Source organism: Microbacterium sp. ER1 (genome assembly GCF_023383675.1).
Lineage (GTDB): Bacteria > Actinomycetota > Actinomycetes > Actinomycetales > Microbacteriaceae > Microbacterium.
Window position 1 is genome coordinate 55,062 of the sequence record NZ_QCXO01000135.1, and the last position, 114,927, is coordinate 169,988.

The following is a 114,927-nucleotide window of genomic DNA, read 5'->3' on the forward strand; positions in this document are numbered from 1 at the left end:
CACCACATCATCGCGGGCTTCGAGAAGGGCTACGACACGGTCGTGGGGGAGCGCGGGTACCGGCTCTCCGGTGGCGAGAAGCAGCGCATCGCGATCGCCCGTGTGCTGCTGAAGGACCCGCCGGTGCTCCTGCTCGACGAGGCGACCTCCGCCCTGGACACCGTGTCCGAGCGCGTGGTGCAGGAGGCCCTCGACGAGGCGGCCAAGGGGCGCACGACCCTGTCGATCGCGCACCGCCTGTCGACGGTCATGGGGGCGGACGTCATCCATGTGCTGGAGGCCGGGCGCATCGTGGAATCCGGCACCCACGCCGAGCTGCTCGCGCAGGGCGGCCTCTACGCCGAGCTGGCGGCGCAGCAGGTGGCCGCGTCGCGCGTGCTCGACGCGGAGATCGAAGCGGAGGCCGAGGAGGAGGCGGCGATCCGGGGCGGTGTCGAGGAGGGCGTCGAGGCCGGCCTCGCCGCGCGCCGTGCGGATCGCGAGCCGGAGGATTCCGCCGCCGCCGATGCCGTCGTGGCGCTGACGACGGGCGTCCCGCTGCCGACAGCATCGAGCACCGAGGCCCGGCCGCGCCCGACCGACGGGTGACGACCGCGAGGGTCAGTGCACGGAGAGCCCGCCGTCGATGAACAGCGACTGGCCGGTGACGTAGGCCGAACCCGGACCGGCGAGGAAGACCGCTGCCGCGGCGAAGTCCTCGGGAAGACCGTTGCGTCCGATCATCGTCCGGGCCGCGAGGGCCGCGATCGTCGCGGGATCCTCCTGCAGGCGGGCGTTCAGGGGTGTGAGGACGAATCCCGGGACGAGGGAGTTGCTCGTCACACCGGTGCCGCCCCAGGCCTCGGCCTCCGAGCGCATGAGCGACTCGACCGCGCCCTTGGAGGCGCCGTACACCCCGCTGCCCACGAACGCGCGGTGCGCCTGCTGGGAGCTGATGTGGATGAGTCGCCCGAACCCGCGCGCTGCCATGCCCTGCGCCCAGCGCTGACCGAGGAGGAACGGGGCGAGCGCATTGACGGTCATCGTCGCGTCCCAATCCGCCTCGGTGATCTCGGCGTAGGGCGGACGGATGTTGATGCCGGCGGAGTTGACGAGGATGTCCGGCTCGCCGAAGGGGATGGCCGCGGCCTCCGCGACCGCATGGATGCCGTCGCGCGTGCTCAGATCGCCGACCACGCCCGCGGCCCGGCACCCCTGCGCGTTCAGCTCCTCGACGGTCTCGGCGATGCGCTCCGCACCGCGGGCGACGATCACCGTGGCCGCGCCGGCCCGGGCGAGCGCCGTCGCGATGCCGCGGCCGATGCCCGAGCTGCCGCCGGTCACGACCGCGGTGCGGCCGTCGAGCGCGAAGAGCGAGGAGAGGTAGTCGGTCATGCGGGGGTCCTTCCGGCGGGGCTCACCACGCGAGGGCGTCGGCGAGGGTGGGGTCGGGGCGGGCGTCGGCGAACTCGGGAAGGGCACGCAGCTCGGCCAGGAACGCGGAGACCTCCGCCGCGTAGGCGGGATCGGGATGGGTGTCCGCGATCTCCCGGAGCGGAGCGACGTCCATCGCGAGGATGAGGTCGAGCCGGGCGGTCACGGCGGCGTGCGCGCCCGCCTCCTGCAGGACGCGGATGCCGCCGCGGAGCGCGGCGAGGTAGTCGCGGAGCACGGGGAGCTGCGCCTTGCTCTGGGTGATCGAGGTGCCGTCCGCTCGGACGCGCCAGCGCACCACGACGTCCGGCAGCACGTCGAAGGCGCGCGCCCGGGTGTACATCGTCTGCGCGACGACCTGGTCCTCGTAGGCCACCCCTTCGGGGAACCGCAGGTCGGACCACATCTCCGTGCGGCTCACCTTGGACCACGCGACGATGTTCGACACGGCCTGCGGGTGCTCCGCCAGAGTGGTGCCGAGGCGGGCCGGAGAGGTCGCCGCGGCCACCCACGGCTGCACGCGGCCGGGCACGTATCCTCGCCCCCGGGGACGCAGCCGCACGTAGGCGCCGGCGGCGAAGTCGCTCCCCGTGCGCTCGAGCGTGCCCACGAGCGTCGCCAGCGCGTCCGGCATCAGCTCGTCATCCGCGTCGAGGAAGCCCGTGAAGGGCGTGTCGACCCGTGTGAGGCCGACATTGCGCGCGGCGCCGAGCCCGACGGAAGTCTCATGCCGCACCACGGTGAAGCGGGCATCCCTCGTGGCGGCGTCGGTGAAGATCGCTCCCGTGTCGTCGGTGGAGCCGTCGTCGATGAGGATGGCCCGCCACCGCTCGTCCGTCTGCGCGCGGAGGGAGTCGAGGGCGGCGGGGGCGAACGCGGCGATGTCGCGTCCTGGCACGATCAGCGTCACGATCGGGGTGGGGGCGGTCACTCCGCCGAGTCTAGAGCCGTCCGTCAGCCGCGGACCGCGGCGACCGCCTCCGCGACCAGTGCGGCGAGGCGCTCGGGAGCGTCCGCCGGGAGCGCCGTGCGCCCGAAGGTGAACCGCATGGCCGTCTGGGCGACCTCCGGGCTGATGCCGCAGGCGAGCAGCACGGGGGAGGGCTCGTCGCTGCCGGCCGCGCAGGCGGAGCCGCTGGACGAGATCACCCCGCGGCGCTCCAGCTCCAACAGCACCGCCTCGCCGCTCACACCCGCGATCGTGAAGCTCGCCGTCGCGGGGAGCCGATGCACGGGATGCCCGGTCAGCGTCGCGTCGGGCACCCGCCGGGTCACCTCGGCGATGAAGCGCGCCGTGGCCTCTGCCGCTCGGGCCGCAGCGGCCGCGCGCTCCTGCTCCGCGAGCTCGAGCGCCGTCGCCAGGCCGACCGCTCCGGCGACGTCCACCGTGCCGGACCGCCGTCCGCGCTCCTGGCCGCCACCGTGCAGGAGCGGCTCCAGAGGGAGGCGTCCGCGGACGACGAGCGCCCCGGTCCCTTTGGGAGCGCCGAGCTTGTGCCCGGCGACCGACACGGCGTCGGCATCCAGATCGTGCAGGGGCAGCCAGCCGGCCGACTGCACGGCGTCGACGTGGAGGGGCACGCGGCGGGCGCGGACGACCTCGCGGAGCGCGGCAATGTCCTGGACGGTGCCGATCTCGTTGTTCGCGTGTCCGACGGACACGACGGCCGTGTCGTCGGTGAGCACCGTGTCGAGGGCGTCCGGCCCGATCCGCCCGGTCCCGTCCACCGCGGGCATCGCGACCGTCACCCCGTGGAACCGCGCGAGGTACGCCGCCGACTCCCGGATCGACTCGTGCTCGATGGGCGACACCACGACGCGCCGCCGCCCGGAGGCGAGCGCTGCCAGCGTGATCCCCTTCACGGCGAGGTTGTTCGCCTCCGTGCCGCCGCCGGTGAAGACGACGTCGCCCACCCGCGCCCCGAAGACGCGGGCGACCCTGGTGCGGGCGTCCTCCAGCGCCCGCGCCGCCGTCTCGCCCGCGGTGTGGTGGCTGGCGGGGTTGCCGAATACCGCGGTGAGGTAGGGCTCCATGGCCGCTCGCACCTCGGGGCGTACCGGCGAGGTCGCGGCGTGATCGAGGTACAGCACGGACTCAATCGATCCGGAGGTCGAGTCCGAGATCCAGCGCCCGCGCGGAGTGCGTGAGGGCTCCGACCGAGATCACATCCACCCCGGTCTCGGCGATGGCGCGGACGGTGGTCAGGTCGACGCCGCCCGAGGCCTCCACGGTGGCGCGCTCGCCGATGAGGGCCACCCCGGCGCGCAGGTCCTCGAGGGAGAAGTTGTCCAGCAGCACCGTGTGGGCACCGCCGTCGAGCACCACCGGGATCTGGTCGAGACGGTCGACCTCGACGACGACGTGGGCCGTGTGCGGCAGCCGTGAGAGCGCCTCGCGAAGAGCCGTCGCGAGGTCGAGCCCGGACCGCTGGAGCACCGCGAGGTGGTTGTCCTTCGCCATGACCGCGTCGGAGAGGGAGTATCGGTGGTTGCGGCCGCCGCCGGACACCACGGCGTGCCGCTCGAACGCCCGCAGTCCTGGCGTCGTCTTGCGGGTGTCGGCGATGCGCGCCCGCGTTCCCTCGACTTCGCTGACGTAGGCGGCGGTGAGGGTCGAGATGCCCGACATCCGCTGCACGAGGTTCAGGGCGACGCGCTCGGCCGTGAGGACCGCGCGGGCCGGTCCGGTCACGGTGGCCAGCACGTCGGAGGCGGTGAAGGCATCGCCGTCGCCCACGTGCAGGTCGACCGTGACGTCGGGATCGGTGAGGAGGAACGCGGTGGCGAAGGCCTCGCCGCCGCTGAAGACCCCGTCCTCGCGGGCGACGAGGTCGGCCGTGGCCATCGTCTCCGCGGGGAGCAGGGTGGTGCTGGTGAGGTCGCCCCAGGGGGCGTCCTCCTCCAGCGCGGCTCCGACGACGCGGTGCAGGGTGGCGCGGGTGAGCATCAGGCGGTCTCCAGGATCGGTGCGTGTGCCGCGGTCGGCGCGGCGGGGGCGTGGTCGTCGCGGTGGTGGGCGCCGACCGAGACGGGGCGGGCCAGGGCGGCGCGGATGGCGGCCTCGGCGACCCGCAGCAGGTTCCTGTCCTCGTGCGAGCGGACGTCGGACGCGGGCGGCATCCCGACGGCCCACGCGCACACGGTCCGGAGGGCGCGCTGCAGTCCGGAGCCCGTCCGGTGCAGACCGACCTCGTCCCACAGCAGCCGCTGCAGCGCCGCGCGGTCGAACGGGGGAAGGGGCTCCGGTGGCGCAAGGGCGTCTTCCCTGGTCGTCGCCGGCGGGGAGGGGAGGCGGTCGACCACGGGAGGCCACGATCCGTCCAGCGCGGCGGCGGCCCTGGCCCCGAACACGGCCCCTTCGAGGAGCGAGTTGGAGGCGAGCCGGTTCGCCCCGTGCACCCCGGTGCGGGCGGTCTCACCGACGGCGTACAGCCCCGGGATCGTGCTCCGTCCGTGCCGGTCGGTGACGACGCCGCCCATGAGGTAGTGCGCGGCGGGGGTCACCGGCAGGGTCTCCGTGGACCAGTCGAAACCGCGAGCGCGCGTCACCCTGTCGATGGTCGGGAAGCGGCGGGCGAGCGCGTCCGCCCCCAGGGCCGTCGCATCGAGGTGCACGGGCGCCCCCTGCCGGGCGGCCTGCCGGGCGATGGCCCGCGCGACGACATCCCTCGGCGCGAGCTCGCCGTCGGGGTGGCTGTCGAACACGAACCGTCGCCCGTCCTGGTCGCGGAGCACGGCGCCCTCGCCGCGGACGGCTTCGGAGAGCAGGAAGACCGGGCTGCCCGGAAGCGCGGTCGGGTGGAACTGCACGAACTCCAGGTCGGCGACGGCGGCGCCGGCGCGCAGGGCCGCCGCGATGCCGTCGCCGGTCGTCTCCGCCGGGTTCGTCGTGTGCGCGTAGAGCTGCCCCGCCCCGCCCGTCGCGAGGATCACGGCGTCGGCGCGGATCTCGGCCGTGTCCCCGTCGCGGAGGACCGTGATCCCGCGGACCCGTCCCTCCTCGACGACGAGGTCGAGGAGCATCGTCCCCTCGCAGACGGCGATGGGCCCGCGACGCACCGCTGCGCACAGCGCCGCGGAGATCGCGGCTCCGGTGGCGTCGCCTCCGGCGTGCAGGATGCGGGCATGGGTGTGCGCCGCCTCGCGCCCGCGGGCGAGTGCGCCGCCCGGAGTCCGCTCGAAGGCGACGCCGCGGGCGAGGAGCTCGGCGATCCGGGCCGCGCCGTCCGCCACGAGCGCGTCGACCGCGACCGGATCGCACAGACCCCCTCCGGCGCGGATCGTGTCGGCGGCATGGGCGTCAGCACTGTCGCCGGGCCCGTAGCTGCCGGCTACGCCGCCTTGCGCGAGAGGCGTGCATCCGCCCCCGAGGCCGCCCTTCGTCACGACGGTCACCGTGTGCCCGGCCTCGTGAGCGTGCAGCGCGGCGGTGAGCCCGGCGATACCGGAGCCGACGACGACGACGTTCATCGTGCCCCGGCGGCCACCGGCGGCTTGGCGGCCAGCATCCGCTCGAGCGCGAGGCGAGCCGGATCGGCGACATCGGGGGAGACCGTGATGCGGTTCGGTGTGCGTCCGGCGACCAGCTCCTCCAGGACCCACGCGAGGTAGCCCGGATGGATGCGGTACATGGTGGAGCACGGGCACACGACCGGGTCGAGGCAGAAGATCCGGTGCTGCGGGTACTGTGCGGCCAGGCGGCGCACGAGGTTGATCTCGGTCCCCACCGCGAACGTCGTCGGCTCCGTAGCCTCGGCGATGGCGCGGCGGATGTACTCCGTGGAACCGGCCTCGTCGGCCGCGTCGACGACCTCCATCGGGCACTCCGGGTGCACGATCACGCGGACCCCCGGGTGCTCCGCGCGGGCCTGGTCGATCTGCGCCACGGTGAAGCGCCGGTGCACGGAGCAGAAGCCGTGCCAGAGGATCACCTGCGCGTCGACGAGCTCCTCCGCGGTGGAGCCGCCGAGCGCTCGCCGCGGGTTCCACATCGGCATCCGGTCGAGGGGCACCCCCATGGCCTTCGCGGTGTTCCGGCCGAGGTGCTGGTCGGGGAAGAAGAGCACGCGGCGGCCGCGGGCGAACGCCCACTCCAGCACCGTGGCGGCGTTGGACGAGGTGCACACGATGCCGCCGTGTCGCCCGACGAAGCCCTTGATCGCCGCCGAGGAGTTCATGTAGGTGACGGGGATCACCGGCACGCGGCCGTCGGCGTCCGGGGTGTCGAGGTCTCCCAGCACATCGGCGAGCTGCTCCCAGCACTCCTCCACCTGGTCGATGTCGGCCATATCCGCCATCGAGCACCCTGCGGCGAGGTTCGGCAGGATCACCGCCTGGTCGGGACGCGAGAGGAGGTCGGCGGTCTCGGCCATGAAGTGCACGCCGCAGAAGACGATCGCCTCCGCGTCCGGCCGCATCGTGGCGGCGGTGGCGAGCTGGAACGAATCGCCCACCTCGTCGGCGTGCGTCACGACCTCCTCGCGCTGATAGAAGTGCCCGAGGATCACCACGCGATCTCCGAGCGCGGCTTTCGCCGCCTCGATGCGTCGGTGGAGCTCCGCCTCGCCGGCCTCGCGGTAGGCCGCGGGGAGCTCTCCCTGCCGGGGAGCCCCGGTGGGGATGACATCGCCCATGGAGGAGCCGGGGCCGTAGCCGGGACGTGTGTCGAAGTCCCAGGGGCCGACGGCGAGGTCGGTCGTGCAGGTGGTGTCGGTGGAGACCCCGCCGACGATGGCCTGGATGGCGTGGTCGACGGACGGATCCGACGACGGGACGGCGGGCATCGGGACGAAGGTGGTGCTCATCGGGTTCTCGTTTCCTCCGGGCGGAGCGGACCGCGGTCGGCCAGCTCGAGATCGGTGTCGTCGCGGTACAGGCGGGCCGGGCGGTGACTGCCCGTCCGGAAGCGGTCGGTGCGGGTCAGGTTGCCGGCGGATTCGACCTGCCGTCGGAAGTTCGCGGGATCGAGTGCGCGCCCCAGGATCGACTCGTAGGCCTCCCGGAGCTCGGCGAGCGTGAACTCGGCGGGCAGGAAGCCCTGGGCCACGCGGCTGTACCCGACCTTGTTCCGCAGGCGCCAGAGCGCGTACTCGATGATCTCGTGATGATCGAAGGCGAGCGCCGGCAGATCGTCGACATCGAACCACTCCACGTTCTCCGGCGCGCGGCCCGATGCCCGGTGCGCGGTGATCTGGGCTTCGACGTCGTCCTGACGCAGCAGCGCCCAGTACACGATCGAGACGACCCGCGTGGGGGAGCGGTCGACGGCGCCGAAGGCGTAGAGCTGTTCGAGGTAGGTGGGCGCGAGGCCGGTCGTCTCGGCGAGCGTGCGGGCGGCGGCGTCGACCGGCGACTCCTCGGGGGTGAGCCACCCGCCGGGGAGCGCCCACCGCTCGGCGAACGGCTCGCGGGTGCGGCGGACGAGGGGGAGCGCGAGCACGGGCGGACCGTCGTCACCGCGGCGCAGCGTGAGGATGACCGTCGAGACGGCGACGCCGATGTCCGCACTTCGAGTCATAGGTACCTTAACCTCCGGATTCGATCTTAGTGTCATCGAGACCTTTAGTGCGCGCCTATGACGAGGGAAGACGTCGAGTCCGAAACGTTATCTCCTGCCCGCGGGAAGGCTTGTCCCCCCGGGATGGGTTTGTTAGGTTACTGTCCTAACAAACCCCTTCGAGGGCGGCCGCAGGCCACCTCCCGGGGTTCCCGTGAACCCCGCCCGGGGTTCGGCTCCAACCGGAGAATCCCTCCTGCAGTGCAGCACCGAGAGGAAATGAAGAATGATCCGTAACGGAAAGCGCAAGATCGCGCTCACGGCGGTCGCGGGGGCCTCGGTCCTCGCCCTGGGCCTGACGGCCTGCGGCAGCGGTGGAGGCGGCGACGACGGCGGCAACGCCGACGGCGACCGCGCGCTCCGCGTCTGGGCAGGAAGCCAGACGCCGATCACCGCGAACTACAACCCGTTCGCACCCACCGTGCTCCACGGTGCGCTCGGCCCCATCTACGAGCCGCTGTTCTTCTACAACAAGACGCAGGACGCCGAGCCCGTCGGCCTGATCGGCGACTCGTTCGAGTACAACGAGGACGGCACCCAGATCACGGTGAAGATCAAGCCCGACCTGAAGTGGAGCGACGGCGAGCCGCTCACCGCCGACGACGTCGTCTTCTCCTTCACGTACGAGGCCAACAACCCCGAGGGCAACGGACTCGTCTCGGCCGAGGCGACCGACGACACGACCGTCGTCCTCACCTACGCCACCGCCCAGTACACGACCGAGTTCCAGCGGATGGGGTCGAGCTACATCCTCCCGGAGCACATCTGGAAGGACGTCACCGACTTCGCGAACTTCGCGAACGAAGATCCCGTCGGCTCCGGTCCGTACGTCGTGGACAAGACCACGAGCGAGTCCTACACGCTGGTCGCGAATGAGAACTACCGCGGCGCCGACGAGCTCGCGGTCAAGAAGGTTCAGTACATCGCGGTCGACAACAACCAGACCGCGCAGGACCTGCTCGCCGCCGGCAAGCTCGACTGGACCGGCATGTTCATCCCGAACCCGGACGACGTCACGGGCAACGGCAAGATCGAGTGGATCAACACCCCGCAGGACCCGACCGTCCTCTACACCTGCTCGAACGCCGAGCTCGGCTGCACGGGCCCGCAGACCGACGTCGCGGTGCGCCAGGCGCTGAACGTCGCCATCGACCGCGCCACCATCAAGGACAAGGCGTTCGTCGGCCTGACCGGCGACATCTCGCCCGCGTACACGCTGCTGCCGCGCGACGAGAAGTGGCTCGCCGACCCGGCCAACGAGGTCAGCCCGCAGGAGGCGGACGCCGCAGAGGCCGGGGAGATCCTCGAGGCCGCCGGCTACACCAAGGGCTCCTCCGGGATCTACGAGAAGGACGGCGCTCCGGTCGAGCTCAGCCTGATCTCGGTCGACGGCTGGACCGACTACAACGACGCCGCGAAGCTCATCGCCGAGCAGGCCGAGGCCGCGGGCATCAAGGTGACCGCGTCGACCGTGCAGTGGCAGGAGTTCTCCGACGCTCGACAGGGTGGCGACTTCCAGCTCATCGTCGGCGGAGTCGTCGGCACGTCGGTCGCCGACCCGTTCCAGATCTACCGTGACTGGTTCGGCGGCACCGAGGTCGAGTCCACCAGCCCCGTCGGCACGGAGATCCCGGCCGGTCGCTGGAACTTCAGCCGCTACAGCAACCCGACGGTGGATGCCGCCATCCAGTCCGCGATCAGCACGAACGACGAAGCGGAGAAGAAGGAGCTGTACGGCACGATCCAGTCCGAGATCGTGCGCGACCTGCCGTACATCCCGCTCGTGATCAACGCGACGCAGACCTTCTACAACACGAAGGACTACACGGGCTGGCCGACGGAGGAAGACCTCTACGCCTTCCCGCCGTCCTGGGGTGCGATCGCGGCCGGCTACGTGCTGACGCAGATCAAGCCCGCCGGCTGAGTCGATGAGTCGGGGAAGTAGGAAGTCAGGACAGGTGACATGAAGTTCTATGCACGAAGGATCGGGTTCTACGCGTTCACGCTGTGGGCCGCGATCTCCATCAACTTCCTGCTTCCCCGGCTCATGCCGGGGGACCCCGCCGACATCATGATCGCCAAGATGCAGCGGGCCGGCGGAGAGGTCTCCGAGACCACCATCCGCAACATCAAGCTCCTGCTCGGCGGAGACGACTCGTCTCTCTGGGAGCAGTACCTCGCCTACTGGGGGCGCATGTTCCAGGGCGATCTGGGCGTGTCGGTGACGAAGTTCCCCACTCCGGTCACGGAGCTCATCGCGGGTGCTCTCCCGTGGACGCTGGTGCTCGTCGGAACCGCGACGGTGATCTCGTTCGTGCTCGGCGTCGTGCTCGGTGCGTGGGCCGGCTGGAAGCGCGGCACCTGGGTCGACCATCTCATCCCCGCGACCACCGTGCTGCAGTCCATCCCGTACTTCTGGCTGGCGCTCATCCTCGTGGCGGTCTTCGCCGTGGGCCTGGGCTGGTTCCCCATCTTCGGCGGCTACGACGTCTTCGACTTCCCGGACGGCCCGGAGCCGACCTGGGCGTTCTTCTCGGATGCCGTCGCGCACTCGATCCTCCCGGCGATCACGATCGTGATCAGCTCGGTGGGCGGCTGGATGTTCGGCATGCGCAACATGATGGTCTCCACGCTCGCCGAGGACTACGTCCTCACCGCCGAGGCGAAGGGACTGCGGCCGCGACGCATCATGACGACGTACGCCGCGCGCAACGCGGCCATCCCGTCGATCGCGGGCTTCTCGATCACGCTCGGGTTCGTCGTCGCCGGCTCCATCGTCATGGAGCAGGTGTTCACCTATCCGGGCGTCGGCAAGCTCATGTTCCAGGCCGTCACCAACAACGACTACGCGCTGATGCAGGGGCTGTTCCTCGTGATCACCCTCACGGTGCTCGTCGCCAACTTCTTCATGGACCTCGTCTATGGCTTCATCGACCCGAGGGCTCGCCAGAATGTCTGACACGAAGAACCCGCTCCTCGTGGAGGAGCCTCCCACCGTCGCCCCCGAGGGCACCGTCGCCCTGGCTACGCAGCGTCAGGAGCGCCGGCGCCGCCGGATCCTGCCCAGCACGTCGCCGAAGTTCATCGTCGGCTCCGTGCTCGTGCTCGCCATCGTGCTCTTCGCGATCATCGCGCCGTTCTTCACGCAGAACCCGCGCAGCACGGACAACCCCGCTCTCGCCGCGCCGTCGGCGGAGCACTGGCTCGGCACGACCAAGCTCGGCAACGACGTGTTCGCGCAGCTCGCCGTCGGCGCGCAGGGGTCGCTGCTCATCGGCGTGACGGCCGGCGGCATCGCCATCGTGCTGTCCCTCCTCTTCGGCGTCCTGGCCGGGTACCTCGGCGGCTGGCGGGAGGACGTCCTCGCTCTCCTGACCAACGTCATGATCGTCATCCCCGGACTGCCGCTGGTCATGGTGATCGCGTCGTTCGTGCCGCAGCGCAGCTGGCAGCTCGTGGCCTTCGTCCTCGGCATCACCTCGTGGGCCGGCGCGGCGTACGTGCTGCGGCTGCAGACCCGCTCGCTCCGCACCCGTGACTACGTGTACGCCTCGAAGGTGGCGGGGGAGAAGTCCCTCCGGGTGATCCTCGTCGAGATCATGCCGAATCTGCTCCCGCTGCTGACCGCGCAGTTCCTGTTCGCGATCATCTTCGCCATCCTCGGCGAGGCGGGGCTGTCGTACCTCGGCCTCGGTCCGAACTCCTCGATCACCTGGGGCTCGATCCTTAACGACGCCCAGTCCGGTCAGGCCCTCGGCCGCGGTGCCTGGTGGTGGTTCGTGCCGCCGGGCATCATGATCGCGATCCTCGGCGCGGGACTCGCGCTGATCAACTTCGCCATCGACGAGGTCATCAACCCGAAGCTGCGCAACGCGCCCGATGCGGCCCGTCGTCTGCGCAAGGCCGCGAAGGAGAAGGGGGTCACCGCATGAGCGACGCCGTGCTCACCGCCAGGAACGTCTCGATCGAGTACGAGGTCGATCCGCCCGTCAAGGCGGTCCGGGATGTCTCGCTGACCCTCCACCGCGGCGAGATCCTCGGTCTCGCGGGAGAGTCGGGCTGCGGCAAGACCACCCTCGCGTACGGGATGAACCGGCTGCTCAAGGCGCCGGCCCTGATGACCGACGGCGAGATCGTGTTCCACGACCGCGACGGCCATGACATCGACGTCGTCGGACTCGACGGAGACGGGCTGCGCGCATTCCGCTGGGACAAGATCTCGATGGTCTTCCAGGGGGCGATGAACTCCCTCAACCCCGTCATCTCGGTCCGCGCGCAGATCTTCGACATCTTCGACACCCACCGCCCCGGAATGTCGAAGAAGGCCAAGCAGGAGCGCGCCGAGGAGCTGCTCACGCTCGTCGGCGTGGACCCCGGGCGGCTGACGAGCTTCCCGCACGAGCTCTCCGGCGGTATGCGCCAGCGCATGATGATCGCCATGGCGCTGGCGCTCGACCCGCAGGTCATGATCATGGACGAGCCCACCACGGCGCTCGACGTGGTCGTGCAGCGCGGCATCATCCGGGAGATCATGCGCCTGCGCGAGAAGCTCGGCTTCGCGGTCATCTTCATCACACACGACCTGCCCATGCTCATCGAGATCAGCGACCGCATCGCTGTCATGCTGCAGGGCCGGATCGTCGAGCAGGGCACCGCGGCGGAGATCTACCGCAACCCGCAGCACGAGTACACCCAGCGCCTGCTGTCGAGCTTCCCGTCCCTCACGGGCGAGCGGGGCGACTTCGTCCGCAGCGGCGGCGTCAACCAGGAGGTCATCCGATGAGCGTGGACGGGACGAGGCGCGGCGGCACCCTCGAGGCGAGGAACCTCGTGAAGGACTTCCACCTGCGATCGGGGTTCCGCACGAGCGTGCTGCACGCGGTGAAAGACGTGTCGTTCACCTTGGAGGCCGGGCGGACCACGGCTCTCGTCGGCGAGTCCGGGTCGGGCAAGTCCACCATCGCCCGGATGCTGATGAAGCTGGAGACGCCGACCTCGGGCAGCATCCTCCTCGACGGCGAGGAGTCCGGCACGCGGGGGTCGGCCCTCGAGCGCTACCGGTCGGACGTGCAGATGGTCTTCCAGGACCCGTTCGCCTCGCTGAACCCGTTCCACACGGTCGTGCACCACCTGGAGCGTCCGATCCGGCTGCACCACCCCAAGCTCGACAGTCGCGAGGTGCGGGCGCGGGCGATCGAGCTGCTGGAGCGCGTGCGGCTCACTCCGGGCGAGAGCTTCGCCGAACGGCGCCCGCACGAGCTCTCCGGCGGACAGCGGCAGCGTGTGGCGATCGCGCGGGCCCTGGCCCCCGGCGCCCGGTTCATCGTGGCGGACGAGCCGGTGTCGATGCTCGACGTGTCGATCCGGCTCGGCGTGCTCAACCTGCTCGCCGAGCTGCAGCGGGAGGAGAACCTCGGCGTCCTCTACATCACGCACGACCTGGCGACCGCGCGGCACTTCTCCGACGACATCATGGTCCTCTTCCGGGGCGACGTCGTGGAGCGGGGATCGGCCGACGAGGTGATCCTGAACCCGCAGCACGAGTACACCAGGACGCTTCTGGCGGCGGCCCCCGAACCGGAGAACCTCGGCAGGCTCCGCGACGAGGTCAGGGCGGAGCTCGCGCTGGGCTCCTGAGCGGGCGGGGGAGACCGCTAGACTGAACCCACAATCGAAGACAGGCCGAACGACCGACGCGGGAGAGCCCCGGCGCATGCAGCCGGGCACCGAAGGAGCAAGCCTCCCCGCCAATCTCTCAGGTACGCGTACCGCGGAGGTCCGGCCGCTCTGAAAAGCGATCCCGAGCACCGGGGGATCCGCCGACGGTGAAAGCCCTGCGCTCGCGCGGGCGAAGCTCTCAGGCCCATGACAGAGGGGGAGTTCCCAGGGACGACGTCGTCGTCCCGCCCGAACCAGCCCGGGAGAACTCCATGTCCGACCCCCGCTACACCCCGTTGCGCGAGCGCCATGAGGCGCTCGGCGCCTCCTTCACCGATTTCGGCGGCTGGCAGATGCCGGTGCGCTACACGTCCGACCTCGCCGAGCACCACGCGGTGCGGCAGGCAGCGGGCGTCTTCGACATCTCGCACATGGCCGAGTTCACGGTCCGCGGCACCGGCGCGGCGGCCTTCCTCGACTACGCCCTCGCCGGGCGGCTGTCGGCGCTCGCGGTCGGCAAGGCGAAGTACTCCCTGCTGCTGACGGCGGAGGGCGGCATCGTCGACGACGTGATCGTGTACCGGCTGGCCGACGACGACTTCCTCATCATCTCGAACGCGGGCAACCGCGACGCCGTGCGTCGGGCTCTCACCGAGCGGATCGCGGACGCGGACGCGGGCGCCGTGGAGGTCGACGACGTCTCGGACGACTACGCGCTGATCGCCGTGCAGGGCCCGCGGGCCGAGGAGATCCTCGCGGCGACGGCGGGCATCGCCGACGTCAGCATCCCCTGGGCGGAGCAGAAGTACTACGCGTGGGCGACCGCGTCGTTCGCCGGCGAGCCGCTGCTCCTCGCCCGTACCGGCTACACCGGGGAGGACGGCTTCGAGCTCCTCGTCCCGGCCGCCCACGCGACCGCGCTGTGGGACGCCGTCCTCGACGCCGGCGCGCCGCACGGACTCGTCCCCGCCGGCCTCGCCGCGCGCGACACGCTCCGCCTGGAGGCGGGCATGCCGCTGTACGGCCACGAGCTCAGCCTCGACACCGCACCCGCCCAGGCCGGCCTCGGCCGCGTCGTGGTCGTCGCGAAGGACCGTTTCGTCGGCAAGGATGCTCCGGCGCCCGCCGACGATGCCCGCATCCTCGTCGGCCTGACGGCCGAAGGACGACGCGCCGGCCGCGCCGGCTACGCGGTCGTCGACGCCGACGGCACCCCGATCGGAGAGATCACCAGCGGTGCCCTGAGCCCGACGCTCGGCCATCCCATCGCGATGGCGTACGTCGACCCTTCTTCCGCGGAAGAGGGAACCGCAGTATTCCTTGATGTGCGGGGGACCCGCATCCCCGCGACCGTGACCGCCCTGCCTTTCTACCGGAGGACAAAATGACCGACCTCAGCGCACTCCGCTACACCGACGAGCACGAATGGATCGCCGGTGACGGCGACACCGTGACGATCGGCATCACCGACTACGCCGCCGAGAAGCTGGGGGATGTCGTCTTCGTCGAGCTCCCTGCCGTCGGCACCGAGCTGACCGCCGGCTCCGTGGTCGGCGAGATCGAGTCCACGAAGTCGGTCGGGGAGCTCTACGCTCCGGTCGCCGGCACGGTCGTCGAGGTCAACGATGCCGTCGTCGACGACCCTTCGCTCGTCAACGCCGAGCCGTTCGAGGGCGGCTGGCTGCTCAAGGTGTCCGTCGCCGCCGGTGCGCTGGACGGACTGCTGGACCGCGACGCGTACGTCGCACTCACGGAGGGCTGATCCAGACGTGGTTGCATTCGCCGATCGTCACATCGGACCGACCGAGGCCGCCCAGCGCACGATGCTCGACGCGCTGGGTCTCGGCTCCGCCGGCAACGGGACGCTGAGCCCGGTCGAGGAGCTCATGCGTCAGGCCGTCCCCGCCTCGATCTACACGGGACCGGAGGACGCGGTCGCCGACTCCCGCATCCCGGTCGCCGCGTCGGAGACCGAGGCACTGGCCGAACTGCGTGCCCTCGCCGCGCGGAACACGGTGAACCGCTCGATGATCGGCCTCGGCTACTACGGCACCGTCACGCCGCAGGTCATCCAGCGCAACGTGCTCGAGAACCCGTCCTGGTACACGGCCTACACGCCGTACCAGCCCGAGATCTCGCAGGGGCGCCTGGAAGCGCTCATCAACTTCCAGACCATGGTGGCCGAGCTCACCGGCCTCACCACCGCGAACGCGTCGATGCTCGACGAGTCGACCGCGGTCGTGGAGGCGATGCTGCTCGCGCGCCGGGCCTCGAAGACCTCCTCCAACGTCTTCGCAGTGGACGCGGATGCGCTGCCGCAGACGAAGGCCATGCTCGCGTCCCGGGCCGAGGCGCTCGGCATCGAGCTCGTCACGGTCGACTTCGCGGCGGGGGAGGAGCTTCCCGCTGAGCTCTTCGGCGTCTTCGTGCAGTACCCCGGGGCCTCGGGCCGTGTGTGGGATCCGTCCGCGGTGTTCGACGCCGCGCACGTCGCCGGCGCGCTCGCCGTCGCGGCTGCCGACCTCCTCGCGCTGACGCTCCTCACCGCGCCCGGCACCCTCGGGGCCGACGTGGCCGTGGGAACGACGCAGCGCTTCGGCGTGCCGATGGGCTTCGGCGGCCCGCACGCCGGCTACATGGCCGTGCGCGCAGGCCTGGAGCGGCAGCTGCCCGGACGCCTCGTCGGCGTGTCCGTCGACGCCGAGGGCAAGCCGGCCTACCGCCTCTCGCTGCAGACCCGCGAGCAGCACATCCGCCGCGAGAAGGCGACGTCGAACATCTGCACCGCCCAGGTGCTCCTCGCCGTGATGGCCTCGATGTACGCGGTCTACCACGGCCCGGACGGGCTCCGCGAGATCGCCCGCGACGTCGCCGCCAAGGCGGCCCTGCTGCGCGACTGGCTCGTCGAGGCCGGCGCCGAGGTCGTCCACGAGCACTTCTTCGACACGCTGACCGTGCGCGTCCCGGGCCGGGCGGCGGAGTACGCCGACCAGGCGCGGGGTGGCTTCGGAATCCTCCTGCGGGTCGCCGACGCCGACACGATCGGCATCGCGGTGGACGAGACGACCACGGTGGCCGAGCTGCACCAGGTCGCGCAGGTCTTCGGCGGGAAGCAGGAGCGCGCCTTCGGCTTCGGCCTCGGCGACGCGGACGCGCTGCCGGACGCCCTCCGCCGCGAGGACGAGTACCTCACGCACCCGGTGTTCCACAGCCACCGCAGCGAGACCGCCATGATGCGGTACCTGAAGAGCCTGTCCGACCGGGACTACGCCCTCGACCGCGGCATGATCCCGCTCGGCTCGTGCACGATGAAGCTCAACGCCGCCACGGAGATGGCCGCCATCACGTGGCCGGAGTTCGCGGGCATCCACCCGTTCGCCCCGGAGGCCGACGTGCGCGGCTACCTGGAGCTCATCGACCAGCTCGAGGGCTGGCTCGCCGAGATCACCGGGTACGACGCGGTGTCGCTGCAGCCGAACGCCGGCTCGCAGGGTGAGCTGGCGGGCCTCCTCGCGATCCGCGGCTACCACCGCGCGAACGGCGACGACCACCGCATCGTGTGCCTCATCCCATCCTCCGCCCACGGCACGAACGCGGCCTCCGCCGTGCTCGCCGGCATGAAGGTCGTCGTGGTGGCGAGCGACGCGCTCGGCAACGTCGACCTGGACGACCTCCGCGCGAAGATCGCCCAGCACGCCGACGACCTGGCGGCGCTGATGATCACGTACCCGTCCACGCACGGCGTCTACGAGGAGCAGGTCGTCGAGATCACCGGGGCGGTGCACGCGGCCGGCGGTCAGGTGTACGTCGACGGAGCGAACCTCAACGCGCTCCTCGGGTACGCGCGATTCGGCGACCTCGGCGGCGACGTCTCGCACCTCAACCTGCACAAGACCTTCGCCATCCCGCACGGCGGCGGCGGCCCGGGCATCGGTCCGGTCGCGGCGAAGGCCCACCTCGCGCCGTACCTGCCGTCGCACCCGCTCGCGCAGCGCGCCGAGCACTTCGGTGGCCACACGTTCGAGGGCGCGGTGATCTCCGCGGCCCCGTGCGGCTCTGCGGGCATCCTCCCGATCTCGTGGGCGTACGTGCGCATGATGGGCGCCGAGGGGCTCCGGCGCGCGACCGCCGCGGCGGTCCTCTCGGCGAACTACATCGCCGAGCGCCTCGGCGGGCACTTCCCGGTGCTCTACACGGGGGAGAACGGACGGGTCGCGCATGAGTGCATCCTCGACCTGCGTCCGCTCAAGGAGGCCACCGGCATCTCCGTCGACGACGTCGCCAAGCGCCTGATCGACTACGGCTTCCACGCGCCGACCATGTCGTTCCCGGTCGCCGGCACCCTCATGGTGGAGCCCACCGAGTCGGAGGACCTCGACGAGATCGAGCGCTTCATCGAGGCCATGATCATGATCAAGGCCGAGGCGGACGCCGTCGCCGCGGGGCGCTGGCCTGCGGACGACAACCCGCTCGTGCACGCCCCGCACACCGCGGTCTCGCTCATCGCGGGGGAGTGGGCGCACGCCTACACCCGCGAGGAGGCCGCCTACCCGGTGCGCTCGCTGGTGGCGGCGAAGTACTGGCCGCCGGTCCGCCGGATCGACCAGGCGTACGGCGACCGCAACCTCGTCTGCGCCTGCCCGCCGATCGAGGCCTTCGCCTGACACGGACCCGCACGACGAACGGCGTCGCGCCCGCCTCCCGGCGGCGCGGCGCCGTTCGCGTTGCGCCATGTTTCGGTCATGTGACAGATGGTCACCACTCAGTAACAGTTCGTTAGCCGAACGTCCTGGACGCGCGACCCCCGGGTTACGCTCAGGTATCCCTGCGCGCTCGATGATGAGCCGCGCAGAATTCCCACGTCCACAGGAGGACAAAAGTGAAGCGCAACAAGATCGCCCTCGCGGGCAGCGCACTGTTCGTGATCGGCGCCCTGACCCTGGCAGGCTGCGCCAGCGGCGGCGGCAACTCGGGAGACGACGGCAGCGGGGCGAAGGCTGACCCGGACGCCATCATCACCACGAACGGCTCCGAGCCGGAGAACCCGCTCATCCCGACCAACACCAACGAGGTCGGCGGCGGCAAGATCCTCGACGAGATCTTCGCCGGACTCGTCTACTACGACGCCGAGGGCAAGCCGGTCAACGACATGGCCGAGGAGATCGTGACCGAAGACCCGCAGCACCTCACGGTGAAGCTGAAGGAGGGGCAGACCTTCTCCGACGGTGAAGAGGTCACGGCCGACAACTTCATCAAGGCGTGGAACTACGGCGCCCAGGCGGAGAACGCCCACCTCTCGAACTACTTCTTCGAGGACATCGAGGGCTTCCAGAACACCGACGAGGTGTACGGCGCGCAGGGCGACATGACCGGCCTCGAGCAGGTGGACGACTACACCTTCAAGATCACCCTGAACAAGCCGGCCGCCGACTTCGCGCTGCGCCTCGGCTACTCGGCGTACTACCCGCTGCCCGACGCGGCGTTCGAGGACATCGACGCCTTCGGCGAGAACCCGATCGGCAACGGTCCGTACAAGCTTGACGGCGACGGCGCCTGGCAGCACGACGTGCAGATCGACCTGGTCCGCAACGACGACTACGAAGGCGGGCGCCAGGCGAAGAACGGCGGTCTGACGATCAAGTTCTACGCGACCCAGGATGCGGCCTACGCCGACCTGCAGGGCAACAAGGTCGACGTCATCGACGTCATCCCCGCCGTCTCGCTGCCGACGTTCCAGGACGACCTCGGGGATCGCGCCGTGAACCAGCCGTCCGCCGTGTTCCAGTCGTTCACGATCGGGCAGTTCCTGCCGCACTTCTCGGGCGAAGAGGGCATCCTCCGTCGCCAGGCCATCTCGATGGCGTTCGACCGCGACCAGATCACCGACAAGATCTTCTTCGGCACCCGCACCACGGCCTCCGACTTCACGTCGCCGGTCATCGACGGCTGGTCCGACTCGATCGCGGGCAACGAGGTCCTGAAGTACGACCCGGAGAAGGCCAAGGAGCTGTGGGCCGAGGCCGACGCGATCTCCCCGTGGGAGGGCGAGTTCAAGATCGCCTACAACACCGACGGCGGCCACCAGGAGTGGGTCGAGGCCGTGACCAACGCGATCTCGAACACGCTGGGCATCGAGGCCTCGGGCGACCCGTACCCGACCTTCTCGGTCATCCGCGAGGAGATCAACAACAACAGCATCAAGACCGCTGCCCGCTCGGGGTGGCAGGCCGACTACCCCGGTCTGTACAACTTCCTCGGCCCGCTCTACGCGACCAACGCCGGCTCGAACGACGGTGACTACTCGAACCCCGAGTTCGACAAGCTGATCGCCGACGGCATCAGCAACACCGACACCGCGGCCCAGGTCGAGGAGTTCACCAAGGCGCAGGAGATCCTCTTCAACGACCTCCCCGCGATCCCGCTGTGGTACTCCAACGTGACCGGTGGCTACGCCGACACGGTGGACAACGTCACCTTCGGCTGGAACTCTGTCCCGCTGTACTACGAGATCACGAAGGCTGCCGAATAGGCCTGACGGAGCTCGCAACCGCGAGGCGGTGACGGTCTTCCGTCACCGCCTCGTCGGGTGCTTCCGTCCTGCCTGTTCGCGACCGCCCGAAAGCGACAGCGGATGCTCAGCTATATCCTCAGACGTCTTCTCCAGGTGATCCCCGTCTTCTTCGGGGCCACCCTGCTCATCTACTTCCTCGTCTTCGCGATGCCGGGAGACCCGATCCTCGCGCTGTTCGGCGACCGCACGCCCAGTGAGGCCCTCGTCAACGCGCTCCGCGAGGAGTACCACCTCAACGATCCGTTCCTAGTGCAGTACTGGTACTACATCACCGGTGTCTTCCAGGGCGATCTCGGCGTGACCTTCTCCGGCCGACCGGTCTCCGACGTCCTCGTCGACACCCTGCCCGTCACGGGGCGTCTCGCGATCATGGCGATCGGCGTCGAGTTCACCCTCGCGATCTCCGTCGGCACCATCTCGGCGCTGCGCAAGGGGAAGCTCTTCGACACGACGGCCCTGCTCATCGCGCTCGTGGCTCTCGCCATCCCGATCTTCGTGATGTGCTTCCTGGCGCAGTACTTCCTGGCGATCCAATGGGGCTGGTTCAGTCCGACAGTCGGGTCCGACAACGACTGGGGCGGCCTGTGGCTCCCCGCGCTCGTCCTCGGGTTCAGCCTGTTCGCCGTCAGCATGCGCCTGATGCGCAGCTCGGTGATCGACACCCTCAACCAGGATTGGGTGCGCACGGCCTACAGCAAGGGGCTCTCGCGGCGACGCGTCCTCCCCGTGCACGTGCTGCGCAACTCCCTCATCCCGGTCATCACCAACTCCGCCACGAACTTCGGTGTCCTGCTCGTCGGGGCCACCGTAACCGAGGGGATCTTCAACATCCCCGGTGTCGGCAACACGCTCTATCAGGCGGCGATCCGCGGGGAGGGGCCGACGGTGGTCTCCTTCGTGACGGTGTTCGTCATCCTGTACGTGCTGGTGAACCTTGTCATCGACCTGCTCTACGGTCTGCTCGACCCGAGGATCCGCTATGTCTGACCCCACCACACAGAAGCACTACGTCGCCCCGGTCGAGACCGAGACGATCTCCGTCGATGCCGTCCGCGTCGGCGACAAGCCCAGCAACCTGTGGCGAGACGCCTGGCGCGACCTGCGCCGTCGACCGTTGTTCTGGTTCTCGGTGTTCCTCGCCGCCGTGTTCGTGCTGATGTCGTTCTGGCCGACCCTGTTCACGCAGGTCAATCCGCGCGCCTGCGACCTGATGTACAGCAACGAGGGCCCCACGCCGGGCCATCCGCTCGGCTACAACTTCCAGGGGTGTGACATCTACGCGCGTGTCGTGTGGGGTGCGCAGACCTCGCTGGCCGTCGGTCTGATCGCGACCGTGATCTCCGCGGTCCTCGGCCTCATCATGGGAGCCATCGCCGGTTTCTACGGCGGCTGGCTCGATGCCCTGCTCTCGCGCGTGGGGGACATCTTCTTCGCGATCCCGTACATCCTCGCTGCGCTCGTGGTGATGACCGTGCTGTCGGACTACCGGTCGGTGTGGACGCTCGCGCTCGCGATCGGTGGGTTCTCGTGGGCCTCGACGGCTCGCGTCGTGCGCGCCGAGATCCTGCGGGTGCGTCAGGCCGACTTCGTCATGGCATCGCGCGCTCTGGGGCTGTCGCAGTTCAAGACGCTGGTGACCCACGTGGTTCCCAACGGGATCGCACCGCTCCTGGTGGTCTCGACGCTCGGGCTCGCCGCCGCCATCGTGGCCGAGGCCACGCTGTCGTTCCTGGGCGTCGGGCTCGACGGCACCGTCGTCTCCTGGGGCAAGGACATCAGCCAGGCGCAGGCGGCTCTGCGCGTCGCTCCGATGTCCCTCATCTATCCGTCGATCGCGCTCACCCTCGCGGTGCTCGCTTTCGTGAGCCTCGGCGAGCTCATCCGAGACGCCATCGACCCGAAGGCGAGGGCTCGCCGATGAGCGACCGCACCACCCCACAGATGCCGCTGCTGAGCGTGCGCGACCTCACCGTCGCGTTCCGCACCCAGGGCGGGATGCGCGAGGTCCTGCACGGCGTCACGTTCGACGTGATGCCCGGTGAGACGGTGGCCATCGTCGGCGAGTCCGGCTCGGGCAAGTCGACCACGGCGACCGCCATCGTCGACCTCCTCCCGGGCACGGGAACGATCACGGGCGGGTCCATCACGCTGGAGGGCCGCCCGCTGACCGGGCTGAGCCGGCGCGACATGGAGGCGGTGCGCGGTCGAGACATCGGTTTCGTCCCGCAGGACCCGATGTCGAGCCTGAACCCCGTGTGGAGCATCGGCTTCCAGGTGAAGGAGGCCGTCCGCGCGAACGGCGTCGCCCAGGGGCGCGCCGCGGCGAAGGCGCGGACGATCGAGGTGCTTCAGCAGGCCGGATTGGCGGATGCCGAGCGTCGCCTGCACCAGTACCCGCACCAGTTCTCCGGCGGAATGCGCCAGCGCGCGTTGATCGGGATCGGCCTCGCCGCCGACCCGAAGCTCCTCATCGCCGACGAGCCGACCTCGGCTCTCGACGTGACGGTGCAGCGGGTCATCCTCGACCACATGGCGTCGCTCACGCGCGACAAGGGCACCTCGGTGCTGCTGATCACGCACGACCTCGGACTCGCGGCCGAACGCGCCGAGAAGATCATCGTCATGAACGGCGGCAACATCGTCGAGGCGGGCCCCAGCCGGCAGATCCTGGAGAACCCGCAGCACCCGTACACGAAGCGACTGGTCGCCGCGGCGCCCAGCGTCGCCTCGCAGCGGATCCAGGCGGTCGTGGAGGACCGGGGCATCGAGACGCTCGATGACCTGGCCGACATCCCGCCGACGGTCCGCGTGGCCGGCCTGACCAAGGACTACAAGATCCGGCAGGGCAACTTCCGCAGCGAGGCGTTCCGGGCGGTGGACGACGTGTCGTTCGAGATCCCGCGCGGAAAGACGCTGGCGCTCGTCGGTGAGTCCGGTTCGGGGAAGTCCACGGTCGCGAAGATGGTCCTCAAGCTGGAGGAGCCGACGAGCGGGACGATCGAGATCGACGGGCAGGACGTGTCCCATCTGTCGAACGCGCAGTCGTTCGGACTCCGCCGGCGCATGCAGCCGGTGTTCCAGGACCCCTACGGGTCGCTGGATCCGCTGCGGAACATCGGCAACACCATCGCGGAGCCGCTGCAGATCCACGGCGTCGGCGACCGGGCCTCGCATCGGGCTCGCGTGGAGGAGCTCCTGGAGCAGGTCGCCCTGCCGCAGGCGCTGGCCACGCGCTACCCGAACGAGCTCTCCGGCGGACAGCGGCAGCGCGTGGCGATCGCGCGTGCGCTGGCGCTCAAGCCCGACATCATCGTCCTCGACGAGGCGGTGTCGGCACTCGACGTGCTCGTGCAGGACCAGATCCTGCAGCTGCTCGCCGAACTCCAGTCGGAGCTGAACCTGACGTACCTCTTCATCACGCACGACCTCGCGGTCGTCCGGGTCTCCAGCGACCTGGTCTGCGTCATGGAGAAGGGCAAGGTCGTCGAGCAGGGGACGGTCGACGAGATCTTCGCGAACCCGCAGGAGGAGTACACGGATCGTCTGCTGCAGGCGATCCCCGGTGCCTCGATCCCGCTCGGCGGCCTCTGAGGTGGCATCTCCCGGACACCCCGAGGGCGCACGGACCTACCGTGCGCCCTCGGGCACCGTCGTCTTCGTCCTCAGCATCCTGCTGGTGCTGTTCCTGCTCGGGGACACCGTCGTCAACGGCAGCATCGTGCAGGCGCTCCTCGTGGCGCCCTGGCTGCTGCTCGGGCTGTGGATCGTCTACGAGACCGCTTTCGTCTCCTTCGTCCGCGTGGATCAGGAGGGGGCCGTGGTGCAGAACCTGCTGCGTCGCACGACCTTCGGCTGGGCGCGTGTGCAGGACATCGACATGCGCTGGCAGCTCGAGTTCACGCTGGACGACGGCCGCACCGTGAGCTGTTGGGGCGGACCGGCCAAGGCACGTCCGCCTCGTCCGTCCCGCGAGGAGGACGCTGAGGTGAAGGTGCCGTCGGCGCTCCGGGTGCTCACCGGCATCCGCGACCTGTGGAGCGCGGCACCCTCGACGGCGGACGCCCCGGTCCGACGCAGCTGGGACGGCCCGGCCCTCATCGCCCTCGCTGTCATCGTGCTGTGGGCCGTCGCGGCGCTCGTCGTCGTCAACCTCGGCTGAGCGCGCCTCAGCCGGGAAGACCGAACAGGGCGGGCCAGGTCGCCGCGGCCCAGGGATAGCCGACGAACGCCGCCGCGTCGATGAGGAAGTGCGCCACCAGGAACGGCAGCAGCCGACCGGTGCGGTGGTAGAGCCACCCGAACAGCAGCCCCATCGCGAGGTTGCCGATGAAGGCACCGGGCCCCTGATAGAGGTGGTACGTCGCACGGAGCACGGAGGTCGAGACGATGATCGTCCACGGCGACCATCCGAGCTGCCGCAGGCGGGCGAACAGGTACCCGAGCACGACGAACTCCTCCTGGAGCGATGCGCGGGCGGCGGCGAGCAGGAGGATCGGCACGGTCCACCAGTGCGCGTCCAGACCCGCGGGGTTCACGGCCACGAACAGTCCGAGCGCCCGCCCGCCGAGGTAGAGCGCCAGCCCCGGCACGCCGATCGCGAGGACGAGGAGCACGCCGCGGCCGACGTCGCCGGCCACCCGGGTGCCGTCCAGGCCGAGGCGCTCCAGGTGCGGGCGACGGCGCTGCCAGAGGAGGAAGCACACGAGGAGCACCGGCACCAGGGCGAATCCGATCGACAGCACCTGATAGATGAGGTCGAACACCTCCCGGTCGCTGCGGGAGGGGTTGAGGGTGGCGGTCTGATCCGCGAGGGGGGTGTCGTCCGTGAGTCGATAGGCGAGCTGCACGATCGCGTAGACCGCGGACTGGCCCAGACCCAGGGCGAGCACGATGGCGATCTCCCACCACAGGCGCCCTCGACCTTCATCGCGCGGCTCGTCCCTCCGGATGGGCGCGGTCGACGGCGTCTGCGGCACCGGGGGAGTCGGGTCGGGGAGGGTCACGGGACGATGGTACGACGTGCGTTCAGGAACCCGATCCGCGCGTACGTTATCCTGGAACGTCGGCTTCCCGGCGCAACCCCACACTCTTTGAGGACCCTTGTATGGCGCACGCCCTCCGCTCTGACCTCCGCAACGTCGCAATCGTCGCCCACGTCGACCACGGCAAGACCACGCTCGTCGACGCGATGCTCCGCCAGACGGGCTCCTTCGGCGAACACTCGCACGTGGAGGAGCGCGCGATGGACTCCAACGATCTGGAGCGCGAGAAGGGCATCACGATCCTCGCCAAGAACACGGCGATCACCTACAAGGGCAAGCACGCCGGCGGCAAGGAGATCACGATCAACGTGATCGACACCCCCGGCCACGCCGACTTCGGCGGCGAGGTCGAGCGCGGCCTGTCGATGGTCGACGGCGTCGTGCTGCTCGTGGACGCGAGCGAGGGCCCGCTGCCGCAGACCCGCTTCGTGCTGCGCAAGGCGCTCGAGGCCAAGCTCCCCGTCATCCTCCTGGTCAACAAGACCGACCGTCCGGACGCCCGGATCGCCGAGGTCGAGGAGGAGGCGCACGACCTCCTGCTGGGCCTGGCCTCCGATCTCGTCGACGACGTGCCCGACCTCGACGTCGACGCGCTGCTCGACGTGCCCGTGGTCTACGCCTCCGGTCGCGCCGGTGCCGCGTCGCAGAACCGTCCGGCCGACGGCTCGCTGCCCGACAACGACGACCTCGAGCCGCTGTTCGAGGCCATCCTCGAGCACGTCCCGGCCCCGGCCTACGACGACGAGGCCCCGCTGCAGGCCTGGGTCACGAACCTGGACTCCAGCCCCTTCCTCGGTCGCCTCGCCTTGCTGCGCGTCTTCAACGGCACGCTCAAGAAGGGCCAGACGGTCGCGTGGGTCCGCTCCGACGGCTCGACCAGCAACGCCCGCATCACCGAGCTGCTGAAGACCCGCGCTCTGGAGCGCTACCCGGCAGAATCCGCCGGCCCCGGCGACATCGTCGCCATCGCCGGCTTCGAGGACATCACGATCGGCGAGACCATCGCCGACCCCGAGGACATCCGTCCGCTGCCGGCCATCACGGTCGACGACCCCGCGATCTCCATGACGATCGGCACGAACACCTCGCCGCTCATGGGCAAGGTCAAGGGGCACAAGCTCACCGCCCGCATGGTGAAGGACCGCCTGGACCGCGAGCTCATCGGCAACGTGTCGCTCAAGGTCGTCGACATCGGCCGTCCCGACGCCTGGGAGGTGCAGGGCCGCGGTGAGCTGGCCCTCGCGATCCTCGTCGAGAACATGCGCCGCGAGGGCTTCGAGCTCACGGTCGGCAAGCCGCAGGTGGTCACCAAGAAGATCGACGGCAAGGTCTACGAGCCGTTCGAGCACCTGACCATCGACACGCCGGAGGAGCACCTCGGCGCGATCACCCAGCTCCTCGCGAACCGCAAGGGTCGCATGGAGAACATGACCAACCACGGCACCGGCTGGGTGCGCATGGAGTTCGTCGTGCCCTCGCGTGGTCTCATCGGCTTCCGCAGCGAGTTCCTCACGACCACGCGCGGCACGGGAATCGCCAACGCGATCTCGCACGGCTACGAGCCGTGGGCGGGGCAGATCACCACCCGCCAGAACGGCTCGATCGTGGCCGACCGCTCGGGTGTCGTCACCCCCTTCGCGATGATCGCGCTCCAGGAGCGCATGTCGTTCTTCGTGCAGCCGACCGAAGAGGTCTACGAGGGCATGGTCATCGGCGAGAACTCGCGCGCCGACGACATGGACGTCAACATCACCAAGGAGAAGAAGCTCACCAACATGCGCTCCTCCACGGCCGACAACTTCGAGTCGATGACGCCGCCGCGCATCCTCACGCTGGAGGAGAGCCTGGAGTTCGCGCGCGACGACGAATGCGTCGAGGTGACTCCGGAGAAGGTCCGCATCCGCAAGGTGATCCTCGACCAGACCGTCCGCGGTCGCGAGGCCTCGCGTCTCAAGCGTCAGGACGCGAACGCCTGATCGCACCGCACTCCTTTCGAGAGGGCCCCACGCCGCCGCCTGGCCGTGTGGGGCCCTCTCTCATGAAAATCCCAGGTGAGGGCTAGTTTTCGTTCAGGTTGATGACGCAGACTCGTTGACTTGCGCCCGGGGCGAGCTCCCGATGAGTCCCCGATATGGGCGTACGACGACCCGAAAGTCAAAGCCTTGCTTCAGAAGACCCGTGCGCTTCGGCGCGCCTCCGACGCGGCAGCCGCTCGCGCCACCGTCACCCGTACACCCCTCATCGCCCTCGGCGCCGCCACGGCCGCGCTCGTCGGCATCACCCTCAGCGTGGGCCTCGCCTCCGCCCCGGCGGCCGGAGCGGAGCGCTCCGACGCCACCTCCGCCGTCACGAGCCACGACCTCGGCACCGAGCCCCTCACCCGTATCGCCGATCAGGCCGTCATGACGGTCTCGAACGCGACCGATGCGGTCGCCGCGGCGAAGAGCCTGTCCACGGAGGTCGCCGAGTCGGGCCTCGACGTGGGCGCGGCGGCGTCCGTGGACACCACCGCTCTCGAGGACGACCTGGAGACCCTCGCCGATCGATCCACCCTCCCGCTGGTCCTCATCACCGTGACGGCCGAGCAGGCCGAAGCCGAGACCGAGAAGGTCGTGACGGCCACCGCAGACCTCCAGGAGGCCTTCACGGCCGCGCAGGAGAAGAAGGCGGCAGAGGACGCCGCCCGCGCCGCCGAGGAGAAGGCGGCGGCCGCAGCGGCGGCGCTCGCCTCCGCGAACACGCCGGACGGGGCTCGGGCCACCGCACAGCAGATGATGGCCGACCGCTACGGCTGGGGCGGCGACCAGTTCTCCTGCCTGAACTCGCTGTGGAACAAGGAGTCCGGCTGGAACTACCAGGCGTACAACAACGACGGGGGAGCGACCGGCATCCCGCAGGCGCTGCCCGGCAGCAAGATGGCCTCGGCGGGTGCCGACTGGCAGACGAACGCCGCCACCCAGATCGCCTGGGGCCTGCAGTACATCGCCGACGCCTACGGCACCCCGTGCAGCGCCTGGGGACACTCCCAGGCCATGAACTGGTACTGAGCCGCAGAGCGGGCCCCCTCGCGGACGATTGCCCCTAGCCGTCACCCGACACGGACGCTACCGTGACAGGGAGGCGGCTGGGGGCGTCGCGATTTCCGAGGAGGAATGGTGCTCGACCCCACCGTCTGGCTCGACGTCCCGCAGGAGGTCTCCACGGGCACGCTTCCCGGATGGGAGCGGGTGGACGAGCTCGTGCGGGAGGCGCACGCCCGGTACGCGGACGAGGTGTCCGGGGAGGTGGCGGACTACATCCCCGTCCTCGCCGCGGTCGATCCGGAGCTGTTCGGGCTCGCGGTGATCGAGGTGGGCGGCGGCATCCACGACGCCGGAGACGCGCTGCACGCGTTCTCCATCCAGTCGATCTCGAAGATGTTCGTCTACGCGCTGGCGATCCAGGAGCACGGCCACGAGCGGGTCCGCGAGATCGTGGGCGTCAACAACACCGGCCTCGCCTTCAACTCGGTGGTGGCGCTGGAGCTCAACGACGGGCATCCGCGCAACCCGATGGTCAACGCCGGGGCGATCGCGACCACGGCGCTGATGCCCGGCGCCACGGCGGTGGAGCAGTGGGAGCGCGTCCGCGAGGGGCTGTCCGCGTTCGCCGGACGACCGCTGAGCCTGGACGGCGAGGTCTACGCCTCCGAGGCCGGGTCGAACGAGCGCAACCGCGCGCTCGGATGGCTGCTGCGCAGCTACGGACGACTGGCCGGCGATCCGGACGAGATCGTCGACGTCTACACCCGTCAGTGCGCGCTCAGCGTGACCGCGCACGACCTCGCCGTCATGGGGGCCACGCTCGCCGACGGCGGGGTCAACCCCGTGACGGGAGAGCGGGTGGTCTCCGCGGACGTCTGCCGTGACACGCTCGCCGTCGTCGCGGCGAGTGGGCTGTACGAGCGGTCAGGGGACTGGCTGTTCGAGATCGGCCTTCCGGCCAAGTCGGGCGTCTCGGGCGGCCTCGTCGCCGTCTCTCCCGGCAAGGGCGCCGTCGCCGGCTTCTCGCCCCGGCTGGACGAGGCGGGCAACTCGATCCGGTCGCAGATGGCGATCGGCCACCTGTCGCGGTCGCTGGGGCTGAACCTCTTCGCCTCCGCGCCCTCGCCCGCGCATGCCGGCGAGGCGCGTGTCTCGTCAGCCTCGGAAGGAGAGCGCTCATGACCCGCACGGCCCCCGCCCCCGCGAAGACGTCCTGGCTGCCGATGGTCAGCCTGTTCCTCGCACAGGTGCTCATGTCCTTCAACGTCGCAGCGCTGCCGATCTCGCTCGGCGGCATGGTGAGCGACTTCGGCGTCCCGCCGACCGTCGCGAGCACGACGATCGTGATGTACGGCCTCGCCGTCGCGGCGCTCGTGATGACCGGGGCCAAGCTCGGGCAGCGCGTCGGCTGGGTGCTGATCTTCCGCGTCGTCGTCGCGCTCTTCGCGGGGTCGGCCGTGATGATGCTCCTCGCCCCGACCGTCTGGTGGGCCATCGCCGGGCAGGCCGTGGCGGGAGCGGCCGCGGCGATCATCGTCCCCTCGATCGTGGCTCTGATCGCCGAGAACTACCGGGGCCCGCAGCAGGCCACGGCCATCGGCGCGATCGGCTCGGCACGCGCGATCTCCGGCGTCAGCGCCTTCCTCATCGGAGGGACGCTCGGGACGCTCGTCGGGTGGCGTCCGCTCTTCGTCATCGTGCTGGCGATCGCCGTCGCGGTCTTCGCGCTGAGCTTCACGCTGCGCGGCGATCGCGGCGATGCGGCGATCCGCATCGATCTCGTCGCGGCCCTCCTCATCGGCGCGGCGATCGTGCTGCTGACCCTCGGATTCAACAACCTGAACAGCTGGGGAGCGCTCGCGGCGGCGCCGTCCGCCCCGTTCTCGGTCTTCGGGCTCTCACCGGCACCGATCTTCATCGTGCTGGGGATCATGCTGGGCCAGGGGTTCTTCCTGTGGACGCGGCGGCGGATGGCGGAGGGCAAGGTGCCGCTGATCGATCTGAGCGTGCTCGGCTCGTCCCGGGAGCGCGCCGCGGTGTACGCCATGTTCATCGTCGTGGCGCTGGAAGCCTGCGTGAACTTCACGGTGCCGCTGTACATCCAGATCGTCCAGGGGCGGACGCCCTTCGACACCGCCCTCGCGATGATGCCGTTCAACCTCACGGTGTTCGTCACGGCGACGCTCGTCGTGCGGTTCTACACGCGCTACCCGCCGCGCACGATCGGCGTCTTCGGGTTCATCCTCACGACGGCGGCGCTCGTCTGGCTCTCGATCGTCGTGACGAACAACTGGGAGACGGTGCCGACCATCGCCGGCCTCATCGTGTTCGGCATCGGCCAGGGCGCTCTCGTCACCCTGGTCTTCAACGTGCTCGTGACCGCGGCGCCGCCCGAGCTCGCCGGCGACGTGGGATCGTTGCGCGGCACCACGCAGAACCTCGCCTCCGCGGTCGGGACGGCGCTCGCCGGGGCGCTGCTGGTCTCGCTGCTCGCGCTCAACGTGGGCCGTGCGGTCGTGGAGCATCCGGACCTGCCGCCGTCGCTGGTGTCGCAGGTCGACCTGAACGAGGTGAACTTCGTCAGCAACGACGAACTGCGTGCGGTCCTGGAGACCACGGACGCGACGCCGGAACAGGTCGACGCCGCGGTCGCCGTGAACGAGGAGTCGCGCCTGCGCACGCTCAAGCTCGGCCTGCTGATCCTCGCCGCGGTGAGCGCGCTCGCGATCCTGCCGGCGTCGCGCCTGCCGAACTACCGTCCGCACGAGATCCCGGACCCCTCCCCGGCCGGGCCGGGGGAGTGATCTTCAGCGGAGCTCGGAGATGAGCACGGCGCTCGTCCCGGGCGCGATGGCCTCGAACACGTGCGCCGCGTCGCCGGCGTACGTCAGGTAGTCGCCCGGGTTCAGCACCACGGCATCCTCGGGCGGGCCGACCCGCGCCTGCCCGGCGATGAGGATCACGTGCTCGATCGTGCCCGCATGGTGGGGGTCCGAGCGTCGGGGGTCGCCGGGCTCCGCCTGGATGAGGTACACGTCGCGCCGGGCGCCCGGAGGGCTCGCTGAGAGGAGTGTGGCGCTGTAGGCGGCGGCAGAGGAGGGCACCCCCGCGAGGTCGTCGGCGCGGATGAGGGTGGGGGCGTTGGCCTGCTGGTCGACGAGCACCGCGAAGGGCACGCCGAGCGCGACGCCCAGCGCCCACAGCGTCTCGACGCTCGGGTTGCCGGCACCGCTCTCGAGCTGGGAGACCGTCGCCTTGGAGATGCCGGCCCGCCGGGCGAGCTCGGACACGGACAGGTTCGCCGCCTCGCGCTCGCGGCGGAGCGTGCGGGCGAGGCGGGTGCGGAGATCGTCCATGCGTTCATCATGGCAAACGATCGTTCGCTTGACTATGCATCCGGGCATGTTCAGAATGATGATCGTGTGTTCAGTGAAGCGAACGTCGTGGCGGAGCGGACCCCGATGACCGCCGAGCGCGAGGTGTGGCGCGAGGCGCTCGGCGTGGTGCTCGCGACGAGCGCCTACGGGATCTCCTTCGGCGCGCTCGCCGTGGCCGCGGGCCTCGACGTGTGGCAGACATGCGTGCTCAGTCTCCTGATGTTCACCGGGGGATCGCAGTTCGCCTTCGTGGGCGTCTTCACCGCCGGCGGACTGGCCGCCCTGCCCTCGGCGATCGCGTCCGCCGCCCTGCTCGGGGTGCGCAACGTCGCCTACGGGATGCGCATGTCGCCGGTCGTCGGCGGGGGACCGGCACGACGAGCGCTCGCCGCGCACTTCACGATCGACGAGTCCACCGCCGTGGCGATCGCGCAGGACGATCCGCGCCTGCGCCGGGTGGGCTTCTGGGTCACGGGTGTCGGCATCTTCCTCGGCTGGAACCTCACCACGCTCGTCGGTGCGCTGGTCGGCGACGTGCTCGGCGACCCGAAGGCCTGGGGTCTGGATGCGGCGGCCGCCGCGGCGTTCCTCGCCCTGCTGTGGCCGCGTCTGCGTCAACGGCAGGCGGTCGCCGTCGGGATCGCGGCCGCCGTGATCGCGGCCGCCCTCACCCCGTTCCTCCTGCCCGGACTCCCGGTGCTCGTCGCCGCTCTCGTCGCGATCGTCGTCGGATGGTTCAACTGGCTCGGAACGCCGCGACCCGCAGGCGCCGGCGAAGGGGAGGGGTCCGCATGACCCTCTGGAGCGCCATCCTCCTCGCGGCCCTGATCTGCCTCGCCCTGAAGGCCGTGGGCTATCTCGTGCCGCCGAAAGTGCTCGAAGCGCCGCGTCCGGCCCGTATCTCCGATCTCCTCACCGTCGCGCTGCTCGCCGCCCTCGTCGCGGTGCAGTCGCTCGGCGACGGGCAGGCCATCACCGTCGACGCGCGTGTCCCCGCCCTGCTCGTCGCAGCGGGACTCCTCTGGCTGCGGCAGTCGTTCCTCGTGGTGGTGGCCGCCGCCGCCCTCGTCGCCGCGCTGCTGCGGCTGTTCGGTCTCGCCGCCTGACACGTCGTTCCGCCGGACAGCGCCCGGGTAGGATCGGGGGGTGCGCGGGAAGTGGTTGTCGAGGGTGCTGTCCTGGGTGGCTGCTGCCCTGGTGGGTGGGGTCTACGGCGTGGCCGGGACCATCGCACACAGCGTCATGTGGGGACCGACCCCGATCGGCCTCATCGTCGCCGCCATCGCCTGCGCCGCGATCCTCATCGCCGTCCGTGCGCTCACCCACGACCGGGGAGCGGCCGTTGCCGCCGGTCTGGGGATGCTGGGCATGATCGTGCTCATCTCGGGCGTCGGCCCCGGCGGCTCCGTCGTCGTGCAGGACACCCTCGCCGGGCGCATCTGGACGTATGTCGCCGCCGGCATCGTGCTGCTCGTCATCGCGTGGCCGTCGTTCTCCCGGCAGCCGGTCCGCCCCGCCACGCCGTCCTCGGAGGAACCCGAGGTCCGCGGGTCGTAGACTGAGGGGGTGACGTATGTGATCGCCCTCCCGTGCGTCGATGTCAAGGATCGCGCCTGCATCGACGAGTGCCCCGTTGACTGCATCTACGAGGGCGAACGGTCGCTCTACATCCACCCCGACGAGTGCGTGGACTGCGGAGCGTGCGAGCCGGTGTGCCCGGTCGAGGCGATCTACTACGAGGACGACCTGCCCGACGAGTGGCAGGACTACTACAAGGCCAACGTCGAGTTCTTCGACGAGATCGGCTCGCCCGGCGGCGCCGCCAAGGTCGGCGTCTACCCGTTCGACCACCCGATCATCGCCGCGCTCCCGCCGCAGGGCGAGTAGGCGCGCTCCGTGAGCGTCCGCGACCTCGCCGACTACCCGTGGGACGCCGTGGTCCCGTATCGTGAGCGCGCCGCCCGGCACCCGGGCGGTCTCATCGACCTCTCCGTCGGCTCGCCGGTCGACCCCACGCCGGAGATCATCCGTCGGGCCCTCGCCGCGGCGACCGATGCCCACGCCTACCCGCAGACCGTCGGCACCCCCGCGCTCCGGGAGGCCATCGTCGACTGGTACGCCCGCCGCCGCGGCGTCCCGGACCTCCGGGTCGACAACGTGCTGCCGACGATCGGCTCCAAGGAGCTCGTCGCGCTCCTGCCCACGCTGCTGGGGCTCGGCGCCGGAGACATCGTGGTGCATCCTCGCGTCGCCTACCCGACGTATGAGGTCGGCGCGCGGGTGGCAGGGGCGACACCTCTCGCGGTCGACGACCCGGCGGAGTGGCCGGAGGGCGCCAAGCTCATCTGGATCAACACCCCGGGCAACCCCGACGGCCGCACCTGGACGGTCGACGAGCTCGCCGCGGCGGTGCAGCGGGCGCGGGAACTGGGCGCCGTGCTGGCCAGCGACGAGTGCTACGCCGAGCTCGGCTGGGACGGCCCCTGGGCGGACGAGGCCATCCCGTCGGTGCTCGACCCCCGGGTGACCGGCGGCACACGGGCGAATCTCCTCAGCGTGTACTCGCTGAGCAAGCAGTCCAACCTCGCGGGTTATCGGGCGGCCTTCGTCGCCGGCTGCGCCCGCGTGGTCGGCGAGCTCCTCGCCGCGCGCAAGCACCTCGGCCTCATGCCGCCCGCGCCGGTGCAGCAGGCGATGATCGTCGCCCTCGGTGACGACGCACACGTCACGGCGCAGAAGGAGCTCTACCGTGAGCGGCGGGCGCTGCTGCTGCCCGCCGTCGAGGCTGCCGGCTTCCGCATCGACGGCTCGCAGGCCGGGCTGTACCTCTGGGCGACCGAGGGGCGCGACGCCTGGGAGTCGATGGCGCGTCTCGCCGACCTCGGGATCCTCGCGGGCCCCGGGCACTTCTACGGCGCCTCGTCGCCTGCGCACGTGCGGCTGTCGCTGACGGCGCCGACCGACCGCGTCGCGGAAGCGGCGCGACGCCTGCGCGGCGCGGATCTGTAGGATCCCTCCCTGTTGCAGCCATCCCTTTGGCGGTTGTCACAGTAGGCCTGCGTGACGACTAGGCTGTAAAGGCGATTCGGTCGGCACCCGGCCCGGCGCTCGGCGCCAGAGATATCGCCAGTTCCGGCTTGATCAAGAACTTGCTGACGCCCGCGATGCCGGGGCGATCAGACAGAAGGAGGAGGTCCGCGTGAGCGCTGCGGCAGACCAGACGGCGAAGCTGACGATCGGCGACACCACCGCCGAATTCCCCCTGGTGCGCGGTACCGCGGGCCACGACAGCATCGACTTCTCGACGCTGACCCGTCAGACCGGCTACACCGGGCTCGACTACGGCTTCGTCAACACCGCCTCCACGAAGTCGGACATCACCTTCATCGACGGCGATAAGGGCATCCTGCGCTACCGCGGCTACCCGATCGAGCAGCTCGCCGGCAGCACCAGCTACCTCGAGGTCGCGTGGCTGCTCATCTACGGGGAGCTCCCGTCCGCCGGAGAGCTGGCCGAGTTCGACGAGAAGATCCGTCGGCACACGCTGCTGCACGAAGACCTCAAGCGCTTCTTCTCCGCGCTGCCGCACACCGCGCACCCCATGTCGGTGCTCTCCTCCGCCGTCGCCGCCCTGTCGACGTACTACGAGGGGCAGACCGACCCGCACAACCCCGAGCACGTCGAGCTGAACACCATCCGCATGCTCGCCAAGCTGCCGGTCATCGCCGCCTACGCGCACAAGAAGAGCGTCGGCCAGGCGTTCCTCTACCCGGACAACTCGCTCGGCTTCGTGGAGAACTTCCTCAAGCTGAACTTCGGCGTGAACTCCGAGCCGTACGAGATCAACCCGACCATGGTGAAGGCCCTCGAACTGCTGCTCATCCTGCACGAGGACCACGAGCAGAACGCCTCGACCTCCACCGTCCGCCTCGTCGGCTCCACGGGAGCCAACCAGTTCGCGTCCGTGTCGGCCGGCATCCAGGCGCTCTCGGGTCCGCTGCACGGCGGCGCGAACGAGGCCGTGCTGACCATGCTCGGCCAGATCCGCGACTCGGGCCAGAGCGTCTCCCGGTTCGTCGAGCGGGTGAAGAACAAGGAAGAGGGCGTGAAGCTCATGGGCTTCGGGCACCGGGTCTACAAGAACTACGACCCGCGCGCCAAGCTCGTCAAGGAGGCCGCGGACGAGGTGCTGAGCTCGCTCGGCGTCACCGACCCGCTCCTGGACCTCGCGAAGGAGCTCGAGGAGATCGCCCTCGCGGACGACTACTTCCGTGAGCGTCGCCTGTATCCGAACGTCGACTTCTACACGGGCGTGATCTACAAGGCGATGGGCTTCCCCACGCGGATGTTCACGGTCCTCTTCGCGATCGGCCGCCTGCCCGGCTGGCTCGCCCAGTGGCGCGAGCTCCAGCTCGACCCGCAGACGAAGATCGGCCGTCCGCAGCAGCTCTACACCGGGTCGCCGGAGCGCGCCTTCCCGACGCGCTGAGCGCGGCGCCGCAGACGCCGAAGGCCCCCTCGCACCGGAGTGCGAGGGGGCCTTCGTCGTCGTCAGGCGCGAGCCGGGATCAGCGTCCCTGGCCGCCGCGCGCGCCCTGGCGGCCCTGGCCGCCCTGGCGCTGCGCACCCGGCGCGCCCTGGCCGGCCGAGCGCGGACGGCGACGACGGCGGGAGGGCGGGGTGGTCGCGGTGCTCTTCTCGCCGCCCGCGGGCCGCTGCTTCGCAGAGCGCTGCTGCTGCGGCTGCGGGGGAGCGGGGCGCACGTGCGGAGCCCGCTCGGGGACGAGCTCGGTGACGGCGTCGGCGGTGAGGTTCTCCAGCGGTGCGGTGATGGCGGCCTTGCGCAGGAGATCCTTCACGTCACGGCGCTGCTCGGGCAGGACCACGGTGACGACTGTGCCGGCGGCGCCGGCGCGAGCCGTGCGCCCCGAGCGGTGCAGGTAGGCCTTGTGCTCGACGGGCGGATCGACGTGGACGACGAGGTCGACGTTGTCGACGTGCACACCGCGGGCCGCGACATCGGTCGCGACGAGGACGCGCACGCCCCCGTCGGCCGGGTCGGTGGAGAAGGCGCCGAGGTTGCGCTCCCTGGCGTTCTGAGACAGGTTGCCGTGCAGGTCGACGGCGGGGATCCCGGCGGCGGAGAGCTGCTTGGCGAGCTTCTTCGCCTGGTGCTTGGTGCGCGTGAAGAGGATGCGACGGCCGGTGCCCGAGGCGAGATCGCGCACCAGCACGGTCTTGTTCTCGGGGGAGTCGACGACGAGCACCCGGTGGGTCATCTCGCCGACCGGCACGCTCGCCTCGTCGACCTCGTGGCTGACGGCGTTCGTGAGGAACCGGCGGGCGAGGGTGTCGATGCCGCGGTCCAGCGTGGCGCTGAAGAGCAGGCGCTGACCGTCGGCGGGCGTCGCCGACAGGATGCGGGTGACGCCGGGGAGGAAGCCGAGATCGGCCATGTGGTCCGCCTCGTCGAGCACGGTGACCTCGATCGCGCTGAGACGCACGACCTGCTGCTTCATGAGGTCTTCCAGACGGCCGGGGCAGGCGACGACGATGTCGACGCCGCCCTGCAGCGCCTGCTCCTGCGGACGCTGGCTGACGCCGCCGAACACGGTGGTGACCCGAAGGCCGACGGCCTCCGCGAGCGGGGCGACGGTCGCGGCGATCTGGGTGGCGAGCTCGCGGGTGGGGGCGAGCACGAGGCCGCGGGGCAGACCGGAACGACGCTTGTGGCCGGAGGCCGCCAGGCGGGCGACGAGCGGGAGCGCGAAGGCGATGGTCTTGCCGCTGCCCGTGCGTCCGCGACCGAGGAGGTCACGGCCGGCGAGCGAGTCGGGCAGGGTGTCGCGCTGGATCGCGAACGCCTCGGTCTTTCCGGAGGCGGCGAGAACGGTGGCGAGCTCGGCGGGAACGCCGAGATCGAGGAAGGAAGGCATGCAGAGAACTCCGTCAGCGCACGAGAACGGCGCGGGATAGTGGGGTGAGGTGGGCGAAGACGCAGCGAGTGCGCGTCCGTTCGCCGTGCGAATGGCCAGTTCGGGCTGGAGAGGGGAGCGCGGGCGCTCGCTTCGGTCCTCGGAGACCCCTAGACGACGACGATGCTGACCGGCCGGCGGCGCGGGCAACGGAGCCAGTCTACCAGCGGAGACCGGTCGAAGGCTGCAGGCGGGCTGTCAGGCGTGGAGCGCCTCGTTGAGCGTGACGCCGACGCCGGCCCGACGGACCGCCTCGACGGCACCCGTGAGGGAGTTGCGACGGAAGAGGAGGCCGTCCTGGCCCGAGAGGTCGGCGCCCTTGACGGTCTTCCGTCCTCCGTCGGCCGTCGCGGGACCGTCGGCGAGCACGATCTTCGTCCCGGCGGTGACATAGAGCCCGGCCTCCACGACGCAGTCGTCGCCGAGGGAGATGCCGATGCCGGCGTTCGCGCCGAGAAGCGTGCGGGCGCCGATCGACACGCGGTGCGACCCGCCGCCGGAGAGGGTGCCCATGATCGAGGCGCCGCCGCCGATGTCGCTGCCGTCGCCGACCACCACGCCCTGCGAGATGCGCCCCTCGACCATCGAGGCGCCGAGGGTGCCGGCGTTGAAGTTGACGAAGCCCTCGTGCATGACCGTGGTGCCGGGGGCGAGGTGGGCGCCGAGCCGCACGCGCGAGGCGTCGGCGATGCGCACCCCGGCGGGCTGCACGTAGTCGGTGAGACGAGGGAACTTGTCCAGGCCCTGGATCTGGATCCCGGCGTGCTGGAGCTGCGGACGCAGGCGCGCGGCATCGGCGGGGAGTAGCGGGCCGGCATTCGTCCAGGCGACGTTCGGCAGGTGACCGAAGATGCCGTCGAGGTTGAGGGCGTTCGGCCGCACGAGCAGGTGCGACAGCGCGTGCAGACGCAGATAGGCGTCCGCGGTGGAGACCGGGGCGGCGTCCAGGTCGATCGTGAGCTCGACCACCGCGAGGGTGACGTCGCGGCGCTCGTCCTGACCGGTCTGTGCGTCGAGCGCGGTGCGCGCGGCGGCGACCTCGGTCTCGGACGGCGCGGACGAGCGGACCTCCGGGTACCACGCGTCGAGGACCGTGCCGTCGCTCGCGGTGGTCGTCAGGCCGAGTCCCCAGACAGATCGTGCGTCGCTCATGCCTCCACGGTATCGCGCCGGCGACGGTGTCCCGTCCCGCATGACGGGCATCAGTAGGCTGGGGGCATGGTGCTCGATCTGACCGCGTCCTCCGCCGACATCACCCGCGCGATCTGCGACGTCCCGAGTGTCTCCGGCGACGAGAAGACACTGGCCGACCTGATCGAGGAGGCCGCGTCCGGTCTGCCGCACCTGGAGGTCATCCGGCACGGCAACACGGTCGTCGCCCGCACGGATCTCGGTCGGGCGCAGCGCGTCGCGATCGCCGGGCACATCGATACCGTGCCCCTCAACGACAATCTGCCCACGCGCGACATCGAGATCGACGGCGTGCCGTATCTGTGGGGTCGCGGCACCGTCGACATGAAAGCCGGGGTCGCGGTGCAGCTCAAGCTCGCCGCCGAGCTCACCGACCCCGCGATCGACGTGACCTGGATGTGGTACGACAACGAGGAGGTCGCGGCCTCCCTGAACGGCCTCGGGCTTCTCGCCGCAGCGCGTCCTGACCTGTTCCAGGCCGATTTCGCCATCCTCGGGGAGCCGTCGAACGGCCAGGTCGAAGGCGGGTGCAACGGCACGCTGCGGGCGATCGTGCGGACCACGGGCGTCCGCGCGCACAGCGCCAGGGCCTGGATCGGCGAGAACGCGATCCATCGCGCGGCGCCCATCCTCACCCGGCTGTCCGAGTACCGGGCCCGGGAGGTGCTGGTGGAGGGCCTGCTCTATCGGGAGGGGCTCAGCGCGGTCCGCATCGCGGGTGGGGTCGCCGGGAACGTCATCCCGGACGCCTGCGAGGTCGAGGTCAACTACCGCTTCGCGCCGAACAAGTCCGCGGCCGACGCCGAGGCCCACGTCCGGGCGGTCCTCGCCGGCTTCGACGTCGAGATCACGGATGCCGCCGAGGGCGCCCGCCCCGGGCTGGACGCCGACATCGCGCGCCGGTTCGTCGCGGCGGTCGGCGCGGAGCCGCAGCCGAAGTACGGATGGACCGACGTGGCGCGCTTCTCGGCCCTCGGCATCCCGGCCGTGAACTACGGGCCCGGTGACCCGCATCTCGCCCATCACGACGAGGAGCGTGTGCCGCTCGCCCAGATCGACGCCGTCGAGCGGGGTCTGCGCGCATGGCTCACGTCGCACTGACGCTCGCACGGCGCTGGGCGCGGATGCCGCTGGCTCTGCGCATCGGCATCATCTACGTCCTCGCACGGGTCGTGACGACCGGATTCCTCATCGCCGCAGCCTCCCTGTCCACGGTGTTCTCGCGCTTCGGCGGCGACGCCGGGCTCGTGGACTTCATCCTCGGATGGGATGCCCAGTGGTACTGGCAAGTGGCGGTGCACGGCTATCCCGCCGACCTCCCGCTGACCGACGACGGGGAGGTGGCCGAGAACGCGTGGGCCTTCATGCCCGTGTTCGCGTACGCCGCGAAGGCGTTGGGCTTCCTGTTCGGCTCCTGGGGCGCCGGAGCGCTCGTGCTCGCGCTCGTCGCCGGCTACCTGGCCTGTCTCGCCCTGCATCGTCTGCTCCGCGACCGCATCGGGAACGCGGCGGCGCTGTGGGCCGTCGTCTTCTTCGCCGCCGGCCCCCTGGGCGCCCTGTTCCAGGTGGGATATGCGGAGACGCTCTTCCTGCTGCTGCTCTTCCTCGCGTTGGACGCGACGATCCGCCGGAACTACGCCTGGCTGTACGTGCTGATCCCGGTGCTGGGATTCACCCGCCCCGGAGTGCTCGCCTTCGCCCTGTACCTCGGCCTGCACGGGATCCTCCGCTGGACGCACCGTCGCACGGATCCGCTCGGGGGCAGGGAGGTCGTGCACATCGTCGCCCTCGGCGCACTGGCGACGGCGACCGGGTTCGCGTGGCAGGTGATCGCCGGTGTCGTGACCGGGGACCCCGGCGCCTACCTCGCCACCGAGCTCGCCTGGCGCCGGCACTGGATCACCGGGGGCGTCGAGGGGTTCGTGCCCTTCGAGGGCTGGGTGCAGGCATCGCAGTTCTGGTTCGAGCTGTGGGGCCTGCCGGCCGGCTGGGGGCCGGTCGCGCTCATCGTGCTCGTGGTCGCGGCGGCCGCCGCGCTGCTGCTGTCCCCGCAGGTGCGCGCGCTCGGCCCCGACCTCCGTCTCTGGAGCGCGAGCTACCTGCTCTACCTGCTCGCGGTGTTCTTCCCGCAGTCGAGCACGTTCCGCCTGCTGCTGCCGCTCAGCCCGGCGTGGGGAGCGGTGGCGGTACCGCGCTCACGAGCGTGGCGGCTGGGCGTGCTGGCGCTGTGCCTGGTCGGCCAGTGGGTGTGGATCTATCACGTGTATGCCCTCGGCAGCACGTTCTGGCAGGTGCCCTGACGACGCCGGGGAGCGGATTGTGTCCCGTGACGTCCACGGCGCGGTCGCACCCGATAAACTCGTCCCATACCACCGGAGGAAAGGGAGCCACGATGGCAGCGATGAAGCCGAGGACCGGAGACGGACCCATGGAGGCCGTGAAAGAGGGACGACTCATCATCGTGCGTGTTCCGCTCGAAGGAGGAGGCCGCCTGGTCGTCTCCGTGAACGACGCCGAGGCCAAGGAGCTTCACGACGTGCTCGGTGCCGTCGTGGCCCCGGCCTGATCGTACCTGGTCCGCTGCAGCGCGACGCGAAGAGGGCGAGGGATCCGCGGATCCCTCGCCCTCTTCGCGTCGGCGGACCCGGTCAGGCGCGGTCGTCGAGGCGGATCAGCTGCAGCAGGCCCTCGCCCGCGGGCGAGACCGTGGCCAGCACCGCCGAGGATTCCTGCGTCTCCTGGACGAGCGATCGATAGGCGGAGGTGACGTCGTCGCGCTGAACGGGGTCGGCGACCCGGCCCCCGGCGAGGATGCGCGGCACGAGCACCAGGCCGCCGGTGCGGGCGAGGCGGAGACCGTGCGAGACGTACTCGATGACGTTCTCGGGGTCGGCGTCGACGAGGACGATGTCGTACGACGCCTCGTTCATGCGGGGGAGCACGTCGATCGCGCGGCCGGCGATGAACCGCGCGCGGGTGGCGGGCACCTTCGCGTCCGCGAACGCCTGACGGGCGGCGGCGAGGTGCTCGGGCTCGTTGTCGATCGAGGTCAGCACCGCGTTCGGGGCCCCGCGCAGCAGCCAGAGTCCGGAGACGCCGGCGCCGGTGCCGATCTCGACGATGGAGCGCGCCGTTCCGGCGGCGGCGAGCACGGCGATCTGCGAGCCGACGACCGCGCTGATCGGGGCCGCTCCCAGCTCCACGGCGTGGGCGCGAGCGCGGGCGATGGTCTCCGGCTCGACGATGGACTCGCGAAGGAAGCGCGCGTTGGCGTCGTGCTCGCTCATGACCTGCCTCTCCCTGCGTGCATGGCTGATGTGTCCAGGGTATTCGCTCACCGCGCGCAGAGCCCGCAGGCGCGGCGGTAGCCTGGTCACATGACGTTCGGCCTCACCTTCGAGAAGCTGCTGCTCATCGGCCTGATCGCGGTGCTGATCATCGGCCCCGAGCGTCTGCCGCGTGCCGCGGAGGCCTTCGCGAGCATCGTGCGCAGGGCCGGCGAGTACATCCGCGACACGAAGTCCCGTGTGCGCGAGGAGATGGGACCGGAACTCGACGACGTGGACTGGCGCAAGCTCGACCCGCGCCAGTACGACCCCCGGCGGATCATCCGCGACGCCCTCCTCGAGGAGCCGGAGCCCGCGACCCCCGCGCAGGCGACGGCGACGATCGCCGAGCCGGTGACCCCGCGCACCGCGCCGCCGACCTTCAGCGCGGAGGACCGCCCGCCGTTCGACAGCGAGGCGACCTGAGCCGTCCGGTCAGGAGATCCGCGTCCGCAGGGTCGCCAGCTCCTCGTCGCTGAAGAGCGAGCGCGGGATGGCGGTGGCGACGGAGGCGTCGCGCACCTTGAAGATCACGGCGTCCCGTCCGACGCGGAGACTCTGGAACGTGGCGTAGGGGATCTCGGAACGACGACGATCGCTTCCCAGCTGCAGCCGATCCTCTTCGAGTGCGACCCACACGACGCTCTCCACCGGCATCGCGGCCCGCACGGCGCGCCGGGCGCTCGAGGTGGTCAGGAGCACCGCGTAGGCGCCCAGTCCCACCGTGACCACGGGCATCCAGGCGACGATCGCGCTGACCTCGGCTCCCGTGGAGAGGAGGTCGTTGAGGGTGAAGACGGAGAGGACGAGTCCCGCCGCCAGCGCGACCCACATCACGATCGCGACGGGACGGGTGAGCGCGTAGACGGCCGCGTCGCGCGCCATCCTCCGCAGCAGTCCCTCATCCACGGTCACGGAGCGGTGCGGCATCCGTCCATCCTCCCACGCGTGCTCATCCGATCGACATGGGCAGCGAGCGGCCGGACAGGCCCCGGCCCCGTCGGGCGAGGGCGGCGGCCATCGTGCGGATCGCCTGCGCGGCGGCGTCGTCCGGCGCCGCGGTGACGACCGGGACGCCCTCGTCCCCGCCCTGGCGGAGCGCCGGGCTGAGCGGGATCGAGGCGAGCAGGGGGACCGGCGCGTCGGGCGCGGACAGGGCCTCCGCGACCGCCGCTCCGCCGCCCGCACCGAACAGGTCGACGACGGTACCGTCGGGGAGGGTATACGCGGACATGTTCTCGATCACGCCGATCACGCGCTGACCGGTCTGACGGGCGACGAGTCCGCTGCGGATGGCCACGTCGGAGGCCGCCGCCTGCGGCGTGGTGACCACGAGCACCTCGGCGTGGGGGAGGAGCTGCCCGATCGAGATGGCGATGTCCCCGGTGCCGGGCGGCATGTCGATGAGCAGGACGTCGAGATCGCCGAAGAAGACGTCGGTGAGGAACTGCGAGACCGTGCGGTGCAGCATCGGTCCGCGCCAGGCCACGACGGACTCCCCGTCGCGCAGGAACATCCCGATCGAGATGGTCTTCACCCCGTGGGCCACCGGCGGCAGCATGAGGTCGTCGATGCGCGTCGGCTGCGTGCCGGCCGGGATGCCGAGCAGACCGGGGATCGAGAAGCCGTGCACGTCCGCATCCACCAGGCCGACAGTGAGGCCCTGGTCGGCGAGGGCGACGGCGAGGTTCGCGGTGACCGTCGACTTCCCGACGCCGCCCTTGCCGCTGGAGACGAGGATGACGCGGGTGAGGGAGTCCGGCCCGAACGGCATGCTCCGCGCCGGACGACCCGCGCGGAGCCGTTCGGTGAGCGCCGTGCGCTCGGCCGGGGTCATCACGCCCACCTCGACCTCGACGCCCGTCACCCCGGGGACCGTGGCGGCGGCGTCGCGCACGTCGCGCTCGATGCGGTCGGCGGCGGGGCACCCCACGATCGTCAGCACGATGCCCACGTGCGCCACGCCGTCTTCGACCGTGATGTCGCGCACCATGTCGAGGTCGCCGATCGGCCGCCGCAGCTCGGGGTCGGTCACCGCCGCCACCGCGGCTCTGACGCTCTCGGCCGCGGTCATGAGACGGTGCCGCCTGCGGGCTTCTCCTCGGCGTCGCCCAGCTCGGCCAGCAGGGCGCGGAGCTCCTGCCGCAGCACGTCGCGGGTGACCACCTGCGCGTTGCGCTCCTCCAGCGACATCCGCAGCGCGACGATCTCGCGGGCGAGGTACTCGGTGTCGGCGAGGTTGCGCTCGGCGCGCTGCCGGTCCTGCTCGATCTGCACGCGGTCGCGGTCGTCCTGGCGGTTCTGCGCGAGGAGGATCAGCGGTGCGGCGTACGAGGCCTGCAGCGACAGCATGAGGGTGAGCGCGGTGAAGCCCAGCGCGGCGTCGTCGAAGCGCACCTCGCGGGGCATCAGCGTGTTCCAGCCGATCCAGAGGATGCAGAAGAGGCTGAGGATGACGAGGAACGCCGGCGTGCCCATGGCACGGGCGACCCATTCCGTGAAGCGTCCGAAGCGGTCGCGCGAGGTCGACCGGGGGCGGGTGCTCGTCCGTCCTGGCGCGTCGAGGCGGGCGGCCCGCTCCTTGCGTGCCATCAGCGCGCCTCCGTCACGGGCGGGGCGACGTCGTCGCTGTCGTGCGTGCGCCAGTCGTCCGGCAACAGGTAGTCGAGGACGTCGTCGATGCTGATCGCGCCGACGAGGCGGTGGGCCGCGTCGATCACGGGCAGGGAGACGAGGTCGTAGCTGGCGAGCATGCGGGCGACCTCGGCGGCGGAGGCGGTGACGGGCACCGGCTCGAGGCTGTCGTCGAGGATGGCGCCGAGCCGCTCGTGCGGCGGATAGCGCAGCATCCGCTGGAAGTGCACGAGGCCGAGCAGCCGCCCGGTCGGCGTCTCGAACGGTGGGAGCGTCACGAACACCGCTGCCGCCAGGGCCGGGTGCAGCTCGTGGCGGCGGATGAGCGCCAGGGCCTCGGCGACCGTGGCGTCGGCGGACAGGATGATCGGCTCCGGGGTCATCAGACCGCCGGCCGTGTCGGGACCGTAGCGCAGCAGCATCCGCACGTCTTCCGCCTTCTCCGGCTCCATCCGCTGGAGCAGCTCCTCCAGCTGGGTGGGCGGAAGCTGGGCGAGGAGGTCGGCGGCGTCGTCCGGCTCCATCTGATCGAGGATGTCGGCCGCGCGCTCCTCGCCGAGGCGGTCGAGGATGTGCACCTGCTCGTCCTCCGGCATCTCCTCGAGGGCGTCGGCGAGGCGATCGTCGGAGAGCTCCTCCGCGACCTCGATCATCCGCTGCTGCGGGAGGTCGAGGAGCGTGTTGGCGAGATCCGCGGCGTGCAGCTCGGAGTACGAGGCGACGAGCTGCTCGGCGGACTGCGACTCGCCCGGTGCGTGCTCCTCGGTGACCTCGCTCCAGGCCGCGAACGTCGTCGGGCCCTTGGCGAACGGCGACGCGCCGGTCTTCGGGCGGCGCAGGAAGAGCTGACTGATCGCCCACTCGCCGAGACGGTTCGGCTCGATCGCCACGTCCTCGATCACCGCGGTGCCGCTGCCGTCGGTCAGACTCACCCGCCGGCCCAGCATTTCGGCGAGGACGCGCACCTCGCCGGCGCGGGGAGAGAAGCGCCGCACGTTGATGAGGCCGGTGGTGATGACCTGCCCGGACCGGATCGACGTGACCCGGCCGATCGAGAGGAACACATGGCGCCGGCCGGGGATCTCCACGACCAGTCCGATCACGCGCGGGGCCGCGGTACTTCGATACACGACGACGACGTCCCGGACCTTGCCGAGCCGGTCGCCGACGGGATCGAAGACGGCGCACCCTGCCAGGCGCGCGGCGAAAACCCGTTGTGTGCTCACCCGACCAGCGTAGCCCGCGGCGTGCCGGGGCGGCTGTCGGGGCGGTCGCTCGGCCGGCCGCGAGGCACGACGTGGAAGAATAGCCGGATGAGCATGCTGAATCGCCCCGCGAGCGGCACGGACACCGGTGAGATCGTCGCCTCCATGCGCGACTACGAGAGCGCGCAGAAGGCGGTGTCGAAGCTGATCGCCGGAGAGGTCCCTGCGCGCGACATCGCGATCGTCGGGCAGAGCGTGCGGACGGTCGAGCGGGTGACCGGACGGCTCGGCTACGCCGCGGCCGCGCGCTCGGGCGCGATCAACGGGGTGCTCATCGGCCTCTTCCTGTCGGCGATCCTCGTCCTGGGCAACCCCGAGGTGCCGATCCAGCTGTTCGTCGGCTTCGTCCTCATCGGCGTCGCGGTGGGCATGCTGCTGAGCCTCATCACCTACGCCATCGTGCGTCGCCGCCGTGACTTCGCGAGTGTGACGCAGTTCGCCGCGGATCACTACGAGGTGACCGTGCAGCCCGGGTCGCTGGCGAAGGCGCGGCAGGTCCTCGGCGCGCAGCGGGTCGCCCCCGTGCGTCCTCCGGTGAACCTGGACGAGCCGCCGAAGTACGGCGAGCGGATCCCGCAGGGCGCTCCTGCTCCGGCTCCTGAACCCGCTCCTGAGCCCGGCCCGGCCCCTGAGCCTGCTCCGGCCCCTGAACCGGCTCCTGAGCCCGGCCCGGCTCCTGAGCCCGCTCCCGCTCCTGAGCCCGGTCTTCCGCCGCGGCCCGCCGACCCGGAGACCGGCACCCCCGGATCCGTGCGGTGACCCCGGAGCCCTCCGCCGTCCGGATCGAGGTCGCCCTGCCCGCCGGCGCGACCCCGGTATCCGCCGACTGGATGCCGGGCACCCGCGATGACGTCGTGCTGATCGCCCACGGGGCCGGGGCGGGGAAGGATCACCCCTTCCTCGTCGGCTTCGACCTGGCCCTCGCCGCACTCGGCTACTCGACGCTGCGTTTCTCCTTCCCGTACGCCGAGCAGGGGCGCCGCATGCCCGGTCCCGCCGCCCACGCGGTCGCGACGTGGGAGGCCGCGGTCGCCGAAGCCCGTGCACGGGCGCCGCATGCGGCCGTGTGGGCGACCGGGAAGTCCTACGGCGGGCGCATGGCGTCCCTGGCCGTCGCAGAGGGGCTCGTCGTGGACGGCCTCGTCTACCTCGGCTACCCGCTCCACCCGCCGGGGCGTCCGGACAAGCCGCGGATCGCCCATCTCCCCTCGATCACCGTCCCGCAGCTCTTCGTGGAGGGCACCGCGGACCCGTTCATCCAGCCGATCGCCCAGCTCGAGGAGGCCGTCGCGTCCTGTCACGACGCGCGGGTGCACTGGGTCGAGGGTGGCGGCCACTCCTTCGAGGTGAAGGGCCGGCGGCGGCCGCCGGCGGACGTCGCCGCGGACCTGGCGCCCGTGGTCGACGCCTTCGTCAGCACGCTGCGGGGGTGAGGAGCGCGGCCGCGGCCCCACTCCCTCCCGTCGTCAGCCCTGCAGTCGCGCCATCCAGGCTTCGACCTCGTCGGCCGTGCGCGGGATGTCCGCGGAGAGGTTGACCGGGCCGTCCTCGGTCATCAGGATGTCGTCCTCGATCCGGACGCCGATGCCGCGCAGCTCGGCGGGTACCGTGAGGTCGTCGATCTGGAAGTACAGCCCCGGCTCGATCGTGAAGACCATGCCCGGCGTGAGGATGCCGTCGTAGTACATCTCGCGGCGCGCCTGCGCGCAGTCGTGCACGTCGATGCCGAGGTGGTGCGACGTGCCGTGCACCATGTAGCGCCGGTGCTGGCCGCCCTTGTCCGCGTCCAGGGCCTCCTCGGCGGTGACCGGGAGCAGGCCCCACTCCGCGGTGCGCTCGGCGATCACGGCCATCGCCGCGGCGTGCACGTCACGGAAGCGGACACCGACCTTCGCCGCCGCGAAAGCCGCGTCGGCGGCCTCGCGCACGGTCTCGTAGACGCGGCGCTGCACGTCCGTGAACGTCCCGGACACCGGCAGCGTGCGGGTGATGTCAGCGGTGTAGAGGCTGTCCGCCTCCACGCCCGCGTCGACGAGGATGAGGTCTCCCGGCACGACCGTGCCGTCGTTGCGCGTCCAGTGCAGGTAGCACGCGTGCGGCCCGGACGCGGCGATCGTGTCGTAGCCCTCGCCGTTGCCGTCCTCGCGGGCGCGGCGGTGGAAGACGCCCTCGACGACGCGCTCGCCACGGGCGTGCGCGACCGCGGCCGGGAGCTCACGGATGATGTCGTCGAAGCCCTGCGCCGTGATCGCCACGGCCCGGCGCATCTCGGCGATCTCGAAGTCGTCCTTGATGAGGCGCAGCTCGGAGACGAAACGCGTGAGGGCCTCGTCCTCGTCGAGGACGAGCTCGCCGTCGACCGGGGCGAACTCGTGCAGGTGCGCCGTGGCCACCTGCAGGTCGGCGGCGACGCCGGCCAGCGACGGGCGCGGGCCGATCCAGAACTCGCCGACGGTAGCGTCGGCGTAGAACTCGGTCGTGGTGCGGTCGGCGCGCTCGCGGAAGTACAGGGTGATGTCGTGTCCGTCGGACGTCGGCTCGAAGACGAGCACCGAGTCCGGCTCCGCGTCGGAGGCCCAGCCGGTGAGGTGCGCGAAGGCGGAGTGCGCGCGGAAGACGTAGTCGGTGTCGTTGCTGCGCTGCTTGAGCGAGCCGGCGGGGATCACGAGGCGCTTGCCCGGGAACGCGGCCGAGACGGCGGCGCGGCGGCGCTCGGCGTACGTAGCCTGGGCGCGCGGCGCGGGCAGCGTCTCCGGACGCTCGGCCCAGCCGGCGGAGATGGTGTCGAGGAAGCCCTGCGGGAAGGGCTGCTTGCGGTTGGTCGAGCTGTTCTCGACGGGGGCTTCGACGGTCTCGTCAGCGATCGTGTCGTTTTCTCCGGTGCTCATCCGTCCAGTCTCTCACCTGGAGGCCCCCGGCGTGATCAGCCGGCCGGCTCGAGCTGCACGATGAGGGCGCGATGGTCGCTGCCCCCGGCGTCGTCGAGCACGGCGGATCCCGTGGGGCGCCAGTTGGCCGACGCCATCACGTGGTCGATGGGGGCGCCGGCGAGGGCGGGGAACGAGCTCGGCCAGGTGCCGGACATCCCGTTGCCGGTCCGGGAGGCGACGTCGCGGCAGTACCCGATGTCGCCGCCGTCGATGCCGAGGGAGGCCATGTGATCCACGGTCGCGTTGAAGTCGCCGGCGAGAATGAAGTCACCTGCGGGGCACTGGTCGGCGATCCACTGCAGGTCGCTCTGCCACTGCTGCATCTCCTCCATGCGCGGCGCGACGGCATGCACGGCGACGATCGTGGGGCCATCGCCGTCGATGGGCATGAGCACGGCGCTGGGCACGGATCCGGTGTTGTTGCTCCCGTCCTTCGACGACTCGATGACGGAGTACTCGCCGAGCTCCGGAGCCACGAGCACGGTGGTCTGCCACGACTGCGGACCGTCCTCCACGTCCGGGCGGAACTGCACGTGGTGCACCCACATGGGATGCCCCTGCTCGCGCAGCATGAGCGCGATCCGCTCGCCGACCTCCTCGGTGGTCTCGGGCAGCGCCACCACGTCGGCCTCCTGCTCCAGGATCTCCCGGGCGATCTGCTCGGCGGAGACGGCCTCACCCGCCGTGTTCCAGGTGAGCACCCGCAGGCTCGTGTCGGTCCGCTCGGGGAGGGCGGCCACGCCGAACCCCCGCGTCGCCCCGATCACGCCGGTCGCGGCGGCACCGAGCAGCGCGACGATCAGGATGGACGCCGCGAAGCCCCGCAACGGCCGGGCGAGCAGGAGCAGCAGCGCCAGCACCGCGATGACCAGGAAGCCGCCGAGCACGAGGCCGCGGGCGGCGACGAGCTGAGCGAACGGGTAGGTCTGCTCGAGGCGGAAGAACTGCGGCCACACGACGACCGCCGTCGCGATCGCGAACAGGACGGTCAGCAGGATCCCCAGGAGTCGAAACATCCCGTCCAGCCTAGAAGCGCCGCCTGTGAAGTCCCTGCCTCAGGACCGGCTCGTCGCCGCGATCGGTGTCCGGGATTCCGCGCCACGCGCGTCGGCGCTCGGTACGCTCGGAGGATGCCCGTTCCGCCCGCCGGTCCCGCCGACCTGCACCTGCATTCCAACCACTCCGACGGCACCGAGGCGCCCGCCGAGGTCATGAGACAGGCGCATCGGCACGGGGTGCGGACCGCGGCGCTCACGGATCACGACCGCACCACCGGCTGGGCGGAGGCCGGCGACGCCGCCGTCGCCCTGGGTATGACCTTCCTTCCGGGCATGGAGCTCTCCGCCAAGCACGAATGGCGCAGCGTGCACGTGCTCGGCTACCTCTTCGATCCGGAGGATGCGGCGCTGCGGGCCGAGACCGACCGGATCCGGAACGACCGGATCGGGCGCGCGGAGCGCATCGTCCGCAACATCGGCCGCGACTACGACCTGCACTGGGACGACGTCCTCGCCCAGACCACGCTCGACGCGACGGTCGGCCGTCCCCACATCGCCGATGCCCTGGTGGCCCGCGGCATCGTGCGCGATCGGGGGGAGGCCTTCGACGGCATCCTGCACCCGCGGGAGGGCTACTACGAGCCCCACTACGCGCCGGACCCGCTGACCGCCGTGAGACTGCTCACCGAGGCGGGAGGCGTGGCGATCATCGCGCATCCCGTGACGGCGGGCCGTGATCGGATGATGCCGACGCCGTACATCGAGCGGCTGCTCGACGCGGGGCTGGCCGGGTTCGAGGTGGACCATCGAGAGAACACGGCCGCCGGCAAGCGGCTCCTTCGCGAGCTGGCGGAACGACACGACCTCATCGTCACCGGGTCCAGCGACTACCACGGCACGGGCAAGCCCAACGTGCCGGGGGAGAACACCACCACGGAGGCCATGGTGGCCCGCATCATCGACCGCGCCACGGGCACCCCGCCGCGGCGTCCCTGAGCCCGGCGGACTGTCGGCGGTCTCCCGGCGTTCTGTCGACCCCGACCGCTACGGTCCGAGGCATGCAACGTGCCACCTCCCTGGAGCGCCGCGTCGATGCGGCCGCCCGCCGTCTCCTCCGCGCGGTGCCGACGACGGGCTTCCGCGCCGGACTCGCCGAGTTCGTCGTGTTCGTGCTCAAGCAGGCGTGGGCGTGCGTGTTCGGCGCGGCGCTCCTAGTGGTGATCATCGCGGCCCGCCTCTGGTATCCCGACGACGCGGCGCTCGCCCGCAACGACGCCCTGACGATCGCGGCCGTCCTGATCCAGGTGGCGATGCTCGTGTTCCGGCTGGAGAGCGGACGGGAGCTCTGGGTGATCGTGCTCTTCCACATCACGGGGACCGCGATGGAGCTGTTCAAGACCGACGTCGGCTCCTGGGCGTACGCCGCGGACGGCATCCTGCGCATCGGCGGCGTCCCGCTGTTCAGCGGCTTCATGTATGCCGCGGTCGGCTCGTACATGGTGCGGGTGTACCGGCTGTTCGACCTCGGGTTCACCCGCTATCCGCGGCGGTGGATGACGGCCGTGCTGGCCGCGGCGATCTACATCAACTTCTTCACCCACCACTGGTGGTGGGACGCGCGGTGGGTGCTCCTCGTCGCCGTGGTCGTGCTCTGGCTGCCTACGATCCTGCACGCGCGCGTGTGGCGTCGCACCATCCGCCTGCCGCTCCTGGTCGTGTTCGCCGGCGTCGCGGTGTTCATCTACCTCGCCGAGAACATCGGCACGTGGGCGGGCGCCTGGGCCTACCCGGACCAGGCGGAGGGATGGCAGCCGGTGTCGCTGAGCAAGCTCAGCTCCTGGTTCCTGCTGATGATCATCTCGGTCGTGCTCGTCGCCTGGGTCTACCCGCCGCAGGTGCCGGCCGCGCTCCTGCAGAACGAGGGGCGCCGCACGGAAGACCGTGCGGCGCCCCTCGGACGACGATGATGCGGATCAGGCGCCCGTGACGGGTGCCGCTCCGGTGCCGGAGCCGCCGCGACGACGGCGGCGGCGACGCGCGGGAGCGGGCTTGCCGTCGTGGTGCTCCTTGCCGGCGCCGTCGTGCGTGCCGGCGCCCTCGGCGCCCCGGTCGGCGGCCTGCGCGGTCGAGCCCTCGGCGGACCCGCCCTCGGTCGCCCCTTCGGCGAAGGTCGAGCCGACGGGCGTGGAACCCGTGCGGCGGCGGCGACGGCGACGCGTGCCGCCCTCCGCGGTCCCTTCGGCGGCGGCGTCGGCGGCGCGCTCCGGGCGGCGGGAGCGCTCGGTCTTGACCGCCTCCTTCTTCGGCGCGCTCACGAGCCGGCCCTTCGTCCCCTCGGGGATGTCGAGGTCGGTGTAGAGGTGCGGGCTCGAGGAGTAGGTCTCGATGGGCTCGGGCTGGCCGAACTCGAGGGCGCGGTTGATGAGGGCCCACTTGTGCAGGTCCTCCCAGTCGACGAACGTGACGGCGATGCCGGTCTTCCCCGCGCGGCCGGTGCGTCCGGCGCGGTGCAGGTACGTCTTCTCCTCGTCGGGGATCGTGTGGTTGATGACGTGCGTGACGTCGTCCACGTCGATACCGCGCGCGGCCACATCCGTCGCCACGAGCACGTCCTTCTTGCCGGCCTTGAACGCGGCCATGGAGCGTTCACGCTGGTCCTGGCCCATGTCGCCGTGCACGCCGCCCACGTTGAAGCCGCGGTCGGTGAGCTCGTCGACGAGGCGCTGGGCCGCGCGCTTGGTCCGCGTGAAGATCACGGTCTTGCCGCGCCCCTCGGCCTGCAGGATGCGCGCGATGACCTCGTCCTTGTCGAGCGAGTGCGCGCGGTAGACGAGGTGCTTGATGTTCGCCTGCGTCAGACCCTCGTCCGGGTCGTTCGCGCGGATGTGGATGGGGTTGGTCATGAACCGCCGCGCGAGCGCGACGATCGGGCCGGGCATGGTCGCGGAGAACAGCTGGGTGTGCCGCACCGCCGGCACCTTCTGGAAGATCTTCTCGATGTCGGCGAGGAAGCCGAGATCGAGCATCTTGTCGGCCTCGTCGAGCACGACCTCGGTCGCGTTCGAGAGATCGAGCAGGCGCTGGCCGGCGAGGTCGATGAGACGACCCGGCGTGCCGACGACGATCTGCGCGCCGGCCTTGAGCTGGTCGATCTGCCCCTCGTAGGCCTTGCCGCCGTAGATGGCGACGACGCTCGTGGAGCGGTTGCTCGTGAGGAGGTCGATGTCCTCGTAGACCTGCACCGCGAGCTCGCGGGTCGGGACGACGATGAGGGCCTTGACGCCCGGCTCCGGGTCCTTCCCGAGTCGCTGCACGACCGGGATGCCGAAGCCGAAGGTCTTGCCGGTACCGGTCTTGGCCTGCCCGATGATGTCCTGGCCGGGGAGGCCGAGGGGGATGGTCTGCTCCTGGATGGGGAAGGCATCGACGATGCCCTTCGCTGCCAGTGCGTCGACGATGTCCTGGTCGATGCCGAGTTCGGCGAAACTTGTCACTGTGTTCAGATGCCTGTCCGGCGACCTCGCGATCGCCTCGTAAACGGAGCCACGCCGTCTCGTGTGCCACAGGCGCGGGGCCCCGCTCCGACGGCGGGGACACGCCCAGCCTACCGGAGGGGCGGCTCCGGACAGGGAGGACGCCGTCGCCCGAGTATTGTGAACGACGTGGCCGACTCGGGAGGAACACCTCGTGGTTAAGTGGTTCTGGCAGCGCGATGCCGCGCCGCGACGCACGCTGGCGCTGCGCAGCCGCGGCGAGCAGAGCGATGCGACGCGTGTCGACTTCGCGGAGCTGGCGCCCGAGCTCGACCGGTTCCTCGGCCAGGCGGCCTACCTCCAGCTCGGCTACTTCGAGACGCTGACGCGGCTCATCCGCGCGACTCCCGAGCTGTCCGAGAAGGAGTCGCTGTCCCGGGCCGCCGGTGCCGCGCTCACCAAGCACCGGGGCATCGTCGACATCATCGCGGCACGCGGCCAGGACCCGACGCAGCTCATGCTCCCGTTCCGCGAGCACCTGGACGCGTTCCGGCGCAAGACCATCGGGGCGCGCCCGCGCGAGACCCTGCTCGCGGTCTACATCACGGCGGGCATGCTCGACGACTTCTACCTCGCGCTCGCCTCGAGCTACGGCGAGACGGGGCGGCGGGTCGCCGAGATCCTGCGCGAGGATGATGCGCGCCACGAGATCGTCGCGATCATCCAGGAGACGATCGAGAGCGACGAGGAGTGGCGCTCGCTGCTGTCCATGTGGGCACGGCGCCTCGTGGGGGACACGATCCTCGTCTGCCGTGCGGCCCTGCGGCCGGAGCTCCTCGCCGTGGAGGAGGCCCGGATCGAGCCGGTGTACACCGAGCTCATGGGAGCGCACGCCCGCCGCATGGATGCGATGGGACTCGCGTCGTAGCTCAGATCCCGAGCGCGGCCTTCGTCTGCGCGTCACCGCGTCGACGTGCCGCGGTGAGTGCCCCGGTCGCCAGGGCCGCGACCACCACCGCGCCGAGGATGCTCGCGAGCCACAGCCAGACGCTGTCCTCGCCCACGCCGGCCCATTGCAGGCTTGTGTAGGCGATCGCCGAGACGGCCGTCGCGATCGCCGGGGCGAGGGCGACGCCCCGCAGCTCGCGACCGCCGATCAGGAAGTGCGCGGCGATCCCGAGCGCGCAGGCGCCGACGAGGGCGAGGAGGATGTACATGCGCGAGTCAGGCGACGAAGCCCACGCGACGCGACTCCTCGGTGCCCAGCTCGATGTAGGCGAGGTTCGCGGTCGGCACGATGTAGGAGTTGCCCTTCACATCGGCGAAGCTCAGGTGCGAGGCGCTCTGCTCGAGTGCCGCGGAGACCTGGGTGCGGACCTCGTCCGCCGTGGCAGCGGTGTCGAAGCTCAGCTCGCGGCCGGTGTTGATGATGCCGATGCGGATTTCCACGGGTGCTCCTTGCAGGTCGTCGGACTCGCCCAACTCTATCGCGCAGCCGGCGGCGGAGACCGGTGACGGGAGCCGTTTCGCCCTGAGCGCACAACCCGCGAGCAGCCCCGCCCTCGACGCCGATGTCCGCGCCTCCCGATAGCGTGGAGGGATGATGTCGGATGCCGCGCAGCGAGCTGTGATCACGGCGCCGCCGACCGCGTCCGGCGTCGTGATCGGCGCCCCCGGCACGGGTAAGACGCGCACGCTCGTCGACCGGGTCGTGCAGCTCCTCGAGGTCGAGGGGCTGCGTCCGGAGGAGGTGCTGGCGCTCACCCCGAGCCGGCAGGCGGCCACCGCGCTGCGCGACCGGATCGGCGTGCGCATCGGCCAGGCGACGCCAGGGCCACTGGCACGCTCGCTCGGGTCGTTCGCGTTCCAGCTGGTCCGCGGGGCGATGGTCCGCGAAGGCGCCGAGCCGCCGGCGCTGCTCACCGGCGCCGACCAGGATCGCATCATCGCCGAACTGCTGGCCGGAGATGCCGAGGACGCCCGCATCTCCTGGCCTCCGGCGCTCAGCGAGCCGGTCCGCGCCTCGAAGGGCTTCCGCTCCGAGCTGCGCGCCTTCCTCGCGGAATGCACGGAGCTGGGGGCGAGCCCGGCGGAGCTGCGCGCCACGGGCGACGCGGTGTGGACAGCGGCCGCCGACTTCGTGGAGGAGTACCGCGCGGTGCTCGACGCCCTGCGGGCCGCGCACCGTGACACCGCCGACCTCCTCAGCGAGGCGGCGGGGATCCTCCGCACAGCCGACGGCGCCACCCTCGGGCCGCTCGCACCCCTGCGGGTGGTGCTCATCGACGACGCCCAGGAGCTCACGCGCGGCGGGATCGGCGTGGTGCGCGCGCTCCGGGAGCGGGGCGTCGCGGTGCAGGCGTTCGGCGATCCCGACATCTCCTCCGGTGCCTTCCGCGGTGCCAGTCCCGAGCTGTTCGCGCAGCTCACCGGCGCGCTCGGCACCGTGCACGTGCTCGACGGCGCGCACCGGCAGCGCCCCCTGCTGACCGCGCTGACGCGCACGGTGACGCAGGCGATCGGGGCGTCAGGACGGGTCGAGCACCGGCGGGCGCCGGCGCCCGCGGCGGAGGACGACGAAGCCGAGGTGTCGACCTTCCTCGCCCCGTCGCCCTACGAGGAGTTCGACCGCATCGCCGGGGTCATGCGCGACTGGCATCTCCGCGCCGGGATCCCGTGGGAGCGGATGGCGGTCATCGCCCATGACACCCGTCAGGTCACAGCCCTCGAGACCGAGCTCGCCGCGCGCGAGATCCCGACGAGGGCCGCCGGTGTGCAGCGCCCGCTCGGCAGCGAGGGGATCGTGCGCGACATCGTCGGCATCGTCCGGCTCGCGCTGACCCCGGACGACGAGCGCACGGTGCAGGCCTGGGAGGAGGCGCTGCGCACACCGTTCGGCGGCATGGATGCGATCGCGCTGCGGCGGCTGCGCGCGCGGCTCCGCCACCTCGAGCTCGGGCAGGGCGGGTCGACCCCGGCGCGCGAGCTGCTGCGCGCGGCGATGTCGGCGCCGGCCACCCTGACGCTCATCGATGCGCCCGAGTCGCGGACCGCCGAGCGCTTCGCCGAGACGGTCGCCGGCGTCGCCCGTGCGGCAGCGGAGGGCGAGACGATCCACGACCTCCTGTGGCGCATCTGGGAGCAGGCCAGGGCCGTCGACGGGCGGCGGCTGCACGTCGCGTGGCGGGAGATCTCGCTGCTGCCCACCGGCGCCGAGACGGCGCGGTCGCTCGACGCCCTCGTGGCCCTCTTCGACGCGGCCAAGCGCTTCGTCGAGCGCACCCCGAACGAGCGTCCCGAGGTGTTCGTGCGCGACATCCTCGACAGCGAGGTGCCGGAGGACACGCTGTCGTCGCCCGAGCGGCCGGGCACGGTGACGCTGCTCACGCCGGCCACAGCGCTCGGCACGGAGTTCGACGCCGTGGTCGTCGCCGGGGTGCAGGACGGCGTGTGGCCCAACGTGCGGCTGCGGGGCGGGCTGCTCCAGACCTGGCGGCTCGCCGACGCGCTGATCGCGGCGCGCTCTGGCCTGCCGGCGGAGGTGCCCGGCGTGCTCGACCGGCGTCGCGCCGCTCTGCACGACGAGCTGCGCCTGTTCGTGCGGGCGCTCTCCCGGGCGCGCCATCGACTGCTCATCACCGCCGTGGACGACGACGACCTGTCGCCCAGCGCGTTCTTCGGATTCCTGCCGCCGCCGGAGCCGCCGGAGCGCCATGCCTCGGCGGAACACCCCCTCACGCTGCGCGGGCTCGTCGCGCGGCACCGTCGCGTGCTCACCACGGCCCCCGCCGAGCAGGCGCGGCGCGAGGCCGCCGCCCAGCTCGCCGTCCTGGCCAGGGAGGGGGTGCCCGGTGCGCATCCGCACGACTGGTACGGAGTGACGGCGCCGTCGACCGCGGCACCGCTCCGCGATCTCGCCGCGAACGGCGCACGGGTGTCGCCCTCGGCCGTGGAGTCGTATGAGGAGTGCGGTCTCAACTGGGTCGTCTCGGCCCTCGGGGGCGATACGGTCATGCCGCCGACGGCCGGTATCGGCACGATCGTCCACGAGGCGATGGAGCGCGTACCGGACGGCGATCTCGCGCGCATGCGGGAGATCGTCGAGGAGCACTGGCCGGAACTCGACTTCGAGACGGCGTGGATCGGACGCAAGGAGCGCCGCCGCGCCGACCTGTTCGTCGACCGGCTGCACAGCTACCTCGGCGAGGTGAGGAGAGACGGCGGGCGCGTCCTCGGCAGCGAGGTGGAGTTCCGGTTCGCCGTCGACGTGTCCGGTGCGACCGCCGAGCCCACGGTGCACCCGGTGGGAGAGGACCGCGGGCACCGTGCCATCGTGCACGGCTACATCGACCGGGTCGAGGCGTACCCGCCCGGTACCGGCGAACACGGCCCGGCGCGCGGCCGCGGCTGGCAGACGATGGCCGGCGGGCCGGAGGGGACCACGGTGGTCGTCGACCTCAAGACCGGGAAGACCGATCCGGAGTCGGACGGCGGCGTCGTCCAGCACGCCCAGCTCGCGGCGTATCAGATCGCGGTGCAGGAGGGTCTCGTGCCCGGCGCCGCGCCGGGCTCGCTCGGGGGCGCGCGGCTCGTCATCGTCTCGAAGACGCTGGCCAAGAGCGACTACCGCGTCGCGCATCAGCATGCTCTGGACGCCGAGGCCCGATCGCAGTTCCTGCGCCGGGTCGCGGAGGTCGCCCGCGGAATGTCGGCGGCGAGCTTCACGGCTCAGGTCGAGGCGCACTGCGCCGACACCCAGCGCCGGGTGCATCCGTGCCGCATCCACACCGTCCCGGCGGTGAGCGCATGACCGCAGGACCCGCGGACGCCGTGCTCTCGGCGACCGATATCGCCGCCGCGCTCGGACTCCCGACCCCGACGCCCGCCCAGCAGCAGGTGATCGAGGCCCCGCTCGAGCCCGCCCTCGTCGTCGCCGGAGCCGGCAGCGGCAAGACGGAGACCATGTCGGCCCGGGTCGTCTGGCTCGTCGCGAACGGGCTCGTCCGCCGGGACGAGGTCCTCGGACTCACGTTCACGCGCAAGGCGGCGGGGGAGCTGGCGGAGCGCATCGGCGCCCGCCTCGCCGTCGTCGACGAGTACGGGCGGCGGGGTCTGCTCCCGCACCTCCCGGAGATCGTCGCCGGAGGAGCGCTGCGCCGGGTGGCGGACGCCGCGCCGGGGCGCCAGCGGGAGCTCGTCCGCGCGCAGGTCCTCGACGACCTCGCCCGGCAGCACGGCACGGGCGGAGAGCCGGCGGTCCGCACCGCCGACGACCTCCTCATCCGCCCGCGCGTGTCGACCTACAACGCCTTCGCGGACGGCATCGTCCGCGAGCACGCCGCCCGCATCGGCCGGGATCCGGATGTGGCGATGCTGAGCCAAGCGGCCTCCTGGATGCTGGCGCGGGAGGTCGTGCTCCGCAGCGACCTGCCGGAACTGGAGGAGGTCGACTACGCCCTGGGGACGGTCATCGACGCCGTGCAGCGGCTCGCCGGCGAGGCCCTCGACCACCGCGTCGACCTCGCGGAGGCGGAGCGCCTCGCCGCGGCGCAGGCCGCGGCGTTCGAGCCCTACCGCTCCCACGCCGACGTCGAGAAGGCGGCGGTCAACCTGCGTACCCTCTCGACCCTGACCCGCCTCGTGCGGGACTACATCGCCGAGAAGGATCGCCGCGGCGTGCTCGACTTCGCCGACCAGGTCTCCGGCGCGTACGACATCGTCGAGTCCGCGCCGGACGTCCGCGCCGAGCTGCGCGAGCAGCACCGCGTGGTGCTGCTCGACGAGTATCAGGACACCTCCGTGATCCAGACGCGCTTCCTCGCGGAGCTGTTCCGCGATACGGCCGTCATGGCCGTCGGCGATCCGCACCAGTCGATCTACGGCTGGCGCGGGGCCAGCGCCGACAACCTGTATGCGTTCCCCCGGTCGTTCTCGAGTGCAGGCGGCGTGCGCACCTACAGCCTCATGACGAGCTGGCGCAACGACCGGAGGATCCTCGACGTCGCCAACCGGGTGCTTGAACCTCTGCAGCGCCCCGGGCTCGATGTCCCGCCGCTGGAGCCGCGGCCGGGCGCGGGGGAGGGCACGGTCGCCGTGCGCTACCCCTTCACCGTCGACGACGAGGCCGCCGAGGTCGCGGCCTGGTTCGCCGAACGCCGCGCCGCCCACGACGCGACCTCGGCCTCCCCGCACACCGGCGCCATCCTGTTCCGGTCCAAGCGCCACATGCAGACCTTCGCCGGCGCGCTCGCCGCGCGGGGCATCCCGCACCGCATCCTCGGCCTGGGCGGCCTGCTCGCCACGCCCGAGGTCGTCGACGTCGTATCGACCCTGCGGGTGGTGCACGATCCGACGGCGGGCTCGGCGCTGATCCGGCTCCTCACCGGCCCGCGCTTCGGCGTCGGGGTGGCGGACATGGCGGCGCTCTACGAGCTGGGGCGCGCACTCGCGGAGCGCGACACCGCCCTCATGCCCCTGCCCGAGGAGGTCAGGGTGCGGCTCCGCTCCTCCCGCGGTGCCGACGAGGCCGTCTCCATCGTGGACGCGGTCGACATCGTGCGCGCGGTCCGGGACGACTACCGCCTGCTCGAGGGGATCACGCCGGAGGGACGCGCCCGGATCCGCGCGGCAGGGGAGATGCTGGAGCGTCTGCGTCGCGCGTCGTCCCAGCCCATCCCGGAGCTCATCCGGCTCATCGAGCTGGAGCTGCGGCTGGACATCGAGCTCGCCGCCAACGAGACCCGAGGTCCCGCGCGCGTCGCAGCGACCCAGCTGCGGGCGTTCGCCGACGAGGTGCGCGCGTTCCTCGCCGCCGACGAGCGCGGCACGATCGGCAGTCTGCTGGCCTGGCTCGACAAGGCCGAGAGCACCGACGAGCTGATGCCGCGCCCGGAGCCGCCGGAGCCCGGCGTCGTGCAGCTCCTCACGATCCACGGGTCGAAGGGCTTGGAGTGGGACGCGGTCGCCGTCGTGCGCCTCGTGGTCGACGAGCTGCCGGGACGCGTGTCCGACACCTCCGGCTGGTTCGGCTTCGGCGTCGTTCCCTTCGCGCTGCGCGGAGACCGGGATGCGCTCCCGCGCTTCGTCTGGGATCCGGAGGAGGCGATGGCGGGGGAGACCGACCCCGGCACGCGGCAGAAGCGCGCCCAGGCGTCGCTGTCGGGCGGTGTGACGAAGGCGAATCCGCACGGTGGCGCGCTCAGGCGCTTCAAGGACGCCTACCGGGAGTATCAGCGCCAGGAGGAGCGTCGCCTCGCCTATGTGGCGATCACCCGCGCCAAGAGCGATCTGCTGCTCAGCGGAGCCCACTGGGCGGGCCAGAAGGCGCCGCGCACACCGAGCCCGTACCTCCTCGAGGCCATCGACGTCCTCGGCCTCGACGAGATCCCGCCGGTCGATCCCGACGAGAACCCGTACGACGGTCCCGGCGCCACGCTCCACTGGCCGCTCGATCCCCTCGGCGGGAGGCGCGCCGTAGTGACCGCCGCGGCCGCGCTCGTCGAGGAGGCCCTGCACGACGACGCCGCCGTTCCGACGGAGGAGCTGCGCCGGCTCCTCGACGAGCGGGCTGCCCGCCAGCGCGGAACGGACGCGGAGGCTCCCACCCGCGTGCCCGCCTCCCGGTTCAAGGACTACGTCACGGATTACACCGGCACCCTGTCCTCGCTCGTGCGTCCGATGCCGGAGCGTCCGTACCGCCAGACCCGTCTGGGGACCCTGTTCCACGCGTGGGTGGAGCAGCGCTCCGAGCTCGTCGGCGTCGGGACCCGGGTCGATGAGGCGCTGTGGGAGATCGACGAGGACGAGCCCGAGGGCGACAGCGTACCGGGCGCTCCGGGGTCAGGGGCAGCGGCGGATGCCGCCGACCTCGCGGCGCTGCAGGAGACCTTCGAGCGGAGCGAGTGGGGGCCGCTGCAGCCCCTCGCCGTGGAGATCGAGATCGACTTCGCGCTGGGCGCCGGCCTTCCGGGGACGGGTGCCGGCGCCGCGGACGCGCACATCGTGATCTGCAAGCTGGATGCGGTGTATCGACGCGCCGACCGCGGCGGACGGATCGAGATCGTGGACTGGAAGACCGGGCGCGCGCCGCGGACGCCGCAGGAGCGCGAGGAGCGCATGCTGCAGCTCGCCCTCTATCGGCTCGCGTACCACCGGCGGTTCGGTGTCCCGCTGGAGGAGATCGACGTGGCGCTGTACTACGTGGCCGACGACCTCGTCATCCGCGGGGATCGCGTCTACTCGGAGGAGGAGCTCTTCCAGCGCTGGAGCGCTGCCCGCGCCGCGCGCTGAGCCTCCTCGGAGTCGTCGTCGGCTGCGGGGGAGGACGAGGGGGCGGAGTGCTCAGCTCGTCCGCTCCCGCGCGTCTCGGCGAACGCCTGGGCGACGCCGGAGAGGTCTTCGGTCTCGATGCTCGCCACCGCGGCGCGGCGTTCCGCGTCCGGCTGCGACGGTGCCTCCGCGGGCTTCTCCGCGTCCGTCGACGCCGCCGCCGGGGCGTCGCGGTCGGCGTCGTCCGCCTCCGCCGCCCAGAGTTCTTCGGGGTTGTAGGCGTCGGTCTGCATCGAGGTGTCCACCTCGGGGGCGGCCGCCACCGGCACGCGGTCGAGCGCGTCCATGGCGGAGTCCACGTCCGAGCGTCGGTCGCCGGGCACGCCGAGGTCGTCATGGCGGAGGCCGTCGGCGAGAGCCTCGAGCAGCGCCGCAGCGTCCTCCACGATGTCCTCGCGCCGCAGCGCGTCGCCGTGGACGAGCCAGCGCGCGAACTCCAGCTCGGCGAGCAGACGCGCGCGGACCTCGAGCCCGGCATCGGGAGTGCGGTCCATGGCACGGGCGTAGGCGCCGTGCACGTCGGCCGCCGCGTCGGGAGCCGCGGACAGCCAGGAGAGATCGAGTGCCGGATCGCCGACCGCGAGACCGTGCCAGCCGATCACGCCGGTGACCTCGGGGCCGCGCTCGGGGTGGTCGTCGAAGAGGAAGGACGTCGCCTGCGCGCCGCCGAGCACGACGGTCGACTCGAAGCGCCAGAGGTCGTCGTCGGCGACGGCGTCCCGCCACCGCACGGTGAGGCGGGCAGGGACACGTCCGGTGGCGGCCGCGGTGTCGACGAGGCGCTCCAGCTCGGCGCGGCTCTCCTCGGCGCTGCGCATCACGAGCCCGGCGCCGCGGACGACCGACGTCGGCAGCCCGTGCACGGCGGCGATCGCGGCTCCCATGGATTCCGCCGCGCCGCGTCCGGCGGGCACCATCGACGCCTCGATCTGGAAGCCGGGGAGCAGCTCGGTCACGAGCGCACGCCCTTCGCCCACCCTGGTCTCGCCGATGTAGCTGGGGGCGCGGAACGGCAGCATGGCACGCGCACCGTCGGTGAGGGCGCGCAGCGCCAGGGCCTCCGCCGCCAGCTCCCGCGCCGCGTCATCATCGTCAGCCACGCGGATCGCGAGTTCCCGGCCGTCGGCGAGCGAGGCGACGGCGGAGTCGAAGCGCCCGTCGCCGTCCGCGGTGAGCGCCCGGGTGCCCGTGACCTCCGCGCCGGGAAGTGCGGCCGTCACCGCCGCGGCTAGAGTGAATGGAGAGCGTCCCATGCCCCCAGGGTAGGTCGGCTCAGGGGCGGTCCCGCCTCCGCCACGCCCGTGAAAGGGGGAGTCGATGAGCATTCCGCGCCCGTTCTTCGACCGCGCCGCCGAACTCCGCGAGGAGGAGGGCGTGCTCGACCGTCTGCGCGACGACACGGGCTCGCGCGTCGTCGTCGTCCGGGAGGGACGTGTGCGCGTGGCGGCCTCCGCGCTGCTGCGCGTCTCGCCGGACGAGGTCGCGGACGGGACATGGGCGCTGCTCGGCCGGGATGCCGACGGCGCGGCGCTCCTGCTCGCCGCGCTGCCGCCGGAGACCGATGCCCTCGACACCGCGCCCGACGAGATCTGGCTCGGACTCCGCGACCTCGGCGGGCGCCTGGACGCGGGGGAGTCCGAGGTCCTGGTCGCCGCCGTCGCCCTGGCCGGCTGGCTCCGCGACGCCCCGTTCTGCCCCACCTGCGGCGGAGGGACGGAGCTGCGCAACGCGGGCTGGTCTCGACGGTGCCTGGTGTGCGGGCGCGAGCACTTCCCGCGGACCGATCCCGCCGTGATCGTCGCCGTCGAGAGCGCGGACGGCGAGCGGCTGCTGCTCGGCGCCAACGCCAACTGGGGCGGACGCATGTACTCCTGCTTCGCGGGTTTCACCGAGGCGGGCGAGTCCCTCGAAGCCACCGTGCACCGGGAGATCGAGGAGGAGTCCGGCGTGCGGCTGTCGGCCCTCCGCTACGTCTCGTCGCAGCCGTGGCCGTTCCCGCGGTCGCTCATGGTCGGCTTCCGGGCGGTCGTCGAGGACGACGCGGCGGCGCGCCCGGACGGCGAGGAGATCATCGACGTCCGGTGGTTCACGCGGACGGAGATCGGCTCCGCGCTCGCGGGGAACGGTCCGGTCGGACTCCCGGGGCCGGCCTCGATCGCGCGGGCCCTCATCGTCAACTGGTTCGAGGAGCGCCCGTGAGCGCACTCGATGCCCTCGACGAGCGGCAGCGAGCGGCGGCCTCGGTCCTGCGGGGCCCGGTGGCGGTGCTCGCGGGGGCCGGGACGGGCAAGACCAGGGTCATCACGCATCGCATCGCGCACGGGGTGGACACGGGTGCCTACTCGCCGTCGCGCGTGATGGCGGTCACGTTCACCGCGAAGGCCGCCGGCGAGCTCCGCGGCCGCCTCCGTGCGCTCGGGGTCGAGGGCGTCGCCGCCCGCACCTTCCACGCGGCGGCCCTCGCACAGCTCAACTTCTTCTGGCCCACCCTGGCCGGTGCGCCCGCGCCGTCGATCATCGACAACAAGGTGCGCCTGCTGGGCCAGGCCGCCGATGCCATCCGCCTGCGTCCGAGTACGGCGACCCTGCGCGACATCGCCGCGGAGATCGAGTGGCGGAAGGTCTCGATGATCTCGATCGACCGGTACGCCGAGCTCGGTCGCCCGATCAGCGGGATCGACCCCACGCAGCTCGTGGAGCTGATGCGCGGCTATGAGGCGCTCAAGGACGAGCGTCATCAACTCGACTTCGAGGACGTGCTGCTCGCCTGCGCGGGGATGCTGGAGACCGAGCCCCGGGTCGCGGCCGCCGTCCACGAGCAGTACCGGCACTTCACCGTCGACGAGTTCCAGGACGTGTCGCCGCTCCAGAACCGGCTCCTGGAGCTCTGGCTGGGCGATCGGCACGACATCTGCGTGGTCGGCGACGCCAGCCAGACGATCTACTCGTTCGCCGGGGCGGAGCAGCGCTTCCTGCTCGAGTTCGAGCGGCGGCACCCCGACGCGACCGTCATCCGTCTCGAGACGAACTACCGGTCCCAGGCCCCCATCCTGACGGCGGCGAACGCCTTGATGCACGGCAGGCCCGGCGCGCTGGAGCTGGTCCCGGCCCGGGAGCAGTTCACGGCGGAGCCGCCGACGGTCACCGCGTACGACACGGAGGCCGAGGAGGCCGCGGGCATCGCCGCCGGCGTCGCGGCACGGATCGCCGGGGGCGCGTCCCCGGCGGAGATCGCCGTGCTGTATCGCGCCCATGCGCAGTCCGCGGTGCTCCAGCAGGCGCTCGCCGCCGAGGGCATCGCCACCTCGGTGCTCGGCGGCACGCGGTTCTTCGCCATGCCGGAGGTGCGCCAGGCGATCCTCGCGCTCCGTGCGGCGGCGGTGGCGCCGACCGAGCACGGATTCCTGCCCGGGGTGCGACGGGTGCTGCGCGAGCTGGGACTCACCGAGGAGCCTCCGGCGGCCGGGGGAGCCCAGCGCGACGGGTGGGAGGCGCGGCGTGCCATCCTCCGTCTCGCGGAGGAGGCGGGGCCGGAGACGACTCTGCGGTCCTTCAGCGACGAGCTCATGGCCCGCGCGAAGGATCAGCACGAGCCGACGATGCGGACGGTGACGCTGTCGACGCTGCATGCCGCGAAGGGCCTGGAGTGGCCGCACGTGTACCTGGCCGGATGGGCGGAGGGGTCTCTGCCCATCTCCTACGCCACGACGTTCGAGGCCGTCGATGAGGAACGGCGTCTGGCCTACGTCGGGGTCACGCGGGCTGCGCGCACGCTGGAGCTGTCGTGGGCACGGACGGCGGGGCGCGGCGAGCGGGCGCCGTCGCGGTTCCTGGCGGAGATGGGCACGACGGCGCGCGGCACAGGCATTCTGCGCGAAACCGCACCGAACGCCACGCGATCCCGCCGTCCGCGCTGACCCTGGCGATGCGCGCCGGGTCGGCCGCGCGCAGCAGATGCGCGGCGACGGCTCCGGCGGCGGCCACCCTGGCGAGCGTGAGGCGTCCGGGGTCGCGGCGGACGAGCTGACCGTGCAGGAGCGGCCAGGCCGGATCGCGAGCGGTGTCCTCGGCGTCCCGGCAGCTCAGACACGGCGTGACCCCGGGGATCACGAGCGGCCCCACGGTGATGCGCGCGGGCTCGACCGCGACGGGCAGGTGCGGGTGGTCGGCGCGCAGCATCGGGGCGAACTGCACGGCGGCCGCCGCGCCGGGGACGAGGACGACGGCGACCGCCGTCGACCCCCGCTCCTCGGCCGTCGCGAGCGGCACGCCCTCGTCCTCGAGCGTCTCGCACAGCCGCCCCTCCGCGCGCGTGTCGGTGAGGCCGAGCGCGGAGACGCGGGCGGCGCGCGGCGGAGAGGGCTCGTCCTGCAGCGCGGGTTCGACGACGGCCAGCAGCCGGCGCGCCTCGGACCACGGTGCACCCGCGCGGTGCGCGATGACGTCGAACGCGCTGCGCCGGAATCCTCGGCGCATGCGGCTGAGGAGCCGTTCGACCCACGGCGCGGAGGCCGGGACCCGGATGCCAGGGTCGTCGCCGATCTGGAGGGTCGTCCCATCGCGCCAGAGCAGCGGGAACGCGGGATCGAGACGGGTCAGGGTCGTCGGGGTGAGTGGCACCCCTCGATTCTGCGGAGCCGCGCGACGCCGCAGACCGGTTCGAGGGATCGGTGGAGAAATCGGCGGGCTCTGCCCGGTCGGGGAGGGAGAGTGCCCAGCCGCCCTCGATGACCCGGGCTCAGACCGGGCGCTCGCCCTCCGGAGCGTCGTCGTCGCCTTCCTCGCCGCTGCCCTCGGCCGGCGTCTCCCCGGAGAAGTCGTCGCCGTCCAGCAGGCGCGCGAGCGCCTCGTCGAACTCGTCCGCCTCGGGCTGCTCCCCGCGCTCGGCGGCCTGCAGACGTGCGATCAGCGCCGTCGGGTCGTCGATGTCCTCGGCGGTGGGCATGAGGTCGGGGTAGTCCCACAGGGAATCCCGCGCGGCGACGCCGACGGCATCCGTGACCGCGCGCCACATGGCGGACGCCTCGCGGATGCGCCGCGGGCGGAGCTTGAGCCCGACGAGCGCGCCGAGGGCGTCCTCCGCTGGGCCGCCGACCGCGCGACGGCGGCGGGCCGCCTCGGCGATCCTGCCGCCGTCGGGCAGCCGGGTGGTGGCCTCCGCCGTGACCACGTCGACCCAGCCGTCGATGGTCGCGATGAGGTTCTCCAGGCGGGCGAGGGCCTCGCGCTGCGCCTCGGTCTGCGTGGGCAGGAGGGCGCCGCCCTCGATCGCCGCGCGCAGCTCCTCGGGGTTCGAGGGATCGAGGCGGCTCGCCACGTCCTCCAGGGCGTCGACGTCCACCGTCACGCCGCGGGCGAAATCGGTGATCTGCGCCATCACGTGCAGATGCAGCCACTTGGCGTGACGGTACAGGCGGGCGTAGGCGAGCTCGCGGGTGGCGATGTAGAGCGCGATCTGGTCCTCGGGGATCTCGAGTCCCTCACCGAAAGCCGTCAGGTTCTGCGGGATCACGGCGGCCGTGCCCGCCGGCAGCACGGGGATGCCCACGTCGCCGCCGGAGACGACCTCGAGCGAGAGGTTGCCGAGCACCTGCCCGAACTGGGCGGCGAAGACGGAGCCGCCCAGGCCCCGCATCAGGCGTCCCGCACCCTGCACGACACCGCGCATCTCCTCGGGGACCTGGGTGTCGAGCGCGGCCGTCAGGGCGTCGGCGATGCTCGTCGAGACGGGGCCGGCGATCTCCTTCCACACCGGCAGCGTCTTCTCGACCCACTCGCCGCGGGTCATCGCCACCGGGGGAGCGGCGAGTTCGGAGATGGTGGTCACCTCGCCCAGCCACAGGTTCGCCAGAGCGAAGGAGTCGGCGAGGGAGGATCGTGAGCCGTCGGCGATGCCCTGGCCCTCGCGGTTGGCGATGTGCAGGGCCTGCCGGAGCGAGTTCTCCCACGGATCGCCGCCGAAGGCACCTTGGAGCTGCGCCATGATCGTCTGCATCATCGCCGGGTCGAACGTGAAGCCGTCCATCCCCTGGAAGGCGCCGCGGAGCGCCTCGGGGTCGATGTCGCCGCCGCCCTGGTTCGAGAGCATCCGTCGCAGGAACTCCTGGAAGTCCTCCGGGTTCGGTTCGTTGTCTGCCATGTCGCTCGCCCTCTCAGCACGTCTGAAGCCGTGGCATCTACGCTAGTCACAGGTTTCAGTGCGCGACCCCGAAGCGGGCAGATCGCTGTACGCCGCTCGCGAACGACGGAGGATTGCTGTGGAACGACCGCGCGCAGGGAAGCTCGGACTCGGGGTCTGGGCGCTGGTGGTCGCGCTCGCGGCGCTCGCCGTCCTCACGTTCCTGCCCTCGCCGTACGTCATCCAGCGCCCTGGTCCCGTGTACGACACCCTCGGCACCGCGAAGAACGCGGACGGCGAGCAGGTCCCGCTCATCAGCGTGGAGGGGACGGAGACCTACGAGACGGGCGGAACGCTCGACCTCACCACCGTCCAGGTCGTCGGCAACCGGGAGCGCACGCCGAGCTGGTTCGAGCTCGCCCTCGCCTGGATGGACGCGTCGCGGGCCGTCGTGCCGCTGGACGCGGTCTTCCCCGAGGGCGTCACCACCGAGCAGCGGGACGAGCGCAACGCGATGCTCATGGTCGACTCGCAGCACGAGGCGACGGCCGCCGCGCTGAACGAGCTCGGCTACGACACGGGAGCCGAGGTCGTCGTGGTCGATGCGGTCGAAGGGTCGCCGGCCGACGGTCTGCTCCAGGCGGACGACGTGATCACCGCGATCGACGGCACGCCCGTGACCTCGGCCACCGCGCTGCGCGAGGCCATCCAGGAGGCGGGCGGCGATCCGGTCGCGCTCACGGTGCGCCGCGACGGCGACGAGCAGACCGTGGAGATCACGCCAGAGGAGCAGACCCAGGACGGCACGACGACGTGGCTGATCGGCATCACGCTGCGCACGGACTACGACTTCGAGGTCGACGTCACGATCCAGCTCGACAACGTCGGCGGCCCCAGCGCGGGGATGATGTTCGCTCTCGGGATCATCGACACCCTGACGCCGGGCGAGCTGAACGGCGGCAAGGAGGTCGCGGGTACGGGGACGATCGACGCCGAGGGGACCGTCGGGCCGATCGGAGGCATCCGCCAGAAGCTCTACGGCGCCCGCGACGCCGGTGCGGACTACTTCCTCGCCCCGGAGGCGAACTGCGACGAGGTCGTGGGGCACGTTCCGGACGGCCTGCAGGTCATCCGCACCGCGACCCTCGACGAATCGCTCGCGGCGCTGGAGGTCATCGCCGAGGACGGCGACGTCGACGCGCTGCCGACCTGCGACGTCCCGGCCACCTGACCCGGCGCGGGTCGTGACCCCGCCGTGACCGGTGTGACAGCCCGCCCACAGCGAGCGGTGCCTAGGATGGAAGGGTGACCTCGACCCCAGCCCAGCCCCCGGCCACGCCTCGAACCTCCCGACGCATCCTCGGAATCTCCCTGGTGATCATCGCCGCGCTCATCGCGGCGTTCTTCGTCTTCGCGTCGCTCTACACCGAATTCCTCTGGTTCGACCAGGTCGGGTTCACCGGCGTGCTCACCACGCAGTGGATCGCGACGGCGGTGATGTTCGTCGTCGGCTTCCTCGGCATGGCCGTGCCGCTGTTCGTCGTCATCCAGCTCGCGTACCGGCTCCGCCCGGTCTACGTCCGGCTGAGCTCGCAGCTCGACCGCTACCAGGAGGTCATCGAGCCGCTGCGGCGCCTGGCGATGTGGGGCATGCCCATCTTCTTCGGCCTCTTCGCGGGGTTCGCGGCAGCGGGCAACTGGAAGACCGTGTGGCTGTGGGCCAACGGCGTCGCCACCGGTGAGGTCGACCCGCAGTTCAAGGTCGACACCGGCTTCTACATGTTCGCGATGCCGTTCTACTCGATCCTCCTCGCGTTCGTCTCGGCGGTCCTGCTGCTCAGCCTCCTCGTCACCGCACTCGTGTCCTACCTCTACGGCTCGGTGCGCGTCGGCCAGGGCGAGCTGCGCATCTCCAAGCCGGCCCGCATCCAGCTCGCGGTCATCGCGGGTCTCTACCTGCTCGTGCAGGCGGCGAGCCTGTGGCTGGACCGCTACAAGACCCTCGTCGAGCCGGACGACCGCATCACGGGTGCCGCCTACACCGGCGCCAACGCGACCATCCCCGGCCTCGGCATCCTCGCGATCATCGCCGCCGTCGTCGCCATCCTCTTCTTCGTCACGGCCGTCATCGGCCGCTGGCGCTTCCCGCTCGCGGCGACCGCGCTGCTGATCGTGGCCTCGCTCGTCATCGGCATCGGCTACCCGTGGGTGGTCACCACCTTCCAGGTCAAGCCGAACCAGAACGCCTACCAGGCCGAGTACTACCAGCGGAACATCGACGGCACGAAGGAGGCCTACGGCGTCGCCGACCTGGAGACCACGGCCTTCGAGGCCGAGACCGACGCCGAGGCGGGGCAGCTCCGCGCCGACGCCGAGACCACCGCGTCGATCCGCATCATGGACCCGAAGGTCATCCCGCCGACGGTCCGTCAGCTTGAGCAGTACCGCGGCTACTACCAGTTCCAGACGACCATGGACGTCGACCGCTACGAGATCGACGGCGTGAAGCAGGACACCGTCGTCTCCGTCCGTGACCTCGACATGTCGGGCCTCGGCGACGGCGACAACTGGAACAACCGCGTCGCGGTCTACACGCACGGCTACGGCCTCGTCGCCGCGGCGGGCAACCAGCGCACGACCGACGGCGAGCCCGTCTTCCTCGAGCGCGGCATCCCGACCTCGGGCTTCCTGTCCGAGCAGGGCGACTTCGAGCCGCGGGTCTACTTCGGCGAGAACTCCCCGGAGTACTCCATCGTGGGCGCCCCCGAGGGGGCCGACCCGGTCGAGATCGACTACCCGCGGGGCAAGGACGGCTCGAGCGAGACGAAGACGACGTTCTCCGGGAACGGCGGGCCGAAGATCGGCGACAGCTTCACCAAGCTGCTCTACGCGCTCAAGTTCCAGTCGGAGCAGATCCTGTTCTCGAACCTCGTCAACGAGGACTCCCAGATCCTCTACGACCGCGACCCGAAGACCCGCGTGCAGAAGGTCGCGCCGTACCTCGAGCTCGACAGCGACCCGTACCCGAGCGTCGTGGACGGCCGCATCGTCTGGATCGTGGACGGCTACACGACGAGCTCGACCTACCCGTACTCGACGAGCGTGAGCCTGTCCGACGCGATCGCCGACTCGAACGTGCCGACGCCGTCGCTCGCGATCGACGACATCAACTACATCCGCAACTCGGTCAAGGCCACGGTCGACGCCTACGACGGCTCGGTCACGCTGTACGCCTGGGACGAGGAGGACCCGGTCCTGAAGACCTGGCAGAAGGTCTACCCGTCCACCCTCAAGCCGATCAGCGAGATGTCCGGCGAGCTCATGAGCCACGTCCGGTACCCGACCGATCTGTTCAAGGTGCAGCGCGACATCCTCGGCATCTACCACGTCGACAAGGCCGGCTCGTTCGCCCAGCAGGACAACCGCTGGCAGACGCCGAACGACCCGCGCAGCGACGCGATGCTGCAGCCGCCGTACTACCTGACCATGCAGATGCCGGGTCAGGACGAACCGCGGTTCTCGATGTTCTCCACGTTCATCCCGGCCTCCCAGGGCGCGGGTGGCAGCCGTGACGTGCTGATGGGCTACCTCGCCGTCGACTCCGATGCCGGCGCCGAGAAGGGCGTGAAGGCCGAGGGGTACGGGCAGCTGCGCATGCTCGAGATCGACACCGACACCACGGTGCCCGGTCCCGGTCAGGTGCAGAACACCTACAACTCCGACACGGCCGTGGTCCCGCAGCTCAACCTGCTCCAGCAGGGGGAGTCCGAGGTCATCTACGGCAACCTGCTGACCCTGCCCGTCGGTGGCGGTCTGCTCTACGTCCAGCCGGTCTACGTGCAGTCGTCCGAGGGGACGCAGCTGCCGCGTCTGCAGAAGGTGCTCGTCGCCTTCGGTGACCGGGTGGCCTTCGAGAACACGCTCACCGAGGCGCTGGACACGCTGTTCGGCGGCGACTCCGGAGCGACCGGTGGTGACGACGAGGTCGAACCCACCGATCCGGGCACGACCGATCCCGACACCGGCGAGACGCCGACCACGCCGACGCCGACGGACGAGCAGGCCGATGCCCTGGCGAAGGCGCAGCAGGCGCTGCTCGACCGCCAGGCGGCTCTCGCCGAGGGCGACCTGGAGAAGTTCGGCGAGGCGGACAAGCGCCTCACCGCGGCCGTCGAGAAGCTCCTGGAGCTGGAGGCCGCCGCGGGAGAGTGATCCTCCCACGCACACGAAAGGGCACCCCCACGGGGTGCCCTTTCGCATTCCCGGAACTCGCGGTGCGCCGGAAGCCGGTCCGCCGCACCAGGCGCTCGCGCGAGATCAGGCGACAGCCTGCACGCGAGCCTGATTCCGCGCGGGTGCCTGCGTCCGCGGGCGGCGCGGCGGGACAGGCGTTCTCGCGGCATCAGGCGGGCGCGCGCGGTCAGGCGCCCTCTGGGCAGGAAGCCTGAACGGGCGCGAGTGCCTGAGCCGGCGGAGGGTTTTGTCCGGGACGGACCGTCGCGCGGGGAGGGGGTGGCATGGGAGGGTGGAGGGGAACAGGGAGGGTGCCGTGGCTGAGCGCATCGTTGTGGGAGTGGTGGACACGTCGGCGGGACGACGAGCACTGGAATGGGCCGCGCACCGCGCCCGGTCGCGGAAGGCCTCGCTGCTCCTCGCGAGCGTCGTCGGGGGAGCGGTCGGCGCCGTCGGGGAGGGCCCTGTGGTCGACGCTGCGATCGCGGCGGCGCGGAGTCTGCTGGAGGAGCACGCGGAGACGCTGAAGTATCAGGGCCTGGACGTCGACCTCGTCGTGCTCCGCGGCGACCCGGTCCGCCAGCTCGTCTCGACCACCGCGGGCGCGAACCTCCTCGTGATCGGCAGCGACTTCCGTCCCGATGACGCGGACAGTCCCCGGCGCGGGGCCCACGGGGTGCGCGTCGTCGCCGACTCCTCCTGCCCCGTCGTGGTGATCCCCGACATCGAGACGAGCGACCGTCGCGGTGTCGTCGTCGGGGTGGACGGGTCTCCGATCTCGGAAGCCGCCGTCGCGTTTGCCGCTGCCGAAGCCGACCGTCTCGGCGAGCCCCTCGTCGCGGTGACGGTATGGACTCCCGTCCCGCTCCCGCGCGGAGCGAGGGCGTACCCCGAGCAGTACCTCTCCTCGATGCAGGAGCTGTCCGAGGAGACCCTCGCCGTCGCTCTCGGCGGATTGCGCTCGACCTATCCGGATCTCGAGATCCAGCCCCGGGTCGAACGCGGATATCCGTCCGAAGTCATCAACCGCGCCGCCGCCACCGCGAGCCTCGCCGTGGTCGGCTCGCACGGGCGGGGCGCGGTCGCCCGCTTCCTGCTCGGCTCCATCAGCCACGAAGTGCTCGCCGCGCTCGTGGCGCCCACCGCCGTCGTCCGCTGACCGGAGGCCTAGAGCGGGCTGGTCAGCACCTCGTGGAGCACGCGTCGGCTGTCGTCGCCGCCCGGCCCTGACCCGTCGGAGAGAGTCACTAGGGCCTTCCAGAGTGCCCAGCCGCGAGCCCGTCGCCAGGTCGCGGCATCCAGGTCGACGGCGTCGCGGAACGCATCCCGCGCGTCCCCGTCGAAGTACGTCCATGCCATGACGAGGTCGCAGGCCGGATCGCCGACGCCGCAGGTGCCGAAGTCGATCATCGCCGACAGGCGGCCGTCGCTGACGAGCAGGTTGCCGACGGCGACGTCGCCGTGGAACCAGACCGGCGAGGACTCCCACGCGCTGCTCGTCGCGTCGAGCCAGACGCTCCGGCAGAGTTCCGCGTCCAGGGTGCCGTCCAGCCGCTGGAGTGCGGCGTGGACCTCATCGCTGTAGACGCTCGGATGCGAACCGCGGAAGAACGAGTGCCGGCCGGCGGCCCACCCCGCGTGCACGCGGAGAGACCTCAGGACGCGGAGGAGGCCCCCGAGATCCGCGGCGAGGCGAGCGCGATCGATCCCCGTGGCGTGGTCGACGGTGTCGCCGTCGAGCCACCGGCGGATCGACCACGGCAACGGATAACCTCGACCGGGTTCCCCCAGCGCCACGACGGAGGGAACCGCGACGGGGAGCCTTCCGTCGAGGAACTCGAGCGCCCTGCTCTCCTTCTGCACGGCCGCGGCGTAGGCCTCGGCACGAGGAAGTCGCACCGACAACTCGTCACCGAGACGGAACGTCCTGTTGTCCCACCCCTGACGCGCCACGGCGCGGACGGGAAGGTGCGCCCAGCGGGGGAACTGCTCCGCGACGAGGTCGGCGACGAGCCGCTCATCGATGTCGACCGGTCGGTTCACCCCTCGATACTCGCAGAGCTCGGCTCCCGCCACATGCGAAAGGCCCTCCGGCCTGGGATTTCTCCCGGCCAGAGGGCCTTTCATTTGTTGCGGGGACAGGATTTGAACCTGCGACCTCCGGGTTATGAGCCCGGCGAGCTACCGAACTGCTCCACCCCGCGCCACAAGAGATAACTTATCACGGATCCGGGGAGCCGTCGAATCGAGCGCGGCGGCAGCGGGTGCGAGAGGATGGCGTCATGTCTGAGAACACCGCCGTGCCCGTCGCCGTGTGCCAGTTCGCCCCCACGGATTCCCGCGAGGCCAACCGGGAACGGATCGCGGAGCTGGCGACGGAGGCCGCGCGCCTCGGGGCGAAGCTGATCGTGTTCCCCGAGTACTCGAGCTACTTCGTCGACCCGATGGACGAACGCCTCGCGGCGAATGCGGAGGGTCTCGACGGCGAGTTCGTGACCGGGCTGATCGGTCTGGCCGCGGAGCTCGCCGTCGTCATCGTCGCGGGCGTCACGGAGAGGGCCTCGGACGAGGGGCGCGTGCGCAACAGCGTCGTCGCCGTGCGCGGCGACGGCATCCTCGCGGTCTACCGGAAGCAGCACCTCTACGACGCGTTCGGGCAGACCGAGTCGGACTGGGTGGAGCCGGGGGAGATCGGCGAGCCCGCGGTGTTCGAGGTCGGCGGACTGCGCTTCGGGCTGATGACCTGCTACGACCTGCGGTTCCCCGAGCTGTCGCGGCTTCTCGCGGTCGCCGGTGCCGATGCGCTCGTGGTGCCCGCGGAGTGGGTGCGCGGACCGCTCAAGGAGCAGCACTGGACCACCCTGCTCGCCGCGCGGGCCATCGAGAACACGGTGTTCGTGATCGCCGCCGACCACCCGGCGCCGATCGGCGTGGGCCACTCGCGCATCGTCGACCCGCAGGGCGTCGTCCGCGCCGGCATCGGCTCCGAGCCCGGAGTGGCCCTCGGCGTGGTCGACGGCGCGGCGATCGCGCGCGTCCGTGCGACCAATCCCTCGCTGCGGGCCCGCCGCTACGCTGTGGTGCCGCGCTGACCGGACCCGCTCACGGGTTCAGGCCGGCGAGGCGCGCCGCCGCCTCCTCGAGGACATCGATGCGCTTGCACGCCGCGAAACGCACGAGCCCCGCGTACGCCGAGCGCTGCGCGGGGGACACGAAGGCAGTGAGCGGGATCGCGACGACGCCGGCCCGGTCAGGAAGCGTGCGGCAGAAGGCCGCCGCATCGGCGCCGCCGAGCGCCGTCGCATCGGCCACAGTGAAGTAGCCGCCCTGCGGTGCGTGGACCGTGAAGCCGGCGGCGCGGAGACCGTCGCCGAGGATCGCGTGCTTGCGGGCGAGCACGGCGGCCGCGTCCGTGAAGAACGCGTCGTCGAGGCGGAGCCCGACGGCGACGGCGGGCTGGAAGGGGGCGCCGTTGACGTAGGTGAGGTACTGCTTGACGGTCAGGACGGCCGTGATGAGTGCGGCGGGGCCGTGCATCCAGCCGATCTTCCACCCCGTGGTCGAGAAGGTCTTCCCCGCCGATGAGATGGTGAGCGTCCGCTCCGCGGCACCGGGCAGGGTGGCGATCGGGACGTGCGGGGCGTCGAAGGTGAGGTGCTCGTACACCTCGTCGGTGACGATCACGGCGTCGTGCCGCGCGGCCAGGCGCACCACCTCGCGGCGCACCTCCTCGTCGAAGACGGCTCCGGTGGGGTTGTGCGGGTCGTTGACGAGGATGATCCTGGTCCGGTCCGTGACGGCCTCCGCCAGCTGATCCAGGTCGGGCTGGAACCCGGGCGCCCGCAGGGGCACCGTCCGGAGCCGGGCACCCGCGAGCGCCACCGCGGCGGCGTACGAGTCGTAGTAGGGCTCGAAGACGACGACCTCGTCCTCCGACCCGTCGATCAGGGCGAGCAGGGTCGCGGTGAGGGCCTCGGTGGCGCCGGCCGTCACGATGACCTCGGTGCCCGGGTCCACCTCGAGTCCGTAGAACCGCCGCTGGTGCTCTGCGATGGCCGTCAGGAGGTCGGGGAACCCGCGTCCCGGCGGGTACTGGTTGACCCCGTCGGCGATCGCGGCGCGTGCGGCGTCGAGCACCGCCTCCGGGCCGTCCTCGTCCGGGAAGCCCTGCCCCAGGTTGATGGCTCCGGTCCTGACCGCCGCGGCGGACATCTCTGCGAAGATGGTGGGCGCGACGGTTCCGTCCGCGTCGAGCAGACCGGCACCGGCCGCCGTGCGACGCCATGCGCCGGGGATGACACTCATGAAGAACAGGCTAAGGCCATAGCGGAAACTCACGCTGGGCATAAGGAACGCACAGGGATGCGGGGCATCCTGGAGGGGCGTTGAAGGAGCACACCATGAACCAGGACAACCCGCAGGACCGCCCGGCACCGGCGTCGGACGACGCCGTGTCGGCCGGACACACCCCCCAGACCCCTCAGACCCCCGAGGCCGCGCCGAGCGCGCCGTCTCCGGCCGCCGACGGCACCCCTGTGACGGGCGCTCCGGCCGCTTCCGCCCCGGTCGCCCCGCAGGGCCACCACATGCCGCCGACGTTCGCGTCGCACGCCGCCGGCACCCCGACCGTGGCACCCGTGCCGCACGGGCTGGCCGCGCCCGGTCCCGCCGCGGCGGGCGTCCCCGGCGCCGCATTCGGCGTCCCGGCGCAGGACACCCGGTCGCTCGACGGCACCGTGCCGCCGGCCGAGCAGGCCCCCGCGGCCACGAAGGAGAAGTCGCGCGGCGGCACCCGCGTGGCGGCGTTCATCGTCGCGGCCGCCCTCGTCGGCGGCGTCGCCGGATTCGGCGGCGGCGCCCTGCTCACCGGGCTGCAGGACTCCCCGTCCTCCGGCACCGCTCAGGGCCCGCAGACCGTCACCGTCAACAACCCCGGCTCGGTCAACGAGACCACTGCCGTCGCGACCGAGGCCCTGCCCTCCGTCGTCACCATCGAGGTGGCCGGATCGCAGGAGGCCGGCAGCGGCTCGGGCGTCATCATCAGCAAGGACGGCTACGTCCTCACCAACACCCACGTGGTCACCCTCGGTGGGGCGGCGGCCGATCCGACGATCCGCGTCACGACCTCCGACGGCCGTATCTACGACGCCACCGTGGTCGGCACGGACCCGATCTACGACCTCGCGGTGATCAAGCTCACCGACGCCGAGGGCCTCACGCCGATCGAGTTCGCGGACTCGTCGAAGCTCAACGTCGGCGACACCGCCGTCGCGCTCGGCGCCCCGCTAGGCCTGGCGAACTCGGTCACCACAGGCATCGTGAGCGCGCTGAACCGCAGCATCCAGATCGCCTCGTCCGCGCTTCCCGACTCCTCCTCCGAGGACGCCCCGCAGCAGCAGGCGCCGGAGGACGGGCAGAGCGAAGGGCCGTTCCAGTTCGATCTGCCCGGGAACAGCGGGCAGCAGGCCACCGAGTCGATCTCGATCGCCGTGATCCAGACGGATGCCGCGATCAACCACGGCAACTCGGGCGGCGCCCTCGTCAACAGCAAGGGCGAGCTGATCGGCATCAACGTCGCCATCGCGAGCTCGGGCAGCTCCGAGGAGTCGGGCTCGATCGGCATCGGCTTCGCCATCCCGTCCAACATCGCCAAGCGCGTCGCGGACGAGATCATCGCCGACGGCGCGGCCACCCACGGTCTGCTCGGCGCATCGGTCCGCGATGCCTCCGGCGTCGAGGGCGCGACCGAGGCCGGTGCGTACATCGCCGAGGTCACCGACGGGGGCGCGGCCGCGGCCGCGGGTCTCCAGGCCGGCGACGTCGTGACGAACTTCAACGGGGTGCCGATCACGAGCGCGACCGACCTGACCGCTCAGGTCCGCGCGGCGGCGGCCGACAGCACGGCCGACGTGACCTACGTCCGTAACGGCAAGCAGAGTCAGATCGAGGTGACGCTCGGCACGCTCGCCGGCTGATCGCCCCGTCAGAGAAGGACGCCACCCGCGCGATAGGCTCGCCGGGTGGCGTCCTTCTCTTTCGGCACCGGCAACGCGGCCAAGCTGCTCCGGATCCCGCTGTACGCCCTCGGTCGCCTGGGCACCCTCGTCGTGCCGCGCGGCCGGCGCTGGGTCTTCGGCTGCGGCGCCGGCGTCGGCGACGGCGCTCTCGCCCTGCACCGGTATGCGGCAGCGGAGGGGCACGACACCCTCTGGCTGACCGGGTCGGCGCGCGAAGCGGCCGACGCCGAGGCCCTCGGCCTGCGGACCGTCCCGCGGGGCGGCCTCCGCGGCTGGTGGGCCACCGCCCGCGCCGGCGTGCTGGTCGTGACGCACGGCCTCGGCGACGTGAACCGCTACGGCAACGGCGGTGCTTTCGTCGTGCAGCTCTGGCACGGCATCCCGCTCAAGCGCATCGGACTCGACTCCCCGGCCACGACGCAGGTGCCTGCCGTCCCCGGCGCCCCGATTCTGCGGCGCCTCGTCGGGCTGCTGTACCGCGGCGCCGCGCAACGGATCCGCGTGCTCCCCGCGGCGTCGCACCGGGCCAGGGCACGCCTCGAGTCCGCGTTCGGACTGAGCGACGACCGGGTCGTGGTCACGGGGGAGCCGCGCGTCGACGTGCTGTCGATCGGCGCACCCCAGGAACGCCGCGCCCACGCACGGGCTCTGCTCGCCGAGGCCGTGGGTGCGATCGGCGACGCCGACCGCGTCGTGCTCTATGCCCCGACGTGGCGGGACGGCGCCCCCGACCCGTCCGTGCCGACGGCCGAGGAATGGATGCGGATCATCCGGGTGCTGGAGGAGCACGACGCCGTCCTGCTCGTGCGCTCTCATCCGCTCGGCGACGGCAGCTACGCGCCGCCCCTGCCGACGACACGGGTGCGGGCGCTGCCCAGCATGGTCGTCAGCGATGTCACGCCGCTCCTTCCTGCCGTCGACATCCTCATCACCGACTACTCCTCGCTCGCCTACGACGTGGGCCTCCTCGCCATGCCGGTCGTCTTCCTCGCGCCGGATGTGGCGGAGTACGCCCGGACCCGCGGTTTCTACGGCCGCTTCGAGGAGGTCGCCGCGTCGGGCGTCGCGACCGGGTGGGAGCCCGCACTCGCGCGGCTGGCATCGCTGCTGGGCGACGCGGCCGCGTTCGACGAGGCCGCCGGGCGTTCCGCTACGCTCAGCGCGGAGATGCACGCGTTCCGCGACGGCCAGAACACCCGTCGGGTGTACCGCGCGATCCGTGCGCGGGGGGTCCCCGCGCCGAAGGGAGCAGAATGACGACGGCCCGCATCGATGACACGGCACAGGCGCTGGTCATCGCAGGGACCGGGGAGCGTCCGACGAGCGCCGAGCTCATCGGGCCGCGAGCGCGGGTGGAAGCCCGCCTCACCGGCGGGGGAAAGACCTGGAAGGCGACGTTCGCGCTCCGTGCGTCGCGATGGGGCGGTCCGGAGCTGCCTCTGCCATCCGGGGAGTACGAACTGCGCATCGAGGGCGTCGATCTGACGGCCCTCCGTCTCGCGCCGGTCGTGCTCCCGGGCGTGCGGATCGCCGTCGACGGCGCCGTCGCCCGCATCGGCGCTCCCCTCGACCCGGTGTACGACACGGCGGAGGGACGCTCCACGCTCGAGGAGCGGTACGTGGCGCAGGCCGGCGGCACGGAGAACGCCGTATTCTTCGAGAGCTTCTACGGCCGGAGCGTGGGCTGCAACCCGCGCGCCATCGACCGGGAACTCGCCCGGCGCGCCCCGCAGGTCCGCCGATACTGGAGCGTCGTGGACCTGTCGGTCGAGGTGCCGGACGGCGCGATCGCGGTGATCGAGGGCAGCCCGGAATGGTGGCGTGCTCGCGGCGCCGCGCGGCTCCTGATCGTGAACGACTGGATGCGGCGCCGCTTCGTGCGCAAGCCGGGGCAGAAGGTGCTGCAGACCTGGCACGGCACGCCTCTCAAGCGCCTGGCCCTGCACCGTCCCGGCTTCGACCCCCGCCGGATGGCGGCGGTGGTCAAGGAGTCGCGGCGGTGGGATGTGCTTCTGGCGCAGAACGCGTACGCCGCACGAATCCTCCGCAAGGCCTACGCGTTCTTCGGGCGGCCGATCTGGATCGATGGCTATCCGCGCAACGATGCGCTGCGCACGGGGGACCCGGTCGCGGTGCGCGCGGCGCTCGGCATCGGGGCGGACGAGCGCGTCCTGCTCTACGCGCCGACCTGGCGGGACGACCGGGCGGAGATGGTCGACTTCGTCGATCCCGAGCTCCTGGCGCGGCAGACGAACGCGGTCGTGCTGGTGCGCGGTCACTCGCGCACGCTGGGGGAGGGCAGGGACCGTGCCGGCGCGCGGGTGATCGACGTGACCGGCTACCCCGAGACGTCGCAGCTCCTGCTCGCCGCCGACGCCCTCGTCACGGACTACTCCTCCGTCATGTTCGACTTCTCCGTCACCGGCAAGCCGATGTACTTCCTCGTGCCCGACCTCGACCACTACCGCGGCCAGCTCCGGGGCTTCTACTTCGACCTGGCGGAGCGGGCACCCGGCCCTCTGGTCCGCACCCAGGACGAGCTCGTGGCGGCGATGGCGGACGAGGGCCACCGGGAGCGCTACGCGGAGCGCTACGCCGCCTGGCAGCGGCAGTTCAACGCGCTCGACGACGGCCGGGCCGCGCAGCGGGTGGTCGATCGGATCCTCGACCTCGGATTCGTCACGCCGTAGTCGTCGGAGGTCAGGGCAGCGGGGTGTTGCGCGTGCCGAGCCGGGACGCGTCCACGGTGTCGCCGGCTCCGCGCAGCACGCCCCCGAGGAAGCCCAGGCCCCACGAGAGGTGCATGGTGGGCAGCACGAGCAGCGTCCACAGGCGCTGCCGCACGCCGCCCCCGCCCGGGGCGAGGGCCACGCCGATCACGAGCAGCACGTAGAGCGCGAGCGGGAGGTAGACCAGGCCCGAGGCGATAAGGGAGACCGTGCCGGACACGACCCCGGTGAGCTGCAGGATGCCGAGCACGACGGCGAGCACGACGAACAGCAGGAGCACCGGCGGGGCGAAGTAGCGCAGACCGTTGCGGCGCCCGAAGCGGCGCACCAGCTCTCCTCGCCAGGCCCCCGTCGCGCGGAACTGCCTGGCCAGTCGCAGCCAGCTCTCCCGGGGCCAGTAGGTCACCGCCAGCTCGGGGTCGAACCATACGCGGTGACCGGCCTGACGGATGCGCAGGTTCAGCTCCCAGTCCTCGCCGCGGCGGATCGACTCGTCGAAGAGACCGACCTCGTCGAGGACCTCTCGTCTCATCACACCGAGGTAGGCCGACTCGGCCTCGCCCTCGACCCGGCCGCCGTGATACGCGCCGCCGCCGAGGCCGACGGGGGAGTTGTACAGCCGGGCGACGGCCTTCTGGAACGGGGTGCGGCCCTCCGCGTGCATGACGCCGCCGACGTTGGCTGCTCCCGTGCGCTGCAGGGTCTGCAGGGCACGGGCGGCGTATCCGGGGGCGAGCTCCGAGTGCGCATCGACCCGGATGACGGTGCGGTAGCGGCTGGCCCGGATCGCGGCGTTGAGCCCGACGGGGATGTGCGCGGCGGGATTGTCCACCAGCCGGATCCGGTCGTCGGCGGCCGCGAGGCGGCGGGCGAGGTCGGTGGTGCCGTCCGACGACGGTCCCAGCGCGAGGACGAGCTCGGTCGGAACCCCCACCTCCTGGGCCAGCACCGAGGCGACGGCGTGCTCCAGGTAGGCGCGTTCGTTCAGCACCGGCATCACGAAGGACACCCCGGTGACGGGGGCGGGGGATCCGTTGGCTGGCACACGTCGATCATGTCACGCGCGCCTCCCCGCGCTCTCCCAGGCGGAGCATCGGGACCCCGGGGCGCCCAGGGGGACGACAGCGGGACGAACTATCCTGGAGGGATGGGTGCACTGTCTGACGCGAAGAAGGCCTATCGGCTCCTGCGACGGGCGCTCGCGTCCCGGTCCGCGGTGCAGCGCGTCCGTCGCCGCCTCGCGGCCCAGGAGCCCTATCCCGCCGATCATTTCCGGGTCGCGGTGTACTTCGCCGACGGCGCGGTGAACATGTACCAGATGCGCCAGTGGTACCGCCCGCTCGCCGCGCTCGCGGAGCGCTGGCCCGTCGTGGTGCTGGCCCGCCAGGCGACCGGAGCGGAGAAGCTCCTCGAGGAGGACGCGCCGCCCGTCGCCTTCGTGCCGACCGTGCGCGATCTCGAGCGGTTCCTCGCCACGCAGGACATCCGCGTCGTGCTGTACGTCAACCAGAACACCCGCAACTTCCAGATGTTCCGCTACGGCCGCCGCTGGCACGTGTTCATCAACCACGGCGAGTCCGACAAGATGTACATGACCACGAACCAGTACAAGGCGTACGACTACGCCTTCGTGGCCGGGCAGGCCGCCAGGGACCGCCTCTCGCGCACGCTGTGGGACTACGACGTGGAGCGCCGCACGATCGAGATCGGCCGTCCGCAGGCGGATCACTACTCGGGCTCCCTGCCGTACACCCCGGACGACCGCCTCGTCGTGCTCTATGCGCCGACCTGGGAGGGGGACCGCCCGAGCGCCCACTACGGCTCGATCGCGTCGCACGGCGAGCGGCTCGTCGCCCGGCTGCTGGAGACCGGTCGTCACCGGGTGATCTACCGCCCGCATCCGCGGAGCGGCGTCGTCGACGACGCCTACGGGGCCGCCCACCGCCGGATCATCGCCGCCATCGCCGCAGCGAACGCGGCCGATCCCGCCGCTCAGCACGTGTACGACGACGGTGCGGAGCTGGGATGGCAGCTCGCGGCCGCCGACGTCGCCGTGGTCGACATCTCCGCGATGGTCTACGACCGGCTCGCGGCCGGGAAGCCGCTCATGATCACGCGCCCGGTCGACGACCGTGCGGCCGTCGACACCACCGGCTACCTCTCGGACTGCGAATGGCTGACCGCGGAGTCTGCGGACGACATCGTCGCCGAGCTCGAGCGCGTCCGGGCCGACGAGGCGGCGGTCGCCCGCCTGCAGATGTGGGTCCGCCACTACTTCGGGGACACGACGCCGGGGGTCGCCACGGAGAAGTTCCACGCCGCCGTCGACGGGCTCATGGCGGAGTGGGAGCGCTGGCGCGACCGCGAGATCGGCGCCGTCCGCGGCGACGAGGACGACGATGACGACGAGGCGGACGACGAGGACGTATGAGCACCGGGTTCCCGCGCGCCGCCGCGCTCGCACCGCGTCTCGAGGTCCTCGACGCGACCGGATCGACGAATGCCGACCTCCGCGCGAAGGCGCACGACGCTCGCGCCTGGCCGCACCTCTCCGTCCTCCTCACCCGTGACCAGACGGCGGGACGGGGGCGCCTCGACCGCCGCTGGACCGCTCCGGCGGGCACCGCGCTCGCGGTGTCGGTGCTCCTGCGCGACCTCCCGACGGATCCCCGCGCCCGGGGATGGATCCCGCTCGCAGCCGGTGAGGCGATGACGGCCGCTGTCGCCGCGCAGCTCCCGGATGCCGAGGTGGCGCTCAAGTGGCCGAACGACGTGCTCGTCGACGGGCGCAAGATCTGCGGGATCCTCGCCGAGGCGGGCCCGGACGCGGTCATCGTGGGGGCGGGGGTCAACACGGCCATGGCGGCCGCCGAGCTCCCGGTGCCGACGGCCACGTCGTTCGCGGTGCACGACGTCGTCGCCGACGAGGACGCGCTGCTGCACGACTATCTCGGTGCGCTCGACGGGCACCTGCGCGCGCTCGCCGCCGCGGGAAGCGCGGTCACGAGCGGGCTGCGCGAGGCGGTGACGGCACGCTGCGCCACGATCGGACAGGCCGTGCGGGTGTCCCTCCCCGGCGGACGGATCCTCGAGGGCATGGCCGTCGGCATCGATGCGGAGGGGCGCCTGCTCGTCGCCGCGGAGGGGACCGCGCAGGCCGTCTCCGCGGGCGACGTCGTGCACGTGCTCCCCGCGTGACGCGGGGACACGCCGCCCCGCGGACGGCGTTGTCCGCGATCCCGGGCACAATGGGGGTGTGACCCAGCCCGTGACGCTCGGCGGAAGACCGCTGATGCCGCCGCCCGGCACCCCCGCCGAGGAGCTGCTCATCGCGCGCTTCCGCAGCCACGCGCGTCGCCTCTTCTGGTCTGCGCTGGTGCTCATCGCGGTCTTCGGGGTCACCGCGTACTTCTACGGCAACCTGCCGGCCGGGTTCGAGGACTGGATGCTGCTCGCCGCCGCCGGCCTCGTCGTCCTCGTGGCCGTCGTGATCCCGTTCATCGTCTGGTACTCGCGGACGACGACGATCACCACCCGTCGTGTGATCGCGGCGCAGGGGCTGGGTTCGCGGCATCGCCGGGAGATGTCCCACGCGCGCGGCTACACGATCGGCGTGCGCCGCGGTCCGCTCCAGCGGATGTGGGGCTGCGGCACGATCACGCTCTCCAACGGCGTCGACGCCCCGCTGCGCCTCGTCAACGTGCCCAACGTCACCCTCGTGCACGAGACGCTGGCCGACCAGATCGAGGTCGGCCAGATCCTGGCCCACCGCGACGCCCAGGCGAGTGGCGACGACCTGTCCTGACCCGCCGGGGGCGTCCCCGGTGCCCGAGCGTTTCCGGTGCCCTCGCGCGTGCGGAAGAATGGGCATGACGAATGGAGGCGGCACATGGCGCTGCGCGTGGGCGTGATCGGCGGAGGACAGCTGGCACGGATGATGATCGCTCCGGCGGTCGAGCTCGGACTCGATCTGCGGGTCCTCGCCGAGGAGGAGGGGATGGCCGCGGGGCTGGCCGCCACGGCGGTCGGCGACTACCGCGATCTCGAGACCGTTCGTGCCTTCGCGGCCGACGTCGACGTCATCACCTTCGACCACGAGCACGTGCCGCAGGAGGTCCTGCGCGCCCTCGTCGCCGAGGGCGTCGCCGTGCATCCGGGTCCGGACGCCCTCCAGTTCGCGCAGGACAAGCTCGTCATGCGCGCGCGCCTGGCGGAGCTCGGCGTGCCTCAGCCGGAGTGGGCACCGGTCCGTTCGGCAGAGGAGCTGCAGCGCTTCCTCGACGACCACGACGGTGCGGCCGTGGTGAAGACGCCGCGCGGCGGCTACGACGGCAAGGGCGTGCGCGTCGTGCGTTCCGCCGCCGAGGCGCAGGACTGGCTGGACGCGCTGGACGACACCGACGCGCTTCTCGCCGAGGAGCTCGTGCCGTTCGTCCGCGAGCTCGCCCAGCAGGTCGCACGGCGCCCCGGGGGAGAGATGATCTCCTATCCGGTCGTGGAGACCGTGCAGCGCGACGGCGTCTGCGCCGAGGTCATCGCCCCGGCCCCCGCCGCCACCGACCGGCTCGCCGACGTCGCCGAGGACATCGGGCGTCGCATCGCCGAGGGTCTCGGCGTGACCGGCATGCTCGCGGTGGAGCTCTTCGAGACCGAGGACGAGCGCATCCTCGTGAACGAGCTCGCGATGCGTCCGCACAACAGCGGCCACTGGAGCCAGGACGGCGCGATCACGGGGCAGTTCGAGCAGCATCTCCGGGCCGTGGCCGATCTGCCGCTGGGGAACACCCAGCCGCGCGCCGCCTGGTCCGTGATGGTGAACATCCTCGGCGGTCCTGCGGAGGGCACCCTGGGGGATCGCTTCGAGGCGGCGATGACCGCGCACCCGGACGCGAAGATCCACACCTACGGCAAGGCCCCTCGTCCCGGCCGCAAGGTCGGGCATGTCAACGTCGCCGGGGACGACCTCGACGATGCGGTGTACGAGGCCAGGGCCGCGGCGGCCGCATTCGACTGAGTCGGCGGCAGGACACGGGAAAAGACGTGTGCCGCTCGGGGATTCTCCCGGCGCGAGACCGTAGCCTGATCTGGTGACCGAGCCACTGCACTCCTCCGCCGCCCCGTTGGTCGGCGTCGTCATGGGATCCGATTCCGACTGGCGCGTCATGAGCGACGCCTCCCAGGCGCTCACCGACTTCGGGATCCCGCACGAGGTCGAGGTGGTCTCCGCCCACCGCACGCCGGACAAGCTCATGTCGTACGCACGGGAGGCCCGGTCCCGCGGGCTGCGCGTCATCATCGCCGGCGCCGGCGGTGCCGCCCATCTGCCCGGCATGCTCGCGTCCATGACAGCGCTGCCCGTCGTCGGGGTGCCTGTGCCGCTGGCGTACCTGGACGGCATGGACTCGCTCCTCTCGATCGTGCAGATGCCCGCAGGGATCCCGGTCGCGACGGTCTCCATCGGCGGCGCCCGCAACGCCGGTCTGCTCGCGGCCCGGATCCTCGGTGCCGCGGACGACGAGCTCGCCGACCGCGTCGAGGCCTACGCCGCCGACCTCGAGGCGCAGGTCGAGGAGAAGAACGATCGGCTGAAGGGCTCGCTGTGACCCTTGCGCCCCCGCGCGCGACGCGGCGCCCGCTCATCGAGACGCGGCCGCTGCGGCACCCCGACTCCGGCGATGCCCGGCTCATGTCGAAACGCGCCTGGTGGCTCGTCGGGCTCAACGTCCTGCTCCCGGGCTCGGCCCAGGTCCTGGCCGGGAACCGCCGTCTGGGGCGGTTCGGTCTCGGGGTCACCCTGACCACGTGGGTCCTCGCGATCGTCGCCCTCGGCCTCGCGTTGTTCGCGCGCCCCGTCTTCCTCTGGCTCGCGATCGGGGGCGGCCTCGTGTCCGCCGCGCTCCTGACTCTCGTGCAGGTGCTGCTCGTCGGCGTCGTGGTCCTCTGGATCGTCCTCACCTTCGACACGCTCCGACTCGTCCGGCTCGTGAAGGTCCCCGCCCCGTCGCGCTTCCTGCTCCCGGTCGTCGCCCTCGTCCTGCTCGGACTGGTCGGCGGCGTCACGGGGTACGCGGCGACGGCGGTGGGCTCCGTGCGTGGCAGCGTCGGTGCCATCTTCGGGCAGAGCGGCCCGAGCCTGCCGCCGAGCGACGGGTACTACAACATCCTCCTGCTCGGTGCGGACAGCGGTGACGGGCGCGACTCGATGCGATTCGACAGCATCTCGGTGGTCTCCGTGAACGCCGAGACGGGCGCGGTCACCATCACCGGCATCCCGCGCGAGCTCCCGCACGCCCCGTTCAGCGACGGCAGCCCGATGCAGGAGCTCTATCCGGACGGGTTCCAGGGCTTCGCGTCGTCGTCCTGCGGCTGGAACGGCTGGATGAACCACGTCCGGAATGCCGCCGAGGTGTGCCGCGAGGACAAGGGGACCGGGCTCTACCCCGGGGCGGACGCCGCCGGCTCGGCGCCCGGCATCGAGGCGACCAAGGACGCCGCGGAAGGGGTGCTCGGCATCGAGATCCCGTACTACGTGTTCGTCGACATGCACGGCTTCGCCGACCTCGTCGACGCTCTGGGCGGTGTCGACATCACGGTCACGGAGCGCCTGCCCAAGGGTGGGCCGCCCGACGGGTGGTCCGGGACCGACGTCAACGAGTGGGCCATCGGCTGGATCGAGCCGGGGGCGCAGCACATGGACGGCGACACGGCGCAGTGGTACGCCCGCTCGCGCTACACGACCAGCGACTGGGACCGCATGAAGCGGCAGCGGGAGCTGCAGGAGGCGATCCTCGCCCAGTTCACTCCGCAGACCGTCCTCACGCGGTTCAACGAGGTGGCGGCCGCGGGGACGGCGCTCATCAGCACCGATCTCCCACAGGGCAAGCTGCCGGAGTTCTTCGATCTGATGCTCAAGGCGAAGGAGCAGCCGGTCCAGACCGTCGAGCTCACCCCCGAGAACGGTGTCGACGAGTTCGACCCGAACTACGACTTCATCCACGAGCTCATGCAGGAGAAGCTGCACCCGCCGACGGAGACGCCGACGCCCACTCCGTGAGACTGCCGCGGGCATGACGCAGCCCACGGATGATGTTCCCGGGAACATCACCCGTGGGGGTCCGGTTCATGACCGGATTCGCCAGACGACGGTGATCGGAGGGGGAGGGATCACCGTCGTCCAGCCGACCACCGCACGAGGCGGCAGCCAGGCTCAGGCGCGCGTGCTGCGCGCGGCTCAGGCGCGCTTGCGGCGCGCGGCTCCGACGGCGACGAGGGCACCACCGGCGACCAGAGCGACGGCTCCACCGCCGAGGACCCACGGCGACACCGATCCGCCGGTGAGGGCGAGTTCCATGCCCCCGCCGGTGAGCGGAAGCTCGGTGCCGGCCGGCGCGGCCACCCCCGGATCGTGGTCGCAGCTCGATGCGGCCGTGTTCCCGTGCGAGACCGTGACCATGGCGGTGTACGGTCGCGAACCGGCGAAGTCGAGGGCGTAGGCCCCCTGTCCGTCGGACGGCGGGCGGAACGTCACGGTCAGGCTGCCGTCGGAAGCGGCGGTGTTGCCCGAGATGGCGGCGGCGCCGGCGTTCTGGCCGGACACGGACACGCCTACGGTCTCCGACGGCTCGAAGAACCCGGCGCCGAACGCGACGGTCGAGACCTCGCAGGTGTCGATGATCGCGTCACCCACCTTCGCGCTCGGCGGAGACGGGTACGAGTCGCTCGGCGCGGCAGAGGCGACGGTCGGCGCGGCCAGGATGAGCGCGCCAGCGGTAAGGCTGATGGCAGCCAGTTTCTTCAGCATGATTTCTCCCCAGAATTTCACGCGGAATCGCCTCCGGATACACCCCTGCATCCGACTGCGCGAGGCCCTCTGCCCCCACGGCAGGTTCACGGACCCCGGTTATTCCCCAGTGAGATGACAGTACCTCATCCGTCGGCGAATGTCACGAGCCGCAACGCAGGGTGTCGCGCGTCAGCTCCGGATCGACGATCAGCGGCGTGTGCCGCACCTCCGTCAGCCGTTCTCCCGCGCCCTCGCCCTGGAACTCCACCGTGATGGTCGTGGACTCTCCCGGGGCGAGTAGCACCTCGTGCTGCACGACGGCCCGGTCCTGGATGGTCGTCGTCTGGACGCCCTCCTCGGCGCCGTCGCGATCGATGTGCGAAGGCAGGGCGCCCTGGGGACCGTAGACGGCGATCAGGGTGCGCACGCTCCCCGCGGGCACCCCGTAGACGCCGTCGCCCGTGACGTACGGTGGCAGGGAGGTGGCGGCATCGGCGGGTGCGGTGTTCGTCCAGGTCACGCGCACCTGCGTCGTCGGCGCCCCGGCGCACGTCCCCACCGCCGTCGCGATGGACGCGCGGGTGTAGTAGTCCATCTTCCCGCCGGTGCCGTCGTTGAAGAGCACGCCCACGGCCGCGGCGTCGGCGTCGTCCTGGGGGAGTGTGCCGCCCAGGGCGCTCGCTGCAAGGAGCTCCTCCTCCGGCTCGTGCGCGCTCCAGATCCGGACGCGTCCTTCCCCCGCGGCGTCCGCGAGAGCGCGGACGAGGTCCTGAGGCTTCGCGTTCGACAGCGCGGCCGCGAAGAGCCCACCGGCGGCCTGCGCGAAGATGTCGTCCTGGACGGCGGGATCGGGGACCGCGGCGTAGATCTCCGAGAGCAGGATGTCGGTCACGGTGTCCGCCGTCGCGGTGAAGGGGCCGAACGTCAGGTCGCCGGTGGCGCGCATGAGATGCGCCGCCACCAGCGCGTCCACGGCGATCACGCCGTCGACCTTCCCACCGAACCGGCCCTCCCACCGGGCGGCGATGGTCTCGCCGGCCTCGCGGAAGTCCGGGATGCTCGTGATGTTCTGCAGATAGCGTCCTGGGCGGTCCTCGAAGAGCGCGACGGTGCTGTCGCTGAGGGGCAGTGCGGTGTCCAGCGGGGGGAAGTCGCGCGTGGAGGCCTGCTGCTGCAGCGTGATCCTGCCGTTCTCGGCGCGCAGCAGCGCGATGGAGCCGACGATCCCGCCCGACGACCGCAGCTCGGCATTGTTCTGCATCGCGAGCACGTAGGTGCGCGGTCCGTCGCCGCCCAGCATCGTGGGCAGGAGCACGGATGCGCCGTGCAGGGCGCCCACGGCCGTCGCGGCCTGGGTGACCGCGCCCCGCATCTCCCGGACGGCGTCGGCCAGGGGCGGGAGTGTGGCGTCGGCGTCGATCCGCCGCGCCCGGTCCTCCGCCGAGGTCAGAGCCGCGCTCGCCGTGCCGAGCGGTTCCTCGATCTCCGCGAAGGGGGCGAGGTCGATCGCGCCGCCCGAGAAGCCGAGACTGGAGAGGTCGACCGCGTCGGCGACGTCGAGCAGCGGGTCCAGCGCGTCGGTGGAGACGTCGTCCGCGATCACGGCGACCTCGCTCACCGCGCGGAAGTTCGGTCCGATCCAGGGGAGGACGCCGAACGCCTGCCAGATCGGGTCCCCGGTGAGAGACCGGGCCGACTCCGCGTGGTGGGAGATGCGTCCGGCGATGGGCCCGGCGGCGTCGAGATCGCCGGCGGCGATCGCCTGCTTGAGCTGTGTCGTCCCCTTCGAGATCTGCTGCAGGTTGTCCACCGCACCGATGCCGCGCACGGCCACCCAGCCGAGAGCCAGGACGAGCAGCGTGATGAGGAGGCCGATGGTCCACCCGATCCACCGGCGCCGGACGGGAAGTCGACCATCGCTCACCCTGGCATTCAAGCACGCCGGCGGCATCCGGCGAGAGCCTCATTCTGTGGGAACGCTGAGTACCGCCCCGGGAAGGTGATGCGCTCCCCGCCGGGCCGGGGTCGCGCGGTTAGCCTGATCCCATGGGTGCTCGGCTGCGTGTTGTTCTGGATCAGCTCGTGCATGTCGTCGATCCCGACCAGGCGTCGGCGTCGCGCGATCTCGCCGTCGGCCTCGTCCAGACGGCGCCGCCGAACTGCACGGTCGACGCGATCGTGCCCGCGGGCGCGGAGGTCGGGATCCGCGGGATCGGCGAGGTGCGCACGCTCGCGGTCGGGCGGCGGGAGCTCGCGGCGTCCTGGCAGCTCGGCATCGCTCCCGGCGTCGGCGGCGGTCTCATCCACGCGCCGACGCTGCTGGCCCCGCTGGTCCGCCATGACCGCGTGCACGACAACGACCAGACGACGGTCACACTGTGGGACCTGCGCGCGTGGGAGGCGCCGTCCCAGCTGTCCCGCGGCGCGGTCGCCTGGCACCGGGGGATGCTGCGGCGCGCGGTGAAGCACGCGGACGCCGTTGTCGTGCCCTCCCACTCGATGGCCGAGAAGCTCTCGGGGCTCGCGAAGCTCGGCGACCGCGTCCGCGTGATCGCCGGCGCGCCCGCGCAGGATCTGGTGGTCCCCGCCGCCGCGCCCGCGCACCGAGACGACCTCGGCCTCCCCGCGGACTACCTCGTGCTGTCCGGCCCGGAAGACGGTCTGGCCGCCGGCTTCCGCGGGGCCGTCGCCGCCGGCCTCGATGCCGTGGTGATCGGCGCGGCGGAGGGGAGTGAGCCGCGCATCGCCGAGATCGCCGCCGCCGCCGGACTGCCGGAGCGGCGTGCGCATGTCCGCGGCGCGCTCGATGTCGCCGATCGGGCCGCGGTGCTGTCCGCCGCTCGGGTGTACGTCGCCACCGACGCCGTCTCCGGGTGGCCGTGGCGGGCGGTGGAGGCGATGACCCTCGGTGTTCCCGTCGTGGCGACCGAGTCCGGGTGCCACCGCGACGTGATCGCGGACGGCGGTGTGGTGGTCGAGGAGCACGTGCTCCCGGATGCGGTCGCGGACGCCGCAGGAGACGGAGCCGCGCGCCTCCGGGTGCTCGCCGCCGATCGCTCGCGGGCGTTCTCCTGGGCGAGCGCGGCGGAGCGCGTCTGGAGCCTGCACGCCGAGCTGTGAGCGGCTGGGAGCCAGCTTCGTAAACGCGCGACACGCCGACGAGAGGTCGCCCTTTTCGTGCAACGGTGGCATCATCCTGCAACTTCCGTCACACTGGTCACATGTCTCGACGTGCCCCACGCTCTCGAAACACCGCGAAGGTCACCCGCCTTCTCACCTGTTTCCTCGCCGTCTCCGCCCTGGTCCTCGGCACGGTGGTCCCCGCCACCGCGGCCTCCGCCGCCACGACCGCCGTGCCCGCTTCCGCGAGCACCGGCCGCATCTCGGGCGACCCCGTGACCGCGGGCATAGCGAAGAGCACGCTCGCCGGGTTCAACGCCGGCAACATCATCAGCGACGCCGTGTTCACCAACAAGAGCACGATGACCGAGGCGCAGATCCAGAGCTTCTTCAACAGCAAGGTCTCCCGGTGCCTCGGCGGCCGGGACGAGAACAACGAGCCGATCGTCTGTCTCAAGGACTTCCGCATGAACACGGTGTCCCGCCCGGGCGACCAGTACTGCAGCGGATACTCGGGCGCGGCGAACGAGTCCGCGGCGCGGATCATCTACCGCGTCGCGCAGGCCTGCAACATCAACCCGCAGGTGCTCATCGTGATGCTCCAGAAGGAGCAGGGCCTGATCACCCACACGTGGCCGAGCGCCTGGCGCTACCGGATCGCGCTGGGTCAGGGCTGCCCGGACACCGCGCCCTGCGACCCGAACTTCATCGGCTTCTTCCACCAGATCTACGGTGCCGCCCGGCAGATGCAGATCTACATGGAGGGCAAGTGGTTCCAGTGGTATGCGCCGGGCCGCACCTGGAACATCCTCTACAACCCCAACCGCTCGTGCGGTTCGTCGCCCGTCTACGTGGCCAACAAGGCGACGTCGGCCCTGTACTACTACACGCCGTACCAGCCCAACGCGGCAGCGCTCCGGGCCGGGTACGGAACCGGTGACGGGTGCTCGGCCTATGGCAACCGCAACTTCTACAACTACTTCACCGACTGGTTCGGATCCACGCAGAACCCCACGTCCATGCAGGGCCTCGTCAAGGTCGGCACCGCCGTGTGGCTGCTCTCCGGGACCAACCGGTACCACCTGACCGCCGAGGCGTACCCCGAGTACAAGGCCGTCTTCGGTGCGCCGGTCGTCGTGACGCAGTCGGTTCTGGACAAGTTCAAGGAGGGGCCGCGGGGCTCGTTCTACGTGCGCAATGCGTCCACAGGCGTCGTGGCGTTCCTGAGCGGCAATCAGACGCACCGTTTCCCGAGTTGCGCGCTGGTCGAGACCTGGGGAGGGGCGTGCGGGGCGTCCCTCGTCCAGCTCACGCCGGCACTCTTCACGAAGTTCCAGGCCGGAGCGGAGATGTCCGCGTTCGGCCGCTGGGATGCCGGGGGGCGAATCCACCAGGTGGATGGGGGAACGGCCTACCCCGTCTTCGGCGACGCGGCCGCGCGGAGCCTCAACGGCGGCAAGACGCCGTTCGCCGCGGTCTTCCCCTCGGCCGTGAAGTCGAAGCTCCGCGTCGCGGACCGCACCCGGTTCGGCGCCGGCCTCTTCATCCGCGAGAAGGGCGACTCGCGCGTCTGGCTCGCGGACGCGCAGTCCGGTGTCCTCTACCACCTGCCGTCGTGGGCGACAGCGCGCGAGCTGGGTCTCGCGGCCGTCACCACCAGCGTGGTCTCCCGGGCGGACCTCGCGAACTATCGCGAAGGCTCGCCACTCGGTCTGATCTACACCTGCGGCGGGAAGAACTACCTCCTCGGTGAGGGGAAGCTCCGGCAGTACGTCGGCACGCCACCGGCGGGATTCGGAGTCACCGGCCTGGATGCCGCTAACTGCTCGGCTCTCCAGCTCACCGGCGGAAACGCGAACAAGGGCGTCTTCCTCCGCGTCCCGGGAGGGGCCGAGGTCTACCACGCCGTCGACGGCAAGGTGCGTCACATCGCGACGGTCAACCAGATGATCGATCTGAACGGGGGCGTCCGCCCGACCGTCAACCAGGTGTCGAAGGACTACTTCGCGACGCTGCCCCAGGCCTCCCGTTACCCGGCTCCGGGGACCGTGATGCGGGCGCAAGGCGCTTCCGAGGTCTGGTTCGTCGACGGTGCCCGTCTCCTGCGGCTTCCGTCGTGGTCGCTCGGGAACGAGCTCGGATACACCTCTCCCGCCGCCGTGCTGCCCGGCGACGCGACCCACGGGATGGAGCGCCGGGGCGACCTGCAGCCGTTCGTCCGTTGCGCCGACGGCCTGTACGTGATCGCGGGCGGGCGGAAGGTCGCCGTGACCGCGTCGGAGGTCGGAGAGGTGAAGGCCAGCGACCTGAGTCCGTCGGCGTGCGCGGCACTCGCATCCGGGGCGACCGTCAGCGGACGGCTCTTCCTCTCGGACGGAACGCGCACGTCGGTCTACACGGATGGCGGCTTCCTGCTGCTGCGCGACCAGGCGGCCGTGAACAGGGCGGCCGGGGGCGGGCCGGTCACCCCGGTCTCCGTCTCCGCCTCGTACCTGAGCTGGCTGCCGTCGCCGACGGGAATCCCCCAGGCAGGAGATGCGGTGCGCGCCGACGGGCAGTCGGAGGTGACACTCGTCGACGGCACGCGCCGCCTGCACGTCCCGAACTGGGGCGTCGGCGAAGACCTCGGCATCCGTGAGGGCTATCGCGTCGTCTCGGCACCGCTGTTGGCGAACCTGCCTCTCGACTCGACGCGCGTCGGCATCTTCGTCCTGTGCGAGGGCCGCACGTACGTGGCTGCACGCGGCGTGCTCTACCCCCTGGCACAGGCGGCTCTCGGAGGGTTCGTCCCGGTGAGTCTCACGGCGGAGACGTGTCGAACGATGCGGTTCGCGGAGGCGGCGCCCATCACGAGCCTTCGGCTCACGCAGGGCAACGGAGTGTTCTACGAGCCGGTCGGCGGGAAGCTGGTGTCGTCGTCCGCCACCACGGGGACGGTCCTCACCGTCGACGCCAGGACCATCGCGGGTATGCCGAAGTAGAGTCCGCGCCGCTGTGCGGCGCCCGGGGTCGTTTCAGGTGCCTCAGATATACTGGCGGGATGCTTGGGTGCGAACGCCGTACCCGTCACCGAAAGGCAAATCCCGTTGACCTTTGGCACGCCCATCGACCTGAGCGAGTATGACGTTCCCGGCCGGGGGAGGGGTGTCCTCGACGTGTTCCGTCGGGGATACCTGCTCCGGCTCCTCGTCCGCAAAGGGACGGCCACCCGCTACCGCAACTCCGTCCTGGGGTGGCTGTGGTCTTACGTCAAGCCGCTGTCGCAGTTCCTGATCTATTACTTCGTGATGGGCGTCATCCTCAAGCTCGACCGGAACATCGAGAACTTCCCCATCTACCTGTTCTCGGGCGTGGTCGCCGTGAACCTCTTCAACGAGGCGTTCGGCAACGCCACGACCTCCATCGTCGACAACCGGGCACTGGTGAAGAAGATCTACCTGCCACGGGAGCTCTTTCCGGTCGCTTCGACCATCATCGCCTTCATCCACTTCCTGCCTCAGGTCGCGATCCTGCTCCTCGTCTGTCTGCTCGTCGGGTGGACTCCGTCCCTGGTGGGCATCGCGGGGATTCTGCTCGCCGTGGCGATCGTGCTTCTCTTCGCCCTCGGCCTCGGCATCTTCTTCAGCGCTCTCAACGTCCGGTTCCGGGATGCCCAGAACTTCGTCGACCTCATCAAGATGTTCTCGACCTGGACGTCGCCGGTCCTGTACAGCTGGGTGCTGGTCCAGGAGGCGCTGGAGAACCACTCGTGGCTCTTCACGGTCTACACCTGGAACCCTCTCACGGTGGCGGTGGAGCTCTTCCACCAGGGATTCTGGGCGGGAACGACGCAGCCGCCCGCGCCGGGGGAGGTCGATCCCAGCATCCTGCCCGGCTTCGGAGTGGCGCTCGCCGTCGCCTTGATCATCTGCCTCGTGGTCCTGCTGATCGGTCAGCTGACCTTCCGCCGTTTCGAACGTTCTTTCGCACAGGACCTGTGATGTCTCAGATTCTCTCTCAGACCGTTGCCCCGCCGAGCATCGTCGTCGACCACGTCTCCAAGCGGTTCCTCAAGCGGAACAGCCACTCCTTCAAGGAGGCGTTCGTCGGCTGGATCCGCGGCAAGAAGGTGCGCGCGGACAAGTTCACCGCGCTCGACGACATCAGCTTCCAGGTCGGCGAGGGCGAGTCCGTCGCCATCATGGGGCTGAACGGCTCGGGGAAGTCCACCACCCTGAAGCTGATCTCCGGTGTGCTCGAGCCCGACAGCGGCCGCGTGCTCACGCGGGGGCGCGTCGCCGGCCTGATCGAGGTCGGTGCCGGATTCCACCCCGAGCTCTCCGGACGCGAGAACGTCTACCTCAACGCCGCCATCCTCGGGATGAGCAAGGACGAGATCGACGAGCGCTTCGACGAGATCGTGGCGTTCTCGGAGATCGGCGAGTTCATCGATCAGGAGGTCAAGCACTACTCCTCGGGAATGTTCATGCGCCTGGCCTTCTCGGTCGCGATCCATGTGGAGCTGGACATCCTGCTGGTGGACGAGGTCCTGTCGGTCGGCGACGCCCCGTTCCGGGCGAAGTGCTCCGCGAAGATCAAGGAGCTCACCTCCCGGGGCGTGACCATGCTCGTCGTGAGCCACAACACCAACATGGTGAAGGACCTCTGCCAGCGCGGGGTGGTCATCAAGAAGGGCAAGAAGATCTTCGACGGGCCGATCGACGAGGCCGTGGAGGCGCTCGGCGTATGATCAGGGCTACTCGGAAGCGGTTGATCCTGGACGCGCAGAGCCTTCAGGGCGTGCGGGTGATCGACGTCCGCGTGGACGGGCACCGCGTGTGGTCCACCGATGTCCCGGAGAGCGCCTCCGACCGTGTGGAGTTCCTCTGGCCGCCGGCGCTGAAGTCGCGCCTCGCCGGCATCGCCACGGTGTCGATCACGGACGCGGCCATGGGCGAGATCCTCGCCGAGCAGAAGAACGTCCGATTCGGCTGGTCCCGGCAGCGGCTCGAGCTCACGGATGCTCGGGGGCGCTGGCTGGCGATGACCAAGTGGGATCGCCTCGGTCCGGTACTGGAAGGTCGCAGCGCCACGACGGGCAAGGCTCTGCTGGACAACGGCCGCGCCCTGGTGGATCTCCTCGTCGCGAAGGGGTTCGACCTCTACATGGTGGGCGGCACCCTCCTCGGCATCGTTCGAGACGGCGCACTCCTGCCGCATGACGACGACCTGGATTTCGCATTCCTCTGTCCCGCCGACAACCCTCTGGATCTCGGCCTGGTCTCGTACGACATGGAGCGCACGCTCCTCGCGCACGGGTACACGGTGGTCCGGCACAGCCTGGCGCATCTCGAGATCGAGTTCTTCGATGACGAGGGGCAGCCCGACCACTACATCGACATCTTCACCGGGTTCTTCCGGGACGGTCTGTACTGTCAGCCGTTCGCTCTGCGTGGTCCGGAAGTCGTCCAGGAGGACCTGCTTCCGACGAGACCGCGCGAGGTCCAGGGGGTCGAGCTCCCCGAGCCGGCGAACCCGTCCGCCTGGCTCGAGTATGCCTACGGCAAGGACTGGCGACACCCCGACCCCACCTTCAAGTTCATCACGCCCAAGGCGACGAAGAACCGCTTCGAGACATGGTTCGGCGTCTTCAACCGCGGCCGCGTGTACTGGGACAAGCACTACCTCGAGTACACGGAGCCCGTCGGGGTGGGTTCCGGAGAGCAGGCGGTCGAGCGCTTCCTGAGGGACGTGCCGGCGGGAGCGCGGATCCTGGATCTGGGATGCGGAGACGGCCGATGGACGGCGGCCCTGGCTTCCCGGGGAAACCGGGTGACGGGCGTCGACTACAGCCATGAGGCGCTCCGCGTCGCACGATCGACGGTGCGTGACGGCAATCCGGACTTCCGGTACCTGAACCTCAACGACCGCGCGGCCCTCCTGGAGTTCGGCGCGTGGATGCTGGGCACGGGCGACGAGTGGTTCATCTTCGCCCACCACAGCGTGCAGTCGCTGACGAAGACCAATCGACAGAACATCTACCTCCTTCTCGATCTCGTGCTGCGCGGGCGGGGCTTCGCGGACATCCACAGCGACATCGACCTGAGCAGGAGATACGTCCACGGACAGCCGTCCACCTGGCACCTGCCGAGCGAGTGGTTGGAGAAGGAACTCCAGGGTCACCCTCTCCGCCGTGAACTCGTCCATCGCACACGGCGTCGCGATCACCGGCAGCTCCGCCGGGTGAACGTGGAGCGCATCCGTCGCATCGAGGGAACGGTGAGGGCCGGCGACACGGTCTTCGCGCGTGAGCTCGCTGCCCTCGACAAGAAGGAGACCATCGCATGAGAGCGATCATCCGAAAAATCGCCAGCTTCATCGCTCCCACGGCGTACGCGAAGCTCCAGCGCTTCGATCCGGACCAGCGTGACGTGATCGCCGCGGAGGTCGCTGCCGAGCTCCTGGAGCGCATCGCCGATCTCGAGCAGCAGTTGAAAGAGGTGCGACAGGACAACCGCCGTGTCGCGGAGCTCTACGACCTCGTCTTCTCCCGGCTGCGTGAGGACAACCCCCTGTCCTCCGGTCGCTGACACACGCGAGAGGCCGTGTCCGAGGTCACCTCGGACACGGCCTCTCGTCATCCCTAGTTGAGCTTCGCGCCGCGGAAGACGGCGTTCTTGACGCTGAAGGCCGTCGACGAGGCGCCCACCCGGAACTTCAGGCGCTGGGTATCGGTGAGGGCGCAGTTGACCGGGACCTTCGAGATGCTCTCACCGGCGGTGAAGACGATCTCCTGGGATCCCAGCGACGACTCCACATCCGTGGACGCATCCCACACGATGGGGAAGACCTTGAAGTCCCCGCCCGGGGTCCCGCCGTGACGGTGATCGTCAGGTTGCCGGTGATGTGCTTCGCGACCCCACTGGCCACCGAGACGTGCGCGAGATCATTGATGTGGAGATTCGGGTTGTCATTCACGGCGACGCTCTGCCCGCCGGTCTTGCTGAATGTCGTGTACAGGTCTTCGATTGCCATTTCTTCCTCCGGGGTCGGTGTGGGTACAAAGGCTCCGGTGTATTCCCAGTGCCACGCTTCAGGATGTGCGCCTCCGGGTTCGGCCCATGCCGGATGGGTCCACCCGAATCCCGGCGCATTTGCCTTCATCCAGACATATGTCGGATTCGTCCAGTCGGTCCTCGTCACGCCAATGTCAATAGCCACGGCCCAGCCGTGATTGGACGTTCCAGGGACCGCGGCGAATCCGCAGTTTCCCTGTCCGCACCAGTAGTTCCGAGCTTCGACCTGGCCTGCGAAGTCGCGATAGGCGTCATTGAGGACGAGGTCACGCCCGAAGGCTCCGCGGTAGGCGTCGTTCAAGGCGATGAGAGCGTTCGCCGCGTCGGTGCGGAGTCGCCGCGCCGTGTTCCAGGGGATGGCCGTCAGAGCGGACGCCGGGATGTAGCCGTTCGCGTAGCCACCCCAGGCGGAGAGGCGAGTGCCCCCACCGGCGAGGGCTGTCGGAGCGGTGGTGCGGGGATCGGCGTGGGCTGCGGCGGCGGAGACGCCGACGTTCAGCGCCACGAACGCCACACCGCCGGAGGTCAGCAGCCGGCGCCGCGTCAGGCCGGTACTCCCGGGCGGAACGGCCGTCTCGTCGGACGAGGGTGTCAGACGCAGAGCCTCGTTCTCGTGGGTCATCACAGGTCTCCGTAATCCGAGGCCGGTGCCTGGATCTGAGTCACGGTGTCCGCCGCGAATCGAAGGCGGAGGAAGTCCATCCCGTCATTGCCGGGGCGCGTGAGCGAAGCCGTGTCCGTGACGATGCGGGGGCTGATGCCGAGCGAGTCGGCTCCTTCACCCACGTCGATGGCGCCGAGACCGACGGCGGTGGCACGTGAGGTCCCGACGGTCACGCCACCCTCACAGGAGACGGCGACGGAGCCGAACTGTGCCACGGAGACGGCGATCGCGGCGGGGCCCCCTTGGCGGAAGCCGAGTGCATGACTTCACGGTAGTGAAGCGGCCTCTTCTTGGGCACTCGACTTTCGTCTATTGATTCGTGTACCCGGACAGCGGCACGTCAGCCCGCCGGGAGGCGCTTAATCTCTCCGTCGCGCGTTCCGACGTGAATTCCGAGCGGCTGCCGGGGTGAGGCTCCGCCGAGGGTGACAAACAGCATGCGACCAGACCGGAACAGCCTGCGGGGAACGGTGATCTCCGCGCCGGACGGGGACACCTGCAGTGGGCGGCTCGGGGCGGGCCAGAGCCGTTCCAGAACGCGCCGCATGACATGGCGCCGACGTTTCGCGAACGATGCGACCCGCCGGGGCAGGAGGGTGATCGTGACCCCGTCGACCCCGTCCGCAGCGGACGTGACGTGGGGAAAGGTCAGACGGGCACGGCCTCCGGGCATCGGCGAGATCGCGAAGCCCCGGCTGAAGGCATTGCTGACATGCCAGGGAACGTCGACGCTGATCGCGAGCTTTCCCTTGTCGCTTCCCGCCACGAGATAGGAATCGCGGGAGCCGAGCCGAAGTTGGGCTGCGCGGACGTCCGGCGGTACGGCGATCCGCCGCTGACTCGCGGACCCGAGGAACACGGCGTCGACGCCGAGATCCCACATGCCCGGCGTGGCGGGGTGGCCGAGCTGCGCCGTCGCGGGATCGAAGCGTCCGCGGGTGAGGAACACGGCTTCGTGCCCGGCCTCGGAGTCCTGGCTGACCAGCTCGGTGCTGCCGGGGAACGCCCAGGTGCTCAAGGGCGACGAGATCCGCCCCGCGATGGCCAGGTGCGAGGCTCGCAGGTCGTCGGTGATGTCGAGCAGCTCAGCCGGAAGGAGGGACCGGATCTCATCCGGCAGACGGCGAATGAACCGTCCGTCCCGGACCTCCAGACGCATCGGGTCGCCCTCGGGGGTCCGCCATACGGACCGCGTCGTGATGTCCAGCCCGCCGTCATCGCCCGGGACGACGCTCTCCAGCTTGTGGTGGGGGTCGAGCTGGTCCTCGATGACGGCGAGGGAGGTGAGGGCGTCCCACTCGCCGGCGCGGAAGAGGTGCATCTTCGCTTGAAGCCGACGGGGAAGGGTCGCATCCAGGCGTTCCGGGATGAACTCCGCGATCAACGGCGTGATCAGTTCGATCTCGCGCTGGCGCACGCTGGGGGAGCGGCGCGCCCATGCGGCATTGAAGTGGCCGGCGAAGCGGAGCCGGTGCTGGTAGCTGATGGCGGCGTCGCGGAGCGCCGCATCCGACGGCTCACTGAGGAACTCCTGCGTCGCGCGAAGCACGCGTTCCAGCGAACCGAAGAACTCGGCGGGGTCTCGACGGAAGGTACTGGATCCGGTGGTGCTCCCGTCCCGAACCCAGTGATAGTACGGGACGTCGGCCATCGTCGAGATGACGCTCGCGCGCGAGAGCGCTTCGAGGTTGAAGAGGTTGTCCTCGTAGAGGACACGACTGCCCTCGTGGAACTTGATTCCGTTCGTGCGGAGGAACTCCGTCCGATACATCTTGTGCGGATTCATGGGCGCGACGGGGAACGGGTCCACCTGCCCGCGGATGTTGTCGGCATTCTCGCGGTACTGGGTCATCGCCCACGACACGGCCGTCGTGTGCGACTCCTTGCCGTTGAGGATGTCCGCCCGGTTCCTCTTGGCGAACGAGTAGGCCGCGCGCAGTCCATCCGGGAACAGCTCGTCGTCGTGGTCCATGAAGCTCACGTACTCGCCGCGAGCGTGCTCCACTCCGACATTCCGCGGCTTCGAGGGCCAGCCGGAGTGCTCCAGCGGGATCACACGCCAGTTGGCTCGCTCGGCGGCGAGGGACTCCAGGCGGGCGAGGGTCTCCGGGCCTGACCCGTCGTCGACGAAGAGCGCCTCCCATTCCGCGGTCGGCAGGGTCTGCGCGTCGAGGGAGGCGACCAGACGGTCGAGACCGGCACCCGGACGGTAGGTCGCGATGACCACCGAGACCTTGAGGGCGGGAGCGGTCATCTCAGGAGTCCTCTTCGGCGGCGATCAGGCGGTCGACGATCAACCGCGCCGTGCCGAGATCCTGCGGGGTGGTGATCTTGATGTTGTTCACATCGCCGAGGAGGATGCGGGACGGGGTGCCCATGAACTCGTGCACGAGATCGGCGTCGTCGCTCACCCGCTGGTAGTTCGACTTCACCGCGCGCTTGTAGGACTTCTTCAGCAGCTTGCGGCGGAAGGCCTGGGGCGTCTGGCCGAGCCAGGAGTGCGAGCGGTCCAGCGAGCCCTCGATGAAGCCGTCGTCGCCGACGAGCTTCACCTGGACGGTGCTCGGCGTTCCGAGCATCGCGGCGCCGTCCTCGATCGCCGCATCCAGCACATCGCGGATGAGCTTCTCGGTCACGAACGGGCGCACGCCGTCGTGGACGAGGATGATGTCGCCGGTGGTGGCCTTGAGCCCCTTCTTCGCGCTCAGATGCCGCTCCTCGCCGCCGACGACGAGGGTCACCGGGAGGTCCGCCTCGTCGATGAGGATGCGACGGTACGTGTGCTCGTTCTCCGCGCTGATCGTGACGATGATCTCATCGATGAACGGCAGGGCGACGGCGCGGACGGTGCGCTCCAGCACCGTCATGCCGCCCAGTTCCACGAGCAGCTTGTTGCTTCCGAAACGGGTGCCCTTGCCGGCGCAGGTGACGATCGCCGAGATGGTATGGCCCTTGTACACGCTCAGTGCCTCTCTTGCTGCAGTTCGTTCGCGAACCGGCGCAGCCCCGCGAGCTCCGCCTCTTCGGTGAGGAGGTAGCCGTCGGTTCCGCCGAGCAGGTCCGCGTGACGGGTGGTCATGTTCCGGGTGTACATCCGCGCGAACGGCGACTCCGGCTCTGGAGGCACCTGGTCGGAGATGTCGCGTCCGAAGACCTCCGCCGCCAGGCGCCCGTTGGTGAGGGGCGGCGTCGCGATGTTGACGGCCTCCAGCCCGTGGGCGAGGGCGGTCTCGATGTGCCCCCACAGGTCGCGGACGTCGTAGTGCTGGAAGCGGTTCGCCGGACGGATGTGCTCGACGCGGTAGTCGTTCGCGAGGTCGTAGACGACGCCCTTCTTCAGCCGCGCCCCGTAGAGCTGGGGGAGACGGACGATCGTGGTGTCCACGGCGTCCGCGAACCGCCGCTCCTGGTGCAGACGGTTGGCTCCGTACGGGGTGAGGCCCTCCGGCGAGAGCGGGGTGTCCTCGTCCGGTGCGCCGCCTTCCGGGTACACGCAGACCGTCGAGATGAGCACGAGCTTGCCGATGCGGGCGCGCAGCACGGTGTCGACGAGCTCATCGATCTCGGCGAGGTCCGCGGGTCCGTCGTTGTTGATGCGGAAGGAGTCGGCACGGTTGCCGGCGCTCACCACCAGGTCGTACTCCCGGCCGGCGATGTTGCCGATGTTCTTCGAGTTGTACAGGTCGTCGAACCCGTGCGCGTCGAGCAGGTTGGAGCCGACGAAACCCGTGTGACCGATGAGAGCAGACCGCATGAAGACCCTTCTTTGCTGCCGGGATCCGGCCCTGCCAGTCTACGGGGCGCGCCCGAGCGCAGCCTGGCGACGGGCCGGACTAGGCCGGGTCGGCGAGGTAGGCCTCCAGCGACTGCCCGGCATCGGCGGGTCGGAAGCCGGTGGCCTCGATCTTCGACAGGTCGAGGACGCTGTTGTGCGGGCGCGGGGCGACCGGCGTGGTGGCCGAGGCGAAGTACTCCGCGGTCGTCACGTCGCGGACGTCGGCGGGGTCGGAGCCGCGCAGACGGAAGACGTCCCGCGCGATGTCCGCCCAGGAGCGGGGCTCGCCGGATCCGGTCACGTTGTAGACGCCGTACGGCGCCGCGGCCTCCTGCAGGTGGACGATCGCGCGGGCGATGTCCTCCGTGAAGGTGAGCCGTCCGATCTGATCGGCGACGACGCTGGGGGCGATGCCGCGCTCGGCCAGCGAGGCCATCGTGCGCACGAAGTTCCCGCCGTCCCCGATCACCCAGGAGGTGCGGATGATGTAGTGGCGCGGCACGGTCGCGGCCACCGCGTCCGCCGCGGCCTTGGTCTGCCCGTACACGCCGAGCGGGCAGACCGCGTCGGTCTCGGTGTAGGCGCCGTCCTTGCTGCCGTCGAAGACGTAGTCGCTCGAGACGTGGACCAGCGTCAGGTCGTTCTCGGCGGCGATCGTCGCGAGCGCGACCAGACCGGTCACGTTCGACGCCCACGCCTCCGCCCGGCCCTCGGGGGTCTCGGCCTTGTCGACCGCCGTGTAGGCCGCCGCGTTGATGATCGTGCCGTAGTCCCGCCAGCGGCGCGCCGTGGACAGGTCCGCGGAGCGCAGGTCGAGGTCGTCCCTCGTCGCGTACTCGATGTGCGGTGCCTCCCCGAGCGTGGCCCGCAGGGCTCGGCCGAGCTGTCCGGCCGCACCGACGACGAGCGTCTTCTTCGGCGGGATCGGCGTGACGTCCGCGAGGCGCGGGTGGGCCTTGTCCTTCTCCGAGATCTCCACCTCGGAGAGCGGGATCGGCCACGCGATGGCGGCCGTCTCGTCGGCCAGGTTCAGGAACGAGTACGAGGCGTCGGGGGACCAGTGGTCGTTCACGAGGTACGTGTACGCGGTGTCCGGCTCGAGCGTCTGGTACGAGTTGCCGACCCCGCGCGGCACGAAGATGGCCCGCGACGGGTCGAGCTCGGTCGTGAAGACCGTGCCGAACGAAGGGCCCTCACGGAGGTCGACCCAGGCGCCGAAGATGCGTCCGGTCGCGACCGACACCCACTTGTCCCAGGGCTCCGCGTGGATGCCGCGGGTGGTGCCGACGGCGTCGTTGAAGGAGATGTTGTTCTGCACGGGGCCGAAGTCCTCGAGACCGAGGGCGACCATCTTCTCGCGCTGCCAGTTCTCCTTGAACCAGCCGCGGGAGTCCCCATGGACTGGCAGCTCGAACACCACGAGACCCGGGATGGGGGTCTCGATGCGCTCCAGCTTCTTCCCGAACGCGGCGCTCACTGGCCCTTGCCCGCGTAGAACGCCTCGACGGCGTCCTTGCTCGGCGCCCACCACGACTCGTTGTCGCGGTACCAGTCGATCGTCGCCGACAGGCCCGCCTCGAAGTCGGAGAACTGCGGACGCCAGCCGAGCTCGGTGCGCAGCTTCGTGGAGTCGATCGCGTAGCGGAGGTCGTGGCCTGCGCGGTCGGTGACGTGGTCGTAGGCGTCGGCGGGCTGCCCCATCATCGTGAGGATGAGCTCCACGACGTCCTTGTTGTTGCGCTCGCCGTCCGCGCCGATCAGGTAGGTCTCGCCGATGGCGCCCTTGTCCAGGATCGTGAGGACCGCGGAGGAGTGGTCGTCCGCGTGGATCCAGTCGCGCACGTTCTCGCCGGCGCCGTAGAGCTTCGGACGGATGCCCCGGAGCACGTTGGTGATCTGCCGGGGGATGAACTTCTCCACGTGCTGGTACGGGCCGTAGTTGTTGGAGCAGTTCGAGATGGTCGCCTGAACGCCGAACGACCGGACCCAGGCGCGGACCAGGAGGTCGCTGCCGGCCTTGGTCGAGGAGTACGGCGACGACGGGTTGTACGGCGTCGACTCGGTGAAGCGCTCCGGGTCGTCCAGCTCGAGGTCCCCGTACACCTCGTCCGTCGAGATGTGGTGGAAACGGCGATCGTGGCGACGCGCCGCCTCGAGCAGCGTGTAGGTGCCGACGATGTTCGTGTCGAGGAACGGACGCGGGTCGTTCAGCGAGTTGTCGTTGTGCGACTCCGCGGCATAGTGGACCACCGCGTCGGCCTCGGCGAAGAGCTGGTCGACGAGGGCGGCGTCGGTGATGTCGCCCTCGACGAAGGTGACCCGGTCCTCGGGCAGACCCTCCAGCGAGCGCCGGTTGCCGGCGTAGGTGAGCGCGTCGAGCACGGTCACGTGGTGGTCCGTGTGCGCCACCACGTGGTGGACGAAGTTGGAGCCGATGAAGCCGGCGCCTCCGGTCACGAGCAGACGGCTCATGCGTGTCCTCTCTTCAGGATGTCGAGCAGGTAGACCCCGTAGCCCGACTTGACCAGCTTCTCGGCGCGCTCGCGCAGTTCGTCGTCGCTCAGGAAGCCCTGGCGCCACGCCACCTCCTCGGGGACGCCGATCTTCAGCGCGGTGCGTCGTTCCATCGTGCGCACGTACTCCGCGGCGTCCGTCATCTGGTCGAACGTGCCGGTGTCGAGCCACGCGGTGCCCCGCGGGAGGACCTCGACCTGCAGCTTGCCGCGCTCCAGATAGGCGCGGTTGATGTCGGTGATCTCGTACTCGCCGCGAGCGCTCGGCTCCAGGTTGCGGGCGATCTCGACGACGTCGTTGTCGTAGAAGTACAGACCGGGGACGGCGTAGTTGCTCTTGGGCTGTGCGGGCTTCTCCTCGAGCGACACCGCGCGGCCCTCGTCGTCGAACTCGACCACGCCGTAGGCCTGGGGCTCCGCCACCCAGTAGGCGAAGACCGCGCCGCCGTCGATGTCCTCGAACCGCTGCAGGCGGCTCCCGAGGCCGGGGCCGTAGAGCAGGTTGTCGCCGAGGACCAGGGCGACCGAGTCGTCGCCGATGAAGTCCGCGCCGATGGTGAAGGCCTGGGCGAGGCCGTCCGGCGACGGCTGCTGCGCGAACTGCAGGTTGATCCCGAACTGCGATCCGTCGCCCAGCAGCCGCTCGAAGTGCGCGGCGTCGTGCGGGGTGGTGATCACCAGGATGTCGCGGATGCCGGCGAGCATCAGCGTCGACAGCGGGTAGTAGACCATCGGCTTGTCGTACACCGGGATCAGCTGCTTCGAGACCCCCAGTGTGATCGGGTGCAGACGCGTGCCGGAGCCCCCGGCGAGAATGATGCCTTTCACGCCTCTATGTTGACACACTGTTCCCGGAAGTCCCGGGCGCGCCTCGTCCCGCCTCGCCCGGTCCTGGCCCACGCAGGGGATCACCATGGCCGCGGGATATCCTGATCCGGTCGTCCGCGAGAGATCTGGAACTAATGGGAATGCTCGAACTGCTGTGGCCTGCCGTCGTCCTCCTCGCGGTGTACGCGGTTCTCGGAGGGTCGCTCGCCTGGGTGATCGGGCTCCGGGGGCTCTGGGCCGTCGCCGCGGCCCCCGCCTTCGCGACGACGGTGATCGGCGGCGCGAGCGTCGTCGCCGGATGGCTCGGTCTCGGGTGGTCGATCCTTCCGAGCCTCGTCCTGGCGGTCGTGATCGGCGCCGGTGTGCTGCTCGTGCGACGCAGGACGACGACGCGCCCGGTGGCGCCGCGCTCCTTCTCACCGTGGTGGACGGTGCTCGCCCTGGTCCTCGCCGCGATCGTGATCGGCGGGCAGACACTCTCTGTGATCGGAGCGCCGACGGCGATCTCCCAGACGTTCGACAACGTCTTCCACCTCAACGCGATCCGCTACATCCTCGACACCGGCGCCGCCTCGCCCCTCGAACTCGGCCAGATGACGAGCCCCAACGGCGGCGTGCCGTTCTACCCGTCGGTCTGGCACGCCACCGCCGCCATCGTCGTCCAGCTGAGCGGCGCGAGCATCCCCACCGTGGTCAATGCGCAGACGCTCGTGATCGCCGCGGTGCTGTGGCCGCTCGGCGCCGTGCTGCTCTCGCGGGTGCTCGCCGGGGCCACCGCGGCCGTCACGGTCAGCGCGGCGCTCGTCAGCGCGTCGGTGCCGATGTTCCCGCTGCTCCCGATGGACTACGGCGTGCTCTACCCGTTCCAGCTCGCGCTCGCGCTCGCCCCGGTCGCGCTCGCCGCGACCGCCTCTCTGCTCGGGATCGGGGCGACCGCCGGGGAGCGGGCGCCGGGCTGGTGGGGGTTCGTCCTCCTGGGCGCGATCCCCGGGGTCGCCCTCGCACACCCCGGCGGGTTCGTCGCGTGGCTGGCGCTGTCCGTCCCGATGGTCGGCGTCTTCGCCGTCCGCTTCTGGCGCGGACACCCCGCGGGTCGGGCACGCACGGGGCTGGTGGTCGGAGTGCTCGCGTACCTCGGCCTGGGGCTGCTGCTGCTCAAGATCCTCCGCCCGCCGCTGCCCACGCGCCTGTGGCCGACCGCGCTCAGCCCGGCCGAGGCCGTGCAGGAGGTGGCGCAGGTGTCGATGTTCTACGGCACGGTGTCGATCGGCGTCGCCCTCGCGATCCTGCTGGGTCTGGTGTGGGCCGTCCGGGAGCGCACCGGGCCGGTCTTCGTGACGGTGGCGTCGTGGATCATCGGCGCCGCCCTGTTCGTGATCGTGATCGCCTCGCCGTTCGGCACGCTCCGCGACGCGCTCACCGGGAGCTGGTACAACAACTGGCCGCGGCTCGCCGCCGTCTTCGGCGTGGCGCTCGTCCCGCTCGCGGCGTTCGGTGTCGCGCGCACCGTCGAGGCGGTGGCACGACGCTGGGCGGCGGCGCGCCCCGAGGCCGTGAGGGCCCGCACGCTCACGGGCGCGGCCCTGGCGGTCGTGGGCGCGGTCCTGCTGCCGTTGCCCGCTCTGCCGCACGCCGTGGAGCAGGCGCACGGACGGTTCGCGCTGGACGACGACTCCGCACTGGTGAGTGCCGATGAGATGGCGCTGCTCGAACGACTCCCCGCCCACGTCCCGGCGGGGGAGAAGATCGCGGGGAACCCCTACACGGGCACCGCGCTGGCCTATGCGATCGGCGGCCGCGAGGTGCTCATGCCGCACATCCTCGTGGACGTCTCCGAGGACGCCCAGACGGTGAACGACCATCTCGCCGACGCCGAGACGCAGCCCGACGTGTGCGATGCCCTCCGCGAGACCGGCGTCGGCTTCGTGCTGGACTTCGGCGACCGGGAGGTGCACAACGGCTCGCATCCGCTCCCGGGTCTGGAGGAGCTGGAGGATTCCCGGGTGGTGCGTCTGGTCGACAGCGAAGGCGATGCCAGACTGTACGAAGTGACCGCGTGCGGTCTGGGCTGAACTCGGAGATCCTGACATGACCGACAAGACACGTGCGAACCGTGTCCTCGTCCTCGTGCCCGCGTGGAACGAGGAGCACAACGTCGGGACGACCGTCCGCGAGATCCGCGCCGCGTCGTCGCGCTACGACGTCGTCGTGATCGACGACGGGTCCACCGACGCCACCGCCGCGGCGGCACGGGAGGCCGGCGCCGCCGTCCTGTCGCTGCCGTTCAATCTGGGCGTGGGCGGGGCCATGCGCACCGGGTTCACCTACGCGGCGCGCGAAGGGTACGCCGCGGCGATCCAGGTGGACGCGGACGGGCAGCACGACCCGGGCGACATCGAGCGGGTGCTCGGCGGCCTCGAGAAGGCGGACATCTCGATCGGTGCGCGCTTCTCCGACGTCGGCGACTACTCCGTCCGCGGGCCGCGCCGGTGGGCGATGGTCTTCCTCGCCTCGGTGGTCTCACGGATCGCGAAGACCCGGCTCACGGACGTGACGAGCGGATTCCGCGCCGCCAACGCGCGGGCCATCGACCAGTACGTCCGGTACTACCCCGCGGAGTACCTCGGCGACACGCTCGACTCCCTGGTCGCGGCGCTGCACTCCGGCCTCACGGTGACTCAGGTCGGTGTCGCGATGCGCCCCCGCGCCCACGGCACCCCCAGCCAGGGTCCGCTCGGCTCCACCGTCTACCTGCTGAGGTCGGTGTTCGCCCTGCTGCTGGCCGCGATGCGACGCACCGGCTCGCGGAAGGGAGAACCGCGCGCATGATCGTCCTCGTCGGCATCGCCCTCGCCGTCCTCATCCTCGTCATCGTCCTCTGGATGCTGCTCACGCGACGGCTCCGCGAGAAGTACGCGGTGCTGTGGCTCATCATCGCCGTCTCGGTGCTCATCGTCGGGCTCTTCCCGGGGCTCCTGGCCGGTCTCACGGCGTTCCTCGGCGTGCAGGTGCCGTCGAACCTGCTCTTCGCGACGGCGATCCTGCTGCTGCTCGGGGTCGCGCTGCACCTGTCCTGGGAGCTCAGCCAGGTCGAGGAGGAGACCCGCCGTCTCGCGGAGGAATCGGCGATCCTGCGCACTCAGCTGGAGCGGCTGGAGCAGCGCACCGCCGGCCTCGAGGAGCGCAGCGCGCCGGGAGAGCGCGACTGAGCTCCGCCGTCAGAGGCCGGTCGCGTCGACGGCTCGACGGACGGCGCGGCGCCCGCCGCTGAGCGCTCCGCACAGCCAGCTCGCGCGATATTCGAGCGCGAAGCGCGCCGGCACGATGCCACGCCGCCGCGCCACCCGGAGCAGGGCGGATGCCGCGCGGAACCGACGGTCGTCGCCGAAGATCCGGTCACGACGGGCGTCGACGCGGGACGCCGGGATCCGTCGATCGAGCGTGTCGACCAGCAGCTGTCGCCAGCCCACATAGGTCCAGAAGGTCATCCGGGCGATCGCCCGCGGGGAGCGGGAGCCCTCGTAGCGCTCCGCCTGGTCGCGGATGTTGCGCACCGACTGGCGGATGCTGCCGCCGCCGAGCCGGCTCGGGTCGCCGAAGACGTTGGCGTCGTGCTGCACGTAGTCCTGCACGACGTCGTCGACGATGCGCGTGCCCCGGTGGGCCGCCGCGACGACCGCGAGCCAGTGGTCGTGGGTCGCGACCCTCGTCGAGGCGCGGGGGAAGGGGAGGGCGGTCGCCAGCAGCTCCGGGGCGAAGAGGCACAGCGAGCCGGTGAACTCGTTGGACAGGAGGGTGAAGAGTGATCCGTGATCCTGCCGGGCGGTGCGCCCCGTCTCCTTGTCGGAGGGATACGAGACGATCCGCGCCTGGGCGGAGACGAGCGAGACCTCGTCGAGGTGGGGGAGCAGACGCTCGATCTTGTCGGCGTCCCAGCGATCGTCCTGGTCGCAGAGCGCGATCCACCTGCTGCGCTCGGACACGGCGAGGAGGCCGCGCTCGAAGTTCAGGTAGAAACCCAGCCGCGATCCGTCGCCGACGATCCGGAAGCGACCGTCCCCTTCGGTGATCTCCTCGACCAGCGCGGCGACAGGCGCGGGATCGCCGTCCACCGAGATCACGCATTCCCAGTTCTCCACGGTCTGTGCCCGCAGGGAGGCGAGCTGACGACGGAAGAGCTCCGGATCGGGGGAGTAGGCGGCCAGCACGATGGTGCCGAACGGGGAGGTCGACACGAGAGGGCCTTCCGGGTCTGCGGGGTCGATCAGCGAATGAGGCTAGTCTAAAGGCGCCATGCTGGAGTCTCTGCTTTCCGTCCCCCGTCCGGTGCGCCTCGGATGAGCGCCTCGCGTGTCTGGGCCGTCTTCTCGACCTTCCGGCCCGGTGAATCCGCGAGAGAGGCGGTCGCCTCGGTCGCCCCGCAGGTCGACGGCGTGATCGTCGTCGACGACGGCTCCGGCCCGACGGCCGACCCCGTGCTGTCGGCGCTCGCCGCGGACGGCGCCACGGTGGTGCGACGCCCCGCCAACGACGGCATCGCCGCGGCGCTGAACGACGGCATCGCCAGGGCGCAGGAGGCGGGCGCCGGGTTCGTGCTGACGTTCGACCAGGACTCGCACATCGAGCCGGGCTTCGTGGCCGCGCTGCTCGCGGCCCACGACGCCGCGACGGCGGCGGGCGCCCGCGTCGGCGTCGTCGTCCCGGAGTTCTTCGCCGGGGTGCGGCAGCAGCGCGGGCCCGAGGCGCCCTACGGCGACGCCGCCAACGTGATCCAGTCCGGGATGCTCCTCCCCGTGCCGGTGGTCGAGGCCGTCGGAGCGCTGCGCGAGGACTTCTTCATCGATCTCGTCGACACGGAGTTCGAGCTCCGGCTGCGCCGCCGCGGATGGCGGGTCCTCGCCGCCGGCGGCGTGCGGATGGAGCACGCCCTCGGGACGAAGTACCGCCGTGAGCTGTGGGGACGCACGGTGCGGCTGCCCGGCATCCCGCCCGAGATCACCCTGAGCACCCCCTTCCGCTACTTCTACCGACTCCGGAACCGGATCGTGCTCAACCGCGAGTACCTCCTCGTGGCTCCCCGCCAGATCATCCGGGACTCCCTCCTCGACGGCATCCACTTCGTCAACGCCGTCTGGGTCGCGCAGCCGCGACGCGCGCTCCTGCGCGTGTACCGCGCCGCGGTCGTCGCCGCGGTCCGGGGACGGATGGGCCGGATGCCCGCGGCGCTCGCCCCCGTCGCCGCCGAGATCCGGTGGACGGCACCCGTCATCGCGCCGGAGCCGGTGTGAGCGGCGCCGTGCGCTCCGCGGCGGGCCGCCTGAGCGGGTTCACCGTCTCGGTCGGCGTCGTCACCCTCATCGGCATCATCTCGATCCCCCTCCTCACGGCCTCTCTCGGCAAGACCACCTGGGGCACCCTCGCGCTCATCCAGACGGTGTCGCAGTTCGGCGGGATCCTCGTGGCCTTCGGCTGGGGCGCGACCGGCGCCGCGACCGTCGCGGGCATCCCGATCGAGGGCCGGCAGGCCTTCTACCGCACGTCCCTCCGCGCGCGAGCCCTGCTCTATCTGCTCGTGTTCCCGGTGATCGCGGTCATCCTCGCCCTGCTCATCCGCGGCGACGTCCTCGTCTCCGTGCTCGGCGCCGCGGTGTACCTGCTGCCGAACCTCGGGGCGGCGTGGTACTTCACGGGGGAGGGCAAACCCCTGCGGCTGCTCCTCTGCGACACGCTGCCGACCGTCCTCGGGGCCGTCGTCGGAATCGTCGGCGCCGTCCTGACCGGCGAGCTGTGGGTGTATCTGGTCGCCCAGGGACTCGGCTTCGTCGGCGCCGTCGTGATCGACGCGGTGACCGTCCTCCGTGGCTCGTCGGCATCCCCGCACCCGCGGGTGCCGCTGCGGGTGGTGCTCGGCGGACAGCGCCATGCCGTCTCCGCCACGCTCGTCAGCGGTCTCTACGTGACCCTGCCGATGGTCGCCGTGCAGGCGTTCCTCCCCGCGCTGCAGCCGATGTACGCCGTCGCCGACCGTCTGTTCAAGTACGCCTCGATCGCCCTGCTGCCCATCCAGCAGTTCTTCCAGGGATGGGTGCCCGACCCGGAGGCCGACTACCGGCACCGGGCGCGGATCGCCGCCGGCGCCGCCGTCGTCATCGGGATCATCGGCGGCGCGTGCATCGCGGTGCTGAGCCCGTGGGCGTCGACGATCCTCTCCGTCGGCGCGATCACCGTCCCCTGGGAGGTGTCGCTGCCGCTCGGCATCGCCTTCATCGGCATCGCCACGGCGGCCATCGTCGGCTACGCCTGCCTGGTCGTCGTCGGCCGGGTGCGCGCGCTGGCCGTCTCGACGCTCATCGGCGCGCTCGTCGGGGCTCCGCTCATCCTCCTCTTCGCCGCGGCCGGATCCGTGCCGGCGGTGGCGTGGGCGGTGGCGGTGTCGGAGCTGTGCGTCGCGGGGTATCAGGTGCTCGTGCTCCGTGCCGAGCTGCGCAGACCAGCGAAGGAGGCCGCGTCGTGAGTGCGATCCGGGTGAGCGTGTGCATGGCCACGTACAACGGCGAGCGGTACCTCGCACCGCAGCTCGAGTCGATCCTCGCGGAGCTGGAGCCCCAGGACGAGGTGGTCGTCGTGGACGACGCCTCGACCGACGGCACGGTCGCCGTGCTGGAGGGCTTCGACGATCCGCGCATCCGGGTGCATGCGCGGGGAGACAATCGCGGGTACGTCCGCACCTTCGAGGAGGCGCTGGGCCGGGCCACGGGCGACGTCGTGATGCTGTCCGATCAGGACGACGTCTGGATCCCCGGTCGGCGCGCCCTGTTCCTCGCCGCGCTCGAGGACTCCGCGGTCGCGGCGTCCAATCTGGTGCTGCTCGGCTCCGACGATCCGCTCCCGAACCCGATCACCCGCCGGCCCTGGCGGCTGCGGGCGACATGGTCGCGGCAGGGCGTGCGCAACGCGCTGCGGATCCTCGCCGGGATGGCGCCGTACTACGGCTGCGCCATGGCCGTCCGCCGCGACGCCCTCGACCGGGTCCTGCCGTTCCCGCCGTACCTCGACGAGAGCCACGATCTCTGGATCGCGCTCGTCGGCAACGCGCACCGCACGATGACGCACATCGAGGCCCCGACGATCCGGCGGCGGATCCACGATGCGAACGCCTCCCCGTCCCGGCCCCGCGGGATCGGGGCGGTGCTCCGCGCCCGCGTGATGCTGCTGCGGGCGTGGGGGTCGGCCGTCCGGCGCTGATCAGCGCAGGATGTGCGCCCAGAGGGCGCGGCGGCCCTCGGCGTCCCCGCGTCGCATGACGGTCGGCACCGTCGTCAGGGCGTGCAGGCGCGCGAACACGCGGGCCCGGGCCGCGCGGGCGGTCGTCGTCCAGCCGCGCTCGTCGGCCCGTCGCGCCGTCTCCAGGAAGAACCGGCGGTCGTCCCGGAAGCGGGAACCGTCGAGGATGGCCTTCTGCGACGCGCTCTCGGTGTGCCGTCGGTAGGCGAAGACCTCGTCGTCGATCACGACGAGCGATCCGCCCGCGAAGACGATGTCGAGGAGGATCGCCAGATCCAGGACGATGGGCAGGTCGTCGCGGAAGTCGTGCGCACGGATGGCGTCGGTCCGGAAAACGAGCGACGGCCAGTAGAGCCAGTTGCCCCGCACCAGGCTCGTCGCGAGCCGTTCCCCGCTCAGCTCGACGTCACCGGCACGGGTGTCCGGCCGCAGCATCCGCTGCTTCACCCGGTCGACGAGCGGCAGCGACGGCGCGCCGTTCTCGTCGATCACCTGAACGCCCGGCTGGACCACGGCGGCGTCCGGATGGCGGGAGATGGCGGCGCGGACCGCGGCGACGTACCCCGGCAGCAGGAGGTCGTCGCTGCCCAGCACGACCAGATGGTCGGCGTCGGCCAGACGCACGCTCTCCCGGAAGTTCTCGATGATGCCGACGTTCTCGTCATGCCGCCGGTACCGGATCCGCGGGTCGTCGAGGCGGGCGAAGGCCTCCGCCACCGCGGGGTCCGGGTAGGCGTCGTCGATCACCGTGAGGCGCCAGTCGCCGTCGGTCTGCGCGCGGACGGACTCCACGGTCTGGCGCAGCAGCGTGGGGTCCCCCCAGAAGGGCAGCATGATATCTATCGTCATCGTCCCTTCAGCATACGAAGCCCGGCGCCGGCGGGGCGCCGCTGACCGGCGCCGCCCGTCCTCGCAGGTAGCATGGGAGGGCCAACGGCCGCCCCGCGACGGGCGGCCGCGACGGGTCCCCGGACGGGGCGCCAGACAGGAAAGAATCACGCATGGACCTCCTCATCGTCGGCTCCGGTTTCTTCGGCCTCACCATTGC

The 114,927-nt window shown here is 71.1% G+C and carries 101 protein-coding genes, 1 tRNA gene and 1 riboswitch (2 of these 103 running past the window's edge); of the genes, 63 read left to right on the forward strand and 39 right to left on the reverse strand.

From position 1 onward, the window contains the following. Positions 1–588, forward strand: partial view of an ABC transporter ATP-binding protein gene (locus tag BV453_RS09800; protein WP_249521544.1) — the 3' end only. Its footprint begins 1,488 nt before the window's first position; 588 of the gene's 2,076 nt are visible here — the last part of the coding sequence; the start codon falls outside the window, past its left edge; its stop codon occupies positions 586–588. Between the two features lie 12 nt (positions 589–600). On the opposite strand, the gene BV453_RS09805 is transcribed toward BV453_RS09800, so the two are convergent. Genes BV453_RS09805 through BV453_RS09835 form a run of 7 tightly spaced genes read right to left on the reverse strand, consistent with a single transcriptional unit; the run spans position 601 to position 7,930 of the window. Beyond that, positions 601–1,374, reverse strand: coding sequence for an SDR family NAD(P)-dependent oxidoreductase (locus BV453_RS09805; protein ID WP_249521481.1), 774 nt, complete (start codon positions 1,372–1,374; stop codon positions 601–603). A 22-nt stretch (positions 1,375–1,396) separates the two neighbouring features. Continuing rightward, entirely contained in the window at positions 1,397–2,344 is a 948-nt protein-coding gene (locus BV453_RS09810; RefSeq protein WP_249521482.1) for a glycosyltransferase family 2 protein, read from the reverse strand. A gap of 23 nt (positions 2,345–2,367) precedes the next feature. Then, positions 2,368–3,504, reverse strand: a complete 1,137-nt coding sequence (locus tag BV453_RS09815) for a cysteine desulfurase family protein (protein WP_249521483.1) — start codon at positions 3,502–3,504, stop codon at positions 2,368–2,370. A 4-nt stretch (positions 3,505–3,508) separates the two neighbouring features. Continuing rightward, positions 3,509–4,360 carry a carboxylating nicotinate-nucleotide diphosphorylase gene (nadC, locus tag BV453_RS09820; RefSeq protein ID WP_249521484.1) on the reverse strand — a complete coding sequence of 284 codons (852 nt, stop codon included), beginning with the start codon at positions 4,358–4,360 and terminating at the stop codon, positions 3,509–3,511. Next, positions 4,360–5,883 (reverse strand): L-aspartate oxidase, encoded by a 1,524-nt coding sequence (gene nadB, locus BV453_RS09825; protein ID WP_249521485.1) that lies wholly within the window; start codon positions 5,881–5,883, stop codon positions 4,360–4,362. The genes nadC and nadB overlap by 1 nt, the downstream gene beginning before the upstream one ends. Further along, on the reverse strand, positions 5,880–7,217 hold the full coding sequence (gene nadA, locus BV453_RS09830; RefSeq protein WP_085606601.1) for a quinolinate synthase NadA: 1,338 nt from the start codon (positions 7,215–7,217) through the stop codon (positions 5,880–5,882). The genes nadB and nadA overlap by 4 nt, the downstream gene beginning before the upstream one ends. Further along, the gene (locus BV453_RS09835) at positions 7,214–7,930 is read right to left on the reverse strand and encodes an NUDIX domain-containing protein (protein ID WP_085606599.1); all 717 of its coding nucleotides are present in this window, start codon (positions 7,928–7,930) and stop codon (positions 7,214–7,216) included. Before BV453_RS09835 ends, nadA begins: the two co-directional genes overlap by 4 nt. Positions 7,931–8,195: 265 nt before the next feature. Between BV453_RS09835 and BV453_RS09840 the strand changes: the two genes are divergently transcribed. From BV453_RS09840 to BV453_RS09900, 13 genes are all read left to right on the forward strand, one after another. Continuing rightward, on the forward strand, positions 8,196–9,893 hold the full coding sequence (locus BV453_RS09840; protein ID WP_025102931.1) for an ABC transporter substrate-binding protein: 1,698 nt from the start codon (positions 8,196–8,198) through the stop codon (positions 9,891–9,893). A 39-nt stretch (positions 9,894–9,932) separates the two neighbouring features. Further along, positions 9,933–10,928, forward strand: a complete 996-nt coding sequence (locus BV453_RS09845) for an ABC transporter permease (protein ID WP_025102932.1) — start codon at positions 9,933–9,935, stop codon at positions 10,926–10,928. Then, positions 10,921–11,901 (forward strand): ABC transporter permease, encoded by a 981-nt coding sequence (locus BV453_RS09850; protein ID WP_025102933.1) that lies wholly within the window; start codon positions 10,921–10,923, stop codon positions 11,899–11,901. Before BV453_RS09845 ends, BV453_RS09850 begins: the two co-directional genes overlap by 8 nt. Continuing rightward, on the forward strand, positions 11,898–12,752 hold the full coding sequence (locus BV453_RS09855; RefSeq protein WP_025102934.1) for an ABC transporter ATP-binding protein: 855 nt from the start codon (positions 11,898–11,900) through the stop codon (positions 12,750–12,752). The genes BV453_RS09850 and BV453_RS09855 overlap by 4 nt, the downstream gene beginning before the upstream one ends. Continuing rightward, the gene (locus tag BV453_RS09860; RefSeq protein WP_249521486.1) at positions 12,749–13,606 is read left to right on the forward strand and encodes an ABC transporter ATP-binding protein; all 858 of its coding nucleotides are present in this window, start codon (positions 12,749–12,751) and stop codon (positions 13,604–13,606) included. Before BV453_RS09855 ends, BV453_RS09860 begins: the two co-directional genes overlap by 4 nt. A 49-nt stretch (positions 13,607–13,655) precedes the next feature. After that, a riboswitch (glycine riboswitch) is annotated at positions 13,656–13,750 on the forward strand. Between the two features lie 149 nt (positions 13,751–13,899). Beyond that, positions 13,900–15,015, forward strand: a complete 1,116-nt coding sequence (gene gcvT / locus BV453_RS09865; RefSeq protein WP_085606589.1) for a glycine cleavage system aminomethyltransferase GcvT — start codon at positions 13,900–13,902, stop codon at positions 15,013–15,015. Beyond that, positions 15,012–15,389 (forward strand): glycine cleavage system protein GcvH, encoded by a 378-nt coding sequence (gene gcvH, locus BV453_RS09870; protein ID WP_025102937.1) that lies wholly within the window; start codon positions 15,012–15,014, stop codon positions 15,387–15,389. Before gcvT ends, gcvH begins: the two co-directional genes overlap by 4 nt. 61 nt (positions 15,390–15,450) lie before the next feature. Beyond that, on the forward strand, positions 15,451–18,291 hold the full coding sequence (gcvP, locus tag BV453_RS09875) for an aminomethyl-transferring glycine dehydrogenase (RefSeq protein ID WP_249521545.1): 2,841 nt from the start codon (positions 15,451–15,453) through the stop codon (positions 18,289–18,291). Between the two features lie 215 nt (positions 18,292–18,506). Continuing rightward, positions 18,507–20,156, forward strand: a complete 1,650-nt coding sequence (locus tag BV453_RS09880; RefSeq protein ID WP_249521487.1) for an ABC transporter substrate-binding protein — start codon at positions 18,507–18,509, stop codon at positions 20,154–20,156. A 102-nt stretch (positions 20,157–20,258) separates the two neighbouring features. After that, positions 20,259–21,185 (forward strand): ABC transporter permease, encoded by a 927-nt coding sequence (locus BV453_RS09885; protein WP_249521488.1) that lies wholly within the window; start codon positions 20,259–20,261, stop codon positions 21,183–21,185. Then, on the forward strand, positions 21,178–22,119 hold the full coding sequence (locus tag BV453_RS09890; RefSeq protein WP_025102941.1) for an ABC transporter permease: 942 nt from the start codon (positions 21,178–21,180) through the stop codon (positions 22,117–22,119). The genes BV453_RS09885 and BV453_RS09890 overlap by 8 nt, the downstream gene beginning before the upstream one ends. Next, positions 22,116–23,789, forward strand: a complete 1,674-nt coding sequence (locus BV453_RS09895; protein ID WP_025102942.1) for an ABC transporter ATP-binding protein — start codon at positions 22,116–22,118, stop codon at positions 23,787–23,789. Before BV453_RS09890 ends, BV453_RS09895 begins: the two co-directional genes overlap by 4 nt. A 1-nt stretch (position 23,790) precedes the next feature. Beyond that, positions 23,791–24,357 (forward strand): PH domain-containing protein, encoded by a 567-nt coding sequence (locus BV453_RS09900; RefSeq protein ID WP_249521489.1) that lies wholly within the window; start codon positions 23,791–23,793, stop codon positions 24,355–24,357. A 7-nt stretch (positions 24,358–24,364) separates the two neighbouring features. Here the strand turns inward: BV453_RS09900 and BV453_RS09905 are convergent, their stop codons facing one another. Then, positions 24,365–25,174 (reverse strand): CPBP family intramembrane glutamic endopeptidase, encoded by an 810-nt coding sequence (locus BV453_RS09905; RefSeq protein ID WP_374209030.1) that lies wholly within the window; start codon positions 25,172–25,174, stop codon positions 24,365–24,367. 128 nt (positions 25,175–25,302) lie between these two features. Between BV453_RS09905 and typA the strand changes: the two genes are divergently transcribed. From typA to BV453_RS09925, 4 genes are all read left to right on the forward strand, one after another. Continuing rightward, complete coding sequence (gene typA / locus BV453_RS09910) at positions 25,303–27,216, forward strand: translational GTPase TypA (RefSeq protein ID WP_025102945.1); 1,914 nt, start codon at positions 25,303–25,305, stop codon at positions 27,214–27,216. Between the two features lie 186 nt (positions 27,217–27,402). After that, positions 27,403–28,287, forward strand: coding sequence for a phospholipase (locus tag BV453_RS09915; protein ID WP_172400114.1), 885 nt, complete (start codon positions 27,403–27,405; stop codon positions 28,285–28,287). Between the two features lie 105 nt (positions 28,288–28,392). Then, positions 28,393–29,445 carry a glutaminase A gene (gene glsA, locus BV453_RS09920; protein ID WP_303708278.1) on the forward strand — a complete coding sequence of 351 codons (1,053 nt, stop codon included), beginning with the start codon at positions 28,393–28,395 and terminating at the stop codon, positions 29,443–29,445. Continuing rightward, a complete protein-coding gene (locus BV453_RS09925) occupies positions 29,442–31,067 on the forward strand; it encodes an MFS transporter (RefSeq protein ID WP_249521491.1) in 1,626 nt (541 codons plus the stop codon). The genes glsA and BV453_RS09925 overlap by 4 nt, the downstream gene beginning before the upstream one ends. Before the next feature lie 3 nt (positions 31,068–31,070). Here the strand turns inward: BV453_RS09925 and BV453_RS09930 are convergent, their stop codons facing one another. Further along, a complete protein-coding gene (locus BV453_RS09930) occupies positions 31,071–31,619 on the reverse strand; it encodes a helix-turn-helix domain-containing protein (RefSeq protein ID WP_249521492.1) in 549 nt (182 codons plus the stop codon). A 105-nt stretch (positions 31,620–31,724) separates the two neighbouring features. On the opposite strand from BV453_RS09930, the gene BV453_RS09935 reads away from it, so the two are divergent. The 6 genes from BV453_RS09935 to BV453_RS09960 all read left to right on the forward strand — a co-directional run bounded on the left by BV453_RS09935 (position 31,725) and on the right by BV453_RS09960 (position 36,129). Beyond that, on the forward strand, positions 31,725–32,435 hold the full coding sequence (locus BV453_RS09935; protein WP_025102950.1) for an AzlC family ABC transporter permease: 711 nt from the start codon (positions 31,725–31,727) through the stop codon (positions 32,433–32,435). Then, positions 32,432–32,746 (forward strand): AzlD domain-containing protein, encoded by a 315-nt coding sequence (locus BV453_RS09940; RefSeq protein WP_025102951.1) that lies wholly within the window; start codon positions 32,432–32,434, stop codon positions 32,744–32,746. The genes BV453_RS09935 and BV453_RS09940 overlap by 4 nt, the downstream gene beginning before the upstream one ends. Before the next feature lie 40 nt (positions 32,747–32,786). Then, a complete protein-coding gene (locus BV453_RS09945) occupies positions 32,787–33,197 on the forward strand; it encodes a histidinol dehydrogenase (RefSeq protein WP_249521493.1) in 411 nt (136 codons plus the stop codon). Between the two features lie 9 nt (positions 33,198–33,206). Next, positions 33,207–33,527 carry a ferredoxin gene (gene fdxA, locus BV453_RS09950; RefSeq protein WP_017203330.1) on the forward strand — a complete coding sequence of 107 codons (321 nt, stop codon included), beginning with the start codon at positions 33,207–33,209 and terminating at the stop codon, positions 33,525–33,527. A gap of 9 nt (positions 33,528–33,536) precedes the next feature. Next, positions 33,537–34,649: a succinyldiaminopimelate transaminase gene (dapC, locus tag BV453_RS09955; RefSeq protein ID WP_249521494.1), complete on the forward strand. Its 1,113-nt coding sequence runs from the start codon at positions 33,537–33,539 to the stop codon at positions 34,647–34,649. 190 nt (positions 34,650–34,839) lie between these two features. Continuing rightward, positions 34,840–36,129 (forward strand): citrate synthase, encoded by a 1,290-nt coding sequence (locus BV453_RS09960; protein ID WP_025102954.1) that lies wholly within the window; start codon positions 34,840–34,842, stop codon positions 36,127–36,129. Between the two features lie 79 nt (positions 36,130–36,208). Here BV453_RS09960 and BV453_RS09965 read toward each other — a convergent pair whose 3' ends face one another. Together BV453_RS09965 and dapD are read right to left on the reverse strand one after the other, a co-directional pair. Next, a complete protein-coding gene (locus BV453_RS09965; RefSeq protein ID WP_249521495.1) occupies positions 36,209–37,576 on the reverse strand; it encodes a DEAD/DEAH box helicase in 1,368 nt (455 codons plus the stop codon). Between the two features lie 237 nt (positions 37,577–37,813). Next, a complete protein-coding gene (gene dapD / locus BV453_RS09970) occupies positions 37,814–38,767 on the reverse strand; it encodes a 2,3,4,5-tetrahydropyridine-2,6-dicarboxylate N-succinyltransferase (protein WP_249521496.1) in 954 nt (317 codons plus the stop codon). A gap of 66 nt (positions 38,768–38,833) precedes the next feature. Here dapD and dapE point away from each other — a divergent pair, with 66 nt between their 5' ends. The 3 genes from dapE to BV453_RS09985 all read left to right on the forward strand — a co-directional run bounded on the left by dapE (position 38,834) and on the right by BV453_RS09985 (position 41,372). Further along, positions 38,834–39,907, forward strand: coding sequence for a succinyl-diaminopimelate desuccinylase (gene dapE, locus BV453_RS09975; protein WP_249521497.1), 1,074 nt, complete (start codon positions 38,834–38,836; stop codon positions 39,905–39,907). Then, entirely contained in the window at positions 39,889–41,106 is a 1,218-nt protein-coding gene (locus tag BV453_RS09980) for a hypothetical protein (RefSeq protein WP_249521498.1), read from the forward strand. Before dapE ends, BV453_RS09980 begins: the two co-directional genes overlap by 19 nt. A gap of 92 nt (positions 41,107–41,198) precedes the next feature. Beyond that, complete coding sequence (locus BV453_RS09985; RefSeq protein ID WP_071328210.1) at positions 41,199–41,372, forward strand: DUF3117 domain-containing protein; 174 nt, start codon at positions 41,199–41,201, stop codon at positions 41,370–41,372. A gap of 82 nt (positions 41,373–41,454) precedes the next feature. On the opposite strand, the gene BV453_RS09990 is transcribed toward BV453_RS09985, so the two are convergent. Next, positions 41,455–42,093, reverse strand: a complete 639-nt coding sequence (locus tag BV453_RS09990; RefSeq protein ID WP_025102959.1) for an O-methyltransferase — start codon at positions 42,091–42,093, stop codon at positions 41,455–41,457. Between the two features lie 90 nt (positions 42,094–42,183). On the opposite strand from BV453_RS09990, the gene BV453_RS09995 reads away from it, so the two are divergent. After that, complete coding sequence (locus tag BV453_RS09995; protein WP_249521499.1) at positions 42,184–42,558, forward strand: twin-arginine translocase TatA/TatE family subunit; 375 nt, start codon at positions 42,184–42,186, stop codon at positions 42,556–42,558. 9 nt (positions 42,559–42,567) lie between these two features. On the opposite strand, the gene BV453_RS10000 is transcribed toward BV453_RS09995, so the two are convergent. Genes BV453_RS10000 through BV453_RS10015 form a run of 4 tightly spaced genes read right to left on the reverse strand, consistent with a single transcriptional unit; the run spans position 42,568 to position 45,992 of the window. Then, positions 42,568–43,062, reverse strand: coding sequence for a YcxB family protein (locus BV453_RS10000; RefSeq protein ID WP_025102961.1), 495 nt, complete (start codon positions 43,060–43,062; stop codon positions 42,568–42,570). Positions 43,063–43,084: 22 nt separating this feature from the next. Next, positions 43,085–44,206, reverse strand: a complete 1,122-nt coding sequence (locus BV453_RS10005; RefSeq protein WP_249521500.1) for an Mrp/NBP35 family ATP-binding protein — start codon at positions 44,204–44,206, stop codon at positions 43,085–43,087. Next, positions 44,203–44,724 carry a DUF1003 domain-containing protein gene (locus BV453_RS10010; RefSeq protein ID WP_060923133.1) on the reverse strand — a complete coding sequence of 174 codons (522 nt, stop codon included), beginning with the start codon at positions 44,722–44,724 and terminating at the stop codon, positions 44,203–44,205. Before BV453_RS10010 ends, BV453_RS10005 begins: the two co-directional genes overlap by 4 nt. Next, positions 44,724–45,992: a magnesium transporter MgtE N-terminal domain-containing protein gene (locus BV453_RS10015; protein WP_025102964.1), complete on the reverse strand. Its 1,269-nt coding sequence runs from the start codon at positions 45,990–45,992 to the stop codon at positions 44,724–44,726. The genes BV453_RS10010 and BV453_RS10015 overlap by 1 nt, the downstream gene beginning before the upstream one ends. Before the next feature lie 87 nt (positions 45,993–46,079). Between BV453_RS10015 and BV453_RS10020 the strand changes: the two genes are divergently transcribed. Next, positions 46,080–46,790: a general stress protein gene (locus BV453_RS10020; RefSeq protein ID WP_025102965.1), complete on the forward strand. Its 711-nt coding sequence runs from the start codon at positions 46,080–46,082 to the stop codon at positions 46,788–46,790. Positions 46,791–46,861: 71 nt separating this feature from the next. Beyond that, positions 46,862–47,464 (forward strand): alpha/beta family hydrolase, encoded by a 603-nt coding sequence (locus tag BV453_RS10025; protein ID WP_249521547.1) that lies wholly within the window; start codon positions 46,862–46,864, stop codon positions 47,462–47,464. Between the two features lie 33 nt (positions 47,465–47,497). On the opposite strand, the gene BV453_RS10030 is transcribed toward BV453_RS10025, so the two are convergent. Both BV453_RS10030 and BV453_RS10035 read right to left on the reverse strand, forming a co-directional pair. Next, entirely contained in the window at positions 47,498–48,919 is a 1,422-nt protein-coding gene (locus tag BV453_RS10030) for an aminopeptidase P family protein (RefSeq protein ID WP_249521501.1), read from the reverse strand. 35 nt (positions 48,920–48,954) lie between these two features. After that, positions 48,955–49,977 (reverse strand): endonuclease/exonuclease/phosphatase family protein, encoded by a 1,023-nt coding sequence (locus tag BV453_RS10035; protein ID WP_025102968.1) that lies wholly within the window; start codon positions 49,975–49,977, stop codon positions 48,955–48,957. Positions 49,978–50,091: 114 nt separating this feature from the next. On the opposite strand from BV453_RS10035, the gene BV453_RS10040 reads away from it, so the two are divergent. Further along, positions 50,092–50,955: a PHP domain-containing protein gene (locus BV453_RS10040; protein WP_249521502.1), complete on the forward strand. Its 864-nt coding sequence runs from the start codon at positions 50,092–50,094 to the stop codon at positions 50,953–50,955. 62 nt (positions 50,956–51,017) lie between these two features. Then, on the forward strand, positions 51,018–51,926 hold the full coding sequence (locus tag BV453_RS10045) for a DUF817 domain-containing protein (protein WP_249521503.1): 909 nt from the start codon (positions 51,018–51,020) through the stop codon (positions 51,924–51,926). Positions 51,927–51,932: 6 nt separating this feature from the next. Here BV453_RS10045 and BV453_RS10050 read toward each other — a convergent pair whose 3' ends face one another. Then, on the reverse strand, positions 51,933–53,453 hold the full coding sequence (locus BV453_RS10050; protein ID WP_249521504.1) for a DEAD/DEAH box helicase: 1,521 nt from the start codon (positions 53,451–53,453) through the stop codon (positions 51,933–51,935). 193 nt (positions 53,454–53,646) lie between these two features. Here BV453_RS10050 and BV453_RS10055 point away from each other — a divergent pair, with 193 nt between their 5' ends. After that, on the forward strand, positions 53,647–54,360 hold the full coding sequence (locus BV453_RS10055; RefSeq protein WP_249521505.1) for a ferritin-like fold-containing protein: 714 nt from the start codon (positions 53,647–53,649) through the stop codon (positions 54,358–54,360). 1 nt (position 54,361) lies between these two features. On the opposite strand, the gene BV453_RS10060 is transcribed toward BV453_RS10055, so the two are convergent. Then, the gene (locus BV453_RS10060) at positions 54,362–54,649 is read right to left on the reverse strand and encodes a hypothetical protein (protein WP_249521506.1); all 288 of its coding nucleotides are present in this window, start codon (positions 54,647–54,649) and stop codon (positions 54,362–54,364) included. Positions 54,650–54,656: 7 nt separating this feature from the next. Beyond that, positions 54,657–54,881 (reverse strand): DUF3107 domain-containing protein, encoded by a 225-nt coding sequence (locus BV453_RS10065; protein ID WP_025102974.1) that lies wholly within the window; start codon positions 54,879–54,881, stop codon positions 54,657–54,659. A 151-nt stretch (positions 54,882–55,032) separates the two neighbouring features. Between BV453_RS10065 and BV453_RS10070 the strand changes: the two genes are divergently transcribed. Together BV453_RS10070 and BV453_RS10075 are read left to right on the forward strand one after the other, a co-directional pair. Next, entirely contained in the window at positions 55,033–58,242 is a 3,210-nt protein-coding gene (locus BV453_RS10070; RefSeq protein ID WP_249521507.1) for an ATP-dependent DNA helicase, read from the forward strand. Then, positions 58,239–61,721 carry an ATP-dependent DNA helicase gene (locus BV453_RS10075; RefSeq protein WP_249521508.1) on the forward strand — a complete coding sequence of 1,161 codons (3,483 nt, stop codon included), beginning with the start codon at positions 58,239–58,241 and terminating at the stop codon, positions 61,719–61,721. The genes BV453_RS10070 and BV453_RS10075 overlap by 4 nt, the downstream gene beginning before the upstream one ends. Here BV453_RS10075 and BV453_RS10080 read toward each other — a convergent pair. Continuing rightward, positions 61,667–63,013 (reverse strand): hypothetical protein, encoded by a 1,347-nt coding sequence (locus BV453_RS10080; protein ID WP_249521509.1) that lies wholly within the window; start codon positions 63,011–63,013, stop codon positions 61,667–61,669. The two genes, BV453_RS10075 and BV453_RS10080, sit on opposite strands and share 55 nt — an antisense overlap. Positions 63,014–63,077: 64 nt before the next feature. On the opposite strand from BV453_RS10080, the gene nudC reads away from it, so the two are divergent. Beyond that, the gene (nudC, locus tag BV453_RS10085) at positions 63,078–63,959 is read left to right on the forward strand and encodes an NAD(+) diphosphatase (RefSeq protein WP_249521510.1); all 882 of its coding nucleotides are present in this window, start codon (positions 63,078–63,080) and stop codon (positions 63,957–63,959) included. After that, the gene (locus BV453_RS10090; RefSeq protein WP_062633693.1) at positions 63,956–65,677 is read left to right on the forward strand and encodes an ATP-dependent helicase; all 1,722 of its coding nucleotides are present in this window, start codon (positions 63,956–63,958) and stop codon (positions 65,675–65,677) included. Before nudC ends, BV453_RS10090 begins: the two co-directional genes overlap by 4 nt. An 821-nt stretch (positions 65,678–66,498) precedes the next feature. Here BV453_RS10090 and BV453_RS10095 read toward each other — a convergent pair. Then, the gene (locus BV453_RS10095; RefSeq protein WP_249521511.1) at positions 66,499–67,899 is read right to left on the reverse strand and encodes a zinc-dependent metalloprotease; all 1,401 of its coding nucleotides are present in this window, start codon (positions 67,897–67,899) and stop codon (positions 66,499–66,501) included. Between the two features lie 118 nt (positions 67,900–68,017). Between BV453_RS10095 and BV453_RS10100 the strand changes: the two genes are divergently transcribed. From BV453_RS10100 to BV453_RS10110, 3 genes are all read left to right on the forward strand, one after another. Beyond that, complete coding sequence (locus tag BV453_RS10100) at positions 68,018–69,109, forward strand: PDZ domain-containing protein (RefSeq protein WP_085607056.1); 1,092 nt, start codon at positions 68,018–68,020, stop codon at positions 69,107–69,109. A 74-nt stretch (positions 69,110–69,183) separates the two neighbouring features. After that, entirely contained in the window at positions 69,184–72,090 is a 2,907-nt protein-coding gene (locus BV453_RS10105) for a UPF0182 family protein (protein ID WP_025102983.1), read from the forward strand. 337 nt (positions 72,091–72,427) lie between these two features. Beyond that, complete coding sequence (locus BV453_RS10110; protein WP_249521512.1) at positions 72,428–73,270, forward strand: universal stress protein; 843 nt, start codon at positions 72,428–72,430, stop codon at positions 73,268–73,270. 8 nt (positions 73,271–73,278) lie between these two features. Here the strand turns inward: BV453_RS10110 and BV453_RS10115 are convergent, their stop codons facing one another. Then, a complete protein-coding gene (locus BV453_RS10115; RefSeq protein ID WP_249521513.1) occupies positions 73,279–74,154 on the reverse strand; it encodes an aminoglycoside phosphotransferase family protein in 876 nt (291 codons plus the stop codon). Positions 74,155–74,241: 87 nt separating this feature from the next. Then, positions 74,242–74,315 (reverse strand) — tRNA-Met (locus BV453_RS10120). A 78-nt stretch (positions 74,316–74,393) separates the two neighbouring features. Here BV453_RS10120 and BV453_RS10125 point away from each other — a divergent pair. Further along, complete coding sequence (locus BV453_RS10125; RefSeq protein WP_029989311.1) at positions 74,394–75,203, forward strand: carbon-nitrogen hydrolase family protein; 810 nt, start codon at positions 74,394–74,396, stop codon at positions 75,201–75,203. 10 nt (positions 75,204–75,213) lie between these two features. Here BV453_RS10125 and BV453_RS10130 read toward each other — a convergent pair whose 3' ends face one another. After that, positions 75,214–76,416 (reverse strand): aminotransferase class I/II-fold pyridoxal phosphate-dependent enzyme, encoded by a 1,203-nt coding sequence (locus BV453_RS10130; RefSeq protein WP_085607380.1) that lies wholly within the window; start codon positions 76,414–76,416, stop codon positions 75,214–75,216. A gap of 95 nt (positions 76,417–76,511) precedes the next feature. On the opposite strand from BV453_RS10130, the gene BV453_RS10135 reads away from it, so the two are divergent. From BV453_RS10135 to BV453_RS10145, 3 genes are read left to right on the forward strand one after another with little or no spacing between them, the layout of a single operon-like run. Continuing rightward, positions 76,512–78,086: a S1C family serine protease gene (locus BV453_RS10135; protein ID WP_085607064.1), complete on the forward strand. Its 1,575-nt coding sequence runs from the start codon at positions 76,512–76,514 to the stop codon at positions 78,084–78,086. 45 nt (positions 78,087–78,131) lie between these two features. Continuing rightward, on the forward strand, positions 78,132–79,385 hold the full coding sequence (locus BV453_RS10140; protein ID WP_249521514.1) for a CDP-glycerol glycerophosphotransferase family protein: 1,254 nt from the start codon (positions 78,132–78,134) through the stop codon (positions 79,383–79,385). After that, a complete protein-coding gene (locus tag BV453_RS10145; protein WP_249521515.1) occupies positions 79,382–80,818 on the forward strand; it encodes a CDP-glycerol glycerophosphotransferase family protein in 1,437 nt (478 codons plus the stop codon). The genes BV453_RS10140 and BV453_RS10145 overlap by 4 nt, the downstream gene beginning before the upstream one ends. Before the next feature lie 10 nt (positions 80,819–80,828). On the opposite strand, the gene BV453_RS10150 is transcribed toward BV453_RS10145, so the two are convergent. After that, complete coding sequence (locus BV453_RS10150) at positions 80,829–81,854, reverse strand: glycosyltransferase family 2 protein (protein WP_249521548.1); 1,026 nt, start codon at positions 81,852–81,854, stop codon at positions 80,829–80,831. Positions 81,855–82,004: 150 nt separating this feature from the next. Here BV453_RS10150 and BV453_RS10155 point away from each other — a divergent pair, with 150 nt between their 5' ends. The 6 genes from BV453_RS10155 (at position 82,005) to BV453_RS10180 (ending at position 87,911) form a co-directional block, all read left to right on the forward strand. Beyond that, a complete protein-coding gene (locus BV453_RS10155) occupies positions 82,005–83,288 on the forward strand; it encodes a CDP-glycerol glycerophosphotransferase family protein (RefSeq protein WP_249521516.1) in 1,284 nt (427 codons plus the stop codon). Further along, complete coding sequence (locus tag BV453_RS10160) at positions 83,285–84,055, forward strand: biotin--[acetyl-CoA-carboxylase] ligase (RefSeq protein ID WP_249521517.1); 771 nt, start codon at positions 83,285–83,287, stop codon at positions 84,053–84,055. The genes BV453_RS10155 and BV453_RS10160 overlap by 4 nt, the downstream gene beginning before the upstream one ends. Before the next feature lie 58 nt (positions 84,056–84,113). Next, complete coding sequence (locus BV453_RS10165; RefSeq protein ID WP_025102995.1) at positions 84,114–84,662, forward strand: PH domain-containing protein; 549 nt, start codon at positions 84,114–84,116, stop codon at positions 84,660–84,662. A gap of 84 nt (positions 84,663–84,746) precedes the next feature. Continuing rightward, complete coding sequence (locus tag BV453_RS10170) at positions 84,747–85,871, forward strand: 5-(carboxyamino)imidazole ribonucleotide synthase (RefSeq protein WP_249521518.1); 1,125 nt, start codon at positions 84,747–84,749, stop codon at positions 85,869–85,871. Between the two features lie 121 nt (positions 85,872–85,992). Beyond that, the gene (purE, locus tag BV453_RS10175; RefSeq protein ID WP_025102997.1) at positions 85,993–86,460 is read left to right on the forward strand and encodes a 5-(carboxyamino)imidazole ribonucleotide mutase; all 468 of its coding nucleotides are present in this window, start codon (positions 85,993–85,995) and stop codon (positions 86,458–86,460) included. Continuing rightward, positions 86,457–87,911, forward strand: coding sequence for an LCP family protein (locus BV453_RS10180; RefSeq protein WP_249521519.1), 1,455 nt, complete (start codon positions 86,457–86,459; stop codon positions 87,909–87,911). Before purE ends, BV453_RS10180 begins: the two co-directional genes overlap by 4 nt. Before the next feature lie 177 nt (positions 87,912–88,088). On the opposite strand, the gene BV453_RS10185 is transcribed toward BV453_RS10180, so the two are convergent. Then, positions 88,089–88,658 (reverse strand): hypothetical protein, encoded by a 570-nt coding sequence (locus BV453_RS10185; protein WP_025102999.1) that lies wholly within the window; start codon positions 88,656–88,658, stop codon positions 88,089–88,091. A gap of 142 nt (positions 88,659–88,800) precedes the next feature. Next, complete coding sequence (locus tag BV453_RS16750; RefSeq protein ID WP_249521520.1) at positions 88,801–90,564, reverse strand: DUF4012 domain-containing protein; 1,764 nt, start codon at positions 90,562–90,564, stop codon at positions 88,801–88,803. Positions 90,565–90,686: 122 nt separating this feature from the next. On the opposite strand from BV453_RS16750, the gene BV453_RS10195 reads away from it, so the two are divergent. From BV453_RS10195 to BV453_RS10220, 6 genes are all read left to right on the forward strand, one after another. Further along, positions 90,687–91,760, forward strand: coding sequence for a glycosyltransferase (locus BV453_RS10195; protein WP_249521521.1), 1,074 nt, complete (start codon positions 90,687–90,689; stop codon positions 91,758–91,760). Positions 91,761–91,861: 101 nt separating this feature from the next. Next, entirely contained in the window at positions 91,862–94,741 is a 2,880-nt protein-coding gene (locus BV453_RS10200) for a hypothetical protein (RefSeq protein ID WP_249521522.1), read from the forward strand. A 105-nt stretch (positions 94,742–94,846) separates the two neighbouring features. Next, a complete protein-coding gene (locus BV453_RS10205) occupies positions 94,847–95,740 on the forward strand; it encodes an ABC transporter permease (RefSeq protein WP_025103003.1) in 894 nt (297 codons plus the stop codon). After that, the gene (locus BV453_RS10210; RefSeq protein ID WP_025103004.1) at positions 95,740–96,489 is read left to right on the forward strand and encodes an ABC transporter ATP-binding protein; all 750 of its coding nucleotides are present in this window, start codon (positions 95,740–95,742) and stop codon (positions 96,487–96,489) included. Before BV453_RS10205 ends, BV453_RS10210 begins: the two co-directional genes overlap by 1 nt. Beyond that, entirely contained in the window at positions 96,486–98,087 is a 1,602-nt protein-coding gene (locus tag BV453_RS10215; protein WP_249521523.1) for a class I SAM-dependent methyltransferase, read from the forward strand. Before BV453_RS10210 ends, BV453_RS10215 begins: the two co-directional genes overlap by 4 nt. Continuing rightward, the gene (locus BV453_RS10220; protein WP_025103006.1) at positions 98,084–98,329 is read left to right on the forward strand and encodes a DUF6752 domain-containing protein; all 246 of its coding nucleotides are present in this window, start codon (positions 98,084–98,086) and stop codon (positions 98,327–98,329) included. Before BV453_RS10215 ends, BV453_RS10220 begins: the two co-directional genes overlap by 4 nt. A gap of 127 nt (positions 98,330–98,456) precedes the next feature. Here BV453_RS10220 and BV453_RS10225 read toward each other — a convergent pair whose 3' ends face one another. The 8 genes from BV453_RS10225 to rfbA all read right to left on the reverse strand — a co-directional run bounded on the left by BV453_RS10225 (position 98,457) and on the right by rfbA (position 106,595). Beyond that, the gene (locus tag BV453_RS10225) at positions 98,457–99,437 is read right to left on the reverse strand and encodes a M15 family metallopeptidase (RefSeq protein ID WP_081811544.1); all 981 of its coding nucleotides are present in this window, start codon (positions 99,435–99,437) and stop codon (positions 98,457–98,459) included. Further along, positions 99,437–99,652: a hypothetical protein gene (locus BV453_RS10230; RefSeq protein ID WP_249521524.1), complete on the reverse strand. Its 216-nt coding sequence runs from the start codon at positions 99,650–99,652 to the stop codon at positions 99,437–99,439. The genes BV453_RS10225 and BV453_RS10230 overlap by 1 nt, the downstream gene beginning before the upstream one ends. Before the next feature lie 167 nt (positions 99,653–99,819). Next, a complete protein-coding gene (locus BV453_RS10235) occupies positions 99,820–101,733 on the reverse strand; it encodes a glycosyltransferase family 2 protein (protein ID WP_025103008.1) in 1,914 nt (637 codons plus the stop codon). Position 101,734: 1 nt separating this feature from the next. Then, positions 101,735–102,439, reverse strand: a complete 705-nt coding sequence (locus BV453_RS10240) for a 2-C-methyl-D-erythritol 4-phosphate cytidylyltransferase (RefSeq protein ID WP_025103009.1) — start codon at positions 102,437–102,439, stop codon at positions 101,735–101,737. A gap of 2 nt (positions 102,440–102,441) precedes the next feature. Continuing rightward, positions 102,442–103,233, reverse strand: a complete 792-nt coding sequence (locus BV453_RS10245; protein WP_249521525.1) for an NAD(P)-dependent oxidoreductase — start codon at positions 103,231–103,233, stop codon at positions 102,442–102,444. A 79-nt stretch (positions 103,234–103,312) separates the two neighbouring features. Next, positions 103,313–104,731 (reverse strand): bifunctional dTDP-4-dehydrorhamnose 3,5-epimerase family protein/NAD(P)-dependent oxidoreductase, encoded by a 1,419-nt coding sequence (locus BV453_RS10250; protein WP_249521526.1) that lies wholly within the window; start codon positions 104,729–104,731, stop codon positions 103,313–103,315. Then, the gene (rfbB, locus tag BV453_RS10255) at positions 104,728–105,726 is read right to left on the reverse strand and encodes a dTDP-glucose 4,6-dehydratase (RefSeq protein WP_249521527.1); all 999 of its coding nucleotides are present in this window, start codon (positions 105,724–105,726) and stop codon (positions 104,728–104,730) included. Before rfbB ends, BV453_RS10250 begins: the two co-directional genes overlap by 4 nt. Then, positions 105,723–106,595: a glucose-1-phosphate thymidylyltransferase RfbA gene (gene rfbA, locus BV453_RS10260; protein WP_025103013.1), complete on the reverse strand. Its 873-nt coding sequence runs from the start codon at positions 106,593–106,595 to the stop codon at positions 105,723–105,725. The genes rfbB and rfbA overlap by 4 nt, the downstream gene beginning before the upstream one ends. 140 nt (positions 106,596–106,735) lie before the next feature. Here rfbA and BV453_RS10265 point away from each other — a divergent pair, with 140 nt between their 5' ends. Genes BV453_RS10265 through BV453_RS10275 form a run of 3 tightly spaced genes read left to right on the forward strand, consistent with a single transcriptional unit; the run spans position 106,736 to position 109,804 of the window. Beyond that, entirely contained in the window at positions 106,736–108,667 is a 1,932-nt protein-coding gene (locus tag BV453_RS10265) for a DUF6541 family protein (RefSeq protein ID WP_249521528.1), read from the forward strand. Positions 108,668–108,683: 16 nt separating this feature from the next. Then, positions 108,684–109,424, forward strand: coding sequence for a glycosyltransferase family 2 protein (locus BV453_RS10270; RefSeq protein ID WP_062766473.1), 741 nt, complete (start codon positions 108,684–108,686; stop codon positions 109,422–109,424). Then, a complete protein-coding gene (locus tag BV453_RS10275; RefSeq protein WP_025103016.1) occupies positions 109,421–109,804 on the forward strand; it encodes a DUF2304 domain-containing protein in 384 nt (127 codons plus the stop codon). The genes BV453_RS10270 and BV453_RS10275 overlap by 4 nt, the downstream gene beginning before the upstream one ends. Positions 109,805–109,813: 9 nt before the next feature. On the opposite strand, the gene BV453_RS10280 is transcribed toward BV453_RS10275, so the two are convergent. Continuing rightward, positions 109,814–110,830, reverse strand: coding sequence for a glycosyltransferase (locus BV453_RS10280; protein WP_249521529.1), 1,017 nt, complete (start codon positions 110,828–110,830; stop codon positions 109,814–109,816). 102 nt (positions 110,831–110,932) lie between these two features. Between BV453_RS10280 and BV453_RS10285 the strand changes: the two genes are divergently transcribed. Genes BV453_RS10285 through BV453_RS16760 form a run of 3 tightly spaced genes read left to right on the forward strand, consistent with a single transcriptional unit; the run spans position 110,933 to position 113,840 of the window. Further along, a complete protein-coding gene (locus BV453_RS10285; protein ID WP_249521530.1) occupies positions 110,933–111,883 on the forward strand; it encodes a glycosyltransferase in 951 nt (316 codons plus the stop codon). After that, positions 111,847–113,109 carry a hypothetical protein gene (locus BV453_RS16755; RefSeq protein ID WP_249521531.1) on the forward strand — a complete coding sequence of 421 codons (1,263 nt, stop codon included), beginning with the start codon at positions 111,847–111,849 and terminating at the stop codon, positions 113,107–113,109. The genes BV453_RS10285 and BV453_RS16755 overlap by 37 nt, the downstream gene beginning before the upstream one ends. Next, positions 113,106–113,840, forward strand: a complete 735-nt coding sequence (locus BV453_RS16760) for a glycosyltransferase family 2 protein (protein WP_249521532.1) — start codon at positions 113,106–113,108, stop codon at positions 113,838–113,840. The genes BV453_RS16755 and BV453_RS16760 overlap by 4 nt, the downstream gene beginning before the upstream one ends. Here the strand turns inward: BV453_RS16760 and BV453_RS10300 are convergent, their stop codons facing one another. Continuing rightward, the gene (locus BV453_RS10300) at positions 113,841–114,728 is read right to left on the reverse strand and encodes a glycosyltransferase (RefSeq protein WP_249521533.1); all 888 of its coding nucleotides are present in this window, start codon (positions 114,726–114,728) and stop codon (positions 113,841–113,843) included. 152 nt (positions 114,729–114,880) lie between these two features. Here BV453_RS10300 and glf point away from each other — a divergent pair, with 152 nt between their 5' ends. Beyond that, positions 114,881–114,927: the 5' portion of a UDP-galactopyranose mutase gene (gene glf, locus BV453_RS10305; protein WP_249521534.1), read on the forward strand. Its footprint extends 1,090 nt past the window's final position; the window shows 47 of its 1,137 coding nt (coding positions 1–47); the start codon lies at positions 114,881–114,883; the stop codon falls past the right edge of the window.

What these genes read in the sequence shown, in the direction of transcription:
- gcvH (WP_025102937.1), top strand. Translation starts at nt 15,012, where the DNA reads ATGACCGACCTCAGCGCACTCCGCTACACCGACGAGCACGAATGGATC.
- BV453_RS10080 (WP_249521509.1), bottom strand. Translation starts at nt 63,013, where the DNA reads ATGGGACGCTCTCCATTCACTCTAGCCGCGGCGGTGACGGCCGCACTT.
- BV453_RS10025 (WP_249521547.1), top strand. Translation starts at nt 46,862, where the DNA reads ATGCCGGGCACCCGCGATGACGTCGTGCTGATCGCCCACGGGGCCGGG.
- BV453_RS10160 (WP_249521517.1), top strand. Translation starts at nt 83,285, where the DNA reads ATGAGCACCGGGTTCCCGCGCGCCGCCGCGCTCGCACCGCGTCTCGAG.
- BV453_RS09980 (WP_249521498.1), top strand. Translation starts at nt 39,889, where the DNA reads ATGGCTCACGTCGCACTGACGCTCGCACGGCGCTGGGCGCGGATGCCG.
- BV453_RS09965 (WP_249521495.1), bottom strand. Translation starts at nt 37,576, where the DNA reads ATGCCTTCCTTCCTCGATCTCGGCGTTCCCGCCGAGCTCGCCACCGTT.
- purE (WP_025102997.1), top strand. Translation starts at nt 85,993, where the DNA reads ATGGGATCCGATTCCGACTGGCGCGTCATGAGCGACGCCTCCCAGGCG.
- BV453_RS09885 (WP_249521488.1), top strand. Translation starts at nt 20,259, where the DNA reads ATGCTCAGCTATATCCTCAGACGTCTTCTCCAGGTGATCCCCGTCTTC.
- BV453_RS10045 (WP_249521503.1), top strand. Translation starts at nt 51,018, where the DNA reads ATGCAACGTGCCACCTCCCTGGAGCGCCGCGTCGATGCGGCCGCCCGC.
- BV453_RS10185 (WP_025102999.1), bottom strand. Translation starts at nt 88,658, where the DNA reads ATGCTGAAGAAACTGGCTGCCATCAGCCTTACCGCTGGCGCGCTCATC.
- nadB (WP_249521485.1), bottom strand. Translation starts at nt 5,883, where the DNA reads ATGAACGTCGTCGTCGTCGGCTCCGGTATCGCCGGGCTCACCGCCGCG.
- BV453_RS09855 (WP_025102934.1), top strand. Translation starts at nt 11,898, where the DNA reads ATGAGCGACGCCGTGCTCACCGCCAGGAACGTCTCGATCGAGTACGAG.
- BV453_RS10125 (WP_029989311.1), top strand. Translation starts at nt 74,394, where the DNA reads ATGTCTGAGAACACCGCCGTGCCCGTCGCCGTGTGCCAGTTCGCCCCC.
- BV453_RS10060 (WP_249521506.1), bottom strand. Translation starts at nt 54,649, where the DNA reads ATGTACATCCTCCTCGCCCTCGTCGGCGCCTGCGCGCTCGGGATCGCC.
- BV453_RS09860 (WP_249521486.1), top strand. Translation starts at nt 12,749, where the DNA reads ATGAGCGTGGACGGGACGAGGCGCGGCGGCACCCTCGAGGCGAGGAAC.
- nadA (WP_085606601.1), bottom strand. Translation starts at nt 7,217, where the DNA reads ATGAGCACCACCTTCGTCCCGATGCCCGCCGTCCCGTCGTCGGATCCG.
- dapE (WP_249521497.1), top strand. Translation starts at nt 38,834, where the DNA reads ATGGTGCTCGATCTGACCGCGTCCTCCGCCGACATCACCCGCGCGATC.
- BV453_RS09940 (WP_025102951.1), top strand. Translation starts at nt 32,432, where the DNA reads ATGACCCTCTGGAGCGCCATCCTCCTCGCGGCCCTGATCTGCCTCGCC.
- BV453_RS09990 (WP_025102959.1), bottom strand. Translation starts at nt 42,093, where the DNA reads ATGAGCGAGCACGACGCCAACGCGCGCTTCCTTCGCGAGTCCATCGTC.
- BV453_RS10070 (WP_249521507.1), top strand. Translation starts at nt 55,033, where the DNA reads ATGATGTCGGATGCCGCGCAGCGAGCTGTGATCACGGCGCCGCCGACC.
- glsA (WP_303708278.1), top strand. Translation starts at nt 28,393, where the DNA reads ATGGTGCTCGACCCCACCGTCTGGCTCGACGTCCCGCAGGAGGTCTCC.
- BV453_RS09985 (WP_071328210.1), top strand. Translation starts at nt 41,199, where the DNA reads ATGGCAGCGATGAAGCCGAGGACCGGAGACGGACCCATGGAGGCCGTG.
- BV453_RS10235 (WP_025103008.1), bottom strand. Translation starts at nt 101,733, where the DNA reads ATGACCGCTCCCGCCCTCAAGGTCTCGGTGGTCATCGCGACCTACCGT.
- BV453_RS09930 (WP_249521492.1), bottom strand. Translation starts at nt 31,619, where the DNA reads ATGGACGATCTCCGCACCCGCCTCGCCCGCACGCTCCGCCGCGAGCGC.
- dapD (WP_249521496.1), bottom strand. Translation starts at nt 38,767, where the DNA reads ATGAGCGACGCACGATCTGTCTGGGGACTCGGCCTGACGACCACCGCG.
- BV453_RS09995 (WP_249521499.1), top strand. Translation starts at nt 42,184, where the DNA reads ATGACGTTCGGCCTCACCTTCGAGAAGCTGCTGCTCATCGGCCTGATC.
- BV453_RS10030 (WP_249521501.1), bottom strand. Translation starts at nt 48,919, where the DNA reads ATGAGCACCGGAGAAAACGACACGATCGCTGACGAGACCGTCGAAGCC.
- BV453_RS10270 (WP_062766473.1), top strand. Translation starts at nt 108,684, where the DNA reads ATGACCGACAAGACACGTGCGAACCGTGTCCTCGTCCTCGTGCCCGCG.
- BV453_RS10150 (WP_249521548.1), bottom strand. Translation starts at nt 81,854, where the DNA reads ATGCCGGTGCTGAACGAACGCGCCTACCTGGAGCACGCCGTCGCCTCG.
- BV453_RS09895 (WP_025102942.1), top strand. Translation starts at nt 22,116, where the DNA reads ATGAGCGACCGCACCACCCCACAGATGCCGCTGCTGAGCGTGCGCGAC.
- BV453_RS10200 (WP_249521522.1), top strand. Translation starts at nt 91,862, where the DNA reads ATGTCTCGACGTGCCCCACGCTCTCGAAACACCGCGAAGGTCACCCGC.
- gcvT (WP_085606589.1), top strand. Translation starts at nt 13,900, where the DNA reads ATGTCCGACCCCCGCTACACCCCGTTGCGCGAGCGCCATGAGGCGCTC.
- gcvP (WP_249521545.1), top strand. Translation starts at nt 15,451, where the DNA reads ATGCTCGACGCGCTGGGTCTCGGCTCCGCCGGCAACGGGACGCTGAGC.
- BV453_RS10215 (WP_249521523.1), top strand. Translation starts at nt 96,486, where the DNA reads ATGATCAGGGCTACTCGGAAGCGGTTGATCCTGGACGCGCAGAGCCTT.
- BV453_RS10130 (WP_085607380.1), bottom strand. Translation starts at nt 76,416, where the DNA reads ATGAGTGTCATCCCCGGCGCATGGCGTCGCACGGCGGCCGGTGCCGGT.
- BV453_RS10010 (WP_060923133.1), bottom strand. Translation starts at nt 44,724, where the DNA reads ATGGCACGCAAGGAGCGGGCCGCCCGCCTCGACGCGCCAGGACGGACG.
- BV453_RS10225 (WP_081811544.1), bottom strand. Translation starts at nt 99,437, where the DNA reads ATGACCCACGAGAACGAGGCTCTGCGTCTGACACCCTCGTCCGACGAG.
- BV453_RS10300 (WP_249521533.1), bottom strand. Translation starts at nt 114,728, where the DNA reads ATGACGATAGATATCATGCTGCCCTTCTGGGGGGACCCCACGCTGCTG.
- BV453_RS10265 (WP_249521528.1), top strand. Translation starts at nt 106,736, where the DNA reads ATGCTCGAACTGCTGTGGCCTGCCGTCGTCCTCCTCGCGGTGTACGCG.
- nudC (WP_249521510.1), top strand. Translation starts at nt 63,078, where the DNA reads ATGAGCATTCCGCGCCCGTTCTTCGACCGCGCCGCCGAACTCCGCGAG.
- BV453_RS09850 (WP_025102933.1), top strand. Translation starts at nt 10,921, where the DNA reads ATGTCTGACACGAAGAACCCGCTCCTCGTGGAGGAGCCTCCCACCGTC.
- BV453_RS10210 (WP_025103004.1), top strand. Translation starts at nt 95,740, where the DNA reads ATGTCTCAGATTCTCTCTCAGACCGTTGCCCCGCCGAGCATCGTCGTC.
- BV453_RS10005 (WP_249521500.1), bottom strand. Translation starts at nt 44,206, where the DNA reads ATGACCGCGGCCGAGAGCGTCAGAGCCGCGGTGGCGGCGGTGACCGAC.
- BV453_RS10195 (WP_249521521.1), top strand. Translation starts at nt 90,687, where the DNA reads ATGGGTGCTCGGCTGCGTGTTGTTCTGGATCAGCTCGTGCATGTCGTC.
- BV453_RS10155 (WP_249521516.1), top strand. Translation starts at nt 82,005, where the DNA reads ATGGGTGCACTGTCTGACGCGAAGAAGGCCTATCGGCTCCTGCGACGG.
- BV453_RS10000 (WP_025102961.1), bottom strand. Translation starts at nt 43,062, where the DNA reads ATGCCGCACCGCTCCGTGACCGTGGATGAGGGACTGCTGCGGAGGATG.
- nadC (WP_249521484.1), bottom strand. Translation starts at nt 4,360, where the DNA reads ATGCTCACCCGCGCCACCCTGCACCGCGTCGTCGGAGCCGCGCTGGAG.
- BV453_RS09840 (WP_025102931.1), top strand. Translation starts at nt 8,196, where the DNA reads ATGATCCGTAACGGAAAGCGCAAGATCGCGCTCACGGCGGTCGCGGGG.
- BV453_RS10020 (WP_025102965.1), top strand. Translation starts at nt 46,080, where the DNA reads ATGAGCATGCTGAATCGCCCCGCGAGCGGCACGGACACCGGTGAGATC.
- BV453_RS09935 (WP_025102950.1), top strand. Translation starts at nt 31,725, where the DNA reads ATGACCGCCGAGCGCGAGGTGTGGCGCGAGGCGCTCGGCGTGGTGCTC.
- BV453_RS09805 (WP_249521481.1), bottom strand. Translation starts at nt 1,374, where the DNA reads ATGACCGACTACCTCTCCTCGCTCTTCGCGCTCGACGGCCGCACCGCG.
- BV453_RS10170 (WP_249521518.1), top strand. Translation starts at nt 84,747, where the DNA reads ATGGCGCTGCGCGTGGGCGTGATCGGCGGAGGACAGCTGGCACGGATG.
- BV453_RS09835 (WP_085606599.1), bottom strand. Translation starts at nt 7,930, where the DNA reads ATGACTCGAAGTGCGGACATCGGCGTCGCCGTCTCGACGGTCATCCTC.
- BV453_RS10285 (WP_249521530.1), top strand. Translation starts at nt 110,933, where the DNA reads ATGAGCGCCTCGCGTGTCTGGGCCGTCTTCTCGACCTTCCGGCCCGGT.
- BV453_RS10135 (WP_085607064.1), top strand. Translation starts at nt 76,512, where the DNA reads ATGAACCAGGACAACCCGCAGGACCGCCCGGCACCGGCGTCGGACGAC.
- BV453_RS10275 (WP_025103016.1), top strand. Translation starts at nt 109,421, where the DNA reads ATGATCGTCCTCGTCGGCATCGCCCTCGCCGTCCTCATCCTCGTCATC.
- BV453_RS10040 (WP_249521502.1), top strand. Translation starts at nt 50,092, where the DNA reads ATGCCCGTTCCGCCCGCCGGTCCCGCCGACCTGCACCTGCATTCCAAC.
- BV453_RS10245 (WP_249521525.1), bottom strand. Translation starts at nt 103,233, where the DNA reads ATGCGGTCTGCTCTCATCGGTCACACGGGTTTCGTCGGCTCCAACCTG.
- typA (WP_025102945.1), top strand. Translation starts at nt 25,303, where the DNA reads ATGGCGCACGCCCTCCGCTCTGACCTCCGCAACGTCGCAATCGTCGCC.
- BV453_RS10220 (WP_025103006.1), top strand. Translation starts at nt 98,084, where the DNA reads ATGAGAGCGATCATCCGAAAAATCGCCAGCTTCATCGCTCCCACGGCG.
- BV453_RS09845 (WP_025102932.1), top strand. Translation starts at nt 9,933, where the DNA reads ATGAAGTTCTATGCACGAAGGATCGGGTTCTACGCGTTCACGCTGTGG.
- BV453_RS10035 (WP_025102968.1), bottom strand. Translation starts at nt 49,977, where the DNA reads ATGTTTCGACTCCTGGGGATCCTGCTGACCGTCCTGTTCGCGATCGCG.
- BV453_RS10145 (WP_249521515.1), top strand. Translation starts at nt 79,382, where the DNA reads ATGACGACGGCCCGCATCGATGACACGGCACAGGCGCTGGTCATCGCA.
- BV453_RS09925 (WP_249521491.1), top strand. Translation starts at nt 29,442, where the DNA reads ATGACCCGCACGGCCCCCGCCCCCGCGAAGACGTCCTGGCTGCCGATG.
- BV453_RS10095 (WP_249521511.1), bottom strand. Translation starts at nt 67,899, where the DNA reads ATGGCAGACAACGAACCGAACCCGGAGGACTTCCAGGAGTTCCTGCGA.
- rfbB (WP_249521527.1), bottom strand. Translation starts at nt 105,726, where the DNA reads ATGAGCCGTCTGCTCGTGACCGGAGGCGCCGGCTTCATCGGCTCCAAC.
- BV453_RS10075 (WP_249521508.1), top strand. Translation starts at nt 58,239, where the DNA reads ATGACCGCAGGACCCGCGGACGCCGTGCTCTCGGCGACCGATATCGCC.
- BV453_RS09890 (WP_025102941.1), top strand. Translation starts at nt 21,178, where the DNA reads ATGTCTGACCCCACCACACAGAAGCACTACGTCGCCCCGGTCGAGACC.